The sequence below is a fragment of the Calditerrivibrio sp. genome (assembly GCF_049968475.1).
GTDB lineage: Bacteria > Chrysiogenota > Deferribacteres > Deferribacterales > Calditerrivibrionaceae > Calditerrivibrio > Calditerrivibrio nitroreducens_A.
Window position 1 is genome coordinate 1 of the sequence record NZ_JBMFQS010000005.1, and the last position, 115,343, is coordinate 115,343.

The window sequence follows — 115,343 nt, forward strand, 5'->3', positions numbered from 1 at the left end:
TTACTGGAGTTGGAAAAGAGGTTGAAGGAGAAGGAGTTGTAAACTTTGCAAGGGCATTTCAGCAGGCAGGAGCAAAGGCTGTGATAGTGAGTCTCTGGGAAGTGGCATCTGAGCCAGCAGTGGAATATATGAAGACATTATACAGCCATCTGAAATCAGGCAAAAGCAGAGCCGAGGCAATGAAGCTGACAAGGACAGAAAACTAAGTGTTATCATATCTTTACTCTATTTTCTCATTTCTCAAATTAACTGATAATTCACATTAAGATAGATAATTATTGATAAATACCAGCGTAATAGACCTGTCCAAGAGCTATAGAAGCATCGTTTGGGGGTAGAATATGGTGGTGGAGGGGAGTAAAACTGTTTTCTTTTAGTAAATCTTCTGCTAATTTTAAAAGTAAGATATTTTGAAATACACCTCCGGAGAATAGCACAGTATCAATTCCTGTTTCCTCCCTTATTATCTTACAGCAATCAAGTATTATGTGGGCAACAGTTTTGTGAAATTTGAAAGATATATCTTCTGGGGAAATCTTTTTAAAATAATCTAAAATTACTGATTCTATGACTTTTGAGATATCAATTACGTTGTCCTCTATTTTGTAAGGGTATTTGTCTATGTGCCAAAATTTTGCTATAGATTCAAGGGCTATGGCGGCGTGGCCCTCAAATTCGTTTGCTTTTACACCTGTTAATATAGATCCAATAGCTTCAAACAACCTTCCCATACTTGATGTTAACGGTGAATTTATTGAATTATATATAATCGATTTTATTAATGGAGTCTCACCTTTTGAATCGAAAGCAGTTTCAAGCTTTTCTATAATGTTTTCATCCATTCCAATTTGTAGCAGATATCCAATCAGCATCCGATAAGGGGATCTGGCGGCGGCATCTCCACCAGGTTGTCTAAAATACTTTAGATGAAATCTTCTATTCACGTCACCTTTTTTATAGAATATCTCTCCACCCCATATTGCCCCATCCTCTCCCAATCCAGTCCCATCAAAAATCACACCGATAATGTTATCAGCTTTCCTGTGTTCCGACATTATGGAGAAAAGATGTGCCTTATGGTGCTGTAATTTTATTACCTTTATCCCCTTTTTTCCCGCATACCTTTCTGCAAATATAGTTGAATAGTAGTCTGGGTGAAGGTCTGTGATTATCTTTTTGACATCTATTTCAAAGAGATTTATCAATTTTTCAAACGTTTCTTCATAGAATTCTGCTGATTCTACGTTATCTAAGTCTCCTATATACTGACTTACGATTGTATATTTTCCTTTGGTAAATGCGATGTGACTTTTTAACCCTGCCCCTGCTCCATAATAAGATTCTTTGTAATATAAGCCTGTAACTATAGGTATAGGGGCAAGCCCCCTCGAAACCCTGATGGGGTAGGGTTTACCTTCAAAAACTGTAAAAACGGAATCATCCACCCGTGTGTGTATGGGTCTGTTGTGATGAAGAAAGTATCTGGTGAATTTGCCTAACTTATTTTCTGCATCTTTTTCGTCTATGACAATCGGCTCATCCTTTTCATTTGCACTTGTGGCTATTATAAATTTGGTTTTTAAAAAATAAAATAGTAGCTGATGTAGAGGTGTATAAGCTTTCATAAACCCTATTTTTTTATTTAAAGGGGATATAAGATCTGGTAGTATGTCGTCAATCTCTGTTATCACTATTGGAGCGGCAGGGGAGTCGAAGAACGAGATTAGATCATCATTTAGGTAATTTTTGATGGTTTCAGCATCCTTCACCATTACCGCAAAAGGTTTTGCCTTACGTTTTTTTAATCTTCTTAATCTATTTATCGCTTCCTCATTTCTGGCATCGCAGATTAGGTGGTATCCCCCCAGCCCTTTGATTGCCACAACCTCTCCGCTGTCTATCAAAGAGGCACACCTTTTTATGGCTTCTACACCTTTTAAATTTAAATCACTCAGGTAAACAAAAGGTCCACAGATTTCACAGCAGTTTGGCTGTGCGTGGAATCTTCGATCTGTCTCATTCAGGTATTCTTTTTTACAATCAGGACACATTGTAAAATCTGCCATTGTGGTTTTATCCCTGTCGTAGGGGATATTTTTTATAATCGAATACCTTGGGCCGCAGTTTGTACAATTTATGAAGGGGTAGAGGTATCTTCTGTTTAAAGGATCAAACAATTCTGATATACAATCTTTGCATATTGATAGATCTGATGGGATTAGGGTGATACCTTTTTCAGGGGTGGATTTTTCAATTGTAAAATCTTTTAAATTCAGATCTTCCGTTTTTTCAACGGTGATGTCTAAAATTCTGCTATTTTTAGGGGCTTCATCTTTGAGTCTTTTTATAAATTTTTCCAACTCTTGACTGCTGCATTCAAGGTGAATTATAACGCCATAGGTGCTATTTTTCACATGTCCTTTCATTTTCATTGACACTGCAAGGGTATAAACAAATGGTCTGAATCCAACTCCCTGAACTATTCCATCAACGGTTATCTGATATGCCATAAATTATCTTCTTCTGTTTAACCACCATTGGGGGTTGATGTGCTGTAAAAACTGTTCCGTTTCAACACCATTTATCTTATGAAATAGTGGTGCTTCGATGGCCATTTCAGCTCCGGCACCTTTTCTATATTCCATAAATGCCAGTCTACCTTTTTTATTTAGATCTGGATAGAGTATTTTTAATCTTTTAGGTTCTATGAAATAATCTTTTGTATGCTGGAAAAGCTCCGATAATCTGTCAGCTATAAATGATAGATAGAGATATCCTCCCGTTTTGAGATAGCTTTTGCTAAATCTAAATATATCTTCTATCGTCAGGCTAAAAGTAAATCTTGCAAGCTTTTTCTGATCCGAATTGGAAATGTATCCGGTGTCCCCTTTTCTATAAGGTGGGTTTGAGATTATCATATCGACGTTTTCTCCGGGTTTAAATTCATTTACATCGATATTTATCGGGACGATGATGTCTTGAAGTTTATTTAATTCAATTGTTTTACATAATAATTCGTAAGACTCTTTCTGAATCTCAACGGCGTAAATTTTTTCTATCTTAAAAAATTTTGCTAATAGTACCGAGATTATACCGGTGCCTGCCCCTATTTCAATGACCTTTTTATATATGGTGTCTTTTACAAAACCTGCCAGCAATATAGAATCTGTGGTAAATCTGAATCCATTTTTTGGTTGGTATATCTTGATATCTGGTAGTATGATGCTGTCTAAGGTAAAACTTTCACTCATATTACGAGGAAATAGCTAATCTCTCTTCTTTCATGAGGGAGGCGTTTATTAGATTTTTTGTGTATTGAGACTTAGGGTTGTTGAAAATTTCAAAATTAGTTCCCTGCTCCACAAGATCACCTTTTTTCAATACCATAATTTCATCACAGATAAATTTCACTACGGCAAGATCATGGGCTATTAATACTATTGTTTTCCCCTCATTCTTGAGTATTTTAAGAAGATTTAGAATCTGGGCGGCAAGTGAAACATCGAGGGCGCTTATCGGCTCATCAGCAATTATTATCTCCGGATCAAGTATAAGAGCCCTTGCTATCGATATTCGCTGCCGCTGACCACCAGAAAATTGATGTGGATATCTATGGACGTGCTCCTCCTCAAGCCCCACTTTTTTAATCGTATGATTGATTATTTCTGAAATTTTAGTTTTATTCTTTGTGATCTGCTCTTTTAAAATATCTGAAAAAGATGAGTGAATTGTTAACCTTGGATTCAGGCTGGAGTAGGGATCCTGAAAGACCATCTGAACATTTCTTCGGTATTCCCGATAAATCTTCTTATCTGAAATGCCTACTCCTTTGTATCTTACCTCTCCACTATCCGGTTTTATGATATCCGCCAATATCCTGGCAAGTGTGGTTTTGCCGCTGCCGGATTCCCCCACAATACCAAGGCAGACACCTTTTTTGAGGGATAAAGATATATTATTCAGAGCATAGACGTATTCTTTGGAACTTTTTAGAAAAGTATCAAAAAGTTTAAACCGTTTTGTTATGTTGTCCGCCTGAAGAAGTAACATGTTCTATTTCTTCGGGATGGTTTTAATCACCACAGAGTTGTTTGTGAGGATTTCTTTTAACACTCTTAAAATATCTTCATCTGTGGTTTTATTTATATTTTCTATGAAATTTTTATAATAATTTTCCATTCCGAGCGTATAGGAGTAGCCGATATCCTCTGCTTCCGCTGATGCCTTTTCTCTTCTAAAGATTATGGTGCTTTTTAATCTATTTCTGGCAGATTCCAATTCGGTTTTTGGGATACCATTGTTTAATATATTTGAAAATATACTCATAATTTCCCTGTCGACTTTTGTATCTTTACCAGGCTCGCAGGTGTAAAATACCAAAAAAGTGCCCCCATACTTCAAGCCGGAGTATCCACCAAATACAGAGTTTACAAGACCTTTTTCATTTTTCAAGGTTTTGTTTAAGATGGACATCTCTCCGCCGGATAAGATCTCTTCCAGCAGATCCAGAGCGTAAATATCCTTTTCATTGATTTTTGGAGCCGGATAGGCAATAAGACCATATACCTGATTTACATCTTTTTTGAAAAATTTTTCCACAGGCTCTGGTAGTGTCATCTGTTCAAAAACTATATGTTCTCCATAAGGGATATCTCTTTTTTTGCTGAAATACTTTTCCGCAAGTGCAAAAGCTTTACTTTTGTCTATATCCCCCACAATTGCGAGGGTCATATTGTGGGGATGGTAGTATTTTTTATAGTAGTCCATAAGTTTCTGATGATTAAAAGATCTCACATTGTCTTCCGTGCCGATAATCTCCATGCTGTAGCTTGTTCCTTGATGCATCTTTTCCGCCAGTGTTGTCCACATGTCGTAAGTTGGGTCGTCATATCTCCTTTTAATTTCTTCAATGACAACAGGCTTTTCTTTTTCAATTTCATCATCTAAAAAAAGAGCGTCAAATACCATCTCGCTTATAACTTTAAAAGCAACTTCGACATTTTCGGTGGGTATGGTGATGTAGTAAAAAGTGTAATCTTTACTTGTTGCGGCATTCATCTGTCCGCCATTTGCTTCAACTATGCTATCGATTTCATCCGGTTTGAAGCTTTTTGTCCCCTTAAACACCATGTGTTCTAAAAAGTGTGATATACCATTGATATCTTTAGTTTCATTTCTTGATCCGGTATTCATCCATAGCTGCACAGAAGTGATCTTTATGTTTGGTATATTGTTGTAAACCACTTTTACATCATTACTCAATTTAAATTCTTCACTCGCAAACAGATTAACCCCCAAAAAGTTTATTATAAAACCCAACATCAAGATTTTAAAAAACTTCATCTTTACCACCTTCTATCATATCTGTACTATTTTATCAAGGGATTCAAGTATAACGTTGTAAGGTATTAAAGAATATGAATCCCCTTCTTCTAAGGATTTTACAAAACTGAAATAGTTCGAAAAGAAGAGTTTTTCTTTTTTTACTATGTTCTTATACCACTCTGGGTCAAAGGTAACTTTGTGGGCAAACTTTTTTTGAAGTATTTTTATCTTTTTTAAGAGGTTGTCTTTATTCACATTATCCCAGTGATCATTTGGCTTTAGATCTTTTATCCTGTTTGTAAGTAACTTGAAATTTAATACCTCAGACATCTGATAATAATTCTTAATCAATAGTTCTATATCTAGGGATTCTTTTACCACAACTTCAAAAAGATCAAACGCAGGTTTGCTGAATTTTATTCGGGCTACTTCGTATGCTAAATTGGATGGCAATTCTTTTGATATCAGATCCTGTTCGAATGCTTTGAATATTTTTTTGAAATCGCCTCCTGGTATATCCCCTATTTTTTGGAGTATTTTTATAAAAAGTTCTTTATTGTTCTGTAGCATTTCAAAGTTTGTATCATTTAGCATCCATTCTGTGGCAACTGCAAGTGTTTTTTCAATTTCAATAAATGCAGTATAAACGGTTGATGTGGATTTTTTTTCGTCTAATTGATCAAGTTTATTGCGCAATTCAGATAGATTAAAGAGCTCCTCCGCCTGAAAATATCGTAGCATTATCCTGTAGAAGTCTTTTCCGTAAAGATTATGGAGATTCAAATAATTTACAAAACCGAATTGATTTACAAATTTATTTACCATCACGGTGGCTAAAATCTCTTTAATTAATTTGTGTTCATAAATGGAGTGCCCATACTTTTCAAGCAGTGTTTTGGGATAATAAGATTCGTAAAGTTTTTTCAATATAGGTTCATTTATATCCACATCTTCCAATATTTTATCGAATAGGAAAAGCTTGGTATAAGCCATCAATACTGCCAGTTCTGGACGGGTTATCCCTCTATTTTCTTTTATAAATTCTATTTTTTCAATTTCAAAATTTAATAAACCTATATCTTTCAGATAATTTGCAGCTTCTTTGTAAGGAAGTATATTATTTTCCGCATTTATTGCCTCTATACTTAATATTCTTGATTGCTCAAAGTTGTCCCTTAATACAAGTTTGGTAACTTCGTCTGTTAAGGCTGATATGATCTTGTTTCTCTCTTTTAGATCTTTTATCTCTTTTGTTTTCATAAGGTGTGACAAGAGAATTTTAAGGTTTACCTCATGGTCAGACATATCTACGCCGGCGGAGTTATCAACGGCATCGGTGTTAATTTTTCCACCTAAAAGTGCAAATTTTATTCTACCTTTCTGGGTAAAACCGAGGTTGCCACCTTCACCAACAACTTTTACCTGTAGCTCCTCCGCATCTATTCTTACATTATCATTCAGCTTATCACCAACCTCAGCATTTGTCTCTGATGAGTCCTTAACATATGTGCCAATTCCACCATTCCAGAGCAATTCCGCGTTGCATTTTAATATCATTTTTATCAGCTCTTCACCGGTCGCAAAATTTTTATCCGTTTTAAACATTGCTTTCATCTCTGGAGATAATTCTATTTTTTTAGCCGATCTTTCAAATATGCCACCACCTTTAGAAATTAAGTTTTTATTATAATCGCTCCAGGCGGATTTTGGAAGCTTAAAGAGTCTTAATCGCTCGTTGAAGCTTGTGGATGGATCTGGATCAGGATCAATAAATATATGCATATGATTGAAGGCAGCTATCAACTTTATCTGTTTTGACAGAAGCATGCCGTTGCCAAAAACGTCACCGGACATGTCTCCTATACCAATTACTGTAAAAGGTTCCCTCTGGATATCTTTCCCCATCTCTCTGAAGTGTCTTTTTACAGATTCCCAAGCACCTTTTGCCGTGATGCCGACTTTTTTGTGGTCATAACCGGCACTTCCTCCAGATGCAAATGCATCACCTAGCCAGAAACCGTATTCAATGGAAACAGCATTTGCGATATCGCTGAAAGTTGCCGTTCCTTTATCTGCAGCAACAACAAGGTATGGATCTTTTTCATCATAAATAACAACATTCTGGGGATGGACAACTTTCTTACCCACATAGTTATCCGTAATATCCAGAAGTCCCCTTATGAGGGTTTTGTATTGTTCTATCACATGAATTTTATCAAGATTGCTATCATCAAATCTTTTTTTAACTATAAAACCACCCTTAGATCCTACGGGAACAATAACTGTATTTTTTACCATCTGTGTTTTCATCAGTCCAAGAATTTCAGTTCTAAAATCGTCGTGTCTGTCGCTGAACCTAAGTCCACCTCTTGCTACTTTTCCTCCCCTAAGATGAATACCTTCCATATTTGAACTATGTACGTATATTTCATAAAGAGGTTTTGGATCGGGTAGAATATTGAGTGTTTTGGATGATATTTTAAAGGATATATAGTTTTTAGTGGGTTTTATGAAAAAGTTTGTTCTTATCATATTTTTTAGAATATCCATGAAGCATCTTAAAATTCTATCTTCCACCACTGATTTCACAGACTCTATTTTCGTTGTTGTTTCATCCACAATTTTTTCTATGGATCTTTTTTGGATTGATGGTTCGAATTTTTCTAAAAAGTATTCGATGAAAAGCTTTGAAATTTCAGAATTATTAAGGAGTGCATCATCTATGGTATTCCTTTTAAAATTTGAATTTATCTGTTCAAGATAGTTTCTGATGGCTCTTAAAAGATCAATTTCTCTGTAATTCAGCTGGGAAGCTATGACGAGTTTATTTAACCTGTCATTTTCCACATTATCAAGGATAACATTTTCCACAAGTTCTGGTACTGACTGTTTAAAATTTTCGTAGAACTGTTTTGCATCGTTTATACAATCGAGATAGATGCTGTGGATATATGAGCTGTTATTTTCTTCTGATTTAATTTCAAAGATATCTTCCTCATTTACTTTTAAACCTATGTTATCCACAATTGGCATAATATCCGTAAGAAGCATCCTCTGTTTTTTGTATATTTTTATGATTAGCTTGTTGTTTTCGATGTATAAAGATGAATAAACATTATTTGAAGAGAGTTTTTTCAGATTATTTATATCGAATACAGCTTCGTATGGGGAGCATTTTACTTTATAATTTTCAGGAAAGAGGTTGACGTATGTGTCGTATACTCTGTCAGCTTCATATCCGGGAAGTTCTTCGGATAATATATTGTAAAATTCTTCTTCCCAACCTTTTATCAGTTCTGAAATTAAAGATTTTAGCTTATTTTCATCCACTTTAGTTATCAACTCTTTTGTATAGAGATTGAAGTGTATAAAATTGTATCCGTGTTCATCGTGTCTTACGGAAATATCTAACGTTTTCGCCGTTAAAAACTTTTCAAAGGATTCTTTCAGATCATTTACGAGCTCGGATGAGTATTTTTCATAAGGAATGGCAAGGAAGATATACAGATTTTTCTGTGGTGGAAATGTTTTATAATAGAGTCTTATCTGATTTTTCCCCTGTATGCTGAATATTGTTTTCATTATTTCAATGAGGGTTTTTTCATCAAAATTAAAGATCTCTATCTTTGGGAAAGATTCAATTATATCGATCAGCCATTTGTGGTCGTGAGAACCGTTAACAAAATTAAAATGCTCAATGATCTTTTTTATTTTATTTTTTATCAGGGAGATTTCCATTGGATTTGATTTAAGGGCATCTTTTGTAAATACACCTATTATGGAGATGATACTTAAATTGTCCTTGTCACCTGATATTAATATTATTCTATCGTAATTTTTTCTCTTTTTTACCTTTGATTTATAGATTGCTTTATCCACTACGATGGGATAATTGTCCAATCTCAATATTTTGTTATTTTTTACAGCATTTATGATGGATGGAATAAGTTTTGTTGTTCTATTAAATTTGTATACACCCATCTGATCCAGGGAAAATTCATTATCGCTTTTTATGTTACTTATGACTCTAACCCCCTGTATTATAAACTTGTCACTGATAAGCCAGCTTATAAAATCTGATGTTTCGGTGCTTAACCCATGGTATCTTTGTTCTAACTGTTTCAAGAAGCCCAACATCTTGGGATAATCATCCACTACTATTAAAACATTTTCGTAAATATCCTCCACTTCAGCTTTTATCTTTTCAAGCTCTTCATTTGAGATATTAGATATAAATACCACCACAAACGATTCGTTTGAGGAACCTATGTATGGCTCACTAACATCCACGACTTCACCTTTATTATTTCTCTTGATACTTAAAATTGGGTGAATGATAAACTGCTGATTAAGGTTGATTTCATAAAAATATTCCCTCAAACTATCCACCAGAAAAGGTCTGTCATCGGTTATTAATGTTAATATTGAGAAATTTCCAATGATGAATTTATCCGTAATGCCATTGAAGCTGTTTATATAGTATCTCTTTTTTTTGCGATCTTGTAGATTTTTATATAGCTCAAGGAGAAATTTTCTTAGATCCTCACTATTTAAATGGGAGATGAGATTGTCCGGAAGTTTGCTTATCATAATCTTAGAAAAATTAAAAAAATTATCTTCCCCTTCAGCCTTTTCAGGAAAGAGTGATTCTATCAAACTCACCTTATTGTTTCTGGAAAAATCCTCTGTGAGATCGTTGTGTGTCAAAAAAGAGATATTTAGCATAATATGCTCCTAATATATATTTATTATACTTTAGCTACCCCTGACTTGTATGCTTCTTCTTCCACAGCTTTTGCTACCTCTTCATGAACTTTTACATTTAAAATGTTTGGTACTAGGTCACCGTATAATGTATGATTGGCTATTGCTTGAGCGGCAGCTATTTTCATTCTTGCATTTATAGTCTTTGCGTTTGCCATAAGAGCCCCTTTGAATAAGCCAGGGAATGCAAGTGCATTGTTTATTGCTTTACCATCTGCAGCATACAAGGCTCCAGCTTTCATGGCATCTTCAGGATCTATTTCCGGATCAGGGTTTGAGAGGGCAAGTATGATCTGACCTTTTTTCACCATATCTGGTGTTATAAGTTTTGGGCAACCTGTTGTGGCTATGACTATTTTTGCATTGTCCATTATCCCCTTAAGATCAGTAGGGATTCCCCCTCTGGCAGCGAAAAGATCTTTCATCTGCGGGTTTAAATCGGTTCCGTAGATCTTTTTGATACCATAAGCGGTAAGAAGTTTTTGTATACCACTACCTGCTGCTCCAAGCCCTATTATACCCAAAGTTGAGTCTCTGAGATTTATGAAAGTATATTTAGCTATATTCAGAAGAGCAGCCAAAACAACTACGGCTGTTCCATGTTGATCATCATGGGTAACAGGAATATCAAGCTCGTTATCCAGAGTTTCTTCAATTTCAAAGCATTCCGGCGCCTTTATATCTTCTAATTTTATTGCTCCAAATGTTGGAGCTATTGCTTTTACGGTATCTATTATTACCCTTGGATCTTTGCTGTCTATCAGTATTGGATATCCATTGATACCTGACAACATTTTAAAGAGTAGAGCTTTCCCCTCCATTACCGGCATACCTGCCACAGGTCCAATATCCCCCAGGCCTAAAATAGCAGTTCCATTTGTGACGATTGCCACATTGTTTGGTATTGTGGTGTATTTTCTTGCAAGCTCTGGTGATTCCTGTATCAGTTTACAAATCGAAGCCACACCTGGGGTATAGACAAGCCTTAAATCATCCACAGACTCTATCTGCACTCTGGGGACAACTTCTATCTTGCCATTCTGGTGTACTTCCTGAACGATATCTCTTATTTCTACAAGTTCTATGCCATCTAAGGAAGATATAGTTTCACAAACTCTATCCACATCCTCTTTAGTGGAAAAATAAACATCTAAATCTCTAACCTTATAATCTTTGCCTATATGTACTGTTTTAATTTCACCAAACATACCCCCCAGTTCTCCTACGGTAAGAGCAAGTCTGCCAAGGTATCCAGGTTTATCAAGTATTTTAACTCTCAATGTTTTGATTATTTTGCTTCCGTATTCTATCCTCATATTATCCTCCATATTTATATATCATAAAAAAATCTTTTTCAATAGTTAGTTTTATTATCCTAATATAATTAGGCCATAATATGTTTTTTGTTTTATATGGTCAAACTTTTGATTAACTAAAACATATACTGTTAGTTTAAGTTTCGTTATAAAATTTAAACACAATCTCTTATTGCCGATGTGAAGATATTTATTATTCTTCCGGATAGTCCCCATATTATATTTCCTTCATAATTATAGAAAAAATTAATATGTTTTTCATCGTTTCTTAGCCAGGTTTCTTTCCATTGATTTTTTTTATCGAAGAAGAAGTTTAGCGGTATAAACATTACCTTTTCAACTTCAAAAGGGTCTGGTTTTAACATGCAGAGATTAAAGTCTTCTATGTAAGCCACGTAAGGCTTAACCGTAAAATAGGTAACGCTGAATTCGTTTTGTAGAAAACCTAATATTTTGACGTGTTGTTCCAGTATCCCGATCTCTTCTTTAAGTTCTCTCAATGCTGTTTCTGCAAGGTTTCTGTCTTCAGGATCCTGACTTCCCCCGGGAAATGAGATTTCTCCGCTGTGGTTTTTCAGGTGATTTGTTCTTTTGGTCATGAGAATACCGTAAGAATCGTCTAATCTAACAATAGGTATTATCACTGAGGCCACTTTTTTATATTTTTCGTAATTTACATTACGCGGCTTTCTTTTGTATTTTTTAAGACAATCTTGAATTTTTAGTAAAAAGTCATCCACGCGATTTCAATGCCTCTATATCTTTTTTCAATTCCTCTATATCCTGTTTTGTGGCAAGGTTTAGTTTTTTTACTATTTCAGAAATCATCTCTTCGATCTTTTTCTCAAATTCCTGCGCAGATCTATCTGCTGATTTTAAAAATTCTGCAATTTTTGAATCACTTTCGTTGTATTTTTCTCCCCTTGTCAGAAGTTCGTTTAAGAAGTCTTTTGCCTTTTCTTCAGTATAGGATGCAAGGCCTAATCCTAAAAGAAAAAGTTTTCTTGAAATCTCATTCATATTACCCCCTTTTATAGTTTATAATAATATTTTATAAGACATTTTAATAAATTCAATAAAATTTATTCTTTATTCTAAGTGCTGGATTATTTCAAAGCTGGCGGGAGTTGGGTTGTTTCATTGTCTGAGGGGGTGGCTTTGTCGTAAAGTATAAGAAAGCTGATTCTCCTGTTTATTGGATCATTAGGGTTATCTTTGACTAATGGTCTTGTGGCAGCATAGCCTGCAACGGAAGAAATCTTATTTGCATCGTAACCATTTACCAATAGCTCTGCTCTTGCGTTATTTGCCCTCTGGATGGATAGATCCCAGTTTCCATTTTTGTCTCCTCTATATGTCATTGCATCTGTGTGACCTTCTATGACGATTTTGTTGCTTAGTTCGTTTAGAGTGTTGGCCAGTACTTTTAAGATGGCTTTACCATTTGCATTTAAAGACGCACTTCCACTTGAAAAGATTGGGTTACCAGTTTTGTCAATGACATCAATTCTGATCCCTTCGGGTGTGGTGGATATCATAATCTGATCGCTGAACTCACTTAGTTGAGTTTTTATTACGCCCATAAGGGATTCTTTAACCTTTTCCCCATTATTTTCAGTAGCTGTGGCGGCAATCTCCACTTCAATCTTTTCCACAATCTGGGCCTGCCCTTTTTTATCTGATTCAAAGGGTTTTCCGGTACCACCTTCCATTATAGACCCACCTGCTTTTTCGAAGATGGAAAATGTTCTGAAATACATGGCTATTTTTGCGCGCTTTTCTTCAGATGTCATATTCAAAAGCCACATTACAAGAAAGAATGCCATCATCGCAGTAACAAAGTCGGCGTAGGCAATCTTCCATGCACCTCCGTGGGCTCCACCTTCTTCTACTTTCTTTACTTTTTTGATTATAATAGGTTTTTTTTCATTACTCATCGAAAGAGCCTATTTTATATTTTTAAGTTTTTCTTCTAATTCTTCAAAAGAAGGACGGGCAGAAGGAGGGATAGCTCTTCTGGCAAGCTCAATAGCTGCTTTTGGATCAGGAGTATTTACAAAAAATACAAGGGCTTCTTTGACTACTTTGAATACAAAACTGTTGAATATAACTATATTTTCAAGAGAAGAAGCAATTGGTCCCACAATACCGTAAGCTAATAAAACCCCCAGGAATGTACCCACAAGGGCGGCACCGATATGGTGTCCCAAAACTTCAGGTGGCTCACTTATCAATCCCATCGTGATAACAACCCCCATAACCGCAGCAACAATACCAAATGCCGGTAGACCATCAGCCATTTTCTGAATTGCATGGGCCGGCAGATGTTCCTCTTTGTGGGCTGTTTCAATATCTACATCCATAAGGTTTTCCAATTCATGGGGTTGCATAACACCGGTAAGGATAACTTTCAGGTTATCGCTGATGAAATGAAGAAGATGATGATTTTTTAAAACAGATGGATAGTTGTTAAAAATTGGGCTTTCTTTTGCATTCTCCACATCACTTTCAAGGGAAAGTAAACCGTTTTTTCTTGCTTTGATAAATAGTTCGTAAAGTAGCATTAAAAGATCTTCATATTCTTTTTTGGAAGGTGTTTTACCTGATAAAAAGCTTTTTAACCCTCCTACAATGAGCTTGATCAGGGCTGTGGGAGAACCCACAATAAGTGCTCCAGTGGCAGCACCGCCAATAATTATAAACTCTGATGGCTGAATTAGCATATGAAGATTACCACCAGCTATCAAATACCCACCCAATATAGAACCAAAAACTACTATATATCCAATAATAGCCGTCATAGCTATACTACCTCAAAATTTTTTAATCATACAAAATCATTCGACCAATTTAAAAAAAACATAAGCATAAAATTAGTATTGATTAAATTCCCTAAAACATATATTAATACAAATGTAGTGATAAGTCAATGGAGAGTGAAGTATGACAATTTTTTCTATTATTTTTGTGGGAATCCTGGTAATTGTTCTTTCAATAGGTGTCTTATACTACAACAAGTTTGTGTCTCTCAGAAATATGGTGGAAGAGGCTTTTAGTAGCATCGATGTCCAACTTAAGAGGAGATATGACTTAATTCCAAACCTTGTGGAAACGGTAAAAGGGTATGCCAAGCATGAGCACTCTACGCTTGAAAATGTCGTTAAACTTAGAAACTTGGCCCAATCTTCTGAAAATATCACAGATAAGATTAAAAATGAAAACATGCTGACCTCAGCATTGAGAAGTGTGTTTGCTATTGCAGAAAGTTATCCGGATTTGAAGGCCAATGAAAATTTTCTATCCCTTCAGGCATCTTTAAACGAGATAGAAAATAACATTCAGTCCGCCCGAAGATATTACAATGCCGTCGTAAAAGAATATAACACTCTTTGTGAATCTTTCCCTTCCGTTTTTATTGCAAGGATGTTTCATTTTGGTAGGAAAGAGTTTTTTGCCATCGATGAAGATGAAAAGAAGAATGTGAAAGTTTCTTTCTGATGGATTTTTATAAATCGGCTATTTTAGACTGATATAGATTTTTATCTTTTTAATGGGGTTAGATATGAAATTGAAGCTCTATATACTCTTTTTTTTATTATTACCATTTTTCGTTTATGCCGAATTTTTTGATATAGAAGATTACAATGTATCCATCTCATTGAATAGAGATGCTTCGTTTGAAGTGGTGGAGGAGATTGTGGTAAACTTTTTTTCTCCCCATCATGGCATCTATAGGACAATACCATTAGAGTATCAGCAGGATCATATCAGTACAAATTTCGATAGGATGAATCTTGGGAGTAATGTATATAAAATAGATATTTACGATGTCTATGTGGATGGTCACCCATTTGTGAAGTCTAATGAAGGAAAGTATCTAAAGATCAGAATTGGCGATAAGAATAAAATGGTTTCAGGTATTCAGAAGTACGTTATTAAATATAAGGTTTATGGGGCTATAAATTTTTTTGATGATCACAGCGAATTTTACTGGAATGTCATTGGGCATGAATGGAATACCAATATTAAAAAAAGCTCTTTTGTTATCAGATTACCTGAGGATACCAATCTGGATGGTAATATGCTCATATTTTATGGCCCCTATGGAAGTAAAAAACAGATAGAAAACTTTAATTATACCAATAAAACTATAAAAGTAATGAATGATGTAAGCCTATTGCCAAGGGAGGGGGTTACTGTAGCTATAAGGTTTGATAAGTCATACTTCACACAAAATCGGTTTTTAAGATTAAAGCTATTTTTGGTGAATAATTGGGCTATTTTTATTCCAGTTATTGTTTTAATCGTTTCTCATCTTTTGTGGCTTAAGTATGGTAAAGATGATGATATTATAAAGATGGTGGAATATTTCCCTCCTGAAGGGTTAACACCTGCTGAAGCTGGTGTTATTATAGATGACAAAATTGATAACAGAGATATCATATCACTAATTTTTTACTGGGCTACAAAAGGTATTATCAAGATTGAGGAGATAAAAGGGGAGGGATTGTTTGCAAAAGATGATTATATTTTGATAAAACAGAAAAATTTACCATCAGATGCAAAGAGTTATGAAAAAATTCTATTTGATGAACTATTCAAAGTTCAAAATAATGTCGTGATCTCTTCTTTGAAAAATAACTTTTATACAACAATTAAGGAAGTTAGGGATGCCCTAAATAAAGAGATTGAGCGATCTAATATATACTATAAAGAGAGTAAAATTTTTCAGATTTTATTTATGGGCTCTGCTATTATTTCAGGTTTTTTTGCATTTATGATGATGGCTATTGGGGGATTAAACAATGCTGTTTATCTTGGAATATCCACGGTAATTTTATTGATCTATAGCTTTATCATGCCTAAAAAAACCAAAATAGGTATGGATAAATACAAAAAAATTGTTGGTTTTAAAGAGTTTATAGACAAAACAGAAAAGAGTAAGCTTGTCTACCTTTTAAACGAAGATCCATCATATTTTGATAAAACGTTGCCTTATGCGGTTGCTTTTAACATGCTTGATAAGTGGGTGGAAAAATTTGATGGGATTTTGAAAAGTCCTCCTGAATGGTATATATCAAATGGACATGGTTTTTATATACATAATTTTGGAAGATCTCTGGCTCATTCTGTTAATGCTATGGCAAGTAATTTTACTTCTGCCCCAAGCTCTGCTGGATCTGGTGGCTCTGGCTTTTCTGGGGGTGGTTCCGGTGGAGGCTTTGGTGGTGGAGGAGGTGGTAGCTGGTGAGCAGATACGCCATTTTTTCATCAGTCATATTTCTCGAATATCTACTACCTATTTTGTATGATGAACAGCTATTTGATATTCCGATATATACTTATAAATCTGAGTTGCATAGGAAAAACAGATCTTTTGACCTCAAAAACTATAAGGCTTTTTTTAATATAGTGGAGCTTTCTTTTGGTAAATTTTCAGAATTAAAAAATAGTATAAGACTTTCTGATAACACAACTGCTATTTTTTTAGACTGGAATAAGGAATTCCTTGATGAAACAGCAAATTTTTTTTCAGTTTACGTTCAGCCGGCATTACTTCCCATGTACAGGGGGTATGGTGCAATTACGGAACAATTTTTGAGGGGAGTTTCCGTCAGCGGCATTACTTTTTATCTCCCCTCTGATATTACAGATGCGGGGGATATTTTATATCAAAAAGAGATACGTATCGATTTTGAAGATTATCCGGAGGATTTTATCAGAAAAGTTTGTGGTGAGGTTTTGAGTACTATAAAAACAATCGATCTATCAAAATGTAAAAGGTTTAGCCAAAGGCAGGAGTTGTCATTTTCTTTAGGTAGAATAAGAAAAAGAGATGCAATTATAGATTTTAGAACTGATGCTCTATCTGTCTATAACCATATCAGAGGTTTTAGCCGTCCATTTTTTGGTGCTTTTTGTTATTATGAAGGGGAAAGAATTGTAATCTGGAGAGGTAAACCGGAGAGATGGCAGGGGGTATATGGAGAGCCGGGGGAGATTTTAAAAATCACAGATGACGGTACAGAGGTGGCCTGTGGAAATGGTACGGTGATCCTCACAGAGATGGAGAATTCGGTTGATATTAAAAAGTCATTTGTATTTAATAAGTATGCGAATGTTTTTGAAACCTTAGAAATTAAAATTAGTTGAATTACCTTGATTTTAGATAAAGATGCACAAAAACATCTGGCATGGGGAAGGTGAAAAGGAAGAAAAATAGGGGTAGACTTCTGTGTCTGCCTGGATAATACATCTATGGGCAAATATGTAGATTTGACCCTACGTATGGCTAAGGGGTGTAAAAAAATGGTGGATTTTAGCACAAAGTTCATTGATTTTTGTTTTAAAATATTATATTACAATTCTTTCGGAGGTAAGAGATGAGTGCCGTTATGAATACATACAATAGGTATAATATTACTCTTGTTAAGGGGGATTATTTTTATCTTTTTGATGATAATGGTAAAAAATATGTCGATTTTGCCACCGGTATAGCCGTGACAAATCTTGGACATTCAAATAAGGAGATTGCAGAAATCATCTGCAGACAAGCTGCTACGCTGATGCATACATCTAATCTATATAAAAATCCCATACAGGAAGAGGTAGCTCAGATTATTTCAGATCTTAGCTTTGGGGGTAAAGTTTTTTTCTGTAATTCTGGTGCCGAAGCTAATGAGGCGGCTTTAAAGCTTGCAAGAATATATGGAAATAAGAAATACAATGGTAAAAGATATAAGATAATTACAATGGTAAACTCTTTCCACGGAAGGACATTTGCTACCCTTTCGGCGACAGGTCAGGAAAAGGTTAAAAAAGGTTTCGAGCCGACACTTGATTTTATAAAACATATACCTTTTAATGATATTGAAGCTTTTAAAAATGCCATTGAACCGGAAACAGTGGCGGTGGTGCTGGAAGTAATCCAGGGGGAAGGTGGGGTTATCCCTGTTAGGAAGGATTATCTTGATTCAATTAGAAGAATATGCTTAGAAAAAGATCTTTTGCTCATATTTGATGAAGTCCAAACTGGTATAGGAAGGACGGGAGAGGTATTTGGATACCAGCTTTATGACGTAAAGCCAGATATCTTTACCCTTGCCAAGGCTCTTGGAAATGGTTTTCCTATTGGTGCAATGGTGGCAAGATCGGAAATAGCTGAATACCTATCACCCGGTACCCATGCAAGTACTTTTGGAGGAAATTACCTTGGTTGTGCAATTGCAAAGTATGTGTTGAAGACCGTTTCGGATAGAAGTTTTCTTGATAGTGTGAAGGAAAAAGGAAATTATATAAGATCAAAGCTGAAAGATATTTTCGGAGATATGGGTGAGATTAGAGGTGAAGGGATGATGATAGGTGTAAGACTCGTGGATTCTATACCATTATCGGATTTTATTGATAAAGCGCATAAAAACGGAGTATTGACGGTTCCTGCCGGTGATAATACTGTGAGAATTTATCCGGCTTTGAATATCAGCTATGATGTGTTGAATGAGGGGCTTGAACTTTTAAATAAAACAATTGGAGAGTTTAAATGAAAAAGGATTTTTTAACTTTAAGGGATTACGACTCTGATACTCTCAAAAAGCTTGTTCAGCTTGCAATTAGAATGAAAAAAGAAAGATTTACTTTTGGTAGAGATATTCTAAAAAATAAAACAGTTGCCTTAATATTTGAAAAATCATCCACAAGGACAAGAGTTTCCTTTGAAGTGGGGGTTTACGATATGGGAGGTTATCCACTTTTTTTGAGTAAAAACGATATACAGTTAGGCAGAGGGGAAACGATTGAGGATACTGCCAGGACTCTTTCAAGATATGTGGATATGATCATGATCAGAACTTTTGAACATAGCAAAGTAGAAAAGCTTGCAAAATATAGCTCTGTGCCTGTTATAAACGGTCTTACAGATGACTTTCATCCATGTCAGGTTATGGCGGATATTATGACAGTTTATGAAAGATTTAATAACTATAATTTAAAACTTGCCTATGTGGGGGATGGGAACAATATGGCACATTCTTTGATGATTGGGTGTTCTAAGTTTGGTATCGATTTTTCCATAGCTACTCCAAAAGGGTATGAACCTAAATCTGAAGTTTTAAGCTATGCTATGGATGTTGCCAGAAAAAACGGTAAAATGATCCACCTCACCAACGATCCATACGAAGCCGTTAAGGGGGCTGATATAATCTATACAGATGTTTGGACAAGTATGGGGCAGGAAGCTGAGAATGAGATAAGATTGAAAGCTTTTCAGGGTTATCAGGTGAATATGGATCTTCTCAGGGCTACGGGTAAAAAGACTTACTTTATGCATTGCCTTCCGGCACATCGGGGGGAAGAGGTTTCGGCGGATGTAATCGAATCTGAATTTTCGATTGTGTTCGACGAAGCAGAAAATAGACTGCATGCACAGAAAGCCATAATGGCTTACTTAATAAAAAATGGAGAATTTGGAGGTTTACTATGAGTAGAGAAAAGGTTGTATTGGCTTACTCAGGGGGGCTTGACACCTCTGTCATATTAAAGTGGCTCGACCTTAAAGGTTATGATGTCGTTGCTTATGTTGCAGATCTGGGGCAGAGGGATGACTTTAAGGCGATTGAGGAAAAGGCATATAAATCAGGTGCTAAAGAATTTTACGTTGTTGATCTAAAGGATTACTTTGTAAGAGATTTTGTTTTCACTGCAATAAAGTTTAATGCCGTGTATGAGGGTAGGTATCTTATGGGGACATCTCTTGCAAGACCTGTTATAGCAAAGGGGATGGTGGATATTGCCAGAAAGACAGGGGCAAAATATATTGCCCATGGGGCAACCGGTAAAGGTAATGACCAGGTAAGATTTGAACTATCTGCCGCAGCACTCTATCCTGAGCTCAAGGCCATTGTGCCCTGGAGAGATCCGGAATTTTTCAACGTCATAAAAGGGAGAAAAGAAGCTATGGACTTTGCCAGGGAGCATGGCATACCGATAAAAGCTACCGCGGACAAACCCTGGAGTTCAGATGAAAATCTTATGCATATCAGCTTTGAAGCAGGAATATTGGAAGATCCTGCCATGAGACCACCCAAAGATATGTTTGAGCTTACCACAGATCCCGTTGATGCCACCAACGAACCTGAGCAGATCGAGATAGAATTTGAAAAAGGTGTACCTGTAAAGGTAAATGGAAAAGCTTATTCCCCGGCAGAGCTTTTGAAGGTGGTAAATGCGCTTGGTTCCAAACATGGTATAGGACGGGTTGATATGGTAGAAAGCCGTTATGTGGGGATGAAATCAAGGGGTGTTTACGAAACTCCAGGAGCCACAATACTTATGGCTGCCCATAGAGACCTTGAAGGGCTTACGCTGGATGGCTCTTTGATAAATCTTAAAGACACACTTATGCCGAGATTTTCTCAGCTTGTATACGCTGGATACTGGTTTACCCATGAGATGGAGTGTTTGAGGACATTCCTGGAGAAAACTCAGGAATTTGTTACCGGTAAAGTTAGATTAGAGCTTTACAAAGGTAATGTTTATTACATCGGTAGGGAGTCTGAATACTCTCTTTATGATAAGCTTGTGGTATCTATGGATGATGATCTTGGCGCATATAATCAAACAGATGCCACTGGATTTATAAAGCTACATGCTCTTCCTATAAAAGCCCATGCAAAAAGGCTTGCAAAATTTGGTAAAAATATAATTGGGTGATATATGTATTTTCAGGATGTAATTCTTAAATTGCAGGAATTTTGGGCCAGGAATGGATGTATTATTTATCAACCATATGATATAGAGGTTGGGGCTGGTACATTCAACCCTGCCACTTTTTTAAGATGTCTTGGGCCTGAACCCTGGAATGTTGCTTATGTGGAACCCAGCAGAAGGCCCACAGATGGTAGATACGGTGAAAATCCAAACAGATTACAGCATTATTACCAGTTTCAGGTGATTTTAAAGCCGTCTCCGGATAATATACAGGATTTATACCTGGATAGTTTAAAACAGCTTGGTATAGACCCGCTAGAGCATGATATCAGGTTTGTGGAGGATGATTGGGAATCCCCAACCCTTGGTGCATGGGGGTTGGGCTGGGAGGTCTGGCTGGATGGTATGGAGATTACACAGTTTACATACTTTCAACAGGCTGGTGGTATCGATTTAAAACCGGTTTCCGGGGAGATAACCTATGGCCTCGAAAGGATTACGATGTATCTACAGGGGGTGGAGTCTGTTTTTGATCTAAAATGGAATGAAAATATCACCTACGGAGATGTTTACCACAGAAACGAAGTGGAATTTTCAAAATTCAATTTTGAAGAAGCGGATGTGGAGATGAATTTCAAGCTTTTCGAGATGTACGAAAGGGAATGTATAAGACTTGTGGAAAAGGGGATTGTTTTGCCAGCTTATGATTTCTGTTTAAAGTGTAGTCATACATTTAATCTACTGGATGCAAGAAATGCCATATCCGTAACAGAAAGAACCGGGTACATTGGAAGGGTGAGAAATCTCGCTAAACTCTGCGCTGAAGGGTATCTAAAATCAAGAGAGGAGATGGGTTTTCCGCTTCTAAATAAAAAGCTAATAAATAGATAATTTTAGTTTTTTGTATTATAATAAAAGGGTGGCGAGTGCCACCCTTTTATTTAAAGCATTTCAAATAATTTCTTCACCATTTCTTCAATTCCTATAGCAACTTCTGATATGCTATTTCCAAGCATATAAGCCGGTGTGGTGATTATTTTGTTTTCTTTATCCACCACAGCTTCTTTTACAGGGCATGAAATATGCTTACCACCAAGTTTTTCAATGGTGGAGGCTACACCTGTGTCTGTACCTATTGTGAGTTTTGGATCGATTTTTAAGCCGGATAATGCCTTGGCAAGTAAAACAGGTGCTATGCAAACAGCTGCAAGAGGTTTTTTAGCTTTTACTGTTTCCTGAACGACTCTTGCCACTTCTGGATCTATTTTGCAATCTGCACCATCAAAAGCAAAAGTGGTGAGGTTTTTGGCGGCTCCAAATCCACCCGGGAAGACAACAGCATCTACTTCTGAAACATTTAGATCTTTCAAATTTTTTATGTTACCCCTTGCTATCCTTGCTGATTCCACCAGAACATTTCTCGTTTCATCTTTTACCTCTTCCCCTGTTAGATGGTTCACAACGTGATATTGTGGGATATCAGGTGCTGCCATTACAAGCTCTGCACCATATTTGTCCAAAAAATACATGGTTAAAACGGCTTCATGGATCTCACTTCCATCATAAACGCCACATCCGCTTAATATTACTGCTACTTTTGGTTTTGCCATACAAACCTCCCTTTAATTTATTTTTTTAAGAGATTTTTAAATCTATCTACATTCATAAAGCTTGTTTTAGTACAATCATTTATACCCACACCATATAAGATATTACCACCGATAAAAATGTCATCAAATTTTTTACAGAACTCTTCGACCTTTTCAACTATTTTGTAGTGTCCTATGTAGTATTGGGGGATCGCTTTTTCCCATCTAAAATATTTTATTTTGTAAGGCTCTTTTTTTATTTTTAAAGTCTCTTTTATATCATCAAAAGCCATCCTGATAAGTTCATCGTCGGACTTTTCGATTATCCACCTATTTTTATCTCCACCCATTATCGTTCTAACTATTTTGTATCCATCCCTTGTCCTATCTGGAAATATTGAAGAATCAAAAAGTGCCCCTAAAATCCTTTTATTCTCTGAATGGGGTATTAGGTAGCCGAAGCCATCTAAAGGATCTTCTAAATCCTCCGTCTTGAATATAAATCCAACAACGAAGACAGGGGGGTAAGTAATCCCATTGAGATCTTTAGATAGATCTTTATCAAGTGCTGAAAGCATTTGAGAAACAGCATAGGCCGGGGTATTTATGAATATTTTATCAAATTCCATAAGGCTATTATTGGTATTTAGTATATATCTGTTCATTTTTTTATCGATTGAAAATACTTCAGTGTTTAACATTTTTGTGATACTTGTGGATTCGAGTAAATCTGTTATCATATTGTCCAGTCCATTTTTGTATGAGGTAAGAATACCGCCAGGGCCTGATGGACCACTTTTTTTCCCTTTTTTCTTTATCATCCCTTTAAAAAGGCCACCATAATTTATTTCCAGATCCCTTATTACGGGGAAACAGGATCTTAAGCTCATCTTTTCAGGATCACCTGCGAAAATGCCAGATACCATTGGGCCTATGAGGTATTCGAGGGCTTCTTTTCCCAATCTTCTTATAGCAAAGTCTGCCACAGATTCATCTTCGGGTACACTTTTCTGTATGAAATACTCTGATAGTATTCTCATTTTTGCTGAGAAAGAAAGAAGTTTGGATTTGAAAAACATTGGAGGGTTTTCAGGCAATCTATGTAAAATCCCATTTCGCATGATATATCTTTTTCGTGCTAAGTCATTACTTTTGACGAGATTGTTGCTTAATCCTGCCATGGATAGAAGTTCAAGGGTATGGGGTTTGCTGTCTAAAAAACCATTTGGCCCAGCTTCCACTATGAATCCATCTTCCCGTGAGGTCTCTATTGATCCTCCCCATCTCAATCTTTTTTCTATGATTGTTATTTCCATATCCAGACTTAATTCTTTTTTCAATTTTTCCAATAAAAAAGCAGTGGATATGCCTGATATTCCGCCTCCTATGATGGCTATTCTCATTTTAATACCTCTTTAATTGACATTTCAATAATTCAATTATATCATAAAAAAATAATGGAGGCAATATGAATAGAAATATTAAACCATCATGTTCGATTTGTGCCTGGCGGGGTACCTGCAATAAGAAATTTTCCATCAAAGATCCTTCAAAATGTATAGATTTTTCTCTGGATGTGACTATAGTACTACCTGATGATGAAGATGACAAAAAAGAGAAAGATAAACCAGAGAAATAGATTATGAAGATAAAGACAGGTATCGGGTTTGATGCCCACAGGTTTATAGAAGGTAGAAAACTGATTTTAGGTGGGATTGAAATCCCTTATGATATGGGGCTTTTGGGGCATAGTGATGCTGATGTGTTGATTCATGCAATCATTGATTCACTTGTGGGGCCTGCCCTTGGAAGAGATATAGGTAATCTTTTTCCTGATAACGACATGAAATATAAGGATATAGATTCTAAAATACTTTTGAAAGAATCGGTATCTCTTGTAAGAAAAGCAGGGTTTGAGATATCAAATGTTGATGCAACTATAATAGCTGAAAAGCCAAAAATGAAACCTTTCATACCAGAAATGAGATCAAAGCTTGCGAACGTTTTGGAAATTGATCTTGATGATATTACTATAAAAGCCACCACTACAGAAAAGATGGGGTTTACGGGAAGAGGGGAGGGGATAGCGGCAATAGCCGTATCCACCATCATAAAAAGTATTAGGCAACCTTAGGTTTGTTCTCTTTTATTACTGAAGCGATCCCCTCTTTATAGCTATTTACATCACCCACATATCTTATATAATCTGTTTCGGCTAAGTACTTTACCTCGTCAAGTGTTATCCAGGCTCTTTCAAATTTGTTGTCAATTGTGACAACCCTTTCACTCCAGGGTTCAAAAGAACTAAAGCTTATAAGATAGAAATGCTCCTTTGTAATAATTGACCTTACAAGAACTACTAATTTTTTTGTTTCGTATCTTTTGTCTTCTATCTCAAATATTGATCCAGCATAGAATTTATCCATGTTTCACCTCCAGAGATATAAGTTATAACATATTATAAAAAAATCAAGTATAGATTAAATATGTTTAAATAAAACATAATGTTTTATTTTTCAATCTAAAATGTAATTGAGAATATCCATAGGATTTTTGGCTATGAAATCTACATTGTGAATATCTTCTATTTTTCCAAATCCCCAATTGGCAAAAACCATTTCTATATTGGCATTTTTTGCTGCATAAAGGTCGGTATGATTATCCCCCACCATGATAACTCTTCTTACCGGTTTGCTATTATTTAGTATGTAAAAAATCATATCGGGATCAGGTTTTCCCTTTTTTACCTTACAAGCCCCAACAATATTGCTAAAATATTGATCAATTTTAAGATGTGACAGCATCCTTTCGGCAAATTTTGTGTATGCATTAGTGGCAACTGACAACTGAAAATTAAATCTTTTTAGTTCTTCAAGAAGGTCTAAAATACCTTCATATAGATGAGTATTTTTTATGCATTGATCAAAATAGTGGGATTCGAAGAGGTTGCGGTGTTGGGGGGTATATTCTTCTATTCCATATAATCCATAGGCAAGCCGATTTCTATCTCCGTTTATTATATCCACCACCTCTGTTTTGGTAAGTGGTGGTAGCCCAAAATTTGACCTCACAAAGTTCACCGAGATGGTGATATCTTCACTGCTGTCTATTAATGTGCCATCCATGTCAAAAATTATAATATCTTTCATCTATATCCAACCTCTACAAGTGTCGGTTTTAATATGTCTACGATGATTTGTGGATTTATTGATATTAAAAATCCCCTTTTACCACCATTTATATAAATTTTTTCTAAATCTAAGATAGTTTTTTCCATAAAAATTGGCAACTGTTTTTTTGTGCCGAATGGGGAAGTACCCCCCACCAGATACCCGGTATGTTTTTGGGCTACTTCCGGTGTACATGGATTTATTGTCTTTACACCTAAAAATCTTGCCAAGTTTTTTGTGGATATCTCCATATCCCCATGCATAAGGACAATTAAAGGTTTTTTCGTTTCATCTTCCATTACTATTGTTTTAATTACTGTATGTTCATCCACTCCAAGCTTCATAGATGAAGCTCTTGTGCCACCTTTTTCCTCATATTCGTATAAATGTTTACCATAGATTATCTTTTTACCATCAAGTAATCTTGTTACGGGAGTTATGGGAAACTTTTCTGACATATTCACCTCAGCTTTTCATCTTTCTTGCCCTGCAGATAAATGCACTGTGGTTGTATATCCACATTTCAGGACGGACGGATAAACCATCCACCTTCCATGGTCTTTTGATTAGTTCAAATGATTCTATGTCTGCGAAGTAATTTAATTCTTTTAGTGTATCCACAAAAGTTTTAAGCTGTAAAACAGTTGGAATATACGCAACAACAATCCCACCATCCCTTAAACCTTCTTTTAAATATTTTAATACATGCCATGGTTCCGGAAGATCCAGAAAGACTCTATCATACACACCCTCAAAACCTTCATAGATATTACCTATTTTTATTGTATGATTGTCTACATTTCCGAGGTATTCTTTTATGAATCTCTCTGACTGCTCTGCAAAATCCTCTCTTATTTCGTAGCTCACAAGGCGACCCTGACCGGCAAGTGCCCTCAAAAGCGCTATCGAAAAAGCCCCCTGACCTATTCCAGACTCCAATATCTCAAGACCTGGATAAACATCCCCTTCCATCAACATTGCCGCTGTATCTTTGGGATATATAATCTGGGCGTTTCTTTTTATATGCATGACGTAATCTATGTAAGTGGGTTTTAGTATTGTGTATTTAATATTTTTACTGCTTAGTACTATCCCCCCATTACCAGCTTCGATTATTTTATCATGTTCGATATAGCCGTAGTTGGTGGAGAATTTACCCCCCTCTTTTAGAGTGACCGTGTGTTTGTTTTTTTTATGATCGGTTAATATAACTTTATCGCCATACTTTAGCATCCATCACCTCTTTTTATTTTGGAAAGAGAATTATAATCACATAAAGTTGTATGGGTCAACATCAAAAATAAATTTTGTGTTTCCATGCTTATGTTTATAAAAGATATCATCCACCAATTTTCTATATTTAGTAATATTTGAAACCTTTTTTACTTTGAGAATTATTTGCATTCTGTGTCTATTTTTTATCTTTGAAATGGGAGCTATTGCGGGGCCAAGTAATTTATCATCCTTTGATAATGAGTGTTTTAAAGATTCTGAAATTTTATTTGAGATATCCATCACTTTATCTATCCTCTGGCCGTCAATCAAGATCTTCACAAGATGTACAAAAGGGGGATATCCCATTACTTTTCTTTTTTCTATGATATCATTGTAGAAACTATCTAAGTCACCTGATTTCACCACGTCGAATACTGGATTATCCGGATTATACGTTTGAATGATCATCTGGCATGGCTTTTCAAATCTTCCACCCCTACCTAAAAATTGAGTGAGCATCTGGACAGATCTTTCCTCCACCCTGAAATCAGGTAGGGTAAAAAGATTGTCAATATTTATAACCCCTATAAGTGTGATGTCCGGGTAATTGAGCCCTTTTGATATAATCTGGGTTCCCACAAGTATCTTCTTTTTCTTCTCCCCAAATTCTGCCAATATAGATTCTACCCTCCTGGTTGAAGTGACCACATCTTGATCCAGCCTAAGAATTTCTCCCGGAAAGAGTTGATCCATTAATTCAAAAACTTTTTCAGAACCTGTGCCCACAGTGAAAAAATCTTCTCCACCGCATTTCCCACATCTGAATTTATGCTGGTAGGTTCCGCAATAGTGGCATCTGGCAACTTCATCAGATTTGTAGTATGTCATGGAAACAGAGCAGTTGTTGCAATGAAGAATGGTTCCACAGTATCTACATATTATATAGCTGGAATACCCTTTTTTATTGATGAGAAGAAGCGTCTGTTCGCCTCTATTTAGCCTTTCATAGATTCCATCATATAGCTTTTTGCTTAAAAAGTCAGCTATGATCTCTTCATTTTTCATATCTATGATATCTATAGATGTTTCGGTATTAGGATAGAATTTTTTGTTAAGTCTGAGTAGCCTATATTTGTTTGTGGATGCATTATAATAGCTTTCTATTGAAGGTGTGGCAGATCCTAATACAACGGGTATATTTAATATTTTTCCGTATAATACCGCCATATCTCTGGCATTGTAATGGGGGGTATCCTCCTGTTTGAAACTTGGGTCATGCTCTTCATCCACTATTATTAATCTAATATTCTTTCCGGGTATGAAAAGGGCACTTCTGGCACCTATAATGACACTTAAAGCACCGGAATTGAATCTAATTAAAATATCCTGCCTTTTTTTCTCTGAGATTTTACTATGGTAAACGGCCACATCTTTTTTTAGTCTCGATTGTAGGCGATGAAAAAGCTGGGTGGTGAGAGTAATTTCTGGTAAAATATAAATTACCTGACCATCGCTGTCGAGTATGTCGTTTATCAACTTACAATATATTTCAGTTTTACCACTACCGGTGACACCGTAGATGAGGTATGTATAAAATCTGTCCAATTTATTTGCAATCTCTTCATAGATAGACTGCTGTTCATCATTTAATAATACAGTATTGTATCGGAGGTCGGGCTCTTTTACCTTTTTAATATCCAGATCCACAAGCCTTATGGGGGAGATTTTGTGAAGGGTGGTACCTATGGGGTAGGTATAGTAACTGCTGAGTTTTTCAAGAAATGTTAGATAGTTTTTTGTCAAATGTATACCGTCATATATCTCGAGTATCTCTTTAATCTGAAGGGGTTCAATATCGGAAGTCTTAGAATATATTATGCCTAAAGTTATCCTTTTTTTCACCTCTATCTTGACTATAGATCCATCCGGAATATCATTGATAGACCTGTAGGTTAAAAACTGCAAATAAGGTATGGCTACTGCTACTTTGTAATAAAACATCTATCAAAAGTTTTTAAGATGATTCTCCATTTTATCACAAATGGTTTTTAAAACTTCAATTCGGGCATATTTTTTGTCATTAGCCGGTATAATATACCAGGGGGCTATATCGGTACTTGTTTTAGCCACCATATCGTCCACTGCATCCTTATATTGATCCCATTTCTCTCTATTTCTCCAGTCTTCTTCTGTGATTTTATATTGTTTTAGTGGAGTTGATTCTCTTTCTTTGAATCTTTTTAGCTGTTCATCTTTTGATATATGAAGCCAGAATTTGAAAAGTAAAATCTTACCGTATTGGGTAAGCTGCTCTTCAAAATCGTTGATTTCTGAGTAGGCTCTACCCCATTCCTCTGGTGTGGCAAAATTTTCAACCCTTTCCACCAGAACCCTTCCGTACCATGACCTATCGTAGATGGTAACGAAACCGAATCTCGGGACATGTCTCCAGAATCTCCATAGATAATGATGGGCTTTTTCTTCATCAGTTGGAGCTGCCACCTGAATTACCTGGTAGAGTCTCGAGTCTATACCTTTTGTGATTCTTCTAATGCATCCACCTTTTCCTGCAGCATCCCAGCCCTCGAAAAGTATAATCGTTGAAATCTTTTTCTGATGTGCCTGCCAGGTGAGACCCCATAGTTTAAGCTGAAGTTTTTCCAGTTCTTTTTCGTAATCTTTTTTATTGATGGAAACCGATAGATCTACATTATCCAGGATGGATGGGTAATCATAGGATATGTTGACGTTTGAGGTAATACATTTTTGTACACCTTCTTTATGGCTTTTTATGGCGCCTTCATAGAGGTTTACGAGTGTTTCAACGACGTTTAGATTTCTGTTTCTCCAGTCATAAGCATCCACAAGAACCCATGGGGCTTCCACCCTATCAGTAATTCTTATGGATCTTGCGGCGGCATCGATTATCTCTTTATAATGTTTTACGTTTTTTTTGTTAATTCTAAATCTTGCTATCTCTTCGGGGTATTCTTTATAGATCTTCTTTACCTTTTTTTTCTGCCCCTCCTGAGAAAGGTGAAGCCAGAATTTTACCAGATATGTGCCATTGTTGAATAGTGAACGTTCAAATCTCACTCTCCGTTGCATTCTTCTGTCAAATCTATCGATATCTATCCTTCCATAGGCTAAATCCAAAAAGGTGTTTTCGTACCAGCCTCCAAAGAGCAATGATGTGGTACCGGCGGCTGGCAATGCCCTCCAGTATCTCCAGAAGGGGGGTCTTTCCCTTTCCTCTTCTGTTTCCGCCCAGAATGTATGAGTTTTTATATATCTTGTGTCCATAAATTCTGTAATGAGATTTATAATTTCACCTCTACCAGCACCATCAACACCTGCAATGAGAATTGCAACGGGGATTTTAAGTTTTTTAGCTTCCAGCTGAGCAAAAAATAACCTCTGACGGAGATCCTGTATCTTTTCCTCGTATAATTGCTTATCTATTTTCTTTTCAAGCTCCACAAGTTCAAACATATCTTCCCCCTTTCTGTATGAGGTTTTTATAATGATAATATATATGAAATAAAAAAACAACTGTATCTTGTGAGTGGGGAATTAAATTTTTATAAATGCTCGTAGCCGTATCGGGATATATCAACCAGAGAATTATCTTTTTTCCTTAGAAACACACCTTCCCCATCTGTAATAAATCCGATTTCCAAAATATCAGGGAACTGTTTTCGGTATATTTTAAATTCAGACGAATAGTTTTTATCGATCGTAAAAGCTAATGCATACTCCTCACCTGAAGAGAGTATGTAATCAAAGGGGTTTTTTATGTTAAATTTTTCCAAATAAGAAATGTCAAAGTATTTTTCCTCAACTATTATTTTGACTTTACTACCTTCTGAAATATGGGATAGATCCCTGCCGAGTCCATCGCTTATGTCGATACAGGACGTCACATAATTTAACGAACCTAATAAACCACCAAGCGCCACCTCAGCCTTTTGATTATAATGGTAGTGGGGGTGTATGGAATGTTGGGCTATGCCCAGCTCTTTTTCCAGAGATAATTTTGATAATCCCACAGGTCTTGATAAAAATAGAATATCTCCGGATCTGGCGGTGGTTCTTTTGAGCAGAAATCTATTTTTTCTGCCTATTATGGTAAGTGACAGAAAGATTCCATGTACCGATCCAGTTGTGTCTCCGCCTATCAGATCTATCCTGTAGTAATCGAGGACATATTTTAAATCGGTTATGAAATTTTCTAAATCTATACTTCCATCAGTCGATAATCCCAAAAGCGCATAAAAAGGTTGGGTACCCCCCATTGCGGCTATGTCACTGACGTTTGATGTAATGAGCTTAAAGAGTATATTTCTCAGACCTGCTTCCCTCTTGAAATGTACATCTGATACGATCAGATCTTTTGCTATGAGAAATTCTCCCAATAATGCGGCATCGTCTCCGATGCCTAGATCTTCATTCGAGAAGTAGTATCGGTTTAAGTCGGATAATTTTTTTATAAATTCAAATTCTTTCATCTTAGGGGAAAAACTCTCTAAATTTTTTTGAGGTTTCGTAGGGGCTTAGGCTTCTACATATCTCTGAGCTTACCGCCACCCCCTTTACACCGATGTCAACCAATTGATGGCAGTTTTGTAGATTTATACCACCAATCGCCACCGCTGGGATATCTGTCTTTGATACGATCTCTTTAATTCCATCTGGGCCTATTAATGGTCTTAAGTCATCTTTTGTGGATGTCAAAAAGGCAGGACCAACACCGACATAGCTTACTTTGCTTTTTTCCGCCACCTCCAGATCCTCGATATTATTACAGGAATATCCCACAAGAATGTCCGGATAAAGATCCTTTATGACATAAGGGGGTATATCTTTTACCCCCACATGAATAACATCTATCTCCAGAGCAAGAGCAAGATCCAACCTATCATTTACTGTTATCATAACGTCTTTATCTTTTGTGAGCTCTTTAATTTTTAATCCATTTTCATACCTTTGCTTTGCAGTTAGCTTCTTATCCCTCAATTGAATCGCCGTAACCCCACCAGATACCACTTGAGGGATAAATTCCTCAAGGGGGATTTTAAGCATATCTGTCTCAAGGATAAGGTACAACTTCAAATAGTCGCTAATTTTTTGTCTATATTTACTGCACATAATTTTCCACACATTGTACAAGAGTTTACATCGTTGTTCTTTTTAAATTTCTTCATTGCCTTTACTGGGTCTATTGCAAGAGAAAACATCCCTTCCCAATTTAGTTCTTTTCTGTATTTGCTCATAAGTATATCTTTTTCAATTGCACCCGGGTATCCTTTTGCAATGTCTGCAATATGGGCTGCTATCTTTGATGCTATTACCCCTTCCCTTACATCTTCGACGTCAGGTAAAGATAAATGCTCGGCAGGCGTAACGTAGCATAGGAAATCAGCTCCGGCGGCACCGGCAATTGCTCCACCTATGGCACTTGTAATGTGGTCATATCCAGGTGCTATGTCTGTTGGGAGTGGCCCCAGAATGTAGAAAGGAGCTTCGTTGCACAGTCTTTTCTGTAAAATCATATTTGCCTGTATCTGATTCAGAGGGACATGCCCCGGCCCTTCTATCATAGCCTGAACATTTTTCTTCCATGCTCTTTCCGCCAGTTCCCCTAATATTATCAGCTCGTCAATCTGGGCTCTATCAGTGGCGTCTGCAATGGCACCAGGTCTGAAACCATCCCCTAAACTTAAAGTTACATCGTATTTATACGCTATATCCAATAGATCATCGTAAAATTCGTAAAGTGGGTTTTCTTTACCATTTCTTCTGATCCAGTCAGCAAGAATGGATCCTCCTCGGCTAACTATTCCACATACTCTGTTTGTTTTATCCATCCTTGCCACCGATTCTTTTGTGACGCCGCAATGCACTGTTATATAATCGATCCCCTGTTTACACTGCTCTTCGATTGATCTCAACAGCTTTTCTCCATCCATTTTGTAGGTGGGGATATTCTCCTCGGCTAACTTAGCTGCCACAGCATAGATTGGCACAGCCCCCACCATGACGGATGATTCTTCTAAAATGACGCTTCTTATCAAAGTAAGATCCCCACCTGTGGAAAGATCCATTACGCTATCTGCACCTGCTTCTATGGCCACTTTAAGCTTTTCCTTTTCGAATTCAAGTGTGGGGCAGTCTCCACTCGTGCCGATATTAGCGTTGATTTTTGTCCTGAGACCCTTTCCAATTCCCATTACTTTTTTGAAATCCCTATTTTTGTTTTTGGGGATAACTATTTTACCTTCTGCAATGTTTTTTAAAAGATTTGCTTCATCGATAGATTCCTCTTTTAGAATAATTTTCATCTCCTGTGTTAATATCCCCTTTTTGGCTGCTTCAAGCTGTGTCATATTTCCTCCGCATAGTATTATTTTTTCCGGAAGGTGGCTCCTGAGATAAACAAAAAAGCCACCCGACGAATGGTCGGATGGCTTTTTACTCACCCGTTCCCTTCGCCGGCATTACCCGGATCAGGTTCGAGGGGTATTTCTCAGCCCTTTATAAAAGAGCACCCCCACGGATAGATTTAAATATAACTATTTTAAAATAAAAATCAAGGTTTTTGTTGACATAATTTCTCTTAAAAAGTATTTTTATAAAAAAATATGGGGGTAATTATGCCAAAATACAGGTCTGCTACGACTACTTCCGGAAGGAATATGGCTGGTGCCAGGGCTCTCTGGAGAGCCACAGGAGTAAAAGAGGAGGATTTCAATAAAAAACCGATTATCGCTGTGGTAAACTCTTTTACTCAATTTGTGCCGGGTCATGTTCATTTAAGGGAGATTGGAAAGTTTATGGTGGAGGAGATAGAAAAGTCGGGTGGAATTGCCAAAGAGATGAATACAATCGCAATAGATGATGGTATTGCAATGGGGCATAATGGGATGCTTTATTCTTTACCGTCAAGGGAATTGATTGCTGATTCTGTGGAGTATATGATAAATGCCCATTGTGCCGATGCGATGGTATGTATTTCAAACTGTGATAAGATTACCCCGGGGATGATGATGGCGGCAATGAGGCTTAATATTCCTGCTATCTTTGTTTCGGGTGGACCTATGGAAGCTGGAAAAATGAACTTGAAAAATGAATTCAAAAAGATGGATCTTGTGGATGCAATGGTGGCCGCAGTGAGTAAAGATTATACAGATGAGGAAACGCTGATAATAGAGCGATCCGCCTGCCCTACGTGTGGATCCTGCTCCGGAATGTTTACTGCCAATTCCATGAATTGTCTGGCTGAGGCTCTGGGGCTTGCACTACCAGGTAATGGTACTTTGCTGGCCACCCATAAGTTAAGAAAGGGGCTATTTACCGCCGCCGCTAAAAGAATTGTGGAATTGTGTAAAATGTACTACGAAGATGGTGATGAGTCTATACTACCCAGATCTATTGCCAGCTTTGAGGTATTTGAAAATGCAATGACACTAGATATTGCAATGGGGGGATCCACCAATACAGTTTTGCATATTCTTGCCATAGCCAACGAGGCTAAAGTCAATTTTACGATGAAAGATATAGATAGATTGTCCAGAAAGACGCCCCACCTATGCAAAGTTGCCCCCTCTACTGATAAATATCATATAGAAGATGTCCACAGGGCTGGAGGGATTTATGGTATTCTTGGTGAGCTGGATAGGGCTGGACTTATACACAGTAAAGTGAAAACGGTTCATAGTAATACGCTGAAAGAGGCTATTGATAAGTGGGATATTAGAAATGGCGATGATGATGCTAAAAGATTTTACTCTGCAGCCCCAGGAAATGTTCCTACGCTGGAGCCTTTTTCTCAGGATAAATATTGGGATCTGGATCTTGATAGGGTAAACGGCTGTATAAGAAGTGTAGAGCATGCTTATAGCAAAGATGGTGGGCTTGCTGTGCTTTTCGGTAATATTGCAGAGGACGGTTGCATAGTAAAAACCGCTGGTGTGGATGAGTCGATTTTAAAATTTAAGGGTAGGGCAAGAGTTTTTGAAAGTCAAGAGGATGCAGTGGATGCTATTTTATCAGATAAAATAGTAGCCGGAGATGTTGTGGTGATAAGATACGAAGGGCCAAAAGGGGGCCCAGGGATGCAGGAGATGCTTTACCCCACAAGTTATCTCAAATCAAAGGGGTTGGGGAAGGTTTGTGCATTGATAACTGATGGTAGGTTTTCAGGTGGTACATCTGGTCTTTCCATAGGTCATATATCCCCAGAAGCTGCGGAAGGTGGGAATATAGCAATTATAGAAGATGGTGATGAAATAGTTATCGATATTCCGGAGAGGAGGATAGATTTGAATATATCCTCGGAGGAGATAAAAAAACGTAGGGAGAAACTGATAAATACAACAGGGTTTAGGCCAAAGTACAGAAAACGGGAGATTTCACAGGCTTTGAAGGCATATGCACTGCTTACAACAAGCGCTGCAAGAGGAGCTGTGAGGGATCTATCAAAATTCGAAGGTAAATAACTTAAGGAGGGGCATTCCCCCTTCCTTTTTTATACCGATTTATTCTTAAGTTTATATACCATAGCAAGAATTTCCGCCACCGCTTTGTAAAGATTTTCAGGTATCTCTTCACCTACTTCGACGGAAGAAAAAAGTGTTCTGGCAAGTGGCGGATCTTCGTGAATTAATACGTTATTTTTAGACGCAATCTCCCTTATCTTCAATGCGATAAGCCTCTGTCCTTTTGCCACCACTTTGGGGGCTCTATCTTTTGCCATATCGTATTTTATAGCCACGGCGTAGTGGGTGGGGTTTGTGATGACCACATCCGCTTTGGGTACTTCCTCCATCATCCTTTTTCTTGCCATTTCCCTTTGCATACTTCTAATTCTCTGTTTTATCAGGGGATCCCCTTCCATCTGTTTAAACTCCTCTTTTACCTCCTGTTTTGTCATTTTGAGGTCTTCATAATATTGCCATCTTTGATAAAGGAAATCGATCAATGCAATAACCATGATTATTATTGCCAGCTTAAACGAAACTTCATAAATCAGCTTGCCCAAAAAGTGTATCGATGAAATAGCATCTGCATCCGCAAGAGTGACTATTGTGGCTATTTTAGATTTTATTATGAAAAAAGCTGCAAAACCTAAGAAAAATATTTTTAAAATCGATTTTAAAAGTTCGAAAAGGGACTTTTTGGAAAACAATCTTCCAAAACCTGTTATTGGATTTACTCTGTCCCATTTCAGTTCAAGGGCTTTACTGGAAAAAATCACTCCAAACTGGACAATATTTGATAAAATAGCCACAAAAACAAGTATGAATAGTAGTGGTAATGTTACTTTTGCTATAGACTTTAAGACTTCAATAAGCAAAAGATATGTACTTTCTTTATTTATCCTGTAGTTGTACATGGAAAAGTATGTGATAAAACTACTTTTAAACTCTTCCACCATTGGAGGCATGTAAAAGTATAATATCAGTACCGCAACTAAAAAGGTGGTACCTGTGGCTAATTCTCTACTTTTTGGTACGTTACCTTCTTCTATCGCTTTTTGTTTCCGCCGAGGGGTGGCTTCTTCCGTTCTATCTGAGTCGTTATCCGGCATTAGACACCTAAGTATCGAAAAAGTCTTAGAATATTATTTAGATATTCATACATCAAAGATTCAAACATACTGTAAAAAAATGTCAAACTTGTGATGATGACGAGCAAGCCACCTGCTATCTGTATTGGGAAGCCGATGATAAGGATATTTAGCTGAGGCACCAGCCTTCCCATAATTCCTAAAACCACCTGGGTAACTAAAAGTGTAACAAATATTGGGGCAGTGATTTTCAGAGCTGTAAGAAATATTTTGGAAAAAATAGTTACAATAAAGATATAAGATTCTTTGTTGAATACAAATACCCCAAGAGGTATCATTTCAAATGACTTTACAATAGCCTGAATTATGTATAGATGCCCGCCAATGACGAGAAAGAAAAGAATCATGATGATATTTTGAAATTGAGCCACCAGTGATATCTGGGCATTGTTCTGAGGATCAAGGACGTTTACTATACCAAATCCCATCTGGGTACCTATCACCTGACCTCCAAATTGTACCCCAATAAAAAGAAATCTTCCGATTAAGCCGGTGGCTATTCCTATCAACAATTCTTTGATTATGATAAGTATCAGCAAAAGGTTATTCGCTTTTGATAGATCTATAGCTTTTATAAATGGGAATATTAGAATCCCGATTAAAATGGATAAAAATAGCTTGATTCTGGCAGATACAATCTCACTTCCAAAAACTGGAGCGGTAAATATGATACCACTTATTCTTACAACTGTAAGAAAAAAAAGTACAATTTTGTTGGTATCAAATAAAAATTCAAACATTTACATCAATACCTGTCCCCCGCATACTTCATATACTGGATACGTTCGAATGCCTTAAAACCACCATCAAATTTAGTGGCTACCCCGATGATATCATTCACAGATTTAAAATGCTTTCTATCAAGGTAATTATTAATATCATTTACTATTTCAGGTATAACACCATACCCTTTTTTGTATATTGCTGAAACGATCTGAAATGTTTTAGCTCCGGCCATGAGATGCTGAAGGGCAATATTTGAATTGTGAATACCTGTACTTGCGGAAATATCTATATTTACCTGGTTATTACACACAGCGACGTACCTTAAAACCTGATAGGTTTCCTCTACACAGCTATACACTTCAAGTCCATGGAATTTCATATTTTCCACATCTATCGACATACGGAAGAATTTGTTAAACATTGTTATACCATTTGCACCAGCATCTTTCAATTTTTTTACCATAAGGGGTACCGAAGTGAAATAATACCCTATTTTAACAGCTAAAGGTATTTTTATCGCATTTCTTACAGAAGAAACTATCTCCACATATTTTTTTTCAATATCTCTTGGGTCTTCTTTTATACTAAAAGGGATATAAGCGATATTCAGCTCAAGTGCATCTGCCCCTGCATCTTCTATCTGTCTGGCATAATCCACCCACCATTTTCCCCCAAGGCAGTTTACACTGGCTATCACTGGGATGAATAGTTTGTCTTTGGCCTCTTTGATAAAGTCTAAATACTTTGTGGAACCATAAAGTTTACTGGTATCATTTAGAAAATATTCAAAAGCCTCCGGATGATAGTCATCCGAAAGGGCTAAATCTTCCGAAAGCTCCTCTTCAAAAAGTGACTTTAATACGACAGCACCAGCCCCAGACTCTTCAGCCTTTAGGAGTCCGCCAATATTTTTTGTCATTGTGGAGCTACCCACTATCAAGGGGTTTTTCAATTTTATTCCCATAAAATCTACTTTTAAATCGGCCATAAAATCTCCCATCTTTTTTTGTTAATATTAATATTTTACTTTGATAATTTCAACAAAAAAAGTTTTTTATCTGGTCATTAAAGCTAAATTTGTAATATCAGGAAAAAAACTTGTGTTTTTAATAATTTTTAGGTATTAATTAGATTATGAGGAAATTTGCAGTTTGTTTTCATCATACAAAAGAAGATTTAAGAGTATGGGAAAGATTTATTGACTATTTGTCTGAAAAGTTTGGTGAGGATTTCGATCTTGTTACGTATACCTCTTTTCTGGAAGAGCGGAAGAGAAGTAGACGGGATGATTACGACGTTGTATTCCAGAATCCAGAAACAGTACTTCTTCTCTTAGATAGAGGATATATCCCTATTGCAAGGTTTGATAATCAATGGGATACTGTTTATTATCTTAGAAAGAAAAAGTTTGATAAAGATAAAAAACTGTTAAAAGTTGGTATCGTACCAATAAGATCTATTTATTCTACTCTTATGGAGCTGGAAAATATCGGTTTTGACATAGACAAGCTTGATTTTATCATATATCAAAACCTTAAAGATATTCATTCAGCATTACTCAATGATGAAATAGATATCGGTATTACCCGTAAAGATATCTTTTCACATCTCCCGGTGGACTTCCAATCACAGATGGATATCCTTCTTGAATTCAGTATGGGGATATTTCATTCCTTTATGGTTAAACCGACTGATCTGGATTTCAGGAGTAAAATAGAAGATATCTTATTCAATATGCACAGTGATCCCCGTGGATTGGATATTATTAAGAATCTTGATTCTGATAAGATTGTGCCGATAGGATATGAGTTTGGTTTCCTGGATAGACTTAATAAGATTGGGGAAAAGATATTTGAATACAGAAACTATCGAAGCTTTTTTAAGGTAATTGATCAGGTTACAAATATTGGAGTGATAATTTATGGAAACAAGGTAAAGTATGCCAATAAGTATGCTTTAGGATTTTTGAAATATAATGAAAAAGAATTGTATAAATTGGATGTTGTGGAGCTGTTTGAAAAAAGCAAGGCAGAATTTGTAAAAAATAATGTATCAAGGAGGTTGGCAGGGGAGTTTTTTGATGTCAAATATAAAAATATAAAAATGGTGGCTAGAAATGGGGAGATTCTCGATGTGGAGGGGTTTGCTTCCACAGTGATTTTTCATGGAAAACCATCAGGAACATTTATTTTCATTGATAATAGAAAAAATGTCTTTTTGGAGAAGCTTTTTTCTGGAATAAAGGAACTCAATCATATAATTACTTTTTCAGATTACAAGGAAGATGTATTTAAAAAGCTTAGTGAGAATATTACCACTGTAATGGGGCTTTGCTTTTCAAGGGTGATTTACTATGAGAATGGTCTACAGCATTCAGAATATACCTATGGTACCCCTTTAAAACTCCTGGAAAAGATAGAGATAAATGATAAAAATATCTTAATGGATATCGTTTCTGACGATAGTGGAAATATCAAAGCAATTGTATTTGTGATTCCTATTTTCATTGAGGATAGATTGATTGCCATTATTGAAGTTCACACTCAAAAGTATATCAATTTCCTCGATGAACTTGTGGTATTGATGGAGGAATTAAAATCGGATATTACTTTTATATTACAGAAAATAGAAAAGGATGAGAAAGCCCTGTGGTTTTATAATGCCATTAAATCATCCAAAGATTTATGTTTTATAACAGATTTTGAAGGTAAAATATTATTCCACAATGAAGCGGTGGCTAAGGTATCTGGTTATTCTTCTGAAGAGATCATTGGTAAGACGCCTGCTATATTCAAGTCTGGAAGTATGAGTAGAGATTTTTATGATAGATTTTACCAGATAATCAAAAGTGGTAATGAATTTTCTGGAATTTTTATAAATAAAACAAAAAGTGGACATTTATTTTATATCGATGCCACTGTAATACCGATAATGAAGAACAAGATGATAAAAGGTTATGTTTCGATTGGGAAAAATATTACAAATGAGATACTACTTCAGAATGAAATAGACAGAGTTAGATATGAGGATCATCTCACCGGATTATACAACTACCTTGGTTTTCAACATAAGGCAAACGAATTTTTAAAATCAAATCCAGAATCTATATCGGCATTTGTTTTGGTGGATATTGATAATATGAGTTTTATAAATAACACCTATGGCTTTGCTTTTGGTGACGAAGTTTTGAAAATAGTGGGGAATTCTCTGAAAAAATTAGCAAAAGAGAGGGACATCGTTTCAAGGGTTGGAGGGGATGATTTTGCGATATTATTTTCAAATATCAAAAAGAAAGAGAATATAATAAAAATAGTTGAGAGATTATCGAACTTTTTCCAGAAAAAATTTCTTATTGAAAACGAGTCGATTTACATTAATGTGAAGATTTCGATAGTTATATATCCATTTGATGGAAAAGATATTTTGAGTATTATGAATAAAGCTTCTTTAGTACTTTCTAAAATGAAAAAGATGGATGATTTTATTCAGTTTTACGATCCAGATCTTGAAAAGCAGGCAGAGCAATATATGATTGTGGAGGATCTTTTATCCACTGCAGTTGAGGAAGATAGATATATACTACATTATCAGCCATATTTTTATACAGATATCCTGGAGTTGGCTGGTTTTGAAGCTCTCATAAGGCTAAAAGATAAAGAAGGTAATATAGTATACCCTGGCTTTTTCATCGATCATCTTGAGCAATCAAAACATATTGGCAGATTTGAAAAATGGCTTATCAATGAGGTATCGGAGCTTATTAAAGAAACAGGTTATAATATTTCTATAAACATATCGGCAAAAGGTCTTGATATTGATAGCTTTGTATCAAAGTTTTCTCATCTGACACCTGATATTTCAAAAAAAATTACTGTAGAGATTACTGAAAGGGAATTTAATGAAAACACGGATCTTTTTGTGGATAATTTTTATGAGTTTAAGAAAAAGATGAATTTAAAACTGGCTCTTGACGATTTTGGTACCGGATATTCTTCCATTTCCAGACTTAAATATTTACCATGCGATATTTTAAAAATAGATATGAGTTTCATTCGGGATATGTTTAAAAGTGAAAAGGATACAGCTTTTGTGAATGCTATGATAGATTTAGGTAAGAGATTTGGTTACACCACTCTGGCAGAAGGTGTTGAGACTTTGGAGCAATTGGTATATCTCAAAAATAATGGGTGTGATATCATTCAGGGTTATCTGCTGGGGAAACCTTTGGATAAGGATATCCTTTACAGTACAGATTGGAAAAAGTATTCCGAAAACCTCAGAAAGCAATATTTCAAATAGATTGCGATATTTTAAACTCCTACGAATTTAGCACATTTTTAGTTTAAATTTTTCTACCAATGTTAAAAGCCTCCGGGCGAGTTCCCTTAAATTTTCCGACTGAATTCTGTTTTGCTCAGCAATAGAAGAATTTTCTTCAGCCACAGCGGAAACTTCAGGCATGTTTGGGATATCTCGTTTGCAGCTGAGCTTTGCTCTTCAACTGCCGTTGCTACCGAATTGATTTTGTCTGCTATTTCCACAACTCCGCTTAAGATCTCGTTAAAACTCGAATTTAGTTTTTCAATAATTATTACGCTCTCCGAAGCAGCTTTACTTATGTTATTCACATCCCTTACTGATGCATCAACCTCTTTTTGTATATTTTTTATCATACTATTTATTTCTGAAATAGACTTTGCTGTTCTTTCAGCCAATTTTCTAATCTCATCAGCAACAACTGCAAAACCTCTACCAAACTCACCTGCTCTTGCCGCTTCAATAGCCGCATTTAAAGCAAGAAGATTAGTTTGATCGGCAATCTCTCTTATAACCTCTAATATTGACCCAATCTCTTTTGATGCATCCCCAAGCTTTTGTATATTTTCCCCAGATTTTTGAACAGAGTTTGATAGGTCACTAACATTACTTACAGCTATTTTCAAATCATTTTTCCCTTTATCGGCAAGATCTTTTACTGAGGATACTTCTCTTGATATACCACCGATATTATTTGTAATCTCCTGTATTGTGGCGCTCATTTCATGCACAGCTATCTCCACCTGAGATACTTTTGATGTTAGATGGTCAATGGCTTTTGACATCTCTTTAGAGGATAAATCTATAGAATCCGACGACTGGATAACATTATCTGCTGATTTTTTTACACTACAAAGAGTATTATTCATCTGATATTTCATTTCTTCTACATTTTTGATGATAATTCCCATTTCATCGTTTCTGTTGTATTCAATTGATGTTGTCAGATCCCCTTCAGAAATTGATTTAAATTCAGCTGATAGGATGTCTACAGGTCTGGTTACATATTTATTGAAAATAAATCTTATAATTAAGAAAAGTACGATTAATATTGCTATGCTGACCGAAGTAAACCATATTTTAATCGATTTTATAACGGGCCCGATAAACTCATCTTCGTAAGAGCCTGCTGAAATGATCCAGTCTAAGTTTTTGTAATATGTGAATGCAACAACTTTAAATTTTCCTTCCCATGGATATCTTAATACCCCCTCTTTCTTGTTAATAATCTCTTTTATGAAATCGAAATTAGAAACATTTTCACCCTCTTTCTTTGGGTGAATGATTAGTGTTCCTGTTGAATCGATTACGTAGTAGTATCCAGTAGATCCTATTTTAGTAGATTTTATAGTATTTTTTACTTCATTTTTAATCATATTGGTTGTTTTTAATTCGTTACCGATGTAGTCATTCTCATTCACTGTTGCAACAAGGATTGAGTTTAACTTTTCAATGTATCCATAAGATGCATAAACTATAGGTTTTGCTGGGTCAGTTGTTCTTGTGTAGCGAATAAATCCATCTTTTTTATTCAATATTTCATCTATGTGTGGTTGCCCTTTCAAATTTTTCCCTTCGCTTGATGGATGTATTGTAAGTGTGCCATTCATATCTAACAGAAAAAAATAACCTTTTTCACCTATTTTTCTGGAAAGAATCAATTCTCTGATTTCGTCAATATTTTTTGGATTTTTTCTTTTTATTTCACTTAAAACGTTTGATAATAACCTGTTTAGATCCTTTTCGGCTTTTTCTCTTACCCTGAGACTTGAATCTTCAATGGCTTTATTTGTAATTTCCACGAAATTTTTTACTAAATTCACCTGAGCTGTTAATTGATTGGCTATTTCCTTAGAAAAGTAGGTTTTTGAAATTTTTATGTTAAGATAACCTAAAATGATCAAAGATAAAGCTATCACAATGAAACTACTCAAAAGGACTATTGTTCTTATTTTAAGACTTTTATTTTTCATAGGGCAACCTCCAACTTTTCTTCTTCTTATTATATTAAATTTTTTTTAAAAAGCAATGAAATTAAAAAATATGCTTTGTTCTTTAAATATGTTTTAAGTTTAATTATTATTTTATATGTTGTTGTATTATTGTTTAAATAAAGGTTTACAATACACTACACTTTATTGAGATTTTTGTTAAAGCGATAATAATCAATTTTAATTAATGACAACAAGCTTAAAAGATGGAGGTAATTCGAATTTGACGGAGGGTTTAAAAGAAAAGCGGGTGGCGGGACTCGAACCCGTGACCTCAACCTTGGCAAGGTCGCGCTCTACCAACTGAGCTACACCCGCGATGGGACTGAACTTATAGATAATTTTTTTATAAATGTCAACTACTTTTTTAAAAAAAATTGTAATAAAATTGTTTATTTATATTTAATAGATATATTATTCTTTTTGATCAATAAGTTAAAATAGATGGTACGTGTTCAAAATAAAAAGGTGGGTTGCCCCACCTTAGTTTGTTATTTTTCTTATTTAAGGAATGTGTATTGATGCTCTGTGTGGTCTTTGTAGGTTCCATTCAATATAGCCACAACGTCTTCGATGAAGACAAGCTCCTCATTGGTAGGTATGACAAATACTTTTACTCTGGATTCTGGCGTTGATATCTCTGTTTCTCCAGATTTACTGAAGGTTTTTTTATTTTTTTCAAAGTCAATTATAATGCCTAAGTTTTCCAACCCCTGAAGGGCTTTTTCTCTTATCAGCCATGCATTTTCTCCAACACCGGCGGTAAAAACTATGGCATCTACTCTTCCAAGCACTGCATAGTAAGCCCCGATATATTTTTTTAATCGATATGCTTCAATTTCCAATGCCAGATTGCATCTATTATCCCCCTGTTCACTTCCGGCGATAACATCTCTTCTATCAGTGTATTTTCCGGTAATACCAAGAATGCCAGATTTTTTATTCAAAATATTATCCATCTCTTTGGGGGTTATGTTGAGTTGCTGCTGCATAAAAAGTGGTACCGCAGGGTCAAGATCCCCGCACCTTGTACCCATAACAGCTCCTTCCAGTGGTGTAAGCCCCATCGATGTGTCCACTGATACACCATTTTTAATAGCAGTATGAGATACGCCATTGCCTATATGCATTGTGATAATGTTGCACTCTTTTGCAGGTTTTCCAAGCAAAGCGGCTGCCCTTTTGGAAACATAAAGATGGCTTGTGCCATGGAATCCGTATCTTCTCACACCATATTTTTCGTACCATTCATATGGGACTGCGTAAAGATAGGCATACTCAGGCATTGTTTGGTGAAAAGCGGTGTCAAATATTGCCACATGAGGTACATCTGGTAAGACTTTCTGTGCCCCTCTGATACCAGCAAGATTGGGGGGATTATGTAGTGGCGCAAGATGCTGAACCTCTTCGATGGCCTTCACCACCTCTTCTGTAATCAATACACTTCTTTTAAACTTTTCCCCACCATGAACAACTCTGTGTCCTACTGCGGAAATTTCAGAAATTTTTGAAATTACCCCTTTTGTGGGGCTTTCCAATGTGTGCACCACAAGGTTTATGGCGGCGATATGATCGTGACATTCATATTCTTCCCTGTGAGTTTCTTTTCCAGGTACTTCATGGACGATGAAGGAATCTCCGATTCCTATCCTTTCAACAATCCCTTTTGCAACTACTTTTTGATTTTCCCAATCATACAATTGATATTTTACCGATGAACTTCCACAATTTAAAGCAAGGATCTTCATAAACTCCTCCTAAGCCTGCACTGCTGTGATGGCAGCTACATTTACGATATCCATATATTTACATCCTCTTGATAAATCGTTGACCGGCTTTCTAAGACCCTGAATGATTGGACCTATTGCCTCCGCCCCTGCTATCCTCTCCACAAGCTTGTATGCTATGTTGCCTGCGTCCAGATCCGGGAAGATAAGGACGTTTGCTTTACCGGCAACATTGCTACCTGGTGCTTTCTTTTCCCCAACAGCTTTAATAAGAGCGGCATCCGCTTGCATTTCACCATCTATCATCAGATCTGGGGATATCTCTCTTGCTATTTTCAATGCTTCTAATACTTTGTCGATGTCTGGATGCTGGGCACTTCCTTTGGTGGAGAATGATAGCATGGCCACTTTTGGTTCTTCCTCGAGGAAAGATCTGCAGCTATCCGCAGTGGCTATTGCTATTTCAGCCAGCTGTCTTGAATCTGGATTTGGGTTTACTGCACAATCAGCGAAAAGCATGGCACCATCTTTACCAAATTCTTTTTTATTTGTAACCATAATAAAACAACTTGAAACTGTGTTAATCCCAGTTTTTGTACCGATTACTCTGATGGCCGCCCTTAATACATCTGCAGTTGTGTTGCAGGCTCCGGTAACACACCCCTGAGCTATATCCTGCTCCACAAGCATAGCCCCAAAGTAAAGAATATCTTTCATACAATTTAAAGCTTCTTCTTCACTCATCCCCTTTGATTTCCTTTTATTATAGTATGCACCCGCAAAATCGTTTAGATATTTACTGGTGGTGGGGTTTATTATTTCGCAGCTAATAGGGTATCCTTTTGCTTTAAAAAGAGATTCTATTTTTTGTTCATCCCCAAGGACTATTACTTTTGCAAGCTTGTTTTGAACAATGGTGTGGGCTGCATCAATAGTTCTCTCATCATGACCTTCTGGTAAAACGATAGTTTTTTGCCTTTGTTTGGCCATTTCCCAAAATTTTTCCATTAGTGACATAAGGCACCTCTTAAATAGAATTATTTTTTATTTTAGCTGAAAAATATTATGCTGTCAAGTTAATATTAAAATAGTTTAATATCACAAAATATTTCTATGTTAAAACTGTCCTTTAAAGTATTTCAAGCTTAGATTCAAAAGTTTAGATATTGATCCTAGTGCATTTTTTAGCCTATTTTGGTTAAAAACGGAGAGCTCATTCGGGTTTATGTATTTACTTATTGTTCTACCATTTTCAGCATCTTTTATTTCTTTTGTAAGTGCAAGGTCCACGACGGTTTCATAGGCTGATATTATCTTAGTGACAGTTTCTTCGGATAATATTTCGTTCATCTTAAGTTGCTTAGCCCTATCGATCGTATTGAGTTGTCTGATGTTATTGCTGAGACTGAATGCTCTGACAATATCTGTGATGAATGTGAGGGCTGAATTCTTTAGGTTTAACATACCAGCATGTTCACCACTTTTTTCCACTATAAAATTCCCAAAAAATGTTATCGGTATCTTAAAATGTGTCTCCCTTTCAAGCATCTGTATGAGAAATAGGGGTCTGGAGGCAACTATCTTTAAAATAAAGTCCCTTAGATTTTCCACCAGCTCGATATTGCCGTAGAATGTGTCCATATCAAAAACGATATTTGACCATGTAAATCCCTTGTCTTCAGCGTTTAGTGTAATCACATCTATCTGTTTTTTCCATTGGGAGAGCTTTCGTGACATCTCGGGATTTGTGACCATCACATTCCCTTTGCATTTTTCATAACCAACGTAATCAAGCTTTTCGGTAAAAAGCTTTCCAAAATCCATCAGTATAGATATCTCTTCATCACCCAAATCGTCCCCAAAAATATATCCATTATCCTGATCCGGATTAAGCATCATCTCTTTTCGTGCTCCGCTACCCATAATTATGATTGCATAATTTAAGTCGGATATATTCTTTCCAGTGGAATTCTGGAATTCTTCAAGGCATAGTTTGTGAACCTTTTTTTGTATATTTATATGTATTGTGGAAATTGTTGGCAGGATTTCAGATGTCATTCTGCTATTGTCCAATAGATGTTTTACAACAATGTAAAGGTTATTTTTTATGGACTTTAGCTCTTCATAGGAACTGGCATTTTCAATGTTTAGGGTGAAGGTACTAGCTGTTGCATAAAATATCTTCAAAAGATCTTTATTTGAGACAATTCCTAAGGGTTTATCTTTTTCGGTGACAATAGCATAATCCTGATTTTTGGATTGCATTTCTGATAACACTTCTATGGATGGGTAATCTTTAGGCACCTTGATGGGATTAGTTTCCATAAAAAATGAGACATTTGCAGATAAATCTATATCTTCTTGTGAAAGAAATTTATGCACAATATGTTTTGATGTTATTAAACCTTTGACGTTGTTTTTTTTATCAGTTATGACCACCGAACCGATATTCTTTTTGCTCATCAGTTTTGAGGCATTTAGTATTGTGTCATCCTCATTCAAGGATTGGACGTTTTTAGTCATAAACGCAGATATCGGTTTGTAAGTCAACTGCAATGATTTGGTTGAACTGTCACCTTGAAGAAGTCTGAATCTTTCAGAAACAAGATTATAAAATCTATTTTTAAAAACTTCAAAATCACTAATTAATTTATAAATGCAGATTTCTGGAAAAAAAATCAATTTTACGAAATCTTTTGCTACTGCACTTACTAAATAAGTTGATTTACCTAAAAAGGTGGTTATTCCCAATATAGATCCATAACCCATTTCCGCAATAGGTTGTTCATTATTAATAAATAAGACTGAACCTTCTAAAACAAAATATACTCCTTTGTGATAAGTTTCATTCTTTTCAAAAAGTTTTTCATTTTTATTTAATTCAACTATAGATGAGTTTCCAAGTATTATTTTTAAATTTTTATCAGGTAAATCTGAGAACAAATAATGGTTTTTTAAATTAACTATTAATTTTTCAATATTATCTATCGTTATCTTGTTCATAATAAACTCCTTCTTTTAATTATAATGTAAATAAAAGATATTTGCAAGAGAAAATAATTTTAATAACTTGAATTATAAGTTAAAATTATTAATTTTTAGTAGATAAGTATGGATTTAGATCTAGTCGAGTTTAAAAAAAATTTAATTTTTATAATCCTAATATGTTTATTCACTATACAGGTATATTTCATAGTTATAAATGTGTTACCTAATTTTGTCTCTATTTATAAAATATTTAAAAAAAATGTTGACACATGTCTATAAAAGTGTTATTTTTAATACAAACAATGTTATATAAAATTTTAGGTTGAGTTTTTTACACCCAGTAAAAAAGGTCGGTTGGGTGGAGTAGTTAATAAAAGGTTTAAAATTTTTAAAATTAAAAAAATGTGAGGTGTTTTATGGACAAAAAAGCAAGAGAGGTGCTTGAATCACAAAAATTTAAGTCCCTTGTAGCAAAAAAGTGGACAATTAGTTATGTTTTACTGGCATTACTTTTTATAGTGTATTATGGCTATATTTTTCTCATCGCGCTTAACAAGTCAGCATTAGCTATTAAGGTTGGCCAGTATACTAATATTGGACTTATTCTGGGTGTACTTGTTATAGTTGCAGCATGGATTTTGACCGCTTACTATGTCTGGTGGGCAAACAACACCTACGACAAAGAAGTGGAAGAACTTAAAAAGATGTTATAATACCGGGAGGGATATTTATGGATAATGCAACTACTGCAGTACAACAGTTTTCTTTTGGTAAACCCAATACTTCATCAATTTTGTTTTTCTTTATAGTTGTTGCTATTACATTGCTTGCAACGTATTTTGCAGCTAAAAAATCACAAAAGACAGCCAGTTCTTATTACACAGCTGGTGGTGGTATATCTGGGTTTCAGAATGGTTTAGCCCTTGCTGGGGACTATATGTCTGCGGCATCGTTCCTTGGGATATCTGGTATGGTGGCTTTAAAAGGTTATGATGGTATAATTTATGCTGTTGGTTGGCTTGTGGGCTGGCCTGCGCTTCTTTTCCTCATAGCAGAACCCCTTAGAAACCTTGGTAAGTATAGCTTTGCAGATGTTGTGGCTTTTAGGTTGAATGCAAAACCGATTAGGACTGCGGCTGCTATTGGTGGTCTTTTAGTTTTACTTTCATATACGACTGCCCAGATGGTTGGCTCTGGATCACTCATCAAGCTTCTTTTTGGTATGTCATATGAGATGGCTGTTGTTATAGTGGGTGTTGCAATGCTTATATACCTTCTTTTGGGTGGTATGCTTGCAACAACATGGGTACAGATTATCAAAGCTACACTTCTTCTTGGTGGGGTAAGCTTGATCACTATTCTTGTTCTTGTTAAGTTTGGTTTCAATCCTGGTGAATTATACGGAGCTGTGGCTGCTAAATATGGGGATAAAGCCCTTGAACCTGGTGGCTTTATCAAAAGTGCTGCTGATGCTTTTTCTCTTGGTCTTGCATTGATGCTTGGTTTACTTGGTCTTCCACACATCCTTATGAGATTCTTCACCGTTCCAAATGCTAAAGAGGCCAGAAAGTCGATCGTATGGGCTACTACATGGATAGGTTATTTCTATATAATCATCCCAATAGTAGGTTTTGGTGCATCAGTGCTTGTCACAAGAGAAACAATCACATCCATCGATAAAGGTGGTAATATGGCGGCAGTAATGCTTGCTGAAGTGTTGGGCGGATCTCCTCTTATGGGTTTTATCTCTGCCGTTGCATTTGCTACGATTCTTGCGGTTGTGGCTGGTCTTACAATAGCCGCTTCAGCAGCTCTTGCAAATGACCTCTGGATTGGTGTTTTCAAAGGTGGACAGGCAACAGAGGCTGAAAAATATAAATCAGCAAAAGTGGCCACTTTCATTTACGGTATCGTTGCTATCTTTTTGGGGATTGCTTTTAAAGGACAAAACGTTGCCTTCCTTGTTGCTCTTGCATTTGCAGTGGCAGCAAGTGCAAACTTCCCAGCATTATTTATGTCCATAGTATGGAAGAAGTTTTCCACCACAGGTGCGGTTCTCTCTATCCTTGTGGGTGGTTTATCTGCTATGGTTCTTATCGTATTGGGGCCAACTGTCTGGGTGGATGTACTTAAAAATAGTGCTCCTATCTTCCCATATAAGTTTCCCACAATTTTCTCCCTTCCCCTTGCATTCATAGCAGGCTGGTTAGGATCTCTTATCACTCCAGATCAGAGAGCTCAGGAGCTTTTTGAAGATGAAAAATTAAGAACATACCTTGGTGTTGGTGCCGAAGGTGCCCATGACCATTAAAGTTTTCAGGGTGGAGAGTAATCTCCACCTTTTTTAAATTAAATCCGATATTTTCAAATCTATCTTATAATTTTCAATAACTTCAATCATTTTTATGAAAATCAGGGCAGTGGTGTAGATATCAAAATCTGCTCTGTGCCTTTTGCCATTGACAAGGATGTTTTCTATTCCAAAATAGGTTATAAGATTATCTAAATTGTAGCTTTTTAAATTAGGTGTGATCTTTTTTGCAATATTGATGGTATCTATTGTTATAAAGTCTTTTAGTCTAAGGTTACACATGTCTGAGAAATATTTTATAAAATTGTAATCGAAAGATATATTCTGACCTATTATGAATGGTGTATCTAAAAATTCTAAAAATTTTGGTAAAACTTCTTCTATTGTGGGGGAGTCTTTGACGATTTCGTTGCTTATTTTGTGTACTCTATAGGCGGAATAGGGGATAGGTATTTGAGGGTTTACTAGGGAATAAAATGAATTTTTGAGGTTTATTTTTAGCCCTTTTTCTATTTTCAGTGCGGCTATCTCCACTATTTTTGCACCTTTATACGGTGATATCCCTGTTGTTTCCAAATCGACTACAATGTAATCTATTTCATAAATACTTTTATTGAGCATTTTTCAAAAAATTGTAAAAATTTATGAAATCCTCAACTGATAGTTCTTCTGCCCTTACGTTGTTCCTTCCAAAAAATTCATCTATGAGATTTGTATCAATAATGCTATGTAGGTTGTTTTTAAGCATCTTTCTTTTAGCTGAGAAGCTGAGTTTCACAAGATTTAGAAAATCTTTTTCGTCCACATCGAATTGTCGTTTTTTAGGTATAAAATGAAGAACTGTTGATTCTACTTTTGTGGTTGGCCAGAAGTTGCCTCCTGATATATTGAGGATCTTTTTTATATCAAAAAAATATTGACAGAATACAGATAGAGAAGAGTAGCTCTTCTTTGATGGGGTGGATATAATCCGATCCGCCACCTCTTTTTGAAACATAAAAGTCATTGTGTTTATATTTTCTATTAATTCGGTACATTTTTCAAGAATAGGCACCGAAACATAATAAGGTAGATTACCAACCAGATTATATTTGCCATCGAGTAAGGATTTGTCGATTTTAGTAAAGTCGGAATGGATTATTTTGAAGTTTGGATAGAAATATAGATACCGTTTTAGAAAATCCACCAGCACTGCATCGATTTCTATGGCAGTAAGATCGGCACCCCTTTCTAATATTTTTACCGTTAATGCTCCACAACCTGGGCCGATTTCTAAAATCCTTGAATCTTTAGATACAGAGGTGGCGTCCAGAATCTTTTCTATGTAATGTTGATTTATGAGAAAATGTTGCCCAAGGGATTTTTTGGTTTTTGAAAATTCATTTTTATATATATTTACTAGATTTAACATTGTTTATCATTATATCTGCAGTTTTTATTGCTCTTAAAAGGCTTAATTCAGAGGCAATGTTTTTACCAGCTATGTCAAATGCAGTACCGTGATCCACTGATGTTCTTATGATGGGTAAGTTTAAGGTCACATTGACTGCATTGCCAAAACTTTCCATCTTTACAGGAATCAAGCCCTGATCATGATACATTGCCACGGCTATATCGCAAAATCCTGATAGCATCCTGGCGAAAAGTGAGTCGGCTGGGTATGGGCCTGTTGCGTTAATACCGATTTTCATGGCTTCTTCAATTGCAGGTTTTATTATAAGATCTTCTTCATTACCAATTGCCCCTTCATCACCAGCATGAGGGTTAAGTCCACATACTGCTATGTGTGGTTGAACATTCCCAAAATATCTTCCGGCGCTGTGTGCATTTTTTATGGCTTTTAATACTGATTCTTGTGTAATTTTATCCGGCAATGACTTTATCGGTGAATGGGTGGTGACGAGGACAGTTTTGATTTTATCCCCCACAAGCATCATTGAGTAATCATTTGAACCTGTCAGATGTGCAAGAAATTCTGTGTGTCCAGGGAATGGATAACCTGCTATGCTTATCGACTTTTTATTTATGGGGGCGGTGACTATTGCATCAATTTCTTTTTTTAGTGCCAGATTAACTGCCAATTCCACACAAAGCATCGATACCTTGCCACTTTCTGCGTTTACCTTACCCAAAGGGAATTTTTTTTCACCCTGGTATTCAGGTTCAATGACATCAAAATTTAGATTACCGAAACGCCTGAATATATCTTTAATCCCCACAACTTTTATATCATAATCTTCAAGGTTGTGATTTTTAAAAAGTTTATAGATGATCTCAGGGCCTATACCTGAAGGATCACCCATCGTGATAGCTATTCTATTTTTCATGAGGGGATAGTATAGTAATCTAGAAAATATTTCAAGATGAAATTAGTGTTGAAAATAACCATTTTTATAACATCTAAAGTTAAAGCTTTATCAAAAAGGGATCTGAAATTATTTTATTGGTTATGCTTTAGTTTTTCCAATTTTACAAAAGTATCATAGAGGGCGATACCTGTAAAAGAATCTGTTGGTGTGTAGGATGTGAGTATATTTGGGTGACCTTCTAAAAGTTTCTGACACTTATAGCAGAATAAGTAACCTTCACCACAGATCTCTGAGATTTTTATTTTTCCTGTAATGTTACCATTTTCATTTGAGATCTTTACCACTTCTTCATCAGTAAGATGATATTTTTGTGCATCTATTGGTGAGATATATATAAAGTTTTCCGCAAAATCTCCAAATCTTTGGGAGTTTAGATAGCTATAATGGGATCCTGTGATAAGCCTTAGACCTTCTGACTTATTTTCTATTAGCTGTAAAGAATCTGTTTTGTATTTTCGTCCTTTATATTCTTTTTTTTCTGGTAATGGTGGAAACCTAATATCAATTTTTACCTCTAACTCTTCTGAAATGGCTTTGATGATATCAATATCCGATAATTTATCAAAGACTTTATCTCTTGAGCGAAGCCTATTATCATAGAAGTAACTGCCGGATATATCTTCCTGAGCAAACATACCGTGCACCTTTATAAAATGGGTTGCAATCTCTGCTGTTTCGGTTTTGTTTGTATCCACCACCAAGAGAAAATTGATCTTTTTTAGAAGTTCTTCCAATTTTTTTGAAGATGGGTATGATATTAGAGAGTTGGAAGCCACAATAATTGCCCCGTGAAAAAAGCCTTTGTTTAAATAAGCGAGTATTTCTGAAATGTTAATTTTTTGGTTTTTAATATAAGGTTTAGGCAAACCATCTTTGGAGCTTCTAACGTAGTATAGATAGTTCAGGTTGTTTGTGAAATATGCTAATCTATTTATCCATCTTACGATGTTTTCACCGTTTTTGTATCTTTGTAAACCATAACCTGTGATTATTCCAGTTTTACCATTTTTGAAAGTATCCATGAGGTATTTTAGATCCTCTTCAGATACACTGCACTTTTCAAGCAGAAAATTTAGTTCGTATGGGATATCTTCTTTTGAAAGGTTTTTGATAATAGCTGCTGCCAGAAAGTTGTCAGAAGCAGGTCTGATTCTTATGTATCTATCTGAAATTTTAGCAGTTTTTCTGAGGATTGGATCTATGTAAATAATCTTTTTACCATCATTTTTAAGCTTTTTGAGATAGCTGTAAAGGTGCGGTGAAACGTTGTGGGCATCCCTACCAAATAGGACAATATTATCTACTTCCGAAAGATTTTCTACTGGAGGGTTAACGTAAACTCCGAAATCTTTTATATGGGCTGATTCACCAGTCTCAAGACATAAGGATCCATCTACGAAGTATATATTCGGAAAATGTGAAAAGAGCAGATCCCAGTAGTTCATCATATAGCCAAGACTACCAGATCCTCTTATGTATAAAATATTTTTATCTTTGTTTATTAACATATAGTTAACTATAGATTTTATTATTTCTTTAAGATCAGGATGTTCCTTTTGGCCGTTTGAATTTATGAAACTTAAATTGTTTGAAAAAACTTCCCTTTGTAAAAATTTTTTAAGTTTTGAACATACAAACTTACCACTGTTTTCCCTATTTTCAGGTATTATAGATAGACCATCGATATAGGCAAAGCATGCTTCAATACAATCTTTTGAGCAGATGAATTTTTTCATAAAATGTTTATGATTTTGGAATTTTTATTTTCTGTCCCTGTTTAAGACTCTTTATGTTGTTTAATTTTATGATGAGATCAGGGTTTGTATCATATTTACTGGCAAGTTTATATATTGTGTCCCCTTTTTGCACTTTATAAGTGATAAATTTTTGTTTTGTTGGAGTATTTTTGGCTGTCTTCTGTTTTATATTTGATTTGCTTGCAGTTTTGGATGAATTTTTGATGGGGATTTCAATATCCATACCAACTTTTAATTTTGTTATCCTGTTGTGGCTCTGGATGGCTTTAGCGGTTGTTTTATATCTATTTGCTATTTTTGCAAAAGTATCCCCCTTTTTCACTTTATAACTAATCGTTTCAATCTCTGGTTTGTCAGAAATGGCAGTCATGTTCTCTAACTTTTTGGTATCAATCACAACATTTCCATTTTCTGATGGAATAATTACAGGGAAACCTGCCCTGACAATCGGTTTCTTAAAACCGTTCATAGCCATTATACGATCAGGTGATGTCTTAAACTTTTTAGCGATATCAACTACCCTCGTTTTTTTGGCTGGGGTAAAGATCCTCACCTGTAAAAGCTCTTCAGGAGAATAACTATTCAAAACCGCCAGAACTTTATCTTTGTATCCCACTGGAATTTTAAGCTCAAAAGTATCAGATGGTGGAGTTATCCATCTTCTGAGAGAGGGGTTAAGCTCCATTATATTATTTAGCTCAATACCTGTCAATTTGCTTAATATGTAAAGATTTACAGGGTAATCCAATTTAACTTTTTCATAAACGATAGGCTGAATATCTGGATAATCAAAACCATATTCCATAAGATTCTTGTGTATAATCATAAGGGCTGTGTATTTTGGGACATAGTCTTTCGTTTCCTCTGTAAGATGTTTGTAGCTGGACAGCTCAAAATAATCTTCTGTGTTAAACTTATCGATTGCTTTTTGAATTCTGCCCGCACCAGCATTATAGGCCGCAAGAGCAAGAGACCAATCGTTGAATTTTTCGTATAGATCTTTTAGATGCCTTGCAGCTGCATCAGTTGATTTTTCAAAATCTTTTCTTTCATCCACCCAGTAATTTATTTTCAGGCCATAAAGTCTTCCGGTGGATTCCATAAATTGCCACATTCCTACTGCACCAGCCCTTGATCTTACAACTGGATCAAATCCACTTTCCGCAAGTGGTAAATAGGAAAGGTCTGTGGGCAAACCGTAGCTCTGAAATAGATCTTTAACATAAAATAGATATTTAAAAGAATTATTTATCCATCTCTGCATTGTGTTTCGGGAGGTTGTGGTAAATCTTTCGATATATTTTTTCACCCTATCGTTTATTGTTACTGGTACGTTAAAAGTTTCGGTTATGTTATCCAGAGTATTGTAATGTAGATTTAATTTTTTGTTGTCCTGAAATAGAAAAGATATGTCAAAGTCTGGTTTATATACCTTTGACAAATTTACTGAATCTTGTTTAGGTTTTTCCTGTTTGTTATCTTTATTTGAGCTAACGGCTACTTTTGGATTATTTTCTTCGGTATTTAAGAGATCAACAGTCGCAGTTGTCCTGATTTCGGGTGAATAGATGTAATGTGGCGATGATATTTTTATGTTTTGTATATCAAAGTTTTTCGTTTCTAGTGGTTTTGTGGATGTGTTTTGGTTAGAGACGGAGCCGGGTTTGGATAATCCGGCGCAACCTAAAAGTGATATTGATAAAAGCAACATTACTATCTTTTTCATCAAACAATTTTATAAAGATGTTTTAATGATATGTCAAGTCAAAATATGTAACATATTAACAGTTAGATGAAAAATATGTTTCTTTAAAAATTTGATTGATTTTTCTTTGTTTTATGTTATATTTAGTTTAACTAAACAAAGGAGGTTTCTATGTTGATAGTAGTAATAGATCCTGGATCCACTTCAACAAAGTTAGGTGTCTTCAAAAATCATAAAATAATAAAAAAAACGATATCCCATGATAGAAAAGAGATAGATGCCTGCCAAACAATTTTTGACCAAAAAGATTTTAGGTTTAATGTAATTAAACAAATCTTGGGGGAATTGTTAGATAATACTGAAAAAGTTGATGCGGTTGTAGGTAGGGGGGGGCTTATGAAGCCTATTCAGGGGGGTGTGTATAGAGTTAACGACAGGATGATAGAAGACTTAAAAGTTGGTGTGATGGGTCAGCATGCTGCAAATCTTGGGGGGATCATTGCCAGGGAATTGTCACTGATCTATGGTTGTGAAGCTTATATCACAAATCCTCCGGTGATTGATGAAATGCTTCCTATTGCTAAAGTATCCGGGTTTAAGGGTGTTGAAAGAAAAAGTATGTTCCATGCACTAAACCATAAGGCTACAGCACTGAAAGTATCAGAAAAGATAGGGAAAAGATATGAAGATATAAATCTTATAGTGGCTCATTTAGGTGGGGGTATATCTATAGGTATTCATTCGAAAGGGAAAGTTGTGGATGTAAATAATGCCCTTGACGGAGATGGCCCTTTTTCTCCGGAAAGGACTGGTGGGTTGCCTGTGGATGGTGTTCTGGAGCTTTTAAAAAAGAATCTGTATACAATTGATGAATTAAGATCGGTTGTGTCCAGAAAAGGTGGGTTATATTCTTATTTAAATACAATCGATCTAAAAGAGGTTGAAAAAATGATAGACAATGGGGATGAAAATGCTAAATTATACTATGAGGCTATGGGATATCAGGTTTCTAAAGAGATAGGTGCTCTATCAACCGTTGTAAATGGCAATTTGGATGGTATTGTCCTAACAGGTGGGCTTGCTTATAGCGACAGATTCGTAAAACTTATTACGGATAGGATATCATTTTTAGGTAGGATATTTGTTGAGCCGGGTGAGAATGAGATAGAAGCCCTTATAGATGCTGGAATAAGAGTTTTAAGTGGTAAAGAGATTCCAAAAGAATATAGTTAGGAGTATGTTATGATTGAAATAGGTAGTAATATCAAGAAAATCATCGATACGGAGCAGATAGATGTAGAATTTTTACTAAAGCAGGTAAATTTATCGGAGGAAGAGTTTAAAGCTATTCTTGAAAATGAGATCAAACCAACTGTATCAACACTTCTGAAGCTTTCAAGGGCTTTAAACAAAGATCTTTCCCTTCTTATCTATGGTAATGAATTTAAGCCGAAAAAGGCTGTTGCCACAAGAAGAGATGAGAGAGTTCCGGTCAGGAGAAGAAGAGGTTATGATTACGAGAGCCTTGCCCCATTTTATATCGGAAGGAGTATGGAACCTTTGATCGTGGATGTGAGAAGGGATGAAAAACAGGAATTTAGCGCACATAAAGGTGAAGAGTTTCATTACGTTATGAGTGGAAAGGTTAAGACAGTTGTTGGTGAAGAGGAATTTATTCTTGAAGATGGTGACACGCTATACTTTGATTCATCCATTCCCCATTGTATCAATTCTATTACAGATTATTCAAGGCTTTTAGTGGTGGTATTTAATTCGGAGTCTATGGTGCATCAGGTGAAAGGGAAGAAGATGAGGGATATGGTACAGGCGGCAAAACTGTTGCCCAAGAAAAATATATCTCTGATCTGTCCGGATGATTCATCCCTCGGAGCTGGAAATAGAGCCATCGAAGAGGGGATTGTGGATAAGATATATCTTGTGGGGAACATCGCCAAAACGGAAGCTTATTGTAAAGGTTTTTTAAATTACAAAAATCACTACGAATTTGTGGATCTGGATGTCACGGACAATTATGAGCTTGATGCGGCCAGAAAAGGGGTGGAGATAATCAGAAGGGGAGATGGCCATTTGATTATGAAGGGTAAGATAAATACCCAGAATTTCGTAAAAGCTATACTGGATAAAGAAAAAGGTTTAAATATAGGGAGAAGATTATCTCTTGTAAGCATTTTTGAGCTACCTTCCGTTGATAGACTTATATTTCTCACCGATCCGGCGATTAATCCATCACTTTTTATAAATGATAAGCTTGAATCGAGCTTTGATATACTAAAAAATGCAATCGAAGCTGCCAAAAGTCTTGGGGTTGATAAACCGAGGGTTGCCCTACTTGATGCAAATGAGGTTCCATCTTCCAAAATCCCCACCAGTCTACTTGAAAAACAGCTATCAGAAATAAATTGGGAGGATGCTTACGTATATGGTCCGTTGTCTTATGACCTTGCACTTTATCCAGATTCTGTTGAAAAAAAAGGTTTGAAGGATAATCCTGTGGCTGGAAAGGCGGATATACTAGTGGTTCCTCACATAGAAGGAGGTAATTTTCTCTACAAGGCTTGGGTGATGACTATGGGGGTGGAGGTGGCTAATCTTGTCTTGGGTGCTGCCTGCCCGGTGATACTCACCTCCAGAAGTGATGGGGAGATGACAAAGTTTCTTACAATATGCGCAAGCTCTATATTTAGCTCCCATTCGGGGAAGCTTTAGTATCAAACAGAAACTTTTTTTGAATTAGATATATAAAAACTCTTGACTTTTTGCAACTGAGTTGCAATTATAATTATGAAACTTAGTTGCAAAATCAGGGGTGCTTTATGAGAAAAATATTTTTTACCTTTTTTCTGCTGTTTTCTTTAGTTACGGCAAATGCCTCAGAGAGGATGATAGCAGTAACAATTTTGCCTCAAAAGTTCATCACCGAAAAGATTGTCGGAAATCTCTGGACGGTCATATCGATCATACCTGAAGGGGCAAATCCACATACGTATGAACCTAAAATTAACACTTTAAAAAATGTCAGCGCTGCATCTGCTTATCTGAGTCTTGAAGAGGTGCTGGATGAGATATGGGTAAAAAAGATTCTTAATGTAAACCCAAAAATTAAAATATATCGTATGGATAAAGGGGTGGAAAAGTTGAGGATGTCGGATGACGATCATCATCATGGCAAAAAACTGTTTCACGATCCCCATATATGGCTTTCACTGGAGAATATGAAAATAATTGCACAAAATACAAAAGATATCCTTTTAAGTATTGATCCTGCCAATAAAACAAGTTATGAAAAAAATTACGAACAGCTGGTAAAAGAGATCGATATGTTAAAAAATGAAGTATCTTCGCGCTTGATCACTAAAAAAAATAAAAGTTTTTTAGTATTCCATCCTTCATGGGGGTATTTTGCCAGAGATTTTGGTTTAAACCAGGTTTCCATAGAGTTTGAGGGGAAAGAGCCTTCTCCTAAAAGGTTGAAAGAAATAATATCTTTTGCTAAAAGTAAGAATATTAAAGTTATCTTTGTACAGCCTCAGATTTCGAGTACCACTGTGGAAACCCTTGCAAAAGAGCTCGGAGCTAGAATTGTAAAGATAAATCCACTGGAATACGATTGGCTTAAAAATATGAAATATGTATCACAGGAAATTGCAGATGGGTTAGAGTAAAATTGAAAACGATAGTTGATCTACAAAGGATCTATTTTAAATATGATAATGAAGATTTCTGGATACTTGAAGATGTTAATCTTACGCTAAAAGAAGGGGACTATCTAATTATAGTTGGACCAAATGGGGGTGGGAAGACCACGCTGATAAAGGTAATGTTAGGGCTTCTAACCCCCACAAAAGGATTAGTAAATCTGAATATAAAACAATCAGATATAGGGTATCTGCCGCAGTATATATCATTGAAAAGAGATTTCCCCATCAAGGTAAAGGATGTTATTCTTTTAGGATTGCCCAGGGGGAAAGTTTTTTCAAATGAATACTTTGAGGAAATCGTAAGTGAACTTAAAATAGGCGAACTTCTTCATAAAAGGGTATCTGAACTTTCAGGTGGTCAGCTGCAAAGGGTGCTTTTAGCAAGGGCGGTGATTTCAAAACCAAGGCTTCTAATTCTTGATGAACCTACATCCAATATCGACCCCTATGGTACATTCTGTTTTTTTTCATATCTTGAAAAGTTGAATAAATATATGACAATAGTGATGGTCACCCATAATCTAGGTCTTATCATGTCTGGAGTAAAATCTGTTGCCTGTGTGAATAGAAAATTGATATTTATGGACAAGCCCCAGATAAATCAGGAGATGATAGAGCTGATGTATGGTGTTCATGATCAGCATAGCTGCCATTTGGGGCAATACCTTCACGATGAAATAGAGCATATCTCCAGGGGAGGTATTATCTGATGGATGGGTTTTTTGATTATATATTCTTAAAAAATGCAATCTATGGGATAATTTTAAGCAGTTTTATATGTGGAATAGTGGGTAGTATTGTGGTTGTAAATAGAATAGTGTCCCTTGCCGGTAGTATAGCCCATGCTGCTTATGGTGGTGTGGGGATAGCCTTCTATTTTGGTTTACCCGTTACAGCCACAACTATGGTTTTTTCTTCGATATCCGGATTTATCGTAGGGTTTTTAACCGAAAAAGAAAATGCCCTTTCAGACTCATTTATAGGAATGATCTGGGCGTTTGGTATGGCTCTGGGGATTATACTCACCGATCTTACTCCTGGATATAATGCAGATTTGATGTCCTATCTGTTTGGTAATGTCCTTACCATTACAGATATAGATCTTATATTATCCGGGATACTTTTATCGTTGATCTTAATACTTCTTATTTTAAATTATAAAACTGTGGTTCTTGTATCATTTGACAAAGATTATTCAAGGGTGGTGGGGTACAGAGTAAATATCATTTACTATATTATGCTCATCATGGTTTCCCTTTCAATCGTAATACTTATCAAAATGACGGGTATTATCCTTGTAATGGCTATGCTCACCATACCCCAGAGCATTGCAATAAAAAGATGTAAAAGTCTTTCATCTATGATGGTTTTGTCAAGCATCATTGCCCTTTTGTTCTCCATTATAGGGTTTATCATTGCCTACCGTTTTAATCTTTCCACCGGAGCAACGATAATCCTCTTTTCTGTAATTGTATATTTTATAGACACGCTGGTAAACTATGTCAAAAGATAATGCTGAAGAGATTTTAAAAAGATTCAATATCAGGCCTAATCGTAATAGAATCAAAATCTTAAATGCCATCATCGGTCAGGATCATACCATCTCGGCAGTTGAGTTAATCGGTGACTTAAAGGATATAGATAAAACAACCATTTATAGAACATTAGAGTTGTTTGAAAAGAGGATGATCATTATGAAAGATGTGGATTTAGATGGGGTGGGGCATTACTGTGTAAGGTTAGAGCAAACAGAGCCACACACACATTTCTACTGCAGGGAATGCCATAAAACTATCTGTAAAGAGATTGACAAATCTATTGAATTAAATATAGTAGATGAAATGGTGGACAGCATCGAAATAAAGATAGTGGGGGTATGTAAAAATTGTCTTCAGAAAAAGAGATCCTGATCTTTGACCTTGATGGAACAATCCTTGATACAATTGATGATATCCATAGCTCACTGATGAATACGCTAAGATATTTTAATTTCCCGACATTTGATATCTCAATCACAAAGCAGTACGTAGGTGATGGGATAAAAAAGCTTGTGGAAAGGGCAGTGGGCGAAGATAATTTTAAAGATGAACATGAGAGACATTTTAGAGCTGTTTACAAAGAAAATCTTGTCAACCAGACAAAGCCTTTTACTTCAATACTTAACGTTCTTGAGAGATTAAAAGATAGATACATCATGGCTATTCTTTCTAATAAATCATTTGAAATGACGGATTATCTCGTAAAACATTTTAAATTGGATAACTATTTTGTAAGATGGTATGGAGGCGATTCTTTTGTGGAGAAAAAACCTTCCCCTTTGCCCATTTACGAAATTATAAAAATTACACGCTCAAAAAAAGATGGATATTTAATTGGTGATAACTACACGGATGTGGAGTCTGGAAATAGAGCAGGTCTTAAAACTATTTTCTGTAGATACGGTTATGGTAAGCTTTATGGTCAACAGCCGGATTATTTTGTGGATACTCCGGAAGAGCTTTTGAATATACTTATCTGATCTGGGGCATTTATGAAAAAAGCGTATAAATCAAGATACATATATTATGACGGAAAAGTTTCAACGGATAAGTATTTAATTTTCGATGAAAAGATTATCGGTATATCGGATAATTCGGAGGATGCGGAGAAGATCTACGAAAAAGAAAACTCTATAATAATGCCAGCATTTATAAATACGCACACACATCTGCCGATGAGTCTTTTTAGAGGTCTTGCGGATGATATCCCACTTATGGACTGGCTGAGAAACTATATTTGGCCTGCGGAGTCAAAGTATCTATCTGAAGAGTTTGTCTATGATGCCACCCTTCTGGCTGCCTGTGAAATGATCCATTCAGGTACAGTCTGTGGAAATGATATGTATTTTTATTCAAAAAATATAGGGGAGGCCATCAAAAAAGCCGGGTTAAAGGTGGTATTGGGGGCCGGAATTCTCGATTTCCCCACAAAATTTGGAAAAGATATAGATGACTATCTAAACAATGCACTAAAGCTATACGAATATTTTAGAGGTGATAGAGACGTAAGAATAGCCCTTTCCCCCCACGCCCCTTATACAGTTTCACCTGAGAGCTATAAAAGATGTATAAAATTTGCCGAAAAGTATGACCTTTTGATACACACACATCTTGCGGAGACGATGGATGAGGTGAATAATATAAAACAGAAATATGGGAAGACCCCGGTTTCGTTGATGGATGAGGTTGGGTTGTTTGATACAAAATCTATCCTCGCCCATATGGTGCATCTAACAGAGGAAGAGATAGATGTGATAGGTAAAAAATCTGCAAATATCTCCCACTGTCTTGAGAGCAATTTAAAGCTTGGTAGTGGCTTTGCAAACATAAAAAAATATATGGATGCGGGGGCAAATGTCTCGATAGGTACTGATGGAGCCGCTAGCAACAACGATCTTGATATGTTAGGGGAATTGTCCACTGTGGCTAAATTTCACAAAGGTTTAAATCTTGATCCTACAGTACTGGATGCTGGTACTGTAATAGATATGGCCACAAAAAATGCTGCCAGAGGGCTTTTCCTGGAAAATTGTGGGGAATTAAAAAACGGTTTTTACGCTGATTTTATTGTGGTTAGGTTTGATGACCCTTTTACCGTTCCTGTTTTCAACCCTGTTTCTCAAGTGGTTTACTCTGCTAAAACTCAAAATATAGTGGATTTTTTTGTGAATGGAGATCCTGTAATGGTGGATGGAAAAATCGTCACAATAGATGAAAATGAGGTTATTGAAAAAGCCAGATGGTGGGGGGATAGGATTAAGTGAATGGTCATTTAGAAGTAATTATCAATCAGGTAATAATATTCGGCATGCTGATGTTGATTGGCTATATAGCCTCAAAGAGAAAAGTAATCTGTCAGGATAGTCTGTCTCATCTTGCCCGTTTTATAGTAAAGATCATTCTTCCCTGCCTCATCTTTGCTGTTGTGGTGGGTAGTGGGGTCACACTAAAAGACTTTTTGCTTTCGCTTCATTTTACCTTTGCGGTCATCATACTGTTTGTTTTGCTTCCAATTTTGGGGTATGTTATTGCAAAGCTTTTCAGGTTGGAGGGGAAAAGTTTTAATATTTTTTTACCTCTTATGACATTTGGTAATATGGGGTTTATTGGGATCCCTCTGATAAATGAGGTTTACAAAGATCCTCTGGCGGGTGTATCAATTACAATATATACACTTGTGGATATGTCTTTGCTCTGGACTTTTGGTGTGTATATGTGTAGTAGACATATTGGAGGATCATCGATAAAAAATTCTATAAAAAATATGATAAATCCCACCACAATAGCGCTTTTTCTGGCTATTTTAGTTTTAGTATTAGGGATAAAATTGCCCAGGGTCATTGCAGATACCATTTATGGTATAGGTGGGACGAGTAAATACCTTTCGATGATATATATTGGGGCTGCCCTAAGCTTTATGGATCATAAAGGGGTTTTGAAAAAGCCTCATATATTTGCTATAGTAATAGTAAAGTTGATCATCATGCCTGTAGTGTTGTATGGTATTTTTAAAAATTATCTCCCTTCAGTCCAGCTTGGTATTTTAAGTATTGTGGCCGGCTTACCCATCATGACCACTGTCGTCATGCTTGCAAAGGCATACGAATCGGATGATCATCTTGCCACAGAGGCTATTTTTGTCACCACGATTTCTTGTCTTTTTACAATACCTTTAGTTTCGGTAATAAATACCTTTTTATGGAGGTAGAAGATGAAGGTTACCTTTCTGGTGGACAATTATGTTGACAGAGCAGGATTGCTGGCGGAGCATGGATTTTCCGCTCTGATAGAGGTAGATGGCAAAAATATCCTTTTTGATGCTGGACAGACAGGTGCTATTATGTCTAATATAAAATTTCTTGGTATCTACCCCAAAAGTATCGATTTTATTGTGTTGAGTCATGGACATTACGATCACACCGGTGGGCTCTTATATTTGAATCTATCTGAACATATAAAGATCTATTCCCACAAAGCTATAGACTCTAGACATCTTAGAGTAAGGCTAGATGGAGATTATGACTACATAGGTATTGATGAAACGTTCTTTTCAAAGAATCAACACCTATTTTCATTCAACGAGTCAGTTAGCGAAATTGACAAAGGGATATTTCTCTCTGGAGGGATAAACAGGTTTGAAGAGTTTGATTCAGATAAGAACCTTTTTATAGAGTATTCAGGGGTATATTCAAAAGATTATTTTCCCGACGAGCAGTATCTTGCCATAAGGGAGGAAGATGGGTGGAGTATAATTACCGGATGTTCCCATGCCGGTATTGTAAACATAGTAAAAGATTTTAAAAGTAAATTTGGTGATCCAATTATAAAAAGTGTAATAGGGGGCTTTCATCTATTTAGAAGCGGTGAAAAGGAGCTGCATCATGTTTCAGATTTTTTAATGAATAATGACATAAAATATATAATAACTGGACATTGCACAGGGATAAATGCCATCTGCCATTTTAGTAAGATTTTCCAGAAAAGGTTTATTCCGATAAAAGTTGGACTTACTGTTGAAATTTAGCTTTACTTGCAAATAAATTAATTATATGATATATTGTATCTAAGGGGGTGTTATGGCGTTAGATCACAATATTTTACTTGAAGTGGGTACGAATGAGTTTGAGGTGGTTGAGTTTATTATCAGAGGTGCGAGAGATAATTACTATGGTATTAATGTGGCAAAAGTGCGGGAGATCATAAAGTTTCCTGAGGTGATACATGTTCCGGAGGCACATCCGGCTATAGTTGGCACGGCAAACGTCCGGAATAAGATCATTCCCATAATCAATCTTGCCTACTGGCTCAATATTAAATATGACTACGACCCTTCCACCGCAAAGGTGATAATCACCTATTTCAATCTTCAATACAACGGATTTATAGTGGATGATATAACACGCATCCACAGAGTAACCTGGGCTGACATAAAAGATTATGCCACCATTTCAGATTTTCAGCTGGCCAATTCTGTATTGGGGGTGGTGAATATAAACAACAGACTTGTGCAGCTTCTGGATTTTGAAAAGATCGTTTCTGAGATAAACCCCAATACAAAGATGGTGAACGTGGAGATAGATTATTCTAAATCAACTTTAAGATCTAAAAAACATGTATTCCTTGCGGAGGACTCCGACGTAATCCGAAAGCTTTTGGTGAGGAATCTCGAAAGTGCCGGCTACAGGGTAACTGCTTTTGAGAATGGTAAAAAATTACTCAATGCAATTGATAAATCGAATCCAGACATAATTGTAACGGATCTTGAGATGCCGGTGGCCGATGGTACCTTTTTAATAAAAACATTGCGTAGTACTGATAGATTTAAGAATATACCCATTGTAGTATTTTCATCTCTTGCCAGTGAGGAGAATGAAAAAAAAGTGCTGGGGATTGGGGCAAATGCCTTCATAGGTAAGCCTGATATGAGTATAATGATAAATACACTTGATAAATTAGTTTTGTAAGGAGATGCTGATGAAAAAATTTATTTACCTCTTGCCCGTTTTGTTTTTGTGTGCCTGTGCCACCGAAGATATAGCTCTCTTGAAAAAAAGTGTAAGTGATCTTAACAGTCAGAATATGGAATTGAAAAAAGAGATTGCAGAACTTAAAACTGGTATTGCGGAGCAGGATCGAAAAATAAAGACCGTAAATGAGGATATAAGACTCAATGCAGAGGCTGTAATTACGCTGAAGTCTGATCTAAAATCGATGGAGACGAGGTTGAGTGATAAGATAAAAGCTATCGAAGCCCAGTTGCCCCAATCTAAAGCCCAAAAGTCAGATCAGGTTCAACAGAAGATACAATCTTCCCAAGCTGATTCAAACAAGGTATATATAGAGGATAATATAGCAGACAAGACTACTCTGTACAATCTGGCAATGGAGCTTTACAAAAGTGGACGTTATGAGGAGAGTATTGATAAATTTAGATCTTTTACGGTGCGATTTCCGACCGATTCCCTCGCGGACAATGCCCTTTACTGGATGGGTGAAAGCTATTTAAATCTCAATAACTTAGAAAAAGCTGCTGAGTCGTTTAAAAATGTTATAGAAAATTATCCTCAGGAGAATAAAGTCCCGGACGCTATGTACAAGTTAGGAGTTACCCTTGATAAATTGGGGAAAAGAGATGAAGCGGTGGATATACTTAAAAAGCTTATTTTAAATTTTAAATATTCAGATATTGCAAATACAGCCAAAAGCAAGCTAAAAGAATGGGGAGTAAAAGATGAATAGGTTGGCCTATCTCCTGGCTATTTTTTTGTTATCAGGCCTTGCATTTGCGGATATAAATTATGAGATCAGAAAGGGTGATACCCTCTGGGGTATATCCAAGAGGTTTTATAAAAATCCTTTTAAATGGTCTGTAATCTGGAAGTACAATACTTACATCAGTAATCCGGATCTGATATATCCTAAAAAGTTTGTCGCCATACCTCTGAAATCCAAAGCAGAGAAAAAAAACACAGCTTATGCGGAGATAGACCTATCTAAGTTTGAAAGATTGACTGATGCAGTAGGTGAATTTACCCTGGAAAATGCCATAGCTTTAAAAGAGGATCCAGATACATTAAATATTTTGGGTGTTACCAAACAAACCTCCACGGACATAAAAGATAATGAGAAGTTTGAACATATTAAGAGGGTGTTGGGCTTTTATAAAGATGGGCAGTATGAATTGGTATTTGAGTCACCTATCAATTCAGAGGTGGTGAGTATACAGGATGGTAAATTCAATGCTGCGGATGGTGATATCGTGTATGTAGTCTCTGAAAAAAGCTTTCTGGTGGGAGATAAAGTGGTATTCCTTGAGCCATTAAAATCAGAGGATAAGTTTGTGGTGTATAGTTATGCTGGAGAAGGGGTGGTTTATAAAAAAAGTGGAAACAGCTATCAAATAAGAGCCACAAAAGTATACGACGCCATTAGAAGTGGGCTAAAAGTGGTGGACTATATAAAAAATGACTTTCCAATGCCTGTGGAATTTCTAAAAACCGATCTTGATAAAAAAGGGGTCATAATAGGTATGCAACACAACTCCTCCATGTCCGGTCAGGGCTATACTGCAGTTTTAAATATTGGTAAGAATAGCGGAATAAAGCCAGGAGATATTTTTTCCATTTATAGGTATGTGGTGGAAGGTGGTTTTAAAAATAGAATTGTTGTGGGGGAAGGTGTGGTGGTGTACGCTCAGGATAGGTATGCTACGCTTGCGATCCTTTCAAACAATCAGGAGATTATGGAGGGGGACATGGTGTCCCTTGACATGGTGGCGGTACAATAGTTTTGAAAAAAGTGCTTGCAAAAATCTAAAAAATAATGTAGAAATCTAGTCCCCCAAGACGGAGGAGTGGCCGAGTGGTTTAAGGCACCTGTCTTGAAAACAGGCGTGGGTTGATAGCCCACCGTGGGTTCGAATCCTACCTCCTCCGCCATATTTTATCATCTTCTTTTTTTTCAGACGCAAATCCTCATAAATTTTTTTGGGTGTCAAAAAAAATTCTAAAGTTTTTCGATTTTGTTACGATAGGTAGATTAAGAAAAGAAAGATGGGTTTAAAAACCCCGAGTTGTTTGAAATAGCTATAAAAGGTGCTGAAACAATCAGGCCGATGCTGGTGAATAACCGCATCGGCCTTTTTTGTTTGCAAAAGTCTAAAATAGTCACAGAGATAATCTGGGCAAAAAGATAGATGCAGGAGGTGATGGAAAAAGGTTAGTAGAGGTTAGAAAAGGTTGTAGATGTAGTAGAGGTTAGTAGATGTAGTAGAGTTTAGTAGTAGGTTAAGAGAGAAAACGAAGAAAATTTAAATATGGGCAGGGAAGCCCAAATAAAAACAAAACATGGAGGTATGTTATGGCAATGATAATTTACAACAATATCCCATCTTTGACAGCTCAAAGATATGTTGGTATATCCAACACAAATTTAGCTAAATCCCTTGAAAAACTTTCCTCTGGTTTGAGGATAAACCATGCATCTGATGATGCATCAGGGCTTGCAATTTCTGAAAAATTAAGGGGACAGATAAGCGGTCTTAAAAGGGCAGCAATGAATGCTCAGGACGGTATATCAATGCTGCAAACTGCAGAAGGTGCAATGGGCGAAGTGCACAGCATCCTTCAAAGGATGAGGGAGCTTGCAGTTCAGGCTTCAAACGGTATCTACACCACCAACGACCGCAAATATATCCAAGATGAAATGGATCAACTAAAGCAGGAGATAAATCGTATCTCTGCATCCACAGAGTTCAACACTAAAAAACTTTTAAACGGTGATTCAACAGCCCTTTGGTCAGCAGATAGCAATAAATTAACAGCGATTATCAGAGGTAGAGTAGCTGAAGGGAACTACGATATAAAAGTTGATGCCAACCCTGGCCAAAACTACATCTACAAAACAGATGTAATGACTCTGAAAGATGGAGCCTATGCAGCTGAATTTGTAGAAGGTCAAAATCAAATTTCGGCAAGAAGAATTACAAATGTCAATGGATTAAATAGCACTATAAACGATAGTACAAAAGATTACAAACTTACAGTAACAACAACAAATTTAGATAGTGCTGCTTATACCGGTTATTCAGGGGCGGTAGGTGTGTATAATGCTGATACTAGTTCAACATTGGCAAGCAATGACCTGGGAATAAACACTTCAGGTATGACTAATGCTTTAAATATAGCCAATTCTGGTTACTATGAAATTGAAGCACTCGCAAATTTTTCATCAACAGCAGGTACTACGGGTACAGTTGCTTCAGCAATTAGAGTTAGGTTTTACGATGCAAATACAGGGACTCTTTCAGACTGGCAAAATGTCAATGTATATGTAGATACTGATAATAATACTATCGTCACATCAGGTGATATAACTGTTGGTGGGAATAACATTGGGTTTGATTTAGGTGCAAGTGCTGGAGCAACCGTAAGAGCAGGTGACAGAGCATTGTTCTGGGTGGCAAATTCTAGTAATGTAGATGTTGCAGGTACTGCTACAAATGGTTCTGCACAGATACAATTTACAGATTCTTATGGTAAGAGTAACATAAAACTTGAAGTGGCAAACTTTGTTTCCTCTACCGAATACAAGTCTAAAACCTACTACGTTGGAGAGATCAATACTGCTAATGGATCTATAAACTATGGTTCTTTTAATCTGGAAATGGGCAAAATGCTTCCCGCACAAAGTGGAACTTTGACATTTGAAGTTGCTGGTCCTGGGGATAGAGCTACAGATTTTACACAGCTAAAAGATATTGCAAGGTTTGTAAACGCTGATGGTAGAAATATCTTTGATAATACTCAAGCTCTTACAATATATGGTAATGGTAAACAGACAACCATCTACTTAGAAGGGAACGACACTATAAAAGATTTCGAAGATAAGCTTACAAATGCAATCAAAGATGGTCTTGGAATGGGTAATGATGGCAATGTTAATGTAAATGATCATTTAGTAGATTATGTCAAGACTGCAACATCTGGTACACCTCAAGCTGTGGCTGGAACATTCGTAATTCAGTCTGCATTACTTGGTGAAGATAGTAGACTATCTTTTATAGGTGATCAGACTTTGATAGATGGACTGTCACTTGCTACTATCCAGGAAGGTAAAAACTCTGAGCTTACCGTTACAGTTACCAACGCCCACACAGGTGAAACCATAGGCTCTGATGTAGTGGGAGACTACACTTTGAAAAATATCATTAAAGGTGTTGATGTAAAAATTAGTAGTAGCGTGGATGTAGATAGTTCATGGAATAGTACTACTAAGAAACTATCTTTTGCTTCAATGAATGGTACTGTTTCAATGAAGCTTCACCTTGTTGACAATGCCACTCAGCTTCAAATAGGTGCAAACGAAGGTCAAACCATTGATGCATATATTACGCAGCTTGACACAAAATCTTTAGGTCTCGATGATGTCTATGTGATCAGTCAGGATCTTGCTCAAAAATCTATTACCAAAATAGATAAAGCAATAGAAAATGTATCAAGCATGAGAGCTACAATAGGTGCTCAGGTCAATAGACTTGAATACGCTATCAGTAACCTGAATGTAACAAAAGAAAACTTAGTTGCTGCTGAATCCAGGATACGTGACCTTGACGTGGCTGCTGAAATGGCTACCTTCACAAGATGGCAGATACTTAATCAGTCTGGTACTGCAATGCTTGCTCAAGCTAATCAGCTTCCACAGTTGGCACTTCAGCTTCTGAGGTAGTAAAGGTTTCGTAGAGAAGGGGGATCCCCCCTTCCTACATTTTAAAAAGGCAGGTGATGGTATATGATGGAGGCTTTAAAAACAGTTACCGTTGATATATTTTCAAAGGATCCTCAGATTACCTCACAACAGCCAAAAAAAGCAGAATCGATTGGGCTGCAGGTAGGTAAGCAGAAAGAAGCCTCTGAAAAAGAACTGAAAAAAGCTGTTGGTGAGATAAATGATGCTTTCAAAAGTATGAATATACAAAGGCAGTTTGTGATAGATAAGGATACAGAGCAGGTGGTGGTAAAGATACTCGATACAGACAAGAATGAGGTGATAAGGCAGATACCATCAGAGGATGCTCTGAGGATCAGCAAGAATATAAAAGAGATGATCGGATTACTCTTTGATAGCAAATCATAGGACCAGCCTATGAAGGATAAGGATAAAAAAATCCCTCCCCCTACTTACATAAATGTAAATAGGGGGTTTTTGTTTTTTATGATATGTAGGGTCAGCCACAAGTAAATCATGACAAACACAAATGTATGGTCGAACCAGTAAGGGCAGACCTATCTGTCTACCACAATAAAGTATGTGGTGGCAAACATGTAGGATAGGGCAAATATGTAGATTTGTCTCTACAATATCAAAATGAAAGATATTGGGGGCAAAAAATTTAATGACGGCAACAAGAAAGCTATTGACAAAAAAGAAATAAATGTATAATATCCACTCAACATGCGGGTGTAGCTCAGTTGGTAGAGCATCAGCTTCCCAAGCTGAGGGTCACGGGTTCGAGTCCCGCCACCCGCTTTTTTTATTCCTAAAATTGTATATCTAACTAGGTTGTATTCTACAAGGACAAATTTATGTGAATATGTTTTGGTGCGAACAGATAGGTTCACCCCTACAGGTATAAAAAAAGGTGGGTATACGTATACGATATCCCACCTTTTCAGATCTAAATATGTTAAAAATTATACTCTAAACTTTTTAATCAAACTCAATAGCTCATTGGCAAGGCGGCCAAGGTTATCTGCGGCATTCATCACTTCATCAGCACTTAGGTTTGAATTATTGAGGGAGGTTGCAAGTGTGTTGATATCCACCGCCACCTGGTCTGATACCTTGCTCATCTGCTCCACAGATGACGCCACCTGCATGATCTTATTCTGCAAGTTTGATACCTCTACTACTATCTTATCAAGGGCATCTATTGCTTCCTTTGAAAGCTCAACACCCTCATCCACCTTATGGACACCGGCATCCATCTTTTCCACGGCAATATTTACCTCTTTTTGAATACCTCTTATCATCTGGTCTATTTCTGATGTGGCGGATTGTGTTCTTTCGGCAAGCTTTCTTACTTCGTCTGCCACCACAGCAAACCCCCTTCCATGCTCACCAGCCCTCGCAGCTTCTATTGCTGCATTCAGAGCAAGAAGGTTTGTCTGATCGGCGATATCTCTGATCACGTTTGCTATTTCACCTATCTGCTGTGATTTCTCACCGAGATTGGCCACTACTTTTGATGTCTCAAGAACAGTGTCTGCAATTGCCTGCACCTCGTTTGTGGTTTTGTTTACCACATTTTTACCCTTGATCGCCAGCTCAGCAGTGTGATCTGCGGCAGTGGACATCTCTGTGGCGTTCATTGCTATACCGGATACTGTCTGGGTCATCTCTTCTGCAGCAGTGGCAATCTGGTTTGCCCTGTCGTTTTGCTCTGATATGGAATTTTTATTTTCTACTGATGTGCTGTGAAGCTGTTCTGATGCTGCTGATATGGTATCTGCGGATGATCTTACGTTTCCTATTATAGTGGATAATTCTTTTATCATTCTGTCTGTATAGTCTAGGAGACTTTCTGGTGCTGGGTTGTCTATCTTTAAAGTGAAGTCACCTTCGGATATTTTTTTCAGCATCTCCTTCATAAGCTCCGGATCACCACCAAGAGGTTTAAATACAGTTTTGACGGTGGAAAAGCCTATGATAATAAATAGTATGATATAAACAATAGATGTTGACCACATTATATTGGATAAGAGTTTTATAGACTTAGCTGCATCTTTATTTTTCTCTACCATTATATTATTTTGATATGTTGTAAAATCTTCTATAGCTTTTTTATATTCATTATATAAGGGAGGGACAATATTTGCTATTTCCGCATTTGCCACCTCTATATTCCCCTCATTGATGAGCTGTATGATTCTTTTCTGGGTTTTATTATATAGCTCTCTTCGTTTGGGAATATTTTGAAAGAGCTCTTTTTCCTTAGGATCATCCAATTTTGGCTCGATAATTTTTAAGATTTCCAAAATCTCATCTCTTAGCTTTTCAATCAATTTTATATGCTCTTTTGAATCGCCCATATGATAACTCAAAACCGCATCCCTCAGTTCTATCCCAATAGAATATACTCTATTAAGGATATCATCTGCTTTGTCTACTTTGAAATAGTGATCTTCAATAAGATTGGTGATGTCATTTTTGACTCTAAACAATTCATAAACAGTGAAACCCTGTACTAAAATTACAATAATTGTTAAAAAGAGAAATGAGAATGTGATTTTTTTCTTCAGACTCCCTTTGTTCATAAGATAACTCCTTTTTATTCTAATAGATATATTGTATTATTTATGATAAAATTTGTCAATAAAATCATGGTCATACAGCCCCAGATATTCCCTATGTGTTTTGTAGTCATTTATATATTTAGCTTTTAATTCTTTCAGTCTTTCAATATCTAATTCAAGTTTTTTTATCTTTTTATCAACTCTCTGTTTCAATTCTTTTAGTCGATTTCTCTTGAAAAAAGGGGATTTTGAGATTTTTTTATTCAGTTTATCAGATATTTTTCTTTCCCTGATGAGAATCCTTTTATTTTTTTTCAGCATCTCTATTGCAATTTCTACTTTTTTACCGTATTCTGAAAGGGTGTCCGCTTTGAGCTGTTTTATCTCGATATCCAGGCTATTTATATCAAACATGGAGGTTTTTTAAATCTAAAATGCCAATTAGTCAAGATTTTATTATGTATATATATAATTTGTTGTACAATAGATATGGTGATCTGGGGTGGTGGCCGGCGGAGACCCCTTTTGAAGTGGCGGTGGGGGCGATACTTACCCAGAATACTTCATGGAACAATGTTGAGCTGTCAATTCAAAATCTGAAAAAAAAGATTGATCTTAATCCGGAAGAGCTTTTGAGATTAGACATAGATGAATTAAAGCTACTGATAAAACCATCCGGATTTTATAACCAAAAAGCTGAGAGACTTAAGATATTTTCAAAATTTGTTTCTGTGGAGTACTCTGGAGATATAAAATATCTCGATAGATTTAAAACTTCAGATGCTCGAAATATCTTGCTATCATTGAAAGGTATTGGTAAAGAAACGGCTGATTCGATTTTGCTTTATGCCTGCGAACATCCTATCTTTGTCATAGATAAGTATACGATGCGGATGTTTAATAGGGTGGGGGTGGGATGGCCTGAGAAGTATGATATTTTCCAGAAAAATATCATGAAGCTTTTACCTCATGATCTAAATATTTATCGCCATTACCACGCACTGATAGTGGAAAACTCTAAAAATTACTGTAGATCAAAACCGATCTGTGAAGGGTGTCCTATTGCAAAAATATGCAAAAAAACTATATTGAATAAATAGCAGGTGGATATGCAGTTGCTGTGTTTTTGCACAGAGGAAAGTCCGGACACCATAGGGTATGATGGTCGCTAACGGCGACCCGCCAAAAGGCGAGGGAAAGTGCCACAGAAAATATACCGCCCGGTATCTGATATCAGATGTTGGGTAAGGGTGAAAAGGTGGGGTAAGAGCCCACCGCTCCTTCCGTGAGGATAGGAGGCACGGCAAACCCCATCAGGTGCAATGCCAAATAGGTAGGCGTTTGAGGGTGACCCGCCCGATGCCTACGGGTAGGCAGCAGGATTTAGTCAGCAATGACTAAACAAGATAAATAACTGCACTCGACAGAATCCGGCTTATTTCCACCTGCTGATACTATTCTTGATATGTCAATCATTTATTTTTTTTATAAAAAAGTTGAATAATCTTTTTCTGTTGCTATAATTTAATGTCGGAAATAATTGATGAGTCTCTTACAATAACACACAATAAAACAAAACATGTTGCCCAGGTTGAGAAAGATATCAATGAGGATGTGGAGGTAGTGTGCAGTAAGACAGAGATCGTTCAGGTTTTGATAAATTTAATTGTTAATGCTGCCCATGCTCTTGAAGAGGTCGAAACAGAACATAAGAGGATAATAGCCAGAGGTTATACGGATGGTCAGTATGCTGTTATTGAAGTGGAAGAGAATGGACCAGGCATACCAAAACATATAATGAACTCGATTTCATTATCGTGGATTATATCTTAAAGGATGGCAACGGTCTTGAACTTTTTGAAAAAGCAAGAGAAAAATTTTTGAAACTGAAAACGATAGTAATAAGTGGCCAGGCTGATAGTAATTTGAAGCAACACCCTGAATTTAATAAAGGATTTCTTTTTTTAAGAAAGCCTTAAAGGATCCACTCTGATAAATTTGATGAAGTTTTTTCTTGAATCTTATAAGGTATAGTTTTTTCATTTTCATGTAAGAATTTATGCTAACAGTCCTTTAGTTTAGCTGAGCTTAAAGATAGCAAATCCTACATCCTGAATGTAAAGAAGTATATCTATGATAAAAAACAGGATTGTAGGACTTTCACCCTTCATAATTAAAAAAAGATGGTTACGTTAGTTCGATGAATGTTGCAATCTGTATTTTTTATGGTATAATCTAAAATATTAAAAATATTGATGTGAGTTCATCTATGGATAAGCGGTTACTTAAAGAGTATCTTTTTTTGGCTATAGAATATACAAGCGATTGGGTTATCCTTACTGATATCGATGGCGTCATTATGTATGCAAACAATGCTGTAGAGGTGATAAGCGGTTATAAAAAAGAGGAGATACTAGGTCAAAAACCATCTATTTTCAAGTCAGGTCTCTATACACGTGCGGATTACGAAAAACTATGGAATACAATACTGAGTGGTCAGGTGTACAAAAAGGCTCTGATAAATAAGAAAAAAGATGGGACTTTTTTCCAGATTTTGCATACTATTTTACCGATCAAACAGGATGGTAAGGTAGTAAAGTTTTTATCCATAGCAAAAGATATCTCAAGAGAGATGGATCTTTTGGATGAGATAAAAAAGTTTAAGTATCAGGATACTTCCACATGGTTGCTGAATAGGGCGGGCTTTATTTACGAAATTAATAGGAGCATTAAAAATTATAAAAATATCGAAATTGGTATGGCAATAATAGTTATCGATATTGTCAATTTCTCACATTTTAATGAGGTATATGGCATCAGTGTTTGTAATGATCTCCTGAAGCTCTTTGGCAAAAGATTAGCGGATAGATTTGGTGGAGATTCTATAGTGGCCAGAATAGGTGGGGATGTATTTGCTATTTTTAATATTTTTCTTAATATCAATGAACTGAAGAACATGATAACTGAAATAATTCATGTTTGTAAATCCCCTTTTAGTATAGAAAATGTCAATGAAATTGTATTTGACATCAAGATTGGGGTAAAGGTTTTGCAGCAATCGGATATCTCCGTTGAAGATAGCCTGCATAAAGCCGAGCTGGCACTTAATCTTGCTAAAAAGAATCCTAATCCTATTTTTAGATTTTATAACGATAATATCAATAAAGAGGTAACCGATTTTGTTAATACCTACCATCTAGTAAAAGAAGCTATAGACAATAGGTGGTTCGTTTTTTATTTTCAGCCAATTTATGATACAAATAGTTTAAAAATAGTTTCGTTGGAGGCTCTTGTTAGGATAAAACACCCAACAATGGGGCTAATATATCCTGATAAGTTTATCAATTTTTTGGAAAATAGCAGTTTTTTAGCCGATTTTGAGCGTATATTATTCGAAAAGGTTTTAAACTATATGGGCCGTATTTCAGATGAAACTGGTGGAAATCTAAATATTTCTATCAACATAAGTGTAAACTCATTTAGAAATGGTAGTATAATTGAGCTGTGTGAAAAGGTTTCTGAAGAGTTGAGAAGATTTATAAGTATTGAGATAACAGAAAGAGTCTTCGCAGAAAGAGTTGATAAAATTATAAGTATTCTAAATAAGTTAAAAGAGCTGGGATTTGTTCTCGAAATAGATGATTTTGGTACTGGCTATTCTTCCCTTAGTTACATAGCTAAGATGCAAGTGGATTTTTTGAAAATTGATATGTCTTTTGTTTGGAGAATGATTGAGTGTAAAAAAACATATGCCATAGTTAAGTCGATCATAGAGCTTGCAAAGGGTGTCGGAATGAAGACGATTGCCGAAGGGGTGGAGACAAAAGAACAATACGATATGTTAAAATCTCTTGGATCTGATTTTGTTCAGGGGTATTATTTTAGCAAACCTTTACCTTTTGATGATATACTTTTAAAATTAAAGTCTAATAAATAAAGGATTTTTTCAGTGTAAGATGACTTAAAATTTCAGGGTGCTGTGTCTTAAATATTTTTCGACACGGCACTTTTGTTGTTAGTTTAGATTAGTTTTCCTCTACTGTAAACTCCTGAGTATCAAACCAGAAGCCATCTCTACTCATAAAATCTACTTCTGCTTTTATAATCTCGAAATGCTTTTTTTCAACCTCTGCCAGTTTATTGAAGAAATCTTTTACCTTTGGGTCTGTGGCTTTACTTGCCTCATTGATATAAAAGTTCATAGCTTTTTCTTCGTGGGTTAAGGCCACTTTCAATGCATCCTCATCCGCAAGCTCAGATTTTTCTGCAAATTTCAAATCTTTTATGGAAGGCATGAATTTAGAAAGTCTTCCTTTCGGAACGTTTATCTGCTCTATTGGCTGACCAGCCATAATTTTTTCGGTAAATTTTTCTATGAGTTCCATGTGATCAATTTCGTCCAGGGCAAGCTGAATAAACATATTTTTGCCGGTACCAACCTTTGTTTGTTTTGCATACTTCAAATAAGCTCGCAAACCCTCTTTTTCAGCTTCATAAGCAGTTTTCAAAGCTTTCATAAGTTCTGTAGGCATCATGACCTCCTTAGATTATTATAATTATGTTTTATGCTGATGATATTATAACCGCAAAAATTCTTTTTTCAATAAAATATTGCATAATTGTTCAAAATATTTTAATATGATATAAAAATTCCCGGAGGTTTATGATGAACCCATTGGCTAAAGAATTAAATGATATTATAGTTTCAGAAAATCCTGCTGTACTGGATATGCTTTCCGAACTTGGTAAAAATCTATATTTCCCAAAAGGGATTTTGACACAATCTGCCGAAGCAAAAGAAAAGGCATATAAGTACAATGCCACAATTGGTATCGCCACTGAAAAAGGTGGACCGATGTATTTAGATTGTATCTATGAACCGCTCAAATCGTTTAAGGCTTCAGATCTCTTCCCTTATGCTCCTGCCACAGGTAGACCTGATTTACGTAAAAAGTGGAGGGAGAAACAGATCGAAGAAAATCCTTCGATGAAAGGTAAATTTTTTGGTACACCCATCGTTACAAATGCTCTGACACATGGTTTAAGCATCGTGGCTGATATGTTTGTGGATAAAGGGGACTATGTATTGCTTCCTGATATGTTCTGGGGTAACTATAGATTGACCTTTAATACAAGATGCGGTGGAGAGGTGGTTACTTTTAATACCTTTACTCCGCAAGGTGGTTTTGATGTGGATTCAATGCTTGCCAAAGCTAAAGAACTGGGTGAGAAAAAAGGTAAGGTATTGTTGATATTAAACTTTCCAAACAACCCATCCGGATATATGCCGACGGTGGCGGAAGGTCAAAAAATGGCTGATGGACTTGTGAATCTGGCTGAATCAGGGATAAAGTTGATCGTGGTGACAGATGATGCATACTTTGGGCTCTTCTTTGAAGATACAATGACCGAATCCCTTTTTGGGAAAATTATCAATAGATCTAAAAATCTTCTTGCCATTAAGCTTGATGGTGCCACAAAAGAGGAGTATGTTTGGGGATTCCGGGTAGGTTTTATCACTTTTGGTGGCACCGATACAAAGGATCAGCCGGGGATCTTTACCGCCCTTGAGAAAAAAGTGGCGGGTATAATCAGAGGCACCATATCAAACTGCCCTCATCCATCCCAGACTTTTGTCCTTTACGGTCTTAATCATCCAGATTTTAAAAAGCAGAAGGAAGAGAAGTATCAGATAATGAAACAAAGGGCAAACAGGGTCAAAGAGGTCTTAAATTCTGGTAAATATGACGATGAGTTTGTATATTACCCATTCAATTCCGGTTATTTTATGTGTTTAAAGCTGAAAAATGTTGATGCAGAGGCTTTGAGGGTTCATCTGCTTAATAATTATGGTGTGGGCACAATTTCTGTGAATAAAACCGATTTGAGAATTGCCTTCTCCTGTATGGAGGTGGAAAATATAGAGGACCTTTTTAATATAATATATCAAGGATGCAAAGATTTGCGGAAATAACGACACTAAAGGCAGGGTATATCCTGCCTTTTCTATGAGGTGAGTGTATGATAATTGATGCAAGAGGGAAACCTTGTCCAACACCTGTGATTATGACTAAAAAATATCTTGACAGTATTGTCGAAGGTACATTTACCGTCATTGTGGATAGTGAAGTATCGAAGATAAACGTATCAAAATTCTTAGAAAGTCAGGGTGTAAGCTTTGAAATCGATCAAAGTGGCAATGAGTTTAAATTTACCGTTGCTAAAGGGTTTAGCTGTAGTTTACCCCAGACAGATCAGAAATCGGAATCACAGCCTTCAAAAAATATAGTAGTTTTTATAACAGCTGAGACAATTGGGCATGAAAATCTGGATCTGGGAAAGATTTTGATGGCAGGTTTTCTAAAAAATCTCAAGGAGCAATCCCCTCTACCCAAAACGATCATATTTGTAAACACCGGTGTATTTATAACCACAAGGGAGTCTGACATTGTGTCCGCTTTAAAAGAACTTGAAGCTGATGGGGTGGAGATACTAAATTGTGGTACCTGTTTAAATTTCTTCAATATCGATACCAAAAATCTTTTAGTGGGGTCTGTGACGGATGCATATACAGTTGCCAGAAGACTGTTTGATGCGGATAAAGTAATAAGAGTTTAGGATGAGGTTTTAGGTGATCAAGCTTACTCACCTCGTGAAAGCTGCCGGCTGAGCCGCCAAGATAAGCCCGGAGGGCTTACAGAAGGCTTTAGGTGGATTGAAAATATATCGGGATGAAAATGTCCTTGTGGCATTTGAAACAAACGACGATGCCGGTGTGTTTAAATTGGATGAGAATAAGTATCTTATTCATACAGTTGACTTTATTACGCCTGTCTGTGATGATCCCTATACCTTCGGCAGAATATCCGCCATCAATTCCATGAGTGATATTTTTGCTATGGGGGGTGATCCCATCAATGCCCTTTCTGTGCTTATGTATAGTTGTGATATTGATGAGTCGATTATATCTGAAATGATGCAGGGGGCGTGTGATGAGTTTACAAAGGTAAAATGTTCGTTGATTGGTGGTCATACAGTTGATGATGCGGAGGTCAAGCTTGGTTTTGCCGTGACAGGTCTGATTACTGATGGTAGATATTACAAAAATGTTGGTGTTAGGGAGGGTGATCTTCTCATATACACGAAGCCACTTGGTATAGGAATCATATCCACCGCAGTAAAAGGAGAGATTGCATCAAGGGAAGATGAAGTGAATGTTATTGATACAATGATCACTTCAAATTATCAGGCTTCAAAGATCGTAAAAAGATACGATGTTTCCGCCCTCACCGATGTTACCGGATTTGGACTGGGGGGGCATGCCTTTGAGATGGCTTCGGGTTCAAACAAATTGTTTGAAATTTTTGTGGATAAGCTTAATTTTTTACCAAACACGTTGGAATTTGCCAATATGGGTATAATTCCTGCCGGCGCTTATTACAATAAACAGTTTCTTGCCGGAAAATATCTCTATTTAAATCGAAATATTTCAATAGAAATCGCAATGTTTGATCCACAAACATCCGGAGGGCTTCTAATGGCCGTTTCAGAGAAGGATGCTTTAAAGTTGAATGAAGAACTTATGAATGCCGGTTATAAATCTTCCATAATTGGTGTTGCAAAACCTATTAAAGATGATCTCTTTTTAAAATTTATTTAGATTTACAATCTAAATACCAATGTTACTTTCAAATATTAAAATCGCTTGACAATTTAAAAAAATTAAGCAATGCTAAACTATAATAATTTTATGAGGTCTGTATGGAGGAATTTAATATAAATATCGGGGAAAGGATCAAAAGATTGCGCCACATGAGGAATCTGACTTTGCAGGATGTGGCAAATTTCACAGGCTTTTCAAAAGCTCTGATATCACAGATAGAAAACAATGTGGTTACTCCCCCCATTACCACACTTGCAAAGATTGCAAAGGTATTAAATGTCAAGATGGTTTACTTCTTTGAAGATGATTTGGACTTTAAAGAATACTATTTAGTCAAAAAAAATGATAGGAAAATCGCCTACAGGGAAGGGGCAAAGCATGGGTATATCTATGAAGAGCTGGCACATATAAAAAACAACGATATTTTTGAGTCTTTTGTGGTGACAATTAGATCGGAGCCGAGGGAAAAAAAACTTTTTAGCCATGAAGGGTATGAGTTTATGTATATCTTAGAAGGGGGGATAAGGATGTATTTGAATAATGATGTTGTGACATTGGAAGAGGGAGATTCAATATCTTTCAGTTCCAAAATTCCCCATTATGCAGAAACATTGGGCGATAAGGATGCAAAGATACTCAGTATTCGTATGAAATCTATAGATATCAAAGCATTGATAAATCAGGCTGGCAAGGATAAGTAAAATTTTTTAGGTTAACTTTTAGTATAAAAAGTATCGAAGTATAGCTTTTAAGGTGGTGTCTGATGAAGATAGTTTTTAAAATCATTGGTATTTTTATAATTCTTTCGATCATAATCTTTTTAATTTATAAGGAAAAATTTACCGCCCAGCTTAAACCTTACAACAAGCAAAAGGTTAAGATTGATGGTATCATAGTAAGTACAAGTAGTAATGAGTACAAAAGTGCTAACATTAACCTTTATTTGGAGTTGTCAGATGAAAAATCGGCTCTCGTGGTGGAAGAGGATAGAAAAAGGGTAACAGCGATGATTTCTGAAGCTCTTGCTGATTCAAAAGATATAAAATCACAGGCAGGGAAAGAGGAGATGAAATTAAAGATAAAAAAAGTCTTAAATAGTTATTACGGCAAAGATATTGTCAAAGATGTATATTTTACTTATTTTATTGTGTATGATTAATGTGAATAAATTGTATATTGTATACAAAAAAACTCTTTACAAAATTTTAAAAATTGCTATTATGTAAAAAAAAAGAGAGGTTATTTTGATTTTTGATATGAAAGAGACCAAATGGATCGATGAGAAAGATGGGCAGGATTTTTTGGAGTATATCGCCTACCTATCGGATATAGCTGCATATCTATCGCTTTTGTATAGATATCCATTTGTGGAAGTATATAAATCGATAAAAGATTACTACGAAGATTTCAAGTTGCTTGCGGCTGAAGAGTATGGGGTTTCATTGCCAAAGCTACCGGATATGGAAAATATGGAAGTGGAGTACGTAAGGCTTTTCAAAGCAAATCTGGAAGGTGTGGTGGCTCCGCTTTATTCCTCTGTCTATACTTCTGAAGAAGGGCTTGTATTGAGGGATTCCACTCTTAAGCTCAGGGAATTAATGATGGATCATGGTTTTGCCCTCAAAGAGGATATTAAAGAGATAGAGGACAATCTTTACGTTATGCTGGAGTTTTTAAGTGTCATGCTAAAAAAGATGGCTGAAGGGAATGCGGATAGTGTGCCTGCAGCTTTTATAGTGGTGAAAGATTATATGCTACCTATGAAAGAGGAATTTTGTAAAAGGCTAAAGAATGGGGCTAAGCTTGAGTATTTTAAAGCTATTTCAGATTTCTTGAGTCTCTTTGTTGAGGAATTAGATAGGTTTTTTGAGTTTTTTTGTGGAAAAAATATTTGAAAATTTGAATATTACAAATAAGCAATAAAAAGGCTAAATAGCCTAAAAAAAAGGAGGTAGTATTATGAAAAAACTTGTTGCTGTAGCTTTAATAGCTGCTTTTGCTGTATCAGCTGCTTTTGCTGCTGGTGATGCAAGAAAAGGTAAAAGAGAGTGGAAAGGTGAGTGTAGAACAGTATGCCATGATGGTTCTAAAGCAGGTGTACCAGCTCTTTCACCCACAAGTAAAACACAAAAACAGTGGGATGCGCTCAAAGGTAAAATTGAGGCATGCGTAAAGAAACATGGCAAAAAAGCCAATGCTGAGAATGTTTTTGAATATCTTCGTGGACATGCTCTCGACTCTGACCAACCAGAAACTTGCGGTTAGAATTTAGACTTTAAAATGGCGGGGGGTGATCCTCTGCCTATTTTTAGTTTATTAACATAGTAAGGAAGTATGTTTTCTATGCAAAAGATTTTTATAAAAGGGTTAAGCAATTATAAAATTTGTAGTTTATTAAAAAAAGTTATGGAGGTAACATGAAAAAGTTAATTGCTTTAATGGCAGCAGGACTTCTATGTGGGGTTACTTTTGCATCTGCTCAGGAAGTTGACCTGGTAGCTTTGAAATCCCAGATCGCAGATCTTCAATCAAAAGTGGATGCAATGTCAAAAGATATGAACAAAATGCAGCAGCACACCGTCACCGACAAGGTGAGCCTCGGCGTCGAGTTTATGACAAGAGTGGATAGTATGCAGTTTAATGATGTCAGGGGATTGAATGATGAATTGCAGGGTATACTAAGAAATATGATGAATGATATTGCAAATGGTGCAATGTATAGTTTTGCTCCAGGTTCAGTTACTAATACATATGCTACGATGAATGATGGCACAAATAATTATATTCCGGCCACAATGCAAAATTATCAAGCTATGTTTCAGGGTCAAGGTTTTTTTGATCCTACTAAAGTAAAAAAATATGACACAAATAATGACTTTTTTATGACGAATAGACTTAGAGTCAGGATGAGCAGCAAGGTAAACGAAAATATCTCTTTTACCGGTCGTCTTGTGATGTATAAAGCATTTGGTGAGTCTATTTCGGAGCATTTTTTTAATGGCACTATGGGCAGTATGAATATGGATATGAATTCCGGTCAAGTGCCTGGGGATGATTCTATCCACGTAGAAAGAGCTTATTTTGTATATTCCAATAATATTGGTCCTGTGCCATATCATTTTTCTCTTGGTAGAAGACCGGCTGCTTATGGTGCAGGTATGGAAAACCATGAAAATGCCGTGCTTGGTGGTTCACCATTGGGATCTATTATACAGATGAACTTTGATGGTGCTTCTCTTGGATTCGATCTTGAAGATGTTACTGGTATACCGGGGCTTAATTTTAAAGTGTGTTATGGTCAGGGATTTGAAGGACAATATGGTACTTACAACTCTCTAAATTCCACAGCTGATGTAAACGATGTCCATTTCTATGGTTTTATTATAAAAGCTTTTGACAATGATCAATATAAGCTGTGGTACAATTATGCTTATGGTGCAGGTATCACAGATGGATTTGTGGGCACATCAGTTTTCCCATTTTTTGTTAGATCTGGTGGTTACGATAACAGCTCTAATCCGACCTATGTATTGGTACCAAATTTTGGAGGATACATATCAAGGATTGAGCCCACAAGTAAAGTGGGGGATATAGAGCTTCATTCTATAATGGCTCAGGGTAAGACTTTTGGTTTTGACTGGTTTGCCGCTTATTCTTTGAGTAAGACCCATCCAGATGGTAGTTCAGCTAATCCTATGTATCAGTTTATGGGGCAAGATAAGTTGCTTGACGGCAAGTCAAGGACAGGTCAGTCTATTTGGGTTGGTGTAATGACTCCAGAGCTTCCTTACACAAAAGGTAAGCTTGGCGTTGAATACAACTGGGGTAGTAAATATTGGCTTCCATTTATGGCTACAACTGATGCTGCTAAGCTTGCTACTCGTGGTCAGGTATATGAGGCATATTATCATCAGCCAATAGTAGGGGACAATTTCTTTGCAACTCTGGGTGTAATGTATACTGATTACAAATACACAGGAAGTGGCAGCCCTATGGGAGCACCAATGAAAATAGAAGATGTAATCCCTTATAATGTAATGATGCCAGTAGTGGATAAAGTGACTGATTTTTACCTAAAAATGACTTACAGATACTAATAATTTTGTAGATACGATCTTACGGGGTGGCTTTATGCCACCCTTTTTTGTTGATTTATTATTTAGGTATTGATTTTGGAACAATGAAACAGTCAACTAGTGCGAATATTAGAATATTTGGCCTTGCTAAAATGAAAGGGAAGAAAAGTAGTGGCAGACCTGTGTATTTGCCTAGATAATGCATCTATAGGCAAACACGTAGTTTTGCCACAGTATATAGTTTAGGGGTGCAAAAAATGGGGTGACGGCAGTAATATTAATTCTTGACAAAATAAATAAACAAACATATCATTTTTGAAAATAAGGAGGTGTTTCTATGTTTAAATTTCAAAAGATATTGTTTTTAATAGTTTTTTCTCTTTTTGCTTTTTCAGTATATGCTGAATTTTCAAAACTACCCACACACGAGCCGACTCTACTTCAAAAAGGGGAAGCAAAGCACTGGTGTCCCATTTGTGGTATGAATCTAAAAAGCTACTACAAGACAAACCATGCTGTAAAACTCAAAAATGGTGATTATAAACAGTATTGCTCTATAAGGTGCCTTGCCTTTGATTACGATTCCGTTAAAAATAAAATAGACAAAATCCTCGTTGTGGATGTTGCATCCGACAAGTTTATCGATGCTGAAAAAGCTTATTACGTAGTTGGTAGTAATGTGCCGGGAACTATGTCTGCTGTTAGCAAGCTTGCATTTGAGAAAAAGGAAGATGCTGAAAAGTTTGCAAAAGAGCACGGCGGTGTGATAAAAAGGTTTGATGAGACCTTTAGAATTGCTCTGGAGTCTTTAAATGAAGATATTGTAGTTTTTGCAAATAAGAAGAAGACCTCAATATATCCTGTTGGGGAAAAGATTTATAATACAGTATGTAAACCTATAGATTTAGGAAAATTTAAAAAGATCAATGAACTCAAAGCTTCCATTGTAAATGAAAAGCTCTGTGGCGAACTGGATGAAAAAAAAGCTCAGGCGGTAGCACTTTATCTATGGGAGGTTAAAAGATTTGAACAGAATAGTGAAGAGCATATTCACCTTTCCAAGGATGAGAAATGTCCTGTATGCGGAATGTACGTTTATAAATATCCAAACTGGGCTGCGGAGATAAAGACAAAAAATGGTAGGTTTGTGTTTGACGGTGTAAAAGATATGATGAAATTTTATTTTGAACCTCATAAATATGCAAAAGGTACAACAAGAAATGATTTTACTAAAATGGTTGTGACTGATTATTACACTCTCAAATCCATAGATGGAAAAAAAGCATACTATGTAATTGGTAGCAGAGTGCTTGGGCCTATGGGTAAAGAACTTATCCCTTTTGTATCCGAAAACGATGCTAAAAATTTTATGATGGATTACGGTGGTGATAAAATCTTAAAATTTGAGGAAATTACCCCTGATATCATAAAAAAATTGGATTAAATTTTTTTTGTGGTATAATTCCGTATAGGTGGTTTCTATAGCCACCTATATATATCAAATTTAAGGTTTGGTTAATGCTGATAGGTAGAAAAGAAAGATTATTTTTAGCTTTATTTTTATTTTTAGATATCCTTTTTGCAGCTTTGCTAATAACATTGCATTCAGATACGATAAAAATCGATAGGATGAAAAATGATGTGAAGTTGGTGGGGCTTCCGGATACGGCTCTGGTGACGGAGGCAAGGTTTGTGAGGCATAGAAGCTTGACGGATGTTTATTCAATTTTTGACTTTTCTCCCGAGGCAAGGGAGGTTTTTCCATTTTCTTTTGTTTACGATATAAACAACAATACAAAAGGTCAGCATAGATGAAGATCGGTAAAGAGTTTAATATATTCCTTTTTTCTATTAAATTACTTCTTAAGAGGAAAAGCTCTTATTATATCTTTTTGATATTGATGGTTCTTGTTTTTTTTATTGCATCCGCAAGCTTTATTACTGCATCCATAAAGAAAGAGCTTATTCTGACGCATGAAGAGTTGCCGGATATAGTTATTCAGAGGGTAATAGGGGGGCGTCAGCAGTATATACCTATGGACTATATAGATAAAATCGTATCTATTCCTGGTATAAAAAGTATACTGCCGAGAGTTTGGGGGTATTATTATTTTGATTATTCAAGGGTAAATTTTTCAATTGTAGGGATCGATCCGCTGGAGCCTTTCTATAAAAAATCGCTGGAAGAGAATATAAAGCATATTAAAACAGATGATCTTATCAAAAGGGATGATTGGATGATTTTGGGAAATGGGGTTAGAAGGCTATTTTCGGAGATTGGATATGTGGATTATGCTTATTTTAAAAAGCCGAATGGTGAATACATCAAATTACTTAGGTTTGACTATCTTACTCAGGAAAGTGCAATTTTTACAAATGACATTATCCTCATTTCTCAAAACACAGCGAGAAAGCTTTTGGGTATGGATGATGATTATGTTTCCGATATTGTGGTGAATGTCTATAATAAAAATGAAGTGGTCACGATTGCAGCTAAAATCAGGGATATTCTAAAAGATGCAAGGACGGTAACAAAAAAAGATATTCTAAATTCTTATCAAAACGTTTTTAACTATAAATTTGGTTTTTTTATTACACTTTTTGGTGTATTAGTCTTTACGATGATGGTTATTGTAATTGATAAGCTTGGGGGGCTTTCGGAAACTGAAAAGCTTGAGATAGGTGTATTAAAGGCCACCGGATGGACTACTTCAGATGTTTTGAGGCTTAAATTTTATGAGTCATCTTTTTTGGTTTTGCAGGCGTTTATCATAGGGGTGCTTCTGGCTGTGATTTACGTATATATTTTAAAAGCCCCAATAATGATGAATATATTTAGTGGATATGCTTCGCTAAAAACTGAATACCAGCTTATTTTTGCCGTAGATTTTAAAACCCTCTTTCTTATATTTATAGCTATAGTACCTTTTTACATAGCCGCCATCATTATCCCCACCTATCGGATAGCCACCTTAGATACCTACGAGGTTTTTAAATGATAGAAATAAGGCATCTTACCAAGATTTATGATGATAAGATTGTGCTGCAAAATATCAATTTGGATATAAATAATGGTGATTTTGTCGTGATTATGGGGCCATCAGGAAGTGGCAAGAGTACATTTTTATCCATAATATCCGGTCTTTCAAGACCCACCGAAGGATCTGTTTGTTATGATGATATTAATATCTCAAAGTTGCCAGAATCTGATGTGGGTAAGTTTAGAAATAGTAAAATAGGGTTTGTATTTCAAAAATTTAATCTGATGGAAAATCTTACTGTGTATGAAAATATTCTTCCACCAGTGATAATTGCAGAAAAGAAAATAACTAAAAAGGATATCTTTGAACTGTTGAAGAGGTTTGAAATTGATAACCTATCTGATGTGAAGGTAAAAAGGCTTTCCGGTGGTGAGCAGCAGAGGGTGGCATTGGCTAGGGCTCTGGTGAATGATCCGGAGCTTTTAATTGCCGATGAGCCGACGGCAAACCTTGATTATAGATTGAAAAATGAGGTGATAGATACCTTTAAAAAGATTCACTATCAGGGGAAAACGATTATCGTAGCTACCCATGACAGGGTGTTTACAGAGATAGAAGGGGCGAGAATTATCAATATGATAAACGGTAAGATAGCGGAAATGGTATGAATTTTATAGCTCCGGAGCAGGTGGTAATATATTTCATAGACTTTCTATTTCTTTTTTATGGTTTATACGCATTAAAAACCGCTTATCAGATGATAATTCATTTCGATTTTCACAGCTCTTCAGCACTGCAGTACAGTCTTGAGAAGAAAAATATCCTCGTATCAAACATTATTACATTCTTCATAGTTTTGAATATACCTGTCTTTTTTTTCTTTCTATATTTCATTGATTCCCTTGCCCCCACAGTTCCTGGTGCAATGTGTGCCGTAGGTGTATTAAATTCCACTCCCTACGGTGGTTATCTGGTAATAATGAAAGTCATTAATCTCTTTTTGCTGGGGTACTGGTTTCTTATAAACCGCTTTGATCTCAAAACTTATGGATTTATTTACACAAGGATGAAATACTGGTTTCTCATCTTTATAATAGTAATGCTGTTTTTTGAAATCATCCTGGAGGTAAACCTCTTTGATAGCATCTCCCCCACAAAGATTGTAAGCTGCTGTGGATCTGTGTTTGGTGGTGAGCCTAAATTTTTTAACAATCTTTTTTTAGATTTAAAAGATAGCTGGTCAGTATTGATATTTTTGTTGGTATTTATTGCTATGCTTATAAGCTATATTTTTAAAAAACTTAAGTTTTACGGGGTACTTAGCATAATTTTTCTCGTGGTGGCAATCTATTCTTTGATAGATTTTTTCAGCACTTACATCTACGAACTTCCAACCCATAGATGCCCTTTTTGTATTTTGCAGAAGGAGTATCATTACATAGGTTATCTTTTGTATTTTTTACTTTTAACGGGTAGTTTTATGGGCTCGTCAGTTTTTGTTTTAAATAAAATTATCGATTATCCCACAGGCCTTAAATGGTCCAAAATTTCGATCTACTTATCCACATTTTATCTATTAGTCGTATTTTTTTACGTCATAAGCTACTATTTCAGGACTGGCAGATGGCTTTCCGGATAATTTTAATATTATTTCTATTTACACATTTTGCGTCTGCTGGGGAAAGATTTGCAGTTGCATACAATCCTGATATAGATCTAACCAAATCAGCTAAGTATTTTGTCTGTGGCGATATGAGCATTTTTGTAGATTTATCGAGACCCCTTGAGCCTTTTAAGGATATAAAGCTAATTGTTAAACCTATGAAAAATGGTGTTTTCATAACTAATCTCAAGATGGAAGCGACATTTAATATGAAGATGGATATGGGGAATTTTGTATATCTTTTAAAAAATGCCGGAAGTTTTTATCAGCTTAATTTTATCCTTCCCAAGTGTATCTGGGGAGACAAACGATGGTATCTTAAGATTGTTATACATGGTGATAAAAATAATAAAAAATTGTGTGAAAAGATTCTATTGTTTGATATGGTTAGATAATTTTTTTATTGACAAAAAAAGTAAAGAATAGTATTGATTACTTTAGAGGTAAAAAATGAGCCTTATAAAGAAAGAAGTAGACTATGCTATCAGGATAATTGCATATTTATTGGGAAAGGATGAGCTTGTGAAAATGGAAGAGATTTCTGAAAAACTTTTTATTTCCCAGCCAAATACAATAAAAATTTTGCATAAACTTTCAAAATGTGGTATAATAAAAACTAAGACCGGTAAGAATGGTGGTATTATTCTACAAAAAGAGGTTTTTGATTTGAGTATATACGATATTTTAACCTGTATGGGTTTTGAGGCGGAGATCAATGTATGCGTAAATATCCCAGAATCCTGTAAACTTAATCCAATTTGTAGAATCACCCATTTTTTTGCTGAAATACAGTATGATATTATAGAAAGGTTAAAAAATGCTAAGATCAAAGATTTCATATTTGATGATAAAGCATTAGATAAAATAGGAGGTATGTATGAATGAGTACCAATACGATTACCAAACTGTAAAAGGGTTTATCGTATCCTGTCTTTTTTGGGGTGTAATAGGCCTCGTTATTGGTCTATTGATTTCTGCTCAATTGTGGAACCCAAATTTTAATTTCGGAGAGTATTTTTCTTTCGGAAGACTTAGGACGGTTCACACAAATGTTCTTGCCTATGGTCTTGGTATAGGTGCAGAGTTTGGTATTTTTTACTATCTTGTGATCAGGCTTACCAAAAGGCCTCTTTTGTTTCCAAAGCTTGCAAGATTCCACTTATGGCTTTTTAACGTCGGTATTGCTCTTGCAGCCTGGACACTGTTTATGGGGTATTCCCAGAACCTTGAGTATGCAGAATTCGAATGGCCTATTGATATTGCTGTAGTGATCCTCTGGGTTATATTTGCAATTAATGTTATGGGAACAATTTTTAAAAGAAAAGAAGAAGAGTTGTACATCTCCCTATGGTACATTATTGCTACAATTGTGACTGTGGCGATCCTCTACATCGTAAACAATTTGTCCATCCCTGCCACCCTTTTTAAATCTTACCATCTGTTTGCTGGTGTGAATAGTGCAAACGTAGAGTGGTGGTATGGCCATAATGCTGTTGGATTCCTATTTACTACGCCTATTTTAGCTATGTTTTATTATTTCCTTCCGAAATCAACCGGGTTGCCTATTTACAGCCATAGGTTATCCATAATCTCTTTTTGGTCGCTGATTTTTGCTTATCTCTGGACAGGTGCCCACCACCTTGTGTATACTCCACTTCCCGATTGGATACAGACACTTGGTATCGCATTTACTCTTTTTCTGATTGCTCCATCCTGGGGTTCTGTGGTAAATGGGTATTTTACTGTAGAATCTGATTGGTCAGTGATGAAGAATAAGTATCTAACAAAGTTTTTTATAGCAGGTATTACTTTCTATGGTTTGCAAACAATACAGGGACCATCTCAGGGGATCAGGGTGATTAGCTCACTTATCCACTATACCGACTGGGTTCCAGGACATGTTCACATGGGTACCATGGGATGGGTGACTATGGTAATTTGTGCGTCTATATACTACATAATACCACATATTTATAAAACTGAGATATACAGCGTAAAACTCGCAAATATACACTTCTGGATTGTTTTAATTGGCCAGCTTATGTTTTCAATCACAATGTGGATTACCGGAATTCAGCAGGGGGCTATGTGGAAGATGACCAATCCTGATGGCTCTTTGAAATATACTTTTATCGAGACAGTAACTGCTAATTATCCATACTGGCAGATGAGGACAATTGCGGGTATTATCTTTGTGATCGGTATGTTGTTCTTCCTTTACAATGTCTTTATGACTATTCAGAAAGGTAAGAAAGAGCTTGCAGCTAAACTTGCTGCTGCAAATGCTTAAGGAGGCCGATATGTCTGAAAATAAAAATTCATTATACAGGAAGGCCCTTTTATTTACAATTGTTGCTGCAATTACCGTACTGATTGGTACGTTTGTCACAATGTTTTATCCGATGATGAGACCGGAGATGCACCCGAAACTTGAAAACCTTAAGCCATTTACCCCCCTTCAGCTTGCGGGTCGTGATATATACATGAGGGAAGGTTGTATGAATTGTCATACGCAGACGGTGAGACCTCTGAAGGCTGATGTTCTCAGGTATGGTGATTATTCAAAGGCGGGAGAGTTTTTCTACGATAGACCACATCTCTGGGGTTCCAAAAGGACAGGTCCAGATCTTGCAAGAATTGGTGGAAAATATCCAGATGACTGGCATTATCAGCACATGGCAAATCCCCAGGCATTTTATGAGAAATCAAACATGCCTAAGTACAATTTTCTAACTAATAAAAAGATAGATATAGATAAGACAGTTGCAGGTTTGAAGGTGTTAGGAATATCTTATAAGCCTGAAGAAATTGAAGAACTTAAATCCAAAAATGAGATGGATGCTATTGTGGCATATCTTCAGCAGCTTGGTACTTCTGTTTCAAGAAAGACTGTAATTAGTGTTGATGAAAATACTGTGGAAGAAAAAAGTCCTCTTTCCGGAAAGTCTGATGCGGTGGCTGAAGGACAAAGACTTTACAAGATTGAATGTGTGGGCTGTCATGGTAAAAATGCTGAGGGTAATATTGGACCTGCATTTGCCGATACACAGAGAACTGAAAAAGAGTTATTCCTATTAATTGCCAACGGATCTGAAGGGGCAATGCCAGGGTATGCAAACCAGTTTACTAGAGAAAAGATCTGGGCGCTGGTTGAATACGTAAAATCTTTAAAAAAACAGTAGGGGGTAAATATGGCTGAGTATAAAGAGGAATTAGACGATTTATCAAAATTTGAAAGGGAAGATACAAAGCACAATCTCCCTGCGGGTTGGTTGATTCTCTTTATTTCTCTTATTGTATTTGGTATCTACTATGTGTATAGCTTTACACCTTCCTTTACAGGTTGGTCACAGGAGAAAGCATTACAGGAAAATATGAAAAAATAATGTAGGTGAGGGGGCTTCGCCCCCTTATTATAATTAGAGGTATCTATGGCATTGGATCATGTTTTTCTCGTGGTTTTTGGTTTTTTGCTGGTTCTATTGATGATTGGGGCAATAGTTTATTACTATCTACCCAAAAGAAAGGATAAAGTGGAAAAAGCAAAGTATAAAATGTTGGAAGATGATGATGAGTAGAAGTTACCAGGATAAAAGAAGATTCGTCAGATGGATATTGATCATTACGGCATTAGTTGTTCCTTTCATTAAAATTAATGGTAATAGCCTTCTTAGGTTTGATGTGGGGGAGTTGATATTCTACTTTTTTGGATTTCCTCTTCCTATCAATAATTTTTTCTTCATCCTTCTTTTGACCCTTTTTTTCACATTCCTATTTATCACTATGACTTTAATGTATGGAAGAATATGGTGCGGCTGGCTTTGTCCCCAATCGGTTGTTATGGAAGTTACCTCATTTATGGATAGAGTTAAAAAAGGGGAAGCCGGGAAGAAAGCAATTTATACGCTATATCTTTTGGTGTTAAGTGTTGTTATCTCTTTAAATATGGTTTTTTATTTTGTTGATCCATACAAATTTTTCTCATCACTTTTTACCAAAGGGTATATTCATCCGGTAACATTGGGTTTTATAATCTCCCTGACTGTAATAATCTTTTTAGATATATATCTAGTGAGATTCCGATTCTGTGCAACTATATGTCCATATTCGATGATACAATCGGTGCTTTTTGATGAAAATACGCTTGCCGTTTATATGATTCCAGAAACAAAAGATGAATGTATAAATTGCCTTGCCTGTGTGAAGGTCTGCTCCACAGGTATAGACATAAGGCAGGGGTTAAACTCCGCCTGCATAAACTGTGCTAAATGTATAGATGCCTGTGAAAAGGTTATGTCCAAGAGGGGTAAGTCATCCCTTTTTGCATATATGTATGGGCTTAAGAATATCAAAAATTTCAAAAGACCTACCGTTTTAATCGGTCTGGCGGCAACATCTGTTTTTCTTGTCGCAACTGTGATAGCAGCCATCAACATTAAATCTTATTCTGTGGACATGATTACGAATCCTAAATTTTATCCCAGATTTACCGGTGATGAGGCTGTGAATGGTTTTCAATTCATTGCTGAAAATTATGGTAATAAAGAGAAGATATTTAGTATTAAAACGATCTCTTCTATACCCATAAAGTTTGAGCCTACCGATACCGTACATCTGTTGCCAAAAGAGAAAAAGGTGACAGATCTTTTTATCAAGATACCCAGGGAGATTGCCGAGAAGAACCAGTTGATAGATATTGATGTAAACATTGTGGACGAGAAGGGGAAGTCTATCAGTAAAAAAATAACTTTCAGGAAACCTTTCGGCAAAAAGAGTGGAGTAAAAAAATGAGAATGATGATAGCTCTTGTTATTTTGGGAGTTTTGCTGCTTTTTAGCTCTTTTTACTTTGGAGTGAAGTTTTTTGATGGTAAATTGGAGGAAGATTCTTACAATGCAGCAATTGACTATGACAAAAAGAAAAAAATTATTAAAGATAATGATATATCGATCGTTGTAGACTCTATAAAATTTGATGGTAAACTCTGCAGTATCACTGGTGATGTAAAAAATGCAGAGAATATCTTCACATTGAAATTTGATGCACCGTCCACGAAGCTTAATATTCCTCAAAATGTTGAAATTAAAAACGGAAAGTTTATAATTAATCTTAAGGATATAACGGAAGGTAATTACCTTATAGTGGCTGAAGTTAAAGTAAAGGATGAGTTGGTAAGACTTGAAAAGTCTGTTTATATAAAAAAATGAGAGGTGTGTTATGAAACTGGGCACAATAATTATGATACTTTCCATTATAGCAATGCTTTTTATCCCTCTTTTTATAGCAATGAAGTTTTAGTATGACTTCCCTCTATATACTTGTGCCAATCAGCCTCATCATGGGGGGGTTGGCACTATTTTTCTTTTTTTGGGCTATTAAAAAAAAGCAGTTTGATGACTCTGAAGGTATAAAGTATAGAATCTTGGATGATGATGACGAAAAATAGTGACAATCAGGTGGAGTGCAGCCATTGTTTACTAAAATTTAATAGAAACACCGCAATTGTGGAAGAGATTGAGGGGAAAAAGCTTTATTTTTGTTGCCCCGGATGTCAGAGTGTTTTTCACATAATTAAAGAGGGTGGATTTGACAGCTTTTATAAGAAAAGAAGAGATTACAAGCCTGGCCCTGTTTCTGTAGCTAAGGTTGCTGAAGATTCTTTTTTAGATGATGTAACAGAATTTGGTGATTATTCCGAGATTGAATTTCTTGCCACAAATATTAGATGTGCCGCCTGTATCTGGTTAATTGAAAATTACCTTTCAAAGCTCGAAGGGGTTTTATATATAAGGGTAAATTACGCCACCCACAGAGTAAAAGTTAGATGGAAAAAAGAAATTATCTCACTTGAATCTATTTTAAACGGTATTGCCAATCTTGGATATATACCTGTCCCTATATCGTTGATTTCATCGTCTGACTTCTATGTTCAGCAAAAGAAAGATTATTTTTATAGATTTGCGGTGGGGGCATTTTTTTCGATGCAGCTTATGATCTATTCTGTTGCCCTTTATGCCGGGTATTTTCAGGGGATGGAAGAAAATCTTAAAAATATGTTTAGATTTATCGCCATGATCCTTGCTACACCTGTTGTCTTTTATTCCGGCTTACCCTTTGCAATTAATACTTTTAAATCTTTGAAGTCAAGAGTTGTAAATATGGATACCCTTGTTTTTATGGGTTCCTATTCAGCTTATTTCTACAGCGTCTATACACTTTTTACCGGAAATGAGATATATTTTGATACTTCTGCAATGATCATTACCCTTATACTTCTGGGTAGATATATCGAAACAGAGGCGAAAATCGTTGCCAATAAAGAGATTTCGCTACTTTTCAATCTCCAGCCGAAGCAGGCTAAAATTTTTTCATATTTTGATGCGGATAAATATTTAAAAGGTTTATTAACCCCAACGATTGTAAAATCTTCATCCATCAAAGCTGGGGATATCATTGAAGTGCTTCCGGGGGAAAATATACCTGTGGATGGAGAAGTTATATACGGGGATTCGGATGTGGATCAGTCGATGTTCACCGGGGAAAGCATCCCTGTATTTAAAAAAATAGGATCCACTGTCACTGCGGGGACTATGAATCTAAATGGTACAATAATTATAAAAGCCACTGTAAGTAGCAAAGAAACAAGCTTAAATAAGATTGCAGAAGCGATAAGAGCTGCTCAGGAAACCAAATTTTACTTTCAGAGATTGGCTGATAAAATCACGGTATTTTTTGTTCCATTCGTTATTGCCGTTGCATTTGGGACTTTTTTATACTGGCTGCAGGCGGGTTTTAGTTTCAAAGATGCTTTTATGGTTTCTGTTTCAATATTGGTGATTGCCTGCCCTTGTGCTATGGGTCTTGCCACACCTTTGGCAATTTTAATTTCCACATCCACAGCTTTCAAATCTGGTATTTTGATTAAAGAGGGGACAATCTTAGAAAATGCCAACAAGGTGAGATCGGTATTTTTTGACAAAACAGGTACTATTACTGAAGGGGTTCCTTCTATTGTTAACGTAAAACAGTACAATGGTGACGTTGACATATTAAAGCTTGCGGCTTCGTTAGAAAGATACTCAAAGCATGTGTTAGCTAAAAGTATTGTAAATAGCTACACTGGCGAGCTATTCCCGGTGTCGGATGTGAAGGAGATTCCAGGGTATGGTATTTGTGGTTTTGTAAACAGTAGAGATAAAATAGTGGTGGGGAATCTTTCGTTGATGAAGGATTGTGGCTTTAATATAGATGCTAACATATTGGAGGATTTAGAAAGCTTTTCCAGAAATGGGTGGACAAATATAATAGTGGCATATAAAGATAGCATTATAGGTATTATATCATTATTTGATAGTGTAAGAAGTTCATTTAAAGATATTTATGATTTTCTTTTGAAGAATAAGATTGGGGTGTCTGTTCTCACCGGTGACATATATGAGACCACTTCTGTTGTTCTTAAAGATTTTGAGAAGATAAAGATATATAGCTCTCTTACACCCCTCCAGAAGGCTGAAATAATTAAAAATAATTATGATAAGTTTCCTATGATGCTTGGGGATGGGATCAATGATGCTCCATCTCTAAAACAGGCTTTTATCGGTATTGCTATGGGGAAAGGTACTGATATAGCTCTGGAGACCGCTGATGCCGTCTTTATTAATAGCGATATATCGTTGTTGAAAAGGTTTTTTGAAATTGCAAAAAAAACAAGAAGGATAATCATGGGAAATCTCTTCTGGGCATTCTCCTACAATTTTGTGACCATTCCTCTGGCGATGATGGGGAAGATTCATCCTGTTGTATCAGCTGTTCTTATGAGCATCAGTTCACTTTTCGTGGTGTTTAATTCTTTAAGAATTAAAATTTTATCCCGGAAACGATAAAAAAGATCCCCATCCCAGACATTATTAAAAAGCTTAATATTCTAAATATCTTGCGGTATTTCAATAGAATATTACCAAAAACAGCTATTACGATAAGGGATAGTGAAGTGCCTAAACCGAAGAGGGACATCGAGACAGCAGATTTAATTACATTATTCAATGATGATACACCAATGAGGGCACCATATAATAAGCCGCAGGGGAGAAATCCCAAAACAACTCCAGTCAGAAAAGGTGAGCTGAATTTGAAATTTGATATTAGATACCTTATAATCTGCGTGAAATAATTGTTTTCCAGTTTCGATATGATCTTAAAACCCCAGATGTCAAATGTAGCATATAATATCAAAAAAATGCCGGCGGATATTGATAAAAGCTTTTGAAAGCTTATTATCCCAGTAAATAGCTCCGAAATATTCCTTAAAGATCCGAAAATAAATCCCAAAAAGGTATAGGTGATTATTCTACCAAGATTGTATTTTAGTTGGGGAATTAAATAATTTATATATCCGGGATTGCTGGGGGCAAACTTGCTTGCAACAAATAGGACAAATGGATTGCACATAAAAATGCAATGTCCAAAACCTCCAAAGAACCCAAGAGAGAAGAAACCGATAAGTTCGTACATGTGATATCTATAAAACCTTATGAGACATTATCTATTTTTCTTATTCTTCTTATCTTTTTCTATTTTTTTGTATCGATCCTCGATACTGCAGTTATTCGATGCTCAGCCGCCACCTTTAAAAAGGCTTAATGCAATAATCAGTACTATAAATATTATAAGTCCTAAATACTCACCCAAATTATGCTCCTAAGTATGATTTTATTTTTGTTAATGCCTCGTCTAATTTTGAAATATCTTTCCCTCCGGCCTGGGCAAAATCTGATCTTCCACCGCCGCCACCACCGGTAGTTTTAGTAATCTCTTTTACAATCTTATCAGCAGAAAATCTATCTGTGAGATCTCTTGTGATACCGCATAGGATCGTGAGCTTATCATTGTTTATTGCCGCTATCAAAACGATACCAGATTTTATCTTATCTTTTATGTTATCTGCAAGTTCCCTCACTTTATTTATATCGGGATAGTTTAGTTTAATGCTGATTAATTTAACGCCATTTATATCATAAGTATATCTGTCAAGATCTTCCATTATCTTCATCAGATCCCTGGATTTCTGCTCATCCAGATCTTTTTTGATTGATTTATTCTCCTCTAAAAGATCTTTTATTCTTGGGACAATCTGATCCTGCGATACCTTTATGGTTAACATGATATCATCTAAGATATTTTTCATTTTAACATATTCATCAAATGCTTTCATACCGGTGACGGCTTCAATTCTTCTTACACCAGCAGCGACACTCATTTCACCACTGATTCTAAAAAATCCTATTTCACCGGTATTTCTCACGTGGCAGCCACCGCAAAGCTCTTTTGAGAACTCTTTTACCTCCACAACCCTCACTATCCTGTCATATTTTTCACCAAAGAGAGCCATAGCACCTGATTTTACAGCTTCTTCGATTGGCATTAATATTTTTGTAACACTGAGATTTTTTATTATTATATTATTTACAATCCTCTCTATTTCAATAATGTCCTCTTTTGATATTGCTTCAAAGTGGCTGAAGTCGAATCGCAATTTTTCATCATTCACCAGAGATCCAGCCTGTCTTACATGGTCCCCTAATACCATCTGCAGTGCTTTGTGGAGCAGGTGTGTTGCGGTATGGTTTCTTTCTGTGGCGATCCGCTTTTCCGAATCGATTTCTGCGGTAACAGTTTCACCAATTTTTAGCATACCTTTTTTCACAAAAGCTTTGTGTACGATAAGATTACCATACTTTTTTGTATCTTTTACTTCGGCAATTGTTTCTTTACTATATATTGTGCCTGTGTCCCCCTGCTGACCGCCACCTTCCGGATAAAATGGGGTTTGTTCAAGAAGTATATCCACCTCTTTACCTTCCTGAACTTCCTGCTTCTCTTCACCATTTTCCACCAAAGCCAATATTTTACCTGTTAACGAATTATTGTCATACCCTTTAAACTCTGTTTTGAGATGGGATAGTTTTTTGTAAACTTCAGCTATCTTCTCTTCACCACTGCCAACCCAATGTTTCTTAGCCCGCTCTTGCTGAAGAGCCATCTCTTTGTCAAAGCCGATCAGATCCAGCCTGTACCCATTATCTTCGGCGATATCCTGTAATAAATCTATGGGAAATCCATATGTATCATATAACTTAAAGATCTCAGATCCAGAAATCTCTTTTTTATCTTTATTTTTTTCAAGCAGTTCATCGATCAGTTTTAATCCTAAATCAAGGGTACGGGAAAATCTCTTCTCTTCAAAAACCACCATTTTTGATATGTAATCTTTTTTATCTTTTAACTCGATATAGTGATCCCCCATGAAATCCACAACAAATTCACAAACTTTGTAAAAAAATGATCCATCAAAACCGAGCATTTTCCCATGTCTCATTGCCCTTCTCATTATCCTTCTAAGTACGTATCCCCTACCTTCATTCGAAGGGATAACACCGTCTGCAATGAGAAATGTGGTGGATCTACTATGATCAGCTATTACTCTGAGACTCACATCATCCTTTTCGTTGTTTCCGTAGGTCTTACCTGCAAGATTTGCGGCAAATTCTATAATCGGTTTAATTAAATCTGTATCATAGTTACTCAATTTCCCCTGACAAACTGCTGTTATCCTTTCTAAACCCATTCCGGTATCTATGCTTGGCTTTGGTAGAGGTGTGAGTTTACCATCGGCGGATCTATCATACTGCATAAAAACGAGATTCCATAGCTCCAGATGTCTATCACAATCGCAATCGGGATTACAATCTGGTTTTCTGCAACCGGCTTCTGGACCCTGATCGATGTGTATTTCGGAGCAGGGGCCACAGGGTCCAGTATCCCCCATAGACCAGAAATTATCCTTTTCGCCTCTTCTAAGAATCTTTTCCGCTGGAATCCCTATTATTTTATTCCATATTTCAAAGGCTTCTTCGTCATCATAGTATATCGACACAAAGAGCTTTTCTTTTGGTAAACCAAGCTCTTTGGTTAAAAATTCCCACGCATATTCTATGGCCTCTTTTTTGAAATAGTCCCCAAATGAGAAGTTACCAAGCATTTCAAAGAACGTGTGATGTCTGGCGGTTCTTCCCACATTTTCCAGATCATTGTGCTTTCCTCCAGCTCTTACAACCTTCTGGCATGTTGTGGCTCTGTTGTATTCCCTTTTTTCCAGCCCCAAAAAGAGGTCTTTAAATTGGTTCATCCCTGCATTGGTAAAAAGTAGTGTAGGATCATTCTGTGGCACTAATGATGATGAGTCGACTATTTTATGCCCATGTTTTTCAAAGTATTTTAAGAATTTTTCTCTAATATCCTTTCCAGAAATCATTCGATAGCTCCTAATCTTTTTTTAGCTTTTGTATATACTCTTCCCATTCAATTGGTAAAAGGTATTTCTTTTTATTATTGCATTCTTTACAGGCCGGGACAATGTTTCCTTTTGTGGATTTACCACCCCTGGAGAGGGGGACTATATGATCCATAGTAAGTTCACCAGGTGGTACCTTTTTCCCACAATAATAGCAAACACCTTTGGAAACAAGGGTATTCCACCACTGTTTCTTTTTCAGCTCTCTTGCCTTTTGTTTCTCTTTTTTTATCTCCTCATCGGAAACTGTTGTCAGAAAAAATATATCCATGTTAGCCTTAGTATAATACAAATTAATGTTTGATTTCAAGTAAAATTTTGTTATAATCCCCGGAAATACTTTAGAAGGGGTATATGTTTATGGAAAAAACAGAGCATGGCGGTCTTGAATCGCATGGGTTTAAAAATTTAAAGAGGATCCACTGGAATCTCTCTACGCCTGAACTTTATGAAGAGATAATCAAAAGGCAGGAGGGTTTGCTGGCCCATCTTGGTCCTATCGTTGTCAGAACTGGTCATCACACCGGAAGATCACCAAACGATAAGTTTATTGTGGATGATGGGGTTTATAGCGCAGATGTGAACTGGTCTAAGGATAATAAAAAGATTTCAAAGGAGCATTTTGAGAGACTGTATTCTCGAATTCAAGCATACTTGCAAACAAAAGAGGTTTTTGTGCAGGAGGTTTATGCTGGTGCAGAACCTGAGTATAGGTTAAAAGTAAGGGTGATAACAGAGACGGCATGGCATAGTCTTTTTGCTAGAAATATGTTTATCCGGGAGCTTAATAGGGATATATTAAAAGATTTTGAACCAGATTTTACGGTGATCAATCTGCCACGTTTTCATGCAATACCGGAGCAGGATGGTACAAATTCTGAAACGTTTATTATCATAAATTTTGAAAAAAGAGTTGTACTGATAGGTGGTACAAGCTATGCAGGTGAAATTAAAAAATCTATATTTACTGTGATGAATTATCTTTTGCCCAAAAAAGGTGTCCTATCTATGCATTGCTCCGCGAACGTTGGTAAGAAAGGTGATGTGGCTCTTTTCTTTGGTCTTTCCGGCACCGGCAAAACAACCCTTTCCACAGATCCTGAAAGAGCTCTAGTGGGGGATGATGAGCATGGATGGAGTGATAATTCGATATTTAATATTGAAGGTGGTTGTTATGCAAAAGTGATAAAACTATCCAAAGAATCGGAGCCAGATATCTATGAGTGTACGAGAAAATTTGGAACTATTCTTGAAAATGTGGCCATTGATGTGATTACGAGAAGAATAGACCTAAATGATGATTCACTAACGGAAAATACCAGAGCTTCCTATCCAATAACTCATCTTCCGAATATCATCAGTAATGGTATAGCTGGCATTCCATCAAATATTATATTTTTGACGTATGATGCTTTTGGAGTTTTACCTCCTGTGGCAAGGCTTGATAAGAATCAGGCGATGTACCATTTTATTTCAGGTTATACAGCAAGGGTTGCAGGTACAGAAAAAGGTGTAAAAGAGCCAAAAGCTGTATTCAGTGCTTGTTTTGGGGCACCTTTTATGGTTCATCACCCATCATTTTATGCAAAGATTTTAGGGGAGAAGATATCAAAACACAATGTAAACTGCTGGCTTGTGAATACAGGTCTTACCGGAGGGCCTTATGGAGTTGGAAAAAGATTTTCCATAGAATATACCAGAAGGATTATAAAGGCTATTCTGGAGAATGAGCTTGATAATATACAGTTTAATGCAGATAAGGTTTTTGGTTTTTATATTCCATCTATCATTCCGGACTTGCCAGCTGAAATTCTTAATCCAAGAAATTCCTGGAGTGAGAAAGATAAATACGACGAGACCTTGAGGAAACTTGCAGTAAGTTTCAATGATAATTTCAAACAATATGCAGATAAGGTTGATGCAGAGATTTTAAAGGGTGGACCAAGGTTTTCTTAAAATAATAGGGATAAAAAAAGGGTGGGGGAACCACCCTTTATGATTAATTTCTATCTTTATCCACAATCTTTCCCTTTCCAAGCCAGCTCATCATACTTCTAAGTTTAGCGCCCACCTGTTCGATGGGATGGTTTTCATCTGCCCTGGTAAGGGCATTAAATACCGGTCTACCGGCTTTATTTTCCAGCATCCATTCTTTTGCAAATTCTCCAGATTGTATCTGTCTTAAAACTTCCCTCATGTTGTCTTTAACTTGGGGATCTATCACCACAGGCCCCCTTGTGAGGTCACCATATTGGGCGGTGTTGCTTATGGAATATCTCATGTTGGAGATGCCACCTTCATAGAGAAGATCCACTATAAGCTTGACTTCGTGCATACATTCAAAGTAAGCCATTTCTGGGGCGTAGCCAGCCTCCACAAGTGTTTCGAAACCATATTTGATAAGCTGTGTCAAACCACCGCACAAAACCGCCTGCTCACCAAATAGGTCTGTTTCTGTTTCCTCTTTGAAGTTTGTTTCAAGGACACCTGCTCTGGCTCCACCAATGGCAGCTGCGTATGACAAAGCCACCTCTCTTGAATCACCGGAATAGTCTTGATGCACAGCGATCAGACATGGTACTCCACCACCCTTGGTATATTCCGCTCTCACCAGATGCCCTGGCCCTTTAGGTGCTATCATTATAACGTTTACGTTTTTAGGTGGCACTATCTGTCCAAAATGGATGTTGAAACCGTGGGCAAATGCAAGATATGTCCCTTCTTTTATATAAGGGGCGATCTGCTCTCTGTATAGGTCTCCCTGTATCTCATCCGGCACCAGTATCATGATAAGGTCTGCCCATTTTGTGGCCTCTGATATTTCCATAACTTTAAGACCTGAGCTTTCGGCTTTTTTCCAGGAAGCACCACCCTTTCTAAGGGCAACTGCAACATCGACACCGCTATCTTTGAGGTTATTGGAATGCCCATAACCCTGACTTCCATAACCGACGATGGCCACCTTTTTCTTTTTAATCAATTCCAGATTTGCATCTTTTTCGTAGTATACTTTCATTTACTATTCCTCCTGACTTTTTATGTCCTGCTTTGTAAAATCTGTAGTGGATTTGTTGCCCCTTGCGATGGCAATCGTTCCACTTTTTATAATCTCAATTATACCATACGGCTCCAAAACGTTTATAATGGCGTTAAGTTTATTCTGATCTCCGGTAATCTCCACCACAAGAGATTCTTTTGTTATGTCAACCACTTTTCCTCTAAATGTTTCAATTATGCTCAAAATATCTGGCCTGGTTCTCTGGGTGGCATGAACTTTTAAAAGGGCTAATTCCCGCTCTATGTGATCCACCTGCGTCACATCTCTTACTTTTATCGTATTTACAAGCTTTCTTAGCTGTTTGATAATCTGCTCTATGATATGATCATCCCCTCTGGTGACGATCGTCATAATAGAGATATCTTCATTCTCTGTGGCGTTTACAGAGAGACTTTCAATGTTGTAACCTCTACCACTGAAAAGGCCTGCTATCCTTGCCAAAACTCCAAACTTGTTTTCCACCAAAACGGAAATAATATGTCTCATATTACTTCTCCCCATATATCATTTCATTAAGAGCTGCACCAGCCGGAACCATTGGATAAACATTTTCCTCCCTATCAACGAGGAAATCAAAAAGGACAGGTTTATCTTTAATCTTTAAAGATTCCCTCAAAACTGGTTCCACATCTGATGGATTTGCCACCTGAAAACCGACACAACCATAAGCATCCGCAAGCTTTACAAAATCCGGTTGACACTCAAGGCAGGAGTAGGAATACCTTTTGTTGTAAAATAGATGCTGCCACTGTCTTATCATCCCCAAGAATTTATTGTTTAGAATAGCTACTTTTACTCCAACTCTGTATTGAACAGCTGTACATAGCTCCTGCATATTCATCAGAAAGCTACCATCACCGGCAATGTCAAAAACTTCTTTGTTTGGGTTTCCGAGCTTTGCACCGATTGCGGCAGGGAAACCGTAACCCATAGTTCCAAGCCCACCTGAAGTTATAAATTGCCTTGGATCTTTAAATTTGTAAAATTGAGCCGCCCACATCTGATTCTGTCCTACTTCTGTGGTTATTATGGCATCACCATTTGTAACCTCATAGATCTTTTCCACCACAAATTGAGGTTTGATTATCTTATCAGAAAATTTATATGAAAAAGGTCTTTCGTTGTTCCAATATTCTATCTTTTTTAACCAATCTTCCCTATCATTTTTACATTTATCCCAGTTGAAGTCTTTTATGTAGTTTAAAATCTGGTTGAGTACTGTTTTACAGTCACCGACTATCGGAATATCCACTTTGACATTTTTGTCTATCGAAGTGGGATCTATATCTATCTGGGCCTTTTTGGCTTTTGGGGCGTATGCGTCGAGTCTACCTGTTGTCCTATCTGAGAACCTTGTGCCTATGGCAAGTATAAAATCAGCCTCGGTTAGTGTCTTGTTGGATGCATAATTTCCGTGCATTCCAGCCCAACCAACCCAATTTTTGTGAGGATTTGGGAAGGCTCCTATACCCATTAAGGATGATACTACGGGAAGATTTAACGTCTCTACAAATTTCTTAAGCTCCTCGTGGGCATTGCTCCATTTCACACCACCACCTATTAAAACAACAGGTGCTTTTGCATTTTCCAGCATTTTAAGCATCTTTTTTATCTGCATTGGATGCCCTTCGTATGTAGGGTTGTATCCGACGAGCTTTATATCAGTAGAACATAAGTTTTTTGATTTTGCAGCGATTACATCTTTTGGTAGATCTACCAACACTGGACCAGGTCTACCAGTTTTTGCAAGATGAAAGGCCTCTGCTATAGTGGGAGCTAAATCCTCCACATCTTTTACCAAATAGCTGTGCTTTACTATGGGCCTTGTGATACCTACGATGTCAGCTTCCTGGAAAGCATCGCCGCCAATGAGGTTTGTGGAAACCTGTCCTGTGAAAACGACTAAGGGGACAGAATCAAGATACGCTGTGGCGATTCCGGTGACGAGGTTTGTGGCTCCAGGGCCGCTGGTACCAAAACATACACCCACTTTACCAGTGGACCTTGCATAGCCATCTGCGGCATGTATACCCCCCTGTTCATGCCTTGGTAGGACGTGAAGTATGTCAGAATCGAAAAGTCTATCATAAATGTGTAACAATACGCCACCTGGATATCCGAATATAAGATCTACATTATGTTTTTTCAAACATTCCACTAAAATTTCTGCACCTGTTTTGCTCATATCTACCCCACTGTTGTTAAATATAACTTAAAATTGTTTAATAATATATCATATTAGTTTAAAAATTTCAAGTGTTACTGATGAATTATTATAAAAAAAATCAAGATCTATTTTTATATCCAATTTTAAACTCTTGAAAAGCAGATATTGAATAATTTTTTGATTTAATATAAATTATGGATATGGATATAGTTCAAAAGATTGAAATCTTGTCGGATGCAGCCAAGTATGACGTATCCTGCTCCAGTAGCGGCAGTAAGAGGGAGACCCCACCTGGTGGTATAGGTAATGGTGCTATGTCCGGGATATGTCATACATGGTCAGCAGATGGTAGGTGTGTATCATTATTGAAAATATTGATGACAAATATATGTATTTATGATTGTGCATATTGCTACAATAGAAGGTCAAATGATATCAAAAGGGCTATATTTACACCGAAAGAGATTGCTGAGCTTACTGTGGAATTTTATAAAAGAAATTATATAGAGGGTTTATTTCTAAGCTCTGGGGTGGTGAGATCCCCGGATTATACCATGGAGCTTATGCTTAAAACTGCGGAACTACTTAGAAATCGATATCATTATGGGGGATATCTTCATGTGAAGTTAATTCCGGGGGCATCTGAGGAACTGATAAAAAAGGTTGCAGCCCTTGCGGATAGGGTGAGTGCCAATATAGAGCTGCCCACCGAGGGGAGTCTTAAAACACTTGCACCGGAGAAAGATAGGAAAAAGATAGATAAATCTTTTATGGTGGTGGATGAGCTTAATAAAATACTTTCAAGAAAAAATTCCACATCCACTCAGTTGATCATAGGGGCAACGGAGGAAAATGATAAGACGATAATAACTCTGGCGGAAGGATATTATAGCAAAAAGCTTCTATCAAGAGTATATTACTCTGCTTATATCCCAGTGAATACAAATCTGCCGGTGAAGATTTCTGAACCACCATTGCTGAGGGAGCATCGGCTTTATCAAGCGGACTTTCTTTTGAGGTTTTATAAGTTTAAATCTTATGAGTTGTTTAACAAAAGAGAAAATCTTGATGAGGTTCTGGATCCCAAGCTTAGATGGGCTCTGGATAACATGGATATGTTTCCTGTCGATCTTAATAAAGCAGATTACAATAATCTTATAAGAATACCCGGAATAGGCCCAAAATCAGCAAAAAAGATACTGGAAGCACGGAAATATGGGTATATCGATTGGGTTCATTTGAAAAAACTTGGGATTCCTCTTAAAAAAGCTCAGTATTTTATTATTTTAAATGGTAAGGTTGCCAAAAAGACCCCACTGGAGTTGGTGGAAAGGGAGATTATGAAGTTTTATCAGGAGCATTCTCCAATATATAAATTGTTTGGGGCGGATTGATGTATCAGCTTGTGTATGACGGAAGTTTTGAGGGTTTTTTGACAGCCTGCCATCATTATTTAAATGGTGTTGACATAGAGGAGGTGGTTAATAAACGTATAAACCCCACCTACCAACCTTCTATTTTTTCCGTCGAAATTTTGACAGATCTGGATAAGGCTGAGGAAGTTGTATCGATGATGAGAAAAAAATCGGATAAACTTCTTCAAAAGGTATATTTTGCATATCTCTGTGATAGGGCGAAAATTGAGATGACAGTCTTTAAATATATCGATATGGATGGTGGTTGGGATGATTTGAGAAATGATGTTGTTATCGATATAGAAAAAAATATTCACAATCTTTTTTCCGAAAGGCACAAAATGCTTGGATTTTTGAGATTTTCTGAAATGAAGGATGGTGTGATGCTGGGCTTTATATCCCCAAAAAATAATATTTTACCACTGCTTGGTGTTCATTTCAAAAAAAGATTTGGGAACAACCGATGGGCTATTGTGGATAAAGTAAGAAGATTAGTTATTTATTATGATGGTAAAAGGTTGTCTCATGGTGAATTGGAATGGTTGGGAGATATAGAATACTCCGAAACTGAGCAAAAAATAAGAGAAAGCTGGAAAAAATTTTTTGATTCTGTTGCAATAAAAGAAAGAATAAGCTATGAAAGACAGAGGGGGAAGGTACCTCTATGGGTAAGAGATGAGATGATAGAATTTCATTAGAACTTATTAAAAGATATTGACTCTAAACAAATGGAATGGTGATGATAAAATTTATATTGATATTTCAAGAATCATTAAAATCTGTTCTGTCTTATAGACTCAGAAGTTTTTTATCCATTTTAAGTATTGCTCTGGGAATAATAGGTGTCACTCTGGTTGTTGGTGCGGTTAATGGAGCTTATCAGAAGGCCGGTCAGATTCTTTCGATGTTTGGACCTGATTCTGTACTGGTTTTTGGTGGTACCCAGAAGAATCAGGCTACTGGTTTTAGAACTAAAACACTTACTTTCGAGGATCTTTATGCCATAAGGGATGCATTTCCCACTGCATACATCCTGGTACCTATGAGTGCCAGAGGGGATATCAAAGTAAGTTACAAAGGTAACTATGTTAAAACATTTGTCGTTGGCTCCACTGAGGGTTATAGTAAATCATGGACATGGGATATCTATGAAGGTTCAGATTTTTCAAAAGAGGACGTGGATAAAGCCGTAAGAAAATGTTTGCTGGGTAGTTATGTAAAAGATCAACTTTTTCTCAATGAGGATCCTATAGGAAAGTATATCTACGTGAATAATTTTGCCTGTCAGGTAAGTGGTGTTTTGGAAGAAAGGGGAATATCCAACTTTGGTGTAAATATAAATGACAGGGTTATAATTCCAATAACTGTTTTGAGTAAGTTTATAACAGGTGATTACAAGTATATTACAGCCATGAGAATCAGATTTGAGGATGTGGAAAATCTTAATAACAGGATAGAAGAGCTCAGACAATTTCTCAGATACAGACACAATCTTGGGGATGGAAAGGATGATGACTTTACAATAGTGGGGCCTGGGGATATCCTGAAGTTTTTTGTCGCTATTGGAGGTGCCCTGATAGCTTTTTTAACGATAATCACTTTGATTACTGTCTCTGTCGGGGGATTTGTTATGGCTAATCTTTTTCTTATCTCTGTTACCGAAAGAACTAAAGAGATAGGAATTAGACGGGCTCTTGGGGCTACAAAAAGGGACATCTTTTTGCAGTTTATATTTGAATTTTTCATCATTACTCTATTGGGGGCTATAGTTGGTTTTTTCCTCGGATCAGCTATGGCAAAAATTATATCGAGTTTTAAGGTATTTGAAGTGGTTATATCTTTAAACATATTCTTCATATCAATAATTATTTCCGGTGCTTTAGCTTTGATATTCGGGGTGGCTCCTGCAAAAAAAGCGTCGGAGATTAACCCTATAACTGCCATCAGGAGTTGAAGTTTGAAAAAGTTTATAATTTATCTTAGAATTGTTCATGGTGTGTTTAGTGCTTTTAAAGTAAGAACTGCCCTTGCTATATTTGGAGTTTTACTTGGTGCTCTCTCCCTTGTACTCGTCAACAATATATCTCAGTCTTTAAAGACAAAGGTGGAAATTGAGGTGAATAAGTTTGGGGAAAATACTATTACTGTAGCCTCTGGCAAACTTTCAAGACATGGTAAGGGTGGATTTTTTGAAAAGGCAAAAACGATGAAATTAAAAGATGTTGAAATGATTAAGAATAATGTGCATGGTGTCAAGATGGTTTCTCCATTTATTAAAAGGGGTGGTGTTTTGAGGTATGAATTTAATAATATCTCTTCAAATATATTGGGTGTCTATGATAATTACTTTTCATTAAAAAAATTATCCGTTTCTGATGGGTCGATTTTTGGCATTGAGAATGTAAATAATAATGATCGTGTATGTGTGTTGGGTAGTGAAGTGAAAGAGAAACTGTTTGGTAAGGATAACGCTGTGGGGAAAACAGTGTTGATTTATAGGGCACCTTTTATTGTGGTGGGTGTTCTGGAACAGAAAGGTTCAGATCTAAACGGCACAAATCTTGACGATATGGTTTACATCCCCTTGACGACATTCATGAGACGGGCAACTAACGTGGATTACATTGATGGGATGGAGGTCGTAATCGATAGCTGGGATAATTTTGAAATGATAAAGAATAATATCACTAAAATTTTGAGGGATAATCATAAGCTTTATGGAGATGCAAAAGATGATTTTACTATTATAAACCCTGTGGATGCGTTAAAGATACAGAATGAAACTGTTGGAATTGTTACATTTCTTGGTATCATCACGGCGGGTATTTCTTATCTTATAGGTGGGCTTGGGATCTTTTCTATAATGATACTCTCTGTAAGTCTTAGAAAAACGGAAGTGGGGATCAGAAGGGCTGTGGGGGCTCGTAAGAGGGATATTTTCCGTCAATTTCTGCTTGAATCAGGGATTGTAGGTCTTGTGGGGAGCAGTATAGGTATTCTATTGGGGATAATCATAAGTTTGATAGTTTTCCGGGTGGCTGATTTGCCAGTGGTGGTATCGATTATTGGGCTTTTAATATCAAGTATTATGTCGTTTTTTGTGGGGATGCTATCCGGTGTTTATCCAGCTTACACAGCCTCAAAGACAGATCCTATAAATGCCCTTAGAACACTGTAGATTCTATTTTACAGGCACCAATAGATTATATCCCTTTTTGGTATATCTGAGAATATCCCCTTAACATCTATTATTACTGGATAATCCATCAGCGATTTGATATTTTCAAACCCAAAATCTATAAACTCTTTATGCTTCACCGCAACGATTACTGCATCATATGGCTTAAACATCTTAAAATCATCAATAAGATCTATATCGTATTCGTCGTTCACTTCTTCGGGATAGGCTTTTGGGTCATAAACGAATGTTTTTGTACCATACTCGTTTAGCTCGTTTATTATATCTATCACCTTCGTATTTCTAATATCGCTGATATTCTCCTTAAAAGTGAGCCCCATAATCAATATTTTTGAATCTTTTACCGTTTTGCCTGCTTTTATGAGTTTTTTTACCGTCTTTTCAGCGATAAACTTCCCCATATTATCGTTTATTCTACGACCGGAAAGAATAACTTCCGGATGATGCCCCAGAGCCTGTGCTTTGAAGGTAAGATAATATGGATCCACTCCTATGCAGTGTCCCCCCACAAGACCAGGTTCGAATCGCAAAAAGTTCCATTTTGTGGCTGCCGCATCCAGAACATCTTTGGTGGAGATACCAATTCTATCAAAGATTAGCGCCAGTTCGTTCATCAATGCGATATTTATATCCCTCTGGGTATTTTCAATGACTTTGGCAGCTTCGGCAACCTTTATGGAAGATGCCCTATGTACACCAGCCGTTATAACTCCACCATAAAGTTCAGATAAGAAGTCCAAGGTTTCTTTAGTATCTCCAGCCACCACTTTTGTTATTTTATCCACTGTATGCAGTTTATCCCCTGGATTGACTCTTTCGGGGGAATATCCGACAAAAAAGTCTTTTTTCCATCTATATCCACTTTCCTTTTCTAAAATTGGGATACATTCCTCTTCCGTAAGACCCGGGTAAACTGTAGATTCATACACCACAATGGCACCTTTTGGCATATAAGTGCCAACTGTAGCTGTGGCAGATTTTACCGGTCTGAGATCCGGAATGTTGTATTCATCCACTGGTGTGGGGACTGTTACGATTATCACTTTAGCTTTTGAGATCGATTCTGGGTTTGAGGTGAAATCTATAGTACACTTTTTAAGTGTTTCGGAGTCCACCTCTTTCGTCCTATCGTATCCTCGTTTTAATTCATCTATCCTGTTTTTGTTGATATCAAAACCTATTACGTTGTATCTTCTATCAAAAACTTCCGCAAGGGGCAAACCTACGTACCCAAGCCCAATAATGGCGATAAAATTAGTGGATCCTTTCAAAAAAGAGTCGATGTTATACATCTTTACCTCACTCATTGAATATTTTTATGATAAATGCTATCAATACTCCAGTTATTATTCCATCCACAAATGCCCAGATAACCCCTTTAATAATACCCTGTACATTATCCGGGTCGAAACCTTTATAGACCATTTTTACCAAATTTACAAAATTTATCAAGATGTTTCTTTTGTAAAGGGAAACGATTATCAAGAATATTACGCAATTTAATATACCAGTCAGGAGAATTAATTTATTATAAAAATTTAGACTCATGGTATTCCTTTAATTTTTTATAATATTTATATGCATCTTCGTTATTGCAACCATGTTTACCCAAAAAGACGTCCTTTTTGTTTTCACCATGAAAATCGCTGCCCATACTGACTAAAAAACCATATCTTTCGGAAATTGAAAGGTATTTTTTTGCATCATTTTCTGAGTGCAGCGAGCAGTAAACTTCCAATGCATCTATCCCCATATCCTTCATTTTAGAAAAAAATCGATCCATATCATCCGTAATGATCGTTATGGGATGGGCAATTATGGATATTCCTCCGGCAGAATTGATCAGAGATATCGATTCTTCAAGGGAAAGTCTACTTTTTGGGACATAAAGAGGTTTCCCTTTGGCCAGATACTTTTCAAAAGCCTCATCGATCGATTTCACAAGACCTTCTTTTACCATAAATTTGGCAATGTGGGGTCTTCCAAGCTCCCCATAATTTTCATCTGATATCTCTTCCAATTTGATCTCTCTGCCTAAAAGTTCTGAGAGATTTTTTATTAGGTTGATATTTCTTTTTCTTCTATAATTTTTGAGTTTGTCCAATGTTTCTATTAGTTTTGCATTTTTATGATCGATAAACAGCCCCACAAGATGAAACGTTCCTTTTTCCCAGTCAACACTTATTTCTACACCTGCTACTTTTTGGACGTTTGAATCAGTATTTATGAAATGATCAATGCCATCAACGGTATCATGATCTGTAATGGACAGAACATCTATACTGTTTTTTTCAGCTAATTTTAAAATCTCCTCGATTGTAAGAGATCCATCTGAATACCTGGAATGACAATGCAAATCCACCATTGTATTTTCTCCTTGATTATAAGAAAATTTTCCATATAATAATGCTATGGGCAATTTACAATTTACACTATATAAAATTTTTGTCAATGTAATTGGGCTTGGTGTTTCTGCATTTATTTTTAGACATGTAAGGGTGGATTCCTTTGCGGCTTTACTTGTGGCAGGATTTGTTTTGACGATAATGAACTTTTTTGTAAAGCCGTTTCTGGTTTTTATAACAATACCGCTTCATGTTTTTACACTTGGACTTTTTTACTTTGTCATAAATGCAATAATCATTCTGCTCGTATCATCTCTAGTGGAGGGTTTCTGGGTGGATGGATTGTGGACGGCCATAGGTGTCAGTCTGGTGGTGAGTATCATAAACCTTTTTTTTGATATGTTTTACGGAAAGCCAAAAGTCAAAATAAGGATTGATAGGTATTGATTATGGCTATTGATTCTAAGGAGATCAAAGATGATCTTGATAAATTTGAAAATCTTATAAAAATGATAAATTTTGATTACGAAAGGTTTTTTGCAAAGTTGCTAAAACATCCACCAATAGTTTATGAAAGGGAAGTCAATAAGTTGATAGCCAAGTATAATTTAAATCAGATTACAAATACTACCTTGAGATTTAGATTTAACAATCTTGTGGCAAGATACCTTACTTTTAGAGATAAATGGAATAAAAAGATGCTTGAATATGAGGGTGTGAAGAAAAGTGCTGCAGATATTCTGAAAACATTTGAAGAAGTCAAAGATACAGATATGGGTGGTCACTTTTTTGCGGAGGAATTGAAAAAGCTTCCGGAAAATATTAATAGGGATAAGATAGAAGCTCTTATCCTATCAAAGATAGACGAATTCAAACAGAAGGGTTATAAAGATATCGACGTTAAAATAGATATAGAAGAGGGTAAACCAAAATTAAGGATAAGGCCTATAAGATGAAATACTACAAGATTCAGTTTTATGATGCCAAAAAAGAGGTTTTTACTCTTAAAGCAAAATCTGTTTTACCCACTTCTTTTCTGGGTCTTATTGAGATTAGCGACATTCTACACAAAGAGGAATCAAGTCTAGTCATAACGCCTGAAGATGATAAAAGTAGGATTGAGTTTAAAAATGTTGTTAAAACTTACATACCTATTGGACATATAATAAGAATAGATGAGATAGATGAAGAAGAGGAAAAGCCTCTTTTGAGAATTGTAAAAGATAGAGATGAATAAGCTTTCAAAATATATATTAGATGAAATCTATCCAAT

110 protein-coding genes, 3 tRNA genes, 1 other RNA gene and 1 riboswitch (1 of these 115 running past the window's edge) are annotated in these 115,343 nt (G+C 36.3%); of the genes, 68 read left to right on the forward strand and 46 right to left on the reverse strand.

From position 1 onward, the window contains the following. Nucleotides 1-206 (forward strand): CHAT domain-containing protein (locus ACP5Q2_RS05595; RefSeq protein ID WP_428098060.1); only part of this gene is annotated, 206 nt, incomplete at its 5' end. Between the two features lie 69 nt (nucleotides 207-275). Here the strand turns inward: ACP5Q2_RS05595 and hypF are convergent. The 10 genes from hypF to motA form a co-directional block, all read right to left on the reverse strand. Continuing rightward, nucleotides 276-2,510, reverse strand: a complete 2,235-nt coding sequence (gene hypF / locus ACP5Q2_RS05600) for a carbamoyltransferase HypF (protein ID WP_428098063.1) — start codon at nucleotides 2,508-2,510, stop codon at nucleotides 276-278. Nucleotides 2,511-2,513: 3 nt separating this feature from the next. Beyond that, entirely contained in the window at nucleotides 2,514-3,251 is a 738-nt protein-coding gene (locus tag ACP5Q2_RS05605; protein WP_424605368.1) for a tRNA1(Val) (adenine(37)-N6)-methyltransferase, read from the reverse strand. A gap of 1 nt (nucleotide 3,252) precedes the next feature. After that, on the reverse strand, nucleotides 3,253-4,050 hold the full coding sequence (locus ACP5Q2_RS05610) for an ABC transporter ATP-binding protein (protein WP_424605369.1): 798 nt from the start codon (nucleotides 4,048-4,050) through the stop codon (nucleotides 3,253-3,255). 3 nt (nucleotides 4,051-4,053) lie between these two features. Then, a complete protein-coding gene (locus ACP5Q2_RS05615; protein WP_428098068.1) occupies nucleotides 4,054-5,343 on the reverse strand; it encodes a M16 family metallopeptidase in 1,290 nt (429 codons plus the stop codon). 15 nt (nucleotides 5,344-5,358) lie between these two features. Beyond that, nucleotides 5,359-10,050, reverse strand: a complete 4,692-nt coding sequence (locus tag ACP5Q2_RS05620) for an NAD-glutamate dehydrogenase domain-containing protein (RefSeq protein ID WP_428098071.1) — start codon at nucleotides 10,048-10,050, stop codon at nucleotides 5,359-5,361. 23 nt (nucleotides 10,051-10,073) lie between these two features. Next, complete coding sequence (locus ACP5Q2_RS05625) at nucleotides 10,074-11,405, reverse strand: NAD-dependent malic enzyme (RefSeq protein ID WP_428098073.1); 1,332 nt, start codon at nucleotides 11,403-11,405, stop codon at nucleotides 10,074-10,076. A 155-nt stretch (nucleotides 11,406-11,560) separates the two neighbouring features. Next, nucleotides 11,561-12,145: an NUDIX hydrolase gene (locus ACP5Q2_RS05630; protein WP_428098075.1), complete on the reverse strand. Its 585-nt coding sequence runs from the start codon at nucleotides 12,143-12,145 to the stop codon at nucleotides 11,561-11,563. Continuing rightward, nucleotides 12,138-12,425 carry a phasin family protein gene (locus tag ACP5Q2_RS05635; protein WP_424605374.1) on the reverse strand — a complete coding sequence of 96 codons (288 nt, stop codon included), beginning with the start codon at nucleotides 12,423-12,425 and terminating at the stop codon, nucleotides 12,138-12,140. The genes ACP5Q2_RS05630 and ACP5Q2_RS05635 overlap by 8 nt, the downstream gene beginning before the upstream one ends. Before the next feature lie 86 nt (nucleotides 12,426-12,511). Continuing rightward, nucleotides 12,512-13,342, reverse strand: coding sequence for a flagellar motor protein MotB (locus ACP5Q2_RS05640; RefSeq protein WP_428098078.1), 831 nt, complete (start codon nucleotides 13,340-13,342; stop codon nucleotides 12,512-12,514). Nucleotides 13,343-13,351: 9 nt separating this feature from the next. After that, nucleotides 13,352-14,206 carry a flagellar motor stator protein MotA gene (gene motA / locus ACP5Q2_RS05645; RefSeq protein WP_424605376.1) on the reverse strand — a complete coding sequence of 285 codons (855 nt, stop codon included), beginning with the start codon at nucleotides 14,204-14,206 and terminating at the stop codon, nucleotides 13,352-13,354. 142 nt (nucleotides 14,207-14,348) lie between these two features. Between motA and ACP5Q2_RS05650 the strand changes: the two genes are divergently transcribed. The 7 genes from ACP5Q2_RS05650 to glyQ all read left to right on the forward strand — a co-directional run bounded on the left by ACP5Q2_RS05650 (nucleotide 14,349) and on the right by glyQ (nucleotide 22,001). Next, the gene (locus ACP5Q2_RS05650; protein WP_424605377.1) at nucleotides 14,349-14,903 is read left to right on the forward strand and encodes a LemA family protein; all 555 of its coding nucleotides are present in this window, start codon (nucleotides 14,349-14,351) and stop codon (nucleotides 14,901-14,903) included. A gap of 64 nt (nucleotides 14,904-14,967) precedes the next feature. Then, nucleotides 14,968-16,656, forward strand: a complete 1,689-nt coding sequence (locus ACP5Q2_RS05655; protein WP_428098082.1) for a DUF2207 domain-containing protein — start codon at nucleotides 14,968-14,970, stop codon at nucleotides 16,654-16,656. Next, nucleotides 16,653-17,558 (forward strand): formyltransferase family protein, encoded by a 906-nt coding sequence (locus ACP5Q2_RS05660; protein WP_428098085.1) that lies wholly within the window; start codon nucleotides 16,653-16,655, stop codon nucleotides 17,556-17,558. Before ACP5Q2_RS05655 ends, ACP5Q2_RS05660 begins: the two co-directional genes overlap by 4 nt. 230 nt (nucleotides 17,559-17,788) lie before the next feature. Beyond that, on the forward strand, nucleotides 17,789-18,949 hold the full coding sequence (locus ACP5Q2_RS05665) for an aspartate aminotransferase family protein (RefSeq protein WP_424605380.1): 1,161 nt from the start codon (nucleotides 17,789-17,791) through the stop codon (nucleotides 18,947-18,949). Further along, on the forward strand, nucleotides 18,946-19,884 hold the full coding sequence (argF, locus tag ACP5Q2_RS05670; protein WP_424605381.1) for an ornithine carbamoyltransferase: 939 nt from the start codon (nucleotides 18,946-18,948) through the stop codon (nucleotides 19,882-19,884). The genes ACP5Q2_RS05665 and argF overlap by 4 nt, the downstream gene beginning before the upstream one ends. Further along, nucleotides 19,881-21,113, forward strand: coding sequence for an argininosuccinate synthase (locus ACP5Q2_RS05675; protein ID WP_428098089.1), 1,233 nt, complete (start codon nucleotides 19,881-19,883; stop codon nucleotides 21,111-21,113). The genes argF and ACP5Q2_RS05675 overlap by 4 nt, the downstream gene beginning before the upstream one ends. A 3-nt stretch (nucleotides 21,114-21,116) precedes the next feature. Continuing rightward, complete coding sequence (gene glyQ / locus ACP5Q2_RS05680; RefSeq protein ID WP_424605383.1) at nucleotides 21,117-22,001, forward strand: glycine--tRNA ligase subunit alpha; 885 nt, start codon at nucleotides 21,117-21,119, stop codon at nucleotides 21,999-22,001. Between the two features lie 50 nt (nucleotides 22,002-22,051). Here glyQ and elbB read toward each other — a convergent pair whose 3' ends face one another. Both elbB and hemG read right to left on the reverse strand, forming a co-directional pair. Then, nucleotides 22,052-22,720: an isoprenoid biosynthesis glyoxalase ElbB gene (gene elbB, locus ACP5Q2_RS05685; protein ID WP_424605384.1), complete on the reverse strand. Its 669-nt coding sequence runs from the start codon at nucleotides 22,718-22,720 to the stop codon at nucleotides 22,052-22,054. A 17-nt stretch (nucleotides 22,721-22,737) separates the two neighbouring features. After that, on the reverse strand, nucleotides 22,738-24,102 hold the full coding sequence (hemG, locus tag ACP5Q2_RS05690; RefSeq protein ID WP_424605385.1) for a protoporphyrinogen oxidase: 1,365 nt from the start codon (nucleotides 24,100-24,102) through the stop codon (nucleotides 22,738-22,740). Nucleotides 24,103-24,167: 65 nt separating this feature from the next. On the opposite strand from hemG, the gene ACP5Q2_RS05695 reads away from it, so the two are divergent. Both ACP5Q2_RS05695 and ispF read left to right on the forward strand, forming a co-directional pair. Next, on the forward strand, nucleotides 24,168-24,338 hold the full coding sequence (locus ACP5Q2_RS05695; protein ID WP_424605386.1) for a hypothetical protein: 171 nt from the start codon (nucleotides 24,168-24,170) through the stop codon (nucleotides 24,336-24,338). Between the two features lie 3 nt (nucleotides 24,339-24,341). Beyond that, complete coding sequence (gene ispF, locus ACP5Q2_RS05700; RefSeq protein WP_424605387.1) at nucleotides 24,342-24,833, forward strand: 2-C-methyl-D-erythritol 2,4-cyclodiphosphate synthase; 492 nt, start codon at nucleotides 24,342-24,344, stop codon at nucleotides 24,831-24,833. Here the strand turns inward: ispF and ACP5Q2_RS05705 are convergent. The 9 genes from ACP5Q2_RS05705 to thiC all read right to left on the reverse strand — a co-directional run bounded on the left by ACP5Q2_RS05705 (nucleotide 24,820) and on the right by thiC (nucleotide 33,470). Further along, the gene (locus ACP5Q2_RS05705; protein ID WP_424605388.1) at nucleotides 24,820-25,125 is read right to left on the reverse strand and encodes a hypothetical protein; all 306 of its coding nucleotides are present in this window, start codon (nucleotides 25,123-25,125) and stop codon (nucleotides 24,820-24,822) included. The genes ispF and ACP5Q2_RS05705 overlap by 14 nt on opposite strands. A gap of 90 nt (nucleotides 25,126-25,215) precedes the next feature. Beyond that, complete coding sequence (locus tag ACP5Q2_RS05710; RefSeq protein ID WP_428098096.1) at nucleotides 25,216-25,848, reverse strand: HAD family hydrolase; 633 nt, start codon at nucleotides 25,846-25,848, stop codon at nucleotides 25,216-25,218. Further along, nucleotides 25,845-26,327 (reverse strand): Cys-tRNA(Pro) deacylase, encoded by a 483-nt coding sequence (ybaK, locus tag ACP5Q2_RS05715; RefSeq protein ID WP_428098098.1) that lies wholly within the window; start codon nucleotides 26,325-26,327, stop codon nucleotides 25,845-25,847. The genes ACP5Q2_RS05710 and ybaK overlap by 4 nt, the downstream gene beginning before the upstream one ends. Nucleotides 26,328-26,334: 7 nt before the next feature. Next, complete coding sequence (locus tag ACP5Q2_RS05720) at nucleotides 26,335-27,102, reverse strand: tRNA (adenine-N1)-methyltransferase (protein WP_428098101.1); 768 nt, start codon at nucleotides 27,100-27,102, stop codon at nucleotides 26,335-26,337. Between the two features lie 36 nt (nucleotides 27,103-27,138). After that, the gene (priA, locus tag ACP5Q2_RS05725; protein WP_428098104.1) at nucleotides 27,139-29,085 is read right to left on the reverse strand and encodes a replication restart helicase PriA; all 1,947 of its coding nucleotides are present in this window, start codon (nucleotides 29,083-29,085) and stop codon (nucleotides 27,139-27,141) included. A 3-nt stretch (nucleotides 29,086-29,088) separates the two neighbouring features. After that, entirely contained in the window at nucleotides 29,089-30,576 is a 1,488-nt protein-coding gene (pap, locus tag ACP5Q2_RS05730) for a polyphosphate:AMP phosphotransferase (protein WP_424605393.1), read from the reverse strand. A gap of 89 nt (nucleotides 30,577-30,665) precedes the next feature. Beyond that, a complete protein-coding gene (gene thiL / locus ACP5Q2_RS05735; protein WP_428098108.1) occupies nucleotides 30,666-31,592 on the reverse strand; it encodes a thiamine-phosphate kinase in 927 nt (308 codons plus the stop codon). A 1-nt stretch (nucleotide 31,593) separates the two neighbouring features. Then, nucleotides 31,594-32,196, reverse strand: coding sequence for a thiamine phosphate synthase (gene thiE, locus ACP5Q2_RS05740; RefSeq protein ID WP_428098111.1), 603 nt, complete (start codon nucleotides 32,194-32,196; stop codon nucleotides 31,594-31,596). Further along, nucleotides 32,193-33,470 (reverse strand): phosphomethylpyrimidine synthase ThiC, encoded by a 1,278-nt coding sequence (gene thiC / locus ACP5Q2_RS05745; RefSeq protein ID WP_424605505.1) that lies wholly within the window; start codon nucleotides 33,468-33,470, stop codon nucleotides 32,193-32,195. The genes thiE and thiC overlap by 4 nt, the downstream gene beginning before the upstream one ends. 80 nt (nucleotides 33,471-33,550) lie before the next feature. After that, nucleotides 33,551-33,646: riboswitch (TPP riboswitch) on the reverse strand. Nucleotides 33,647-33,737: 91 nt separating this feature from the next. Between thiC and ilvD the strand changes: the two genes are divergently transcribed. Next, nucleotides 33,738-35,582: a dihydroxy-acid dehydratase gene (gene ilvD, locus ACP5Q2_RS05750; protein WP_424605396.1), complete on the forward strand. Its 1,845-nt coding sequence runs from the start codon at nucleotides 33,738-33,740 to the stop codon at nucleotides 35,580-35,582. Nucleotides 35,583-35,611: 29 nt separating this feature from the next. On the opposite strand, the gene flhB is transcribed toward ilvD, so the two are convergent. From flhB to ACP5Q2_RS05765, 3 genes are read right to left on the reverse strand one after another with little or no spacing between them, the layout of a single operon-like run. Continuing rightward, a complete protein-coding gene (gene flhB, locus ACP5Q2_RS05755) occupies nucleotides 35,612-36,673 on the reverse strand; it encodes a flagellar biosynthesis protein FlhB (protein ID WP_428098115.1) in 1,062 nt (353 codons plus the stop codon). Next, nucleotides 36,673-37,452, reverse strand: coding sequence for a flagellar biosynthetic protein FliR (fliR, locus tag ACP5Q2_RS05760; RefSeq protein WP_424605398.1), 780 nt, complete (start codon nucleotides 37,450-37,452; stop codon nucleotides 36,673-36,675). The genes flhB and fliR overlap by 1 nt, the downstream gene beginning before the upstream one ends. Before the next feature lie 5 nt (nucleotides 37,453-37,457). After that, nucleotides 37,458-38,426 (reverse strand): dihydroorotate dehydrogenase-like protein, encoded by a 969-nt coding sequence (locus ACP5Q2_RS05765; protein WP_424605399.1) that lies wholly within the window; start codon nucleotides 38,424-38,426, stop codon nucleotides 37,458-37,460. Nucleotides 38,427-38,572: 146 nt separating this feature from the next. On the opposite strand from ACP5Q2_RS05765, the gene ACP5Q2_RS05770 reads away from it, so the two are divergent. After that, the gene (locus ACP5Q2_RS05770; protein ID WP_428098119.1) at nucleotides 38,573-41,737 is read left to right on the forward strand and encodes an EAL domain-containing protein; all 3,165 of its coding nucleotides are present in this window, start codon (nucleotides 38,573-38,575) and stop codon (nucleotides 41,735-41,737) included. An 86-nt stretch (nucleotides 41,738-41,823) separates the two neighbouring features. Here the strand turns inward: ACP5Q2_RS05770 and ACP5Q2_RS05775 are convergent, their stop codons facing one another. The 5 genes from ACP5Q2_RS05775 to ACP5Q2_RS05795 all read right to left on the reverse strand — a co-directional run bounded on the left by ACP5Q2_RS05775 (nucleotide 41,824) and on the right by ACP5Q2_RS05795 (nucleotide 48,476). Next, entirely contained in the window at nucleotides 41,824-43,728 is a 1,905-nt protein-coding gene (locus tag ACP5Q2_RS05775) for a methyl-accepting chemotaxis protein (RefSeq protein ID WP_428098122.1), read from the reverse strand. Between the two features lie 263 nt (nucleotides 43,729-43,991). Further along, a tRNA-Gly gene (locus ACP5Q2_RS05780) sits at nucleotides 43,992-44,064 on the reverse strand. Nucleotides 44,065-44,246: 182 nt separating this feature from the next. Further along, complete coding sequence (locus ACP5Q2_RS05785; RefSeq protein WP_428098125.1) at nucleotides 44,247-45,494, reverse strand: acetate kinase; 1,248 nt, start codon at nucleotides 45,492-45,494, stop codon at nucleotides 44,247-44,249. 9 nt (nucleotides 45,495-45,503) lie between these two features. Continuing rightward, nucleotides 45,504-46,490: a phosphate acetyltransferase gene (gene pta, locus ACP5Q2_RS05790; RefSeq protein ID WP_428098128.1), complete on the reverse strand. Its 987-nt coding sequence runs from the start codon at nucleotides 46,488-46,490 to the stop codon at nucleotides 45,504-45,506. A 99-nt stretch (nucleotides 46,491-46,589) separates the two neighbouring features. Then, nucleotides 46,590-48,476, reverse strand: coding sequence for a putative nucleotidyltransferase substrate binding domain-containing protein (locus tag ACP5Q2_RS05795; protein WP_428098131.1), 1,887 nt, complete (start codon nucleotides 48,474-48,476; stop codon nucleotides 46,590-46,592). Between the two features lie 401 nt (nucleotides 48,477-48,877). Between ACP5Q2_RS05795 and ACP5Q2_RS05800 the strand changes: the two genes are divergently transcribed. Together ACP5Q2_RS05800 and ACP5Q2_RS05805 are read left to right on the forward strand one after the other, a co-directional pair. Then, the gene (locus tag ACP5Q2_RS05800) at nucleotides 48,878-49,174 is read left to right on the forward strand and encodes a DUF485 domain-containing protein (RefSeq protein WP_428098134.1); all 297 of its coding nucleotides are present in this window, start codon (nucleotides 48,878-48,880) and stop codon (nucleotides 49,172-49,174) included. A 17-nt stretch (nucleotides 49,175-49,191) separates the two neighbouring features. After that, complete coding sequence (locus ACP5Q2_RS05805; RefSeq protein ID WP_428098136.1) at nucleotides 49,192-50,772, forward strand: sodium:solute symporter family transporter; 1,581 nt, start codon at nucleotides 49,192-49,194, stop codon at nucleotides 50,770-50,772. Nucleotides 50,773-50,805: 33 nt separating this feature from the next. Here the strand turns inward: ACP5Q2_RS05805 and ACP5Q2_RS05810 are convergent, their stop codons facing one another. The 5 genes from ACP5Q2_RS05810 to ACP5Q2_RS05830 form a co-directional block, all read right to left on the reverse strand. Then, complete coding sequence (locus ACP5Q2_RS05810) at nucleotides 50,806-51,393, reverse strand: 3'-5' exonuclease (RefSeq protein ID WP_424605407.1); 588 nt, start codon at nucleotides 51,391-51,393, stop codon at nucleotides 50,806-50,808. Beyond that, nucleotides 51,383-52,183, reverse strand: coding sequence for a 16S rRNA (adenine(1518)-N(6)/adenine(1519)-N(6))-dimethyltransferase RsmA (gene rsmA, locus ACP5Q2_RS05815; protein ID WP_428098140.1), 801 nt, complete (start codon nucleotides 52,181-52,183; stop codon nucleotides 51,383-51,385). Before rsmA ends, ACP5Q2_RS05810 begins: the two co-directional genes overlap by 11 nt. After that, nucleotides 52,158-53,099: a 4-hydroxythreonine-4-phosphate dehydrogenase PdxA gene (gene pdxA, locus ACP5Q2_RS05820; protein ID WP_428098143.1), complete on the reverse strand. Its 942-nt coding sequence runs from the start codon at nucleotides 53,097-53,099 to the stop codon at nucleotides 52,158-52,160. Before pdxA ends, rsmA begins: the two co-directional genes overlap by 26 nt. Before the next feature lie 113 nt (nucleotides 53,100-53,212). Continuing rightward, nucleotides 53,213-54,877, reverse strand: coding sequence for a molybdopterin-dependent oxidoreductase (locus ACP5Q2_RS05825; RefSeq protein ID WP_428098146.1), 1,665 nt, complete (start codon nucleotides 54,875-54,877; stop codon nucleotides 53,213-53,215). Between the two features lie 7 nt (nucleotides 54,878-54,884). Then, nucleotides 54,885-56,624 (reverse strand): LysM peptidoglycan-binding domain-containing protein, encoded by a 1,740-nt coding sequence (locus tag ACP5Q2_RS05830; RefSeq protein ID WP_428098148.1) that lies wholly within the window; start codon nucleotides 56,622-56,624, stop codon nucleotides 54,885-54,887. A 150-nt stretch (nucleotides 56,625-56,774) separates the two neighbouring features. On the opposite strand from ACP5Q2_RS05830, the gene buk reads away from it, so the two are divergent. The 17 genes from buk to ACP5Q2_RS05915 all read left to right on the forward strand — a co-directional run bounded on the left by buk (nucleotide 56,775) and on the right by ACP5Q2_RS05915 (nucleotide 72,387). Beyond that, a complete protein-coding gene (buk, locus tag ACP5Q2_RS05835; RefSeq protein WP_424605412.1) occupies nucleotides 56,775-57,836 on the forward strand; it encodes a butyrate kinase in 1,062 nt (353 codons plus the stop codon). Between the two features lie 9 nt (nucleotides 57,837-57,845). Beyond that, nucleotides 57,846-59,330, forward strand: coding sequence for a phosphate acyltransferase (locus tag ACP5Q2_RS05840; protein ID WP_428098152.1), 1,485 nt, complete (start codon nucleotides 57,846-57,848; stop codon nucleotides 59,328-59,330). Nucleotides 59,331-59,437: 107 nt separating this feature from the next. Beyond that, the gene (locus ACP5Q2_RS05845) at nucleotides 59,438-60,286 is read left to right on the forward strand and encodes a metal ABC transporter solute-binding protein, Zn/Mn family (RefSeq protein ID WP_428098155.1); all 849 of its coding nucleotides are present in this window, start codon (nucleotides 59,438-59,440) and stop codon (nucleotides 60,284-60,286) included. Between the two features lie 2 nt (nucleotides 60,287-60,288). Beyond that, a complete protein-coding gene (locus ACP5Q2_RS05850) occupies nucleotides 60,289-61,032 on the forward strand; it encodes a metal ABC transporter ATP-binding protein (RefSeq protein ID WP_424605415.1) in 744 nt (247 codons plus the stop codon). Further along, complete coding sequence (locus ACP5Q2_RS05855; protein WP_428098158.1) at nucleotides 61,032-61,835, forward strand: metal ABC transporter permease; 804 nt, start codon at nucleotides 61,032-61,034, stop codon at nucleotides 61,833-61,835. Before ACP5Q2_RS05850 ends, ACP5Q2_RS05855 begins: the two co-directional genes overlap by 1 nt. Continuing rightward, nucleotides 61,822-62,232: a Fur family transcriptional regulator gene (locus ACP5Q2_RS05860; RefSeq protein WP_424605417.1), complete on the forward strand. Its 411-nt coding sequence runs from the start codon at nucleotides 61,822-61,824 to the stop codon at nucleotides 62,230-62,232. The genes ACP5Q2_RS05855 and ACP5Q2_RS05860 overlap by 14 nt, the downstream gene beginning before the upstream one ends. Then, complete coding sequence (locus tag ACP5Q2_RS05865) at nucleotides 62,208-62,840, forward strand: HAD family hydrolase (RefSeq protein ID WP_424605418.1); 633 nt, start codon at nucleotides 62,208-62,210, stop codon at nucleotides 62,838-62,840. The genes ACP5Q2_RS05860 and ACP5Q2_RS05865 overlap by 25 nt, the downstream gene beginning before the upstream one ends. A gap of 12 nt (nucleotides 62,841-62,852) precedes the next feature. Then, nucleotides 62,853-64,124, forward strand: a complete 1,272-nt coding sequence (locus ACP5Q2_RS05870) for an amidohydrolase family protein (RefSeq protein WP_428098163.1) — start codon at nucleotides 62,853-62,855, stop codon at nucleotides 64,122-64,124. After that, nucleotides 64,121-65,068 carry an AEC family transporter gene (locus ACP5Q2_RS05875; RefSeq protein WP_428098166.1) on the forward strand — a complete coding sequence of 316 codons (948 nt, stop codon included), beginning with the start codon at nucleotides 64,121-64,123 and terminating at the stop codon, nucleotides 65,066-65,068. The genes ACP5Q2_RS05870 and ACP5Q2_RS05875 overlap by 4 nt, the downstream gene beginning before the upstream one ends. A gap of 3 nt (nucleotides 65,069-65,071) precedes the next feature. Beyond that, complete coding sequence (locus ACP5Q2_RS05880) at nucleotides 65,072-65,884, forward strand: MBL fold metallo-hydrolase (protein ID WP_424605421.1); 813 nt, start codon at nucleotides 65,072-65,074, stop codon at nucleotides 65,882-65,884. A 52-nt stretch (nucleotides 65,885-65,936) separates the two neighbouring features. After that, nucleotides 65,937-66,824, forward strand: coding sequence for a chemotaxis protein CheV (locus ACP5Q2_RS05885; protein WP_428098169.1), 888 nt, complete (start codon nucleotides 65,937-65,939; stop codon nucleotides 66,822-66,824). A 10-nt stretch (nucleotides 66,825-66,834) separates the two neighbouring features. Then, nucleotides 66,835-67,599, forward strand: coding sequence for a tol-pal system protein YbgF (gene ybgF, locus ACP5Q2_RS05890; protein ID WP_424605423.1), 765 nt, complete (start codon nucleotides 66,835-66,837; stop codon nucleotides 67,597-67,599). Continuing rightward, nucleotides 67,592-68,647, forward strand: a complete 1,056-nt coding sequence (locus ACP5Q2_RS05895; RefSeq protein WP_428098172.1) for a LysM peptidoglycan-binding domain-containing protein — start codon at nucleotides 67,592-67,594, stop codon at nucleotides 68,645-68,647. The genes ybgF and ACP5Q2_RS05895 overlap by 8 nt, the downstream gene beginning before the upstream one ends. Nucleotides 68,648-68,707: 60 nt before the next feature. Continuing rightward, a tRNA-Ser gene (locus ACP5Q2_RS05900) sits at nucleotides 68,708-68,798 on the forward strand. Between the two features lie 421 nt (nucleotides 68,799-69,219). Next, nucleotides 69,220-71,586, forward strand: a complete 2,367-nt coding sequence (locus ACP5Q2_RS05905) for a flagellin (protein ID WP_428098175.1) — start codon at nucleotides 69,220-69,222, stop codon at nucleotides 71,584-71,586. A gap of 63 nt (nucleotides 71,587-71,649) precedes the next feature. Continuing rightward, nucleotides 71,650-71,994: a flagellar protein FlaG gene (locus ACP5Q2_RS05910; protein ID WP_428098178.1), complete on the forward strand. Its 345-nt coding sequence runs from the start codon at nucleotides 71,650-71,652 to the stop codon at nucleotides 71,992-71,994. Nucleotides 71,995-72,314: 320 nt separating this feature from the next. Beyond that, a tRNA-Gly gene (locus ACP5Q2_RS05915) sits at nucleotides 72,315-72,387 on the forward strand. 164 nt (nucleotides 72,388-72,551) lie between these two features. Here the strand turns inward: ACP5Q2_RS05915 and ACP5Q2_RS05920 are convergent. Both ACP5Q2_RS05920 and ACP5Q2_RS05925 read right to left on the reverse strand, forming a co-directional pair. Continuing rightward, nucleotides 72,552-74,174, reverse strand: coding sequence for a methyl-accepting chemotaxis protein (locus ACP5Q2_RS05920; protein ID WP_428098181.1), 1,623 nt, complete (start codon nucleotides 74,172-74,174; stop codon nucleotides 72,552-72,554). A 36-nt stretch (nucleotides 74,175-74,210) separates the two neighbouring features. Continuing rightward, nucleotides 74,211-74,567, reverse strand: coding sequence for a hypothetical protein (locus ACP5Q2_RS05925; protein WP_424605428.1), 357 nt, complete (start codon nucleotides 74,565-74,567; stop codon nucleotides 74,211-74,213). 44 nt (nucleotides 74,568-74,611) lie between these two features. Between ACP5Q2_RS05925 and ACP5Q2_RS05930 the strand changes: the two genes are divergently transcribed. The 5 genes from ACP5Q2_RS05930 (at nucleotide 74,612) to ACP5Q2_RS05950 (ending at nucleotide 78,090) form a co-directional block, all read left to right on the forward strand. Further along, complete coding sequence (locus ACP5Q2_RS05930; RefSeq protein WP_428098184.1) at nucleotides 74,612-75,253, forward strand: endonuclease III domain-containing protein; 642 nt, start codon at nucleotides 74,612-74,614, stop codon at nucleotides 75,251-75,253. Continuing rightward, nucleotides 75,253-75,606: RNase P RNA component class A (rnpB, locus tag ACP5Q2_RS05935), an RNA gene on the forward strand. Before ACP5Q2_RS05930 ends, rnpB begins: the two co-directional genes overlap by 1 nt. 74 nt (nucleotides 75,607-75,680) lie before the next feature. After that, on the forward strand, nucleotides 75,681-75,986 hold the full coding sequence (locus tag ACP5Q2_RS05940) for a hypothetical protein (protein ID WP_428098187.1): 306 nt from the start codon (nucleotides 75,681-75,683) through the stop codon (nucleotides 75,984-75,986). Then, entirely contained in the window at nucleotides 75,971-76,132 is a 162-nt protein-coding gene (locus tag ACP5Q2_RS05945; RefSeq protein WP_428098190.1) for a hypothetical protein, read from the forward strand. Before ACP5Q2_RS05940 ends, ACP5Q2_RS05945 begins: the two co-directional genes overlap by 16 nt. Nucleotides 76,133-76,422: 290 nt before the next feature. Continuing rightward, nucleotides 76,423-78,090 (forward strand): putative bifunctional diguanylate cyclase/phosphodiesterase, encoded by a 1,668-nt coding sequence (locus tag ACP5Q2_RS05950; RefSeq protein WP_428098193.1) that lies wholly within the window; start codon nucleotides 76,423-76,425, stop codon nucleotides 78,088-78,090. 88 nt (nucleotides 78,091-78,178) lie between these two features. Here the strand turns inward: ACP5Q2_RS05950 and ACP5Q2_RS05955 are convergent, their stop codons facing one another. Beyond that, the gene (locus ACP5Q2_RS05955) at nucleotides 78,179-78,685 is read right to left on the reverse strand and encodes a ferritin family protein (protein WP_428098197.1); all 507 of its coding nucleotides are present in this window, start codon (nucleotides 78,683-78,685) and stop codon (nucleotides 78,179-78,181) included. 134 nt (nucleotides 78,686-78,819) lie between these two features. Between ACP5Q2_RS05955 and ACP5Q2_RS05960 the strand changes: the two genes are divergently transcribed. From ACP5Q2_RS05960 to ACP5Q2_RS06070, 23 genes are all read left to right on the forward strand, one after another. Further along, nucleotides 78,820-80,127 (forward strand): aminotransferase class I/II-fold pyridoxal phosphate-dependent enzyme, encoded by a 1,308-nt coding sequence (locus ACP5Q2_RS05960; protein ID WP_428098337.1) that lies wholly within the window; start codon nucleotides 78,820-78,822, stop codon nucleotides 80,125-80,127. Between the two features lie 47 nt (nucleotides 80,128-80,174). Next, nucleotides 80,175-80,771 carry a sulfurtransferase-like selenium metabolism protein YedF gene (yedF, locus tag ACP5Q2_RS05965; protein WP_428098200.1) on the forward strand — a complete coding sequence of 199 codons (597 nt, stop codon included), beginning with the start codon at nucleotides 80,175-80,177 and terminating at the stop codon, nucleotides 80,769-80,771. A gap of 13 nt (nucleotides 80,772-80,784) precedes the next feature. Beyond that, complete coding sequence (gene selD / locus ACP5Q2_RS05970) at nucleotides 80,785-81,813, forward strand: selenide, water dikinase SelD (protein ID WP_428098203.1); 1,029 nt, start codon at nucleotides 80,785-80,787, stop codon at nucleotides 81,811-81,813. Nucleotides 81,814-81,914: 101 nt separating this feature from the next. Then, nucleotides 81,915-82,517 (forward strand): helix-turn-helix domain-containing protein, encoded by a 603-nt coding sequence (locus tag ACP5Q2_RS05975; RefSeq protein ID WP_013450930.1) that lies wholly within the window; start codon nucleotides 81,915-81,917, stop codon nucleotides 82,515-82,517. A 62-nt stretch (nucleotides 82,518-82,579) separates the two neighbouring features. Then, nucleotides 82,580-82,975: a flagellar basal body-associated FliL family protein gene (locus ACP5Q2_RS05980; RefSeq protein ID WP_428098207.1), complete on the forward strand. Its 396-nt coding sequence runs from the start codon at nucleotides 82,580-82,582 to the stop codon at nucleotides 82,973-82,975. Between the two features lie 97 nt (nucleotides 82,976-83,072). After that, entirely contained in the window at nucleotides 83,073-83,711 is a 639-nt protein-coding gene (locus ACP5Q2_RS05985; protein ID WP_428098209.1) for a TorD/DmsD family molecular chaperone, read from the forward strand. Nucleotides 83,712-83,775: 64 nt separating this feature from the next. After that, entirely contained in the window at nucleotides 83,776-84,081 is a 306-nt protein-coding gene (locus ACP5Q2_RS05990; RefSeq protein ID WP_428098212.1) for a cytochrome c, read from the forward strand. 152 nt (nucleotides 84,082-84,233) lie between these two features. Continuing rightward, nucleotides 84,234-85,913 (forward strand): DUF3373 domain-containing protein, encoded by a 1,680-nt coding sequence (locus ACP5Q2_RS05995; RefSeq protein WP_428098215.1) that lies wholly within the window; start codon nucleotides 84,234-84,236, stop codon nucleotides 85,911-85,913. A 316-nt stretch (nucleotides 85,914-86,229) separates the two neighbouring features. Beyond that, nucleotides 86,230-87,336 (forward strand): nitrous oxide reductase accessory protein NosL, encoded by a 1,107-nt coding sequence (locus tag ACP5Q2_RS06000; protein ID WP_428098218.1) that lies wholly within the window; start codon nucleotides 86,230-86,232, stop codon nucleotides 87,334-87,336. A 74-nt stretch (nucleotides 87,337-87,410) separates the two neighbouring features. Further along, a complete protein-coding gene (locus ACP5Q2_RS06005) occupies nucleotides 87,411-87,707 on the forward strand; it encodes a hypothetical protein (protein ID WP_424605442.1) in 297 nt (98 codons plus the stop codon). Continuing rightward, nucleotides 87,704-88,891 (forward strand): ABC transporter permease, encoded by a 1,188-nt coding sequence (locus ACP5Q2_RS06010; RefSeq protein ID WP_428098221.1) that lies wholly within the window; start codon nucleotides 87,704-87,706, stop codon nucleotides 88,889-88,891. The genes ACP5Q2_RS06005 and ACP5Q2_RS06010 overlap by 4 nt, the downstream gene beginning before the upstream one ends. Beyond that, on the forward strand, nucleotides 88,888-89,541 hold the full coding sequence (locus ACP5Q2_RS06015) for an ABC transporter ATP-binding protein (protein ID WP_424605444.1): 654 nt from the start codon (nucleotides 88,888-88,890) through the stop codon (nucleotides 89,539-89,541). The genes ACP5Q2_RS06010 and ACP5Q2_RS06015 overlap by 4 nt, the downstream gene beginning before the upstream one ends. Further along, nucleotides 89,538-90,512, forward strand: a complete 975-nt coding sequence (locus ACP5Q2_RS06020; protein WP_428098225.1) for a hypothetical protein — start codon at nucleotides 89,538-89,540, stop codon at nucleotides 90,510-90,512. The genes ACP5Q2_RS06015 and ACP5Q2_RS06020 overlap by 4 nt, the downstream gene beginning before the upstream one ends. After that, entirely contained in the window at nucleotides 90,497-90,931 is a 435-nt protein-coding gene (locus ACP5Q2_RS06025) for a hypothetical protein (protein ID WP_424605446.1), read from the forward strand. Before ACP5Q2_RS06020 ends, ACP5Q2_RS06025 begins: the two co-directional genes overlap by 16 nt. Before the next feature lie 55 nt (nucleotides 90,932-90,986). Beyond that, the gene (locus ACP5Q2_RS06030) at nucleotides 90,987-91,421 is read left to right on the forward strand and encodes an RrF2 family transcriptional regulator (protein WP_428098228.1); all 435 of its coding nucleotides are present in this window, start codon (nucleotides 90,987-90,989) and stop codon (nucleotides 91,419-91,421) included. Then, entirely contained in the window at nucleotides 91,414-92,826 is a 1,413-nt protein-coding gene (locus ACP5Q2_RS06035) for a cbb3-type cytochrome c oxidase subunit I (RefSeq protein WP_428098230.1), read from the forward strand. The genes ACP5Q2_RS06030 and ACP5Q2_RS06035 overlap by 8 nt, the downstream gene beginning before the upstream one ends. A 10-nt stretch (nucleotides 92,827-92,836) precedes the next feature. Then, nucleotides 92,837-93,718 (forward strand): cbb3-type cytochrome c oxidase subunit II, encoded by an 882-nt coding sequence (locus tag ACP5Q2_RS06040; protein ID WP_424605449.1) that lies wholly within the window; start codon nucleotides 92,837-92,839, stop codon nucleotides 93,716-93,718. 9 nt (nucleotides 93,719-93,727) lie between these two features. Next, the gene (locus ACP5Q2_RS06045) at nucleotides 93,728-93,922 is read left to right on the forward strand and encodes a cbb3-type cytochrome c oxidase N-terminal domain-containing protein (protein WP_428098233.1); all 195 of its coding nucleotides are present in this window, start codon (nucleotides 93,728-93,730) and stop codon (nucleotides 93,920-93,922) included. 45 nt (nucleotides 93,923-93,967) lie between these two features. Further along, nucleotides 93,968-94,114, forward strand: a complete 147-nt coding sequence (locus ACP5Q2_RS06050) for a CcoQ/FixQ family Cbb3-type cytochrome c oxidase assembly chaperone (protein ID WP_428098236.1) — start codon at nucleotides 93,968-93,970, stop codon at nucleotides 94,112-94,114. Continuing rightward, nucleotides 94,107-95,327, forward strand: a complete 1,221-nt coding sequence (locus ACP5Q2_RS06055; protein WP_424605451.1) for a 4Fe-4S dicluster domain-containing protein — start codon at nucleotides 94,107-94,109, stop codon at nucleotides 95,325-95,327. Before ACP5Q2_RS06050 ends, ACP5Q2_RS06055 begins: the two co-directional genes overlap by 8 nt. Further along, nucleotides 95,324-95,743 carry a hypothetical protein gene (locus ACP5Q2_RS06060; protein WP_428098239.1) on the forward strand — a complete coding sequence of 140 codons (420 nt, stop codon included), beginning with the start codon at nucleotides 95,324-95,326 and terminating at the stop codon, nucleotides 95,741-95,743. The genes ACP5Q2_RS06055 and ACP5Q2_RS06060 overlap by 4 nt, the downstream gene beginning before the upstream one ends. Before the next feature lie 92 nt (nucleotides 95,744-95,835). Beyond that, complete coding sequence (gene ccoS / locus ACP5Q2_RS06065; protein WP_428098242.1) at nucleotides 95,836-95,982, forward strand: cbb3-type cytochrome oxidase assembly protein; 147 nt, start codon at nucleotides 95,836-95,838, stop codon at nucleotides 95,980-95,982. Continuing rightward, complete coding sequence (locus tag ACP5Q2_RS06070; protein ID WP_428098245.1) at nucleotides 95,969-98,419, forward strand: heavy metal translocating P-type ATPase; 2,451 nt, start codon at nucleotides 95,969-95,971, stop codon at nucleotides 98,417-98,419. The genes ccoS and ACP5Q2_RS06070 overlap by 14 nt, the downstream gene beginning before the upstream one ends. Here the strand turns inward: ACP5Q2_RS06070 and ACP5Q2_RS06075 are convergent. The 3 genes from ACP5Q2_RS06075 to ACP5Q2_RS06085 form a co-directional block, all read right to left on the reverse strand. Next, nucleotides 98,394-99,047 carry a sulfite exporter TauE/SafE family protein gene (locus tag ACP5Q2_RS06075; RefSeq protein ID WP_424605454.1) on the reverse strand — a complete coding sequence of 218 codons (654 nt, stop codon included), beginning with the start codon at nucleotides 99,045-99,047 and terminating at the stop codon, nucleotides 98,394-98,396. The two genes, ACP5Q2_RS06070 and ACP5Q2_RS06075, sit on opposite strands and share 26 nt — an antisense overlap. Before the next feature lie 178 nt (nucleotides 99,048-99,225). Beyond that, nucleotides 99,226-101,844: an alanine--tRNA ligase gene (alaS, locus tag ACP5Q2_RS06080; protein WP_424605507.1), complete on the reverse strand. Its 2,619-nt coding sequence runs from the start codon at nucleotides 101,842-101,844 to the stop codon at nucleotides 99,226-99,228. A 13-nt stretch (nucleotides 101,845-101,857) separates the two neighbouring features. Then, nucleotides 101,858-102,157, reverse strand: coding sequence for an HNH endonuclease (locus ACP5Q2_RS06085; protein ID WP_424605455.1), 300 nt, complete (start codon nucleotides 102,155-102,157; stop codon nucleotides 101,858-101,860). An 89-nt stretch (nucleotides 102,158-102,246) separates the two neighbouring features. Here ACP5Q2_RS06085 and pckA point away from each other — a divergent pair, with 89 nt between their 5' ends. Next, entirely contained in the window at nucleotides 102,247-103,842 is a 1,596-nt protein-coding gene (gene pckA, locus ACP5Q2_RS06090; protein WP_428098341.1) for a phosphoenolpyruvate carboxykinase (ATP), read from the forward strand. A 43-nt stretch (nucleotides 103,843-103,885) separates the two neighbouring features. Here pckA and ilvC read toward each other — a convergent pair whose 3' ends face one another. From ilvC to ilvB, 3 genes are read right to left on the reverse strand one after another with little or no spacing between them, the layout of a single operon-like run. Then, on the reverse strand, nucleotides 103,886-104,902 hold the full coding sequence (gene ilvC / locus ACP5Q2_RS06095; RefSeq protein ID WP_428098249.1) for a ketol-acid reductoisomerase: 1,017 nt from the start codon (nucleotides 104,900-104,902) through the stop codon (nucleotides 103,886-103,888). A 3-nt stretch (nucleotides 104,903-104,905) separates the two neighbouring features. Continuing rightward, nucleotides 104,906-105,430 carry an acetolactate synthase small subunit gene (gene ilvN / locus ACP5Q2_RS06100; protein ID WP_013450955.1) on the reverse strand — a complete coding sequence of 175 codons (525 nt, stop codon included), beginning with the start codon at nucleotides 105,428-105,430 and terminating at the stop codon, nucleotides 104,906-104,908. A 1-nt stretch (nucleotide 105,431) separates the two neighbouring features. Then, the gene (ilvB, locus tag ACP5Q2_RS06105; protein WP_428098253.1) at nucleotides 105,432-107,129 is read right to left on the reverse strand and encodes a biosynthetic-type acetolactate synthase large subunit; all 1,698 of its coding nucleotides are present in this window, start codon (nucleotides 107,127-107,129) and stop codon (nucleotides 105,432-105,434) included. A gap of 182 nt (nucleotides 107,130-107,311) precedes the next feature. Here ilvB and ACP5Q2_RS06110 point away from each other — a divergent pair, with 182 nt between their 5' ends. The 4 genes from ACP5Q2_RS06110 to ACP5Q2_RS06125 are packed head-to-tail and all read left to right on the forward strand — an operon-like array spanning nucleotide 107,312 to nucleotide 111,704. Beyond that, entirely contained in the window at nucleotides 107,312-108,505 is a 1,194-nt protein-coding gene (locus tag ACP5Q2_RS06110) for a putative DNA modification/repair radical SAM protein (protein WP_424605459.1), read from the forward strand. Continuing rightward, nucleotides 108,505-109,224: a TIGR03915 family putative DNA repair protein gene (locus tag ACP5Q2_RS06115; RefSeq protein WP_424605460.1), complete on the forward strand. Its 720-nt coding sequence runs from the start codon at nucleotides 108,505-108,507 to the stop codon at nucleotides 109,222-109,224. The genes ACP5Q2_RS06110 and ACP5Q2_RS06115 overlap by 1 nt, the downstream gene beginning before the upstream one ends. A gap of 35 nt (nucleotides 109,225-109,259) precedes the next feature. Continuing rightward, nucleotides 109,260-110,480, forward strand: a complete 1,221-nt coding sequence (locus ACP5Q2_RS06120; protein ID WP_428098257.1) for an ABC transporter permease — start codon at nucleotides 109,260-109,262, stop codon at nucleotides 110,478-110,480. A 3-nt stretch (nucleotides 110,481-110,483) separates the two neighbouring features. Further along, nucleotides 110,484-111,704 (forward strand): ABC transporter permease, encoded by a 1,221-nt coding sequence (locus ACP5Q2_RS06125; RefSeq protein ID WP_428098260.1) that lies wholly within the window; start codon nucleotides 110,484-110,486, stop codon nucleotides 111,702-111,704. 8 nt (nucleotides 111,705-111,712) lie between these two features. Here the strand turns inward: ACP5Q2_RS06125 and ACP5Q2_RS06130 are convergent, their stop codons facing one another. The 3 genes from ACP5Q2_RS06130 to ACP5Q2_RS06140 all read right to left on the reverse strand — a co-directional run bounded on the left by ACP5Q2_RS06130 (nucleotide 111,713) and on the right by ACP5Q2_RS06140 (nucleotide 114,090). After that, nucleotides 111,713-113,017, reverse strand: coding sequence for a nucleotide sugar dehydrogenase (locus ACP5Q2_RS06130; protein WP_428098344.1), 1,305 nt, complete (start codon nucleotides 113,015-113,017; stop codon nucleotides 111,713-111,715). Between the two features lie 7 nt (nucleotides 113,018-113,024). Next, the gene (locus ACP5Q2_RS06135) at nucleotides 113,025-113,159 is read right to left on the reverse strand and encodes a hypothetical protein (RefSeq protein WP_424605464.1); all 135 of its coding nucleotides are present in this window, start codon (nucleotides 113,157-113,159) and stop codon (nucleotides 113,025-113,027) included. 94 nt (nucleotides 113,160-113,253) lie between these two features. After that, nucleotides 113,254-114,090 (reverse strand): PHP domain-containing protein, encoded by an 837-nt coding sequence (locus ACP5Q2_RS06140; RefSeq protein WP_428098263.1) that lies wholly within the window; start codon nucleotides 114,088-114,090, stop codon nucleotides 113,254-113,256. A gap of 46 nt (nucleotides 114,091-114,136) precedes the next feature. Between ACP5Q2_RS06140 and ACP5Q2_RS06145 the strand changes: the two genes are divergently transcribed. The 4 genes in view from ACP5Q2_RS06145 to ACP5Q2_RS06160 are tightly spaced (at most 2 nt apart) and all read left to right on the forward strand, a layout consistent with a single transcriptional unit that may run on beyond the window. Then, complete coding sequence (locus ACP5Q2_RS06145) at nucleotides 114,137-114,517, forward strand: phage holin family protein (protein WP_424605466.1); 381 nt, start codon at nucleotides 114,137-114,139, stop codon at nucleotides 114,515-114,517. Nucleotides 114,518-114,519: 2 nt separating this feature from the next. Next, nucleotides 114,520-115,026 carry a hypothetical protein gene (locus ACP5Q2_RS06150; protein WP_428098266.1) on the forward strand — a complete coding sequence of 169 codons (507 nt, stop codon included), beginning with the start codon at nucleotides 114,520-114,522 and terminating at the stop codon, nucleotides 115,024-115,026. Then, nucleotides 115,023-115,307, forward strand: a complete 285-nt coding sequence (locus tag ACP5Q2_RS06155; RefSeq protein ID WP_424605468.1) for a DUF1820 family protein — start codon at nucleotides 115,023-115,025, stop codon at nucleotides 115,305-115,307. The genes ACP5Q2_RS06150 and ACP5Q2_RS06155 overlap by 4 nt, the downstream gene beginning before the upstream one ends. Continuing rightward, on the forward strand, nucleotides 115,300-115,343 hold the start of the coding sequence (locus ACP5Q2_RS06160; RefSeq protein WP_428098270.1) for an LptF/LptG family permease. Its footprint extends 994 nt past the window's final position; only the first 44 of its 1,038 coding nucleotides appear in the window; it begins with the start codon at nucleotides 115,300-115,302; the stop codon falls past the right edge of the window. Before ACP5Q2_RS06155 ends, ACP5Q2_RS06160 begins: the two co-directional genes overlap by 8 nt.

Bases quoted from the DNA above. Each gene is read 5' to 3' on its own strand.
- ACP5Q2_RS05910 (WP_428098178.1), top strand. From the start codon at position 71,650: ATGATGGAGGCTTTAAAAACAGTTACCGTTGATATATTTTCAAAGGAT.
- ACP5Q2_RS06030 (WP_428098228.1), top strand. From the start codon at position 90,987: ATGAGCCTTATAAAGAAAGAAGTAGACTATGCTATCAGGATAATTGCA.
- ACP5Q2_RS05845 (WP_428098155.1), top strand. From the start codon at position 59,438: ATGAGAAAAATATTTTTTACCTTTTTTCTGCTGTTTTCTTTAGTTACG.
- ACP5Q2_RS06085 (WP_424605455.1), bottom strand. From the start codon at position 102,157: ATGGATATATTTTTTCTGACAACAGTTTCCGATGAGGAGATAAAAAAA.
- ACP5Q2_RS05610 (WP_424605369.1), bottom strand. From the start codon at position 4,050: ATGTTACTTCTTCAGGCGGACAACATAACAAAACGGTTTAAACTTTTT.
- ACP5Q2_RS05895 (WP_428098172.1), top strand. From the start codon at position 67,592: ATGAATAGGTTGGCCTATCTCCTGGCTATTTTTTTGTTATCAGGCCTT.
- ccoS (WP_428098242.1), top strand. From the start codon at position 95,836: ATGACTTCCCTCTATATACTTGTGCCAATCAGCCTCATCATGGGGGGG.
- ACP5Q2_RS05860 (WP_424605417.1), top strand. From the start codon at position 61,822: ATGTCAAAAGATAATGCTGAAGAGATTTTAAAAAGATTCAATATCAGG.
- ACP5Q2_RS06075 (WP_424605454.1), bottom strand. From the start codon at position 99,047: ATGTACGAACTTATCGGTTTCTTCTCTCTTGGGTTCTTTGGAGGTTTT.
- ACP5Q2_RS05795 (WP_428098131.1), bottom strand. From the start codon at position 48,476: ATGAACAAGATAACGATAGATAATATTGAAAAATTAATAGTTAATTTA.
- ACP5Q2_RS06035 (WP_428098230.1), top strand. From the start codon at position 91,414: ATGAATGAGTACCAATACGATTACCAAACTGTAAAAGGGTTTATCGTA.
- ybgF (WP_424605423.1), top strand. From the start codon at position 66,835: ATGAAAAAATTTATTTACCTCTTGCCCGTTTTGTTTTTGTGTGCCTGT.
- ACP5Q2_RS05620 (WP_428098071.1), bottom strand. From the start codon at position 10,050: ATGCTAAATATCTCTTTTTTGACACACAACGATCTCACAGAGGATTTT.
- ACP5Q2_RS05960 (WP_428098337.1), top strand. From the start codon at position 78,820: ATGAACCCATTGGCTAAAGAATTAAATGATATTATAGTTTCAGAAAAT.
- ACP5Q2_RS06010 (WP_428098221.1), top strand. From the start codon at position 87,704: ATGAAGATCGGTAAAGAGTTTAATATATTCCTTTTTTCTATTAAATTA.
- ilvC (WP_428098249.1), bottom strand. From the start codon at position 104,902: ATGAAAGTATACTACGAAAAAGATGCAAATCTGGAATTGATTAAAAAG.
- ACP5Q2_RS06110 (WP_424605459.1), top strand. From the start codon at position 107,312: ATGGATATAGTTCAAAAGATTGAAATCTTGTCGGATGCAGCCAAGTAT.
- ACP5Q2_RS05920 (WP_428098181.1), bottom strand. From the start codon at position 74,174: ATGAACAAAGGGAGTCTGAAGAAAAAAATCACATTCTCATTTCTCTTT.
- ACP5Q2_RS05885 (WP_428098169.1), top strand. From the start codon at position 65,937: ATGGCGTTAGATCACAATATTTTACTTGAAGTGGGTACGAATGAGTTT.
- buk (WP_424605412.1), top strand. From the start codon at position 56,775: ATGTTGATAGTAGTAATAGATCCTGGATCCACTTCAACAAAGTTAGGT.
- ACP5Q2_RS05605 (WP_424605368.1), bottom strand. From the start codon at position 3,251: ATGAGTGAAAGTTTTACCTTAGACAGCATCATACTACCAGATATCAAG.
- ACP5Q2_RS06020 (WP_428098225.1), top strand. From the start codon at position 89,538: ATGAATTTTATAGCTCCGGAGCAGGTGGTAATATATTTCATAGACTTT.
- ACP5Q2_RS06115 (WP_424605460.1), top strand. From the start codon at position 108,505: ATGTATCAGCTTGTGTATGACGGAAGTTTTGAGGGTTTTTTGACAGCC.
- pckA (WP_428098341.1), top strand. From the start codon at position 102,247: ATGGAAAAAACAGAGCATGGCGGTCTTGAATCGCATGGGTTTAAAAAT.
- ACP5Q2_RS05655 (WP_428098082.1), top strand. From the start codon at position 14,968: ATGAAATTGAAGCTCTATATACTCTTTTTTTTATTATTACCATTTTTC.
- ACP5Q2_RS06060 (WP_428098239.1), top strand. From the start codon at position 95,324: ATGAGAATGATGATAGCTCTTGTTATTTTGGGAGTTTTGCTGCTTTTT.
- ACP5Q2_RS05770 (WP_428098119.1), top strand. From the start codon at position 38,573: ATGAGGAAATTTGCAGTTTGTTTTCATCATACAAAAGAAGATTTAAGA.
- ACP5Q2_RS05950 (WP_428098193.1), top strand. From the start codon at position 76,423: ATGGATAAGCGGTTACTTAAAGAGTATCTTTTTTTGGCTATAGAATAT.
- ACP5Q2_RS06070 (WP_428098245.1), top strand. From the start codon at position 95,969: ATGACGAAAAATAGTGACAATCAGGTGGAGTGCAGCCATTGTTTACTA.
- glyQ (WP_424605383.1), top strand. From the start codon at position 21,117: ATGTATTTTCAGGATGTAATTCTTAAATTGCAGGAATTTTGGGCCAGG.
- pap (WP_424605393.1), bottom strand. From the start codon at position 30,576: ATGTTTGAACTTGTGGAGCTTGAAAAGAAAATAGATAAGCAATTATAC.
- ACP5Q2_RS06145 (WP_424605466.1), top strand. From the start codon at position 114,137: ATGGGCAATTTACAATTTACACTATATAAAATTTTTGTCAATGTAATT.
- ACP5Q2_RS06025 (WP_424605446.1), top strand. From the start codon at position 90,497: ATGGCTTTCCGGATAATTTTAATATTATTTCTATTTACACATTTTGCG.
- ilvN (WP_013450955.1), bottom strand. From the start codon at position 105,430: ATGAGACATATTATTTCCGTTTTGGTGGAAAACAAGTTTGGAGTTTTG.
- thiC (WP_424605505.1), bottom strand. From the start codon at position 33,470: ATGACACAGCTTGAAGCAGCCAAAAAGGGGATATTAACACAGGAGATG.
- ACP5Q2_RS06000 (WP_428098218.1), top strand. From the start codon at position 86,230: ATGTTTAAATTTCAAAAGATATTGTTTTTAATAGTTTTTTCTCTTTTT.
- ACP5Q2_RS06150 (WP_428098266.1), top strand. From the start codon at position 114,520: ATGGCTATTGATTCTAAGGAGATCAAAGATGATCTTGATAAATTTGAA.
- ACP5Q2_RS05985 (WP_428098209.1), top strand. From the start codon at position 83,073: ATGAAAGAGACCAAATGGATCGATGAGAAAGATGGGCAGGATTTTTTG.
- ACP5Q2_RS05695 (WP_424605386.1), top strand. From the start codon at position 24,168: ATGAATAGAAATATTAAACCATCATGTTCGATTTGTGCCTGGCGGGGT.
- ACP5Q2_RS05855 (WP_428098158.1), top strand. From the start codon at position 61,032: ATGGATGGGTTTTTTGATTATATATTCTTAAAAAATGCAATCTATGGG.
- elbB (WP_424605384.1), bottom strand. From the start codon at position 22,720: ATGGCAAAACCAAAAGTAGCAGTAATATTAAGCGGATGTGGCGTTTAT.
- ACP5Q2_RS05975 (WP_013450930.1), top strand. From the start codon at position 81,915: ATGGAGGAATTTAATATAAATATCGGGGAAAGGATCAAAAGATTGCGC.
- ACP5Q2_RS05905 (WP_428098175.1), top strand. From the start codon at position 69,220: ATGGCAATGATAATTTACAACAATATCCCATCTTTGACAGCTCAAAGA.
- ACP5Q2_RS05955 (WP_428098197.1), bottom strand. From the start codon at position 78,685: ATGCCTACAGAACTTATGAAAGCTTTGAAAACTGCTTATGAAGCTGAA.
- ACP5Q2_RS05650 (WP_424605377.1), top strand. From the start codon at position 14,349: ATGACAATTTTTTCTATTATTTTTGTGGGAATCCTGGTAATTGTTCTT.
- rsmA (WP_428098140.1), bottom strand. From the start codon at position 52,183: ATGTTAAATCTAGTAAATATATATAAAAATGAATTTTCAAAAACCAAA.
- hypF (WP_428098063.1), bottom strand. From the start codon at position 2,510: ATGGCATATCAGATAACCGTTGATGGAATAGTTCAGGGAGTTGGATTC.
- ACP5Q2_RS05710 (WP_428098096.1), bottom strand. From the start codon at position 25,848: ATGAAAGATATTATAATTTTTGACATGGATGGCACATTAATAGACAGC.
- ispF (WP_424605387.1), top strand. From the start codon at position 24,342: ATGAAGATAAAGACAGGTATCGGGTTTGATGCCCACAGGTTTATAGAA.
- ACP5Q2_RS05705 (WP_424605388.1), bottom strand. From the start codon at position 25,125: ATGGATAAATTCTATGCTGGATCAATATTTGAGATAGAAGACAAAAGA.
- ACP5Q2_RS05625 (WP_428098073.1), bottom strand. From the start codon at position 11,405: ATGAGGATAGAATACGGAAGCAAAATAATCAAAACATTGAGAGTTAAA.
- ACP5Q2_RS05925 (WP_424605428.1), bottom strand. From the start codon at position 74,567: ATGTTTGATATAAATAGCCTGGATATCGAGATAAAACAGCTCAAAGCG.
- argF (WP_424605381.1), top strand. From the start codon at position 18,946: ATGAAAAAGGATTTTTTAACTTTAAGGGATTACGACTCTGATACTCTC.
- ACP5Q2_RS06015 (WP_424605444.1), top strand. From the start codon at position 88,888: ATGATAGAAATAAGGCATCTTACCAAGATTTATGATGATAAGATTGTG.
- ybaK (WP_428098098.1), bottom strand. From the start codon at position 26,327: ATGTCAGAAAAGTTTCCCATAACTCCCGTAACAAGATTACTTGATGGT.
- ACP5Q2_RS05805 (WP_428098136.1), top strand. From the start codon at position 49,192: ATGGATAATGCAACTACTGCAGTACAACAGTTTTCTTTTGGTAAACCC.
- ACP5Q2_RS06040 (WP_424605449.1), top strand. From the start codon at position 92,837: ATGTCTGAAAATAAAAATTCATTATACAGGAAGGCCCTTTTATTTACA.
- fliR (WP_424605398.1), bottom strand. From the start codon at position 37,452: ATGTTTGAATTTTTATTTGATACCAACAAAATTGTACTTTTTTTTCTT.
- ilvD (WP_424605396.1), top strand. From the start codon at position 33,738: ATGCCAAAATACAGGTCTGCTACGACTACTTCCGGAAGGAATATGGCT.
- ACP5Q2_RS05870 (WP_428098163.1), top strand. From the start codon at position 62,853: ATGAAAAAAGCGTATAAATCAAGATACATATATTATGACGGAAAAGTT.
- priA (WP_428098104.1), bottom strand. From the start codon at position 29,085: ATGTTTTATTACAAAGTAGCAGTAGCCATACCTTATTTGCAGTTTTTA.
- ACP5Q2_RS06045 (WP_428098233.1), top strand. From the start codon at position 93,728: ATGGCTGAGTATAAAGAGGAATTAGACGATTTATCAAAATTTGAAAGG.
- ACP5Q2_RS05640 (WP_428098078.1), bottom strand. From the start codon at position 13,342: ATGAGTAATGAAAAAAAACCTATTATAATCAAAAAAGTAAAGAAAGTA.
- ACP5Q2_RS05990 (WP_428098212.1), top strand. From the start codon at position 83,776: ATGAAAAAACTTGTTGCTGTAGCTTTAATAGCTGCTTTTGCTGTATCA.
- ACP5Q2_RS05665 (WP_424605380.1), top strand. From the start codon at position 17,789: ATGAGTGCCGTTATGAATACATACAATAGGTATAATATTACTCTTGTT.
- ACP5Q2_RS05785 (WP_428098125.1), bottom strand. From the start codon at position 45,494: ATGAAGATCCTTGCTTTAAATTGTGGAAGTTCATCGGTAAAATATCAA.
- ACP5Q2_RS05765 (WP_424605399.1), bottom strand. From the start codon at position 38,426: ATGGCCGATTTAAAAGTAGATTTTATGGGAATAAAATTGAAAAACCCC.
- ACP5Q2_RS05615 (WP_428098068.1), bottom strand. From the start codon at position 5,343: ATGAAGTTTTTTAAAATCTTGATGTTGGGTTTTATAATAAACTTTTTG.
- ACP5Q2_RS06140 (WP_428098263.1), bottom strand. From the start codon at position 114,090: ATGGTGGATTTGCATTGTCATTCCAGGTATTCAGATGGATCTCTTACA.
- ACP5Q2_RS06055 (WP_424605451.1), top strand. From the start codon at position 94,107: ATGAGTAGAAGTTACCAGGATAAAAGAAGATTCGTCAGATGGATATTG.
- ilvB (WP_428098253.1), bottom strand. From the start codon at position 107,129: ATGAGCAAAACAGGTGCAGAAATTTTAGTGGAATGTTTGAAAAAACAT.
- ACP5Q2_RS06005 (WP_424605442.1), top strand. From the start codon at position 87,411: ATGCTGATAGGTAGAAAAGAAAGATTATTTTTAGCTTTATTTTTATTT.
- ACP5Q2_RS05810 (WP_424605407.1), bottom strand. From the start codon at position 51,393: ATGCTCAATAAAAGTATTTATGAAATAGATTACATTGTAGTCGATTTG.
- hemG (WP_424605385.1), bottom strand. From the start codon at position 24,102: ATGAGAATAGCCATCATAGGAGGCGGAATATCAGGCATATCCACTGCT.
- pdxA (WP_428098143.1), bottom strand. From the start codon at position 53,099: ATGAAAAATAGAATAGCTATCACGATGGGTGATCCTTCAGGTATAGGC.
- ACP5Q2_RS05635 (WP_424605374.1), bottom strand. From the start codon at position 12,425: ATGAATGAGATTTCAAGAAAACTTTTTCTTTTAGGATTAGGCCTTGCA.
- ACP5Q2_RS05775 (WP_428098122.1), bottom strand. From the start codon at position 43,728: ATGAAAAATAAAAGTCTTAAAATAAGAACAATAGTCCTTTTGAGTAGT.
- ACP5Q2_RS05930 (WP_428098184.1), top strand. From the start codon at position 74,612: ATGTATATATATAATTTGTTGTACAATAGATATGGTGATCTGGGGTGG.
- ACP5Q2_RS05800 (WP_428098134.1), top strand. From the start codon at position 48,878: ATGGACAAAAAAGCAAGAGAGGTGCTTGAATCACAAAAATTTAAGTCC.
- ACP5Q2_RS05995 (WP_428098215.1), top strand. From the start codon at position 84,234: ATGAAAAAGTTAATTGCTTTAATGGCAGCAGGACTTCTATGTGGGGTT.
- pta (WP_428098128.1), bottom strand. From the start codon at position 46,490: ATGTCACTAATGGAAAAATTTTGGGAAATGGCCAAACAAAGGCAAAAA.
- ACP5Q2_RS06155 (WP_424605468.1), top strand. From the start codon at position 115,023: ATGAAATACTACAAGATTCAGTTTTATGATGCCAAAAAAGAGGTTTTT.
- ACP5Q2_RS05720 (WP_428098101.1), bottom strand. From the start codon at position 27,102: ATGCTAAAGTATGGCGATAAAGTTATATTAACCGATCATAAAAAAAAC.
- ACP5Q2_RS06130 (WP_428098344.1), bottom strand. From the start codon at position 113,017: ATGTATAACATCGACTCTTTTTTGAAAGGATCCACTAATTTTATCGCC.
- yedF (WP_428098200.1), top strand. From the start codon at position 80,175: ATGATAATTGATGCAAGAGGGAAACCTTGTCCAACACCTGTGATTATG.
- ACP5Q2_RS05940 (WP_428098187.1), top strand. From the start codon at position 75,681: ATGTCGGAAATAATTGATGAGTCTCTTACAATAACACACAATAAAACA.
- ACP5Q2_RS06050 (WP_428098236.1), top strand. From the start codon at position 93,968: ATGGCATTGGATCATGTTTTTCTCGTGGTTTTTGGTTTTTTGCTGGTT.
- thiL (WP_428098108.1), bottom strand. From the start codon at position 31,592: ATGAAAGAATTTGAATTTATAAAAAAATTATCCGACTTAAACCGATAC.
- ACP5Q2_RS05830 (WP_428098148.1), bottom strand. From the start codon at position 56,624: ATGAAAAAGATAGTAATGTTGCTTTTATCAATATCACTTTTAGGTTGC.
- flhB (WP_428098115.1), bottom strand. From the start codon at position 36,673: ATGCCGGATAACGACTCAGATAGAACGGAAGAAGCCACCCCTCGGCGG.
- ACP5Q2_RS05980 (WP_428098207.1), top strand. From the start codon at position 82,580: ATGAAGATAGTTTTTAAAATCATTGGTATTTTTATAATTCTTTCGATC.
- motA (WP_424605376.1), bottom strand. From the start codon at position 14,206: ATGACGGCTATTATTGGATATATAGTAGTTTTTGGTTCTATATTGGGT.
- ACP5Q2_RS05675 (WP_428098089.1), top strand. From the start codon at position 19,881: ATGAGTAGAGAAAAGGTTGTATTGGCTTACTCAGGGGGGCTTGACACC.
- ACP5Q2_RS05840 (WP_428098152.1), top strand. From the start codon at position 57,846: ATGATTGAAATAGGTAGTAATATCAAGAAAATCATCGATACGGAGCAG.
- ACP5Q2_RS05880 (WP_424605421.1), top strand. From the start codon at position 65,072: ATGAAGGTTACCTTTCTGGTGGACAATTATGTTGACAGAGCAGGATTG.
- ACP5Q2_RS05825 (WP_428098146.1), bottom strand. From the start codon at position 54,877: ATGAAAAAATTCATCTGCTCAAAAGATTGTATTGAAGCATGCTTTGCC.
- ACP5Q2_RS06120 (WP_428098257.1), top strand. From the start codon at position 109,260: ATGGTGATGATAAAATTTATATTGATATTTCAAGAATCATTAAAATCT.